65 protein-coding genes (1 of these 65 only partly in view) are annotated in these 85,349 nt (G+C 39.5%); 8 read left to right on the top strand and 57 right to left on the bottom strand.

Annotation, left to right across the window (positions count from 1 at the left end):
• Positions 1-792: 792 nt before the first annotated feature.
• Complete coding sequence (locus AACZ73_RS18415; protein WP_339880142.1) at positions 793-2,790, bottom strand: ATP-binding protein; 1,998 nt, start codon at positions 2,788-2,790, stop codon at positions 793-795.
• 1,131 nt (positions 2,791-3,921) lie between these two features.
• Positions 3,922-4,425 (bottom strand): CinA family protein, encoded by a 504-nt coding sequence (locus AACZ73_RS18410; RefSeq protein ID WP_339880140.1) that lies wholly within the window; start codon positions 4,423-4,425, stop codon positions 3,922-3,924.
• 1,425 nt (positions 4,426-5,850) lie between these two features.
• Here AACZ73_RS18410 and AACZ73_RS18405 point away from each other — a divergent pair.
• The gene (locus AACZ73_RS18405) at positions 5,851-6,174 is read left to right on the top strand and encodes a hypothetical protein (RefSeq protein WP_339880139.1); all 324 of its coding nucleotides are present in this window, start codon (positions 5,851-5,853) and stop codon (positions 6,172-6,174) included.
• A gap of 337 nt (positions 6,175-6,511) precedes the next feature.
• On the opposite strand, the gene AACZ73_RS18400 is transcribed toward AACZ73_RS18405, so the two are convergent.
• From AACZ73_RS18400 to AACZ73_RS18300, 21 genes are all read right to left on the bottom strand, one after another.
• Positions 6,512-7,495 carry a zincin-like metallopeptidase domain-containing protein gene (locus tag AACZ73_RS18400; protein ID WP_339880137.1) on the bottom strand — a complete coding sequence of 328 codons (984 nt, stop codon included), beginning with the start codon at positions 7,493-7,495 and terminating at the stop codon, positions 6,512-6,514.
• A gap of 634 nt (positions 7,496-8,129) precedes the next feature.
• On the bottom strand, positions 8,130-9,668 hold the full coding sequence (locus tag AACZ73_RS18395) for a RagB/SusD family nutrient uptake outer membrane protein (protein WP_339880136.1): 1,539 nt from the start codon (positions 9,666-9,668) through the stop codon (positions 8,130-8,132).
• Positions 9,669-9,691: 23 nt separating this feature from the next.
• The gene (locus AACZ73_RS18390) at positions 9,692-12,955 is read right to left on the bottom strand and encodes a TonB-dependent receptor (RefSeq protein WP_339880134.1); all 3,264 of its coding nucleotides are present in this window, start codon (positions 12,953-12,955) and stop codon (positions 9,692-9,694) included.
• A 4-nt stretch (positions 12,956-12,959) separates the two neighbouring features.
• Positions 12,960-13,832: a hypothetical protein gene (locus AACZ73_RS18385; RefSeq protein ID WP_339880133.1), complete on the bottom strand. Its 873-nt coding sequence runs from the start codon at positions 13,830-13,832 to the stop codon at positions 12,960-12,962.
• Position 13,833: 1 nt separating this feature from the next.
• On the bottom strand, positions 13,834-15,087 hold the full coding sequence (locus AACZ73_RS18380) for a YdcF family protein (RefSeq protein WP_339880132.1): 1,254 nt from the start codon (positions 15,085-15,087) through the stop codon (positions 13,834-13,836).
• Between the two features lie 590 nt (positions 15,088-15,677).
• Positions 15,678-15,890 carry a hypothetical protein gene (locus AACZ73_RS18375; protein ID WP_339880131.1) on the bottom strand — a complete coding sequence of 71 codons (213 nt, stop codon included), beginning with the start codon at positions 15,888-15,890 and terminating at the stop codon, positions 15,678-15,680.
• A gap of 346 nt (positions 15,891-16,236) precedes the next feature.
• On the bottom strand, positions 16,237-17,028 hold the full coding sequence (locus tag AACZ73_RS18370) for an SDR family oxidoreductase (RefSeq protein ID WP_339880130.1): 792 nt from the start codon (positions 17,026-17,028) through the stop codon (positions 16,237-16,239).
• A gap of 43 nt (positions 17,029-17,071) precedes the next feature.
• Complete coding sequence (locus AACZ73_RS18365; protein WP_339880128.1) at positions 17,072-17,653, bottom strand: TetR/AcrR family transcriptional regulator; 582 nt, start codon at positions 17,651-17,653, stop codon at positions 17,072-17,074.
• Positions 17,654-17,871: 218 nt separating this feature from the next.
• Positions 17,872-18,099, bottom strand: coding sequence for an ArdC family protein (locus AACZ73_RS18360; protein ID WP_339880126.1), 228 nt, complete (start codon positions 18,097-18,099; stop codon positions 17,872-17,874).
• 480 nt (positions 18,100-18,579) lie between these two features.
• A complete protein-coding gene (locus AACZ73_RS18355; protein WP_339880125.1) occupies positions 18,580-19,389 on the bottom strand; it encodes a DUF4886 domain-containing protein in 810 nt (269 codons plus the stop codon).
• A 57-nt stretch (positions 19,390-19,446) separates the two neighbouring features.
• Positions 19,447-20,919: an alpha/beta hydrolase fold domain-containing protein gene (locus AACZ73_RS18350; protein WP_339880123.1), complete on the bottom strand. Its 1,473-nt coding sequence runs from the start codon at positions 20,917-20,919 to the stop codon at positions 19,447-19,449.
• 40 nt (positions 20,920-20,959) lie between these two features.
• Positions 20,960-23,263 carry a discoidin domain-containing protein gene (locus AACZ73_RS18345; RefSeq protein WP_339880122.1) on the bottom strand — a complete coding sequence of 768 codons (2,304 nt, stop codon included), beginning with the start codon at positions 23,261-23,263 and terminating at the stop codon, positions 20,960-20,962.
• Positions 23,264-23,265: 2 nt separating this feature from the next.
• Positions 23,266-25,557: a hypothetical protein gene (locus AACZ73_RS18340; protein ID WP_339880121.1), complete on the bottom strand. Its 2,292-nt coding sequence runs from the start codon at positions 25,555-25,557 to the stop codon at positions 23,266-23,268.
• Complete coding sequence (locus tag AACZ73_RS18335; protein WP_339880120.1) at positions 25,554-28,142, bottom strand: glycerophosphoryl diester phosphodiesterase; 2,589 nt, start codon at positions 28,140-28,142, stop codon at positions 25,554-25,556. Before AACZ73_RS18335 ends, AACZ73_RS18340 begins: the two co-directional genes overlap by 4 nt.
• Before the next feature lie 25 nt (positions 28,143-28,167).
• The gene (locus AACZ73_RS18330; RefSeq protein ID WP_339880119.1) at positions 28,168-30,456 is read right to left on the bottom strand and encodes an FAD-dependent oxidoreductase; all 2,289 of its coding nucleotides are present in this window, start codon (positions 30,454-30,456) and stop codon (positions 28,168-28,170) included.
• A gap of 7 nt (positions 30,457-30,463) precedes the next feature.
• Positions 30,464-32,113, bottom strand: coding sequence for a sodium:solute symporter family protein (locus AACZ73_RS18325; RefSeq protein WP_339880117.1), 1,650 nt, complete (start codon positions 32,111-32,113; stop codon positions 30,464-30,466).
• 116 nt (positions 32,114-32,229) lie between these two features.
• Positions 32,230-33,714, bottom strand: a complete 1,485-nt coding sequence (locus AACZ73_RS18320; protein WP_339880115.1) for a RagB/SusD family nutrient uptake outer membrane protein — start codon at positions 33,712-33,714, stop codon at positions 32,230-32,232.
• 18 nt (positions 33,715-33,732) lie between these two features.
• Positions 33,733-36,747, bottom strand: a complete 3,015-nt coding sequence (locus tag AACZ73_RS18315; protein WP_339880113.1) for a TonB-dependent receptor — start codon at positions 36,745-36,747, stop codon at positions 33,733-33,735.
• Positions 36,748-37,102: 355 nt separating this feature from the next.
• Entirely contained in the window at positions 37,103-37,681 is a 579-nt protein-coding gene (locus tag AACZ73_RS18310) for a TlpA disulfide reductase family protein (protein ID WP_339880111.1), read from the bottom strand.
• A gap of 3 nt (positions 37,682-37,684) precedes the next feature.
• Positions 37,685-38,770 (bottom strand): hypothetical protein, encoded by a 1,086-nt coding sequence (locus AACZ73_RS18305; protein WP_339880110.1) that lies wholly within the window; start codon positions 38,768-38,770, stop codon positions 37,685-37,687.
• Positions 38,767-40,563, bottom strand: coding sequence for an FAD-dependent oxidoreductase (locus tag AACZ73_RS18300; protein ID WP_339880109.1), 1,797 nt, complete (start codon positions 40,561-40,563; stop codon positions 38,767-38,769). Before AACZ73_RS18300 ends, AACZ73_RS18305 begins: the two co-directional genes overlap by 4 nt.
• Positions 40,564-40,833: 270 nt before the next feature.
• Between AACZ73_RS18300 and AACZ73_RS18295 the strand changes: the two genes are divergently transcribed.
• Positions 40,834-41,853, top strand: coding sequence for a LacI family DNA-binding transcriptional regulator (locus AACZ73_RS18295; RefSeq protein ID WP_339880108.1), 1,020 nt, complete (start codon positions 40,834-40,836; stop codon positions 41,851-41,853).
• A 427-nt stretch (positions 41,854-42,280) separates the two neighbouring features.
• Here the strand turns inward: AACZ73_RS18295 and AACZ73_RS18290 are convergent, their stop codons facing one another.
• The 20 genes from AACZ73_RS18290 to AACZ73_RS18195 all read right to left on the bottom strand — a co-directional run bounded on the left by AACZ73_RS18290 (position 42,281) and on the right by AACZ73_RS18195 (position 67,166).
• A complete protein-coding gene (locus tag AACZ73_RS18290) occupies positions 42,281-43,921 on the bottom strand; it encodes an FAD-dependent oxidoreductase (protein WP_339880145.1) in 1,641 nt (546 codons plus the stop codon).
• Between the two features lie 94 nt (positions 43,922-44,015).
• Positions 44,016-45,677 (bottom strand): FAD-dependent oxidoreductase, encoded by a 1,662-nt coding sequence (locus AACZ73_RS18285; RefSeq protein WP_339880106.1) that lies wholly within the window; start codon positions 45,675-45,677, stop codon positions 44,016-44,018.
• Positions 45,678-45,806: 129 nt separating this feature from the next.
• Positions 45,807-47,486, bottom strand: coding sequence for a RagB/SusD family nutrient uptake outer membrane protein (locus AACZ73_RS18280; protein ID WP_339880105.1), 1,680 nt, complete (start codon positions 47,484-47,486; stop codon positions 45,807-45,809).
• Positions 47,487-47,498: 12 nt separating this feature from the next.
• Complete coding sequence (locus AACZ73_RS18275) at positions 47,499-50,822, bottom strand: TonB-dependent receptor (RefSeq protein WP_339880103.1); 3,324 nt, start codon at positions 50,820-50,822, stop codon at positions 47,499-47,501.
• A gap of 155 nt (positions 50,823-50,977) precedes the next feature.
• The gene (locus AACZ73_RS18270) at positions 50,978-52,021 is read right to left on the bottom strand and encodes a FecR domain-containing protein (protein ID WP_339880101.1); all 1,044 of its coding nucleotides are present in this window, start codon (positions 52,019-52,021) and stop codon (positions 50,978-50,980) included.
• A 136-nt stretch (positions 52,022-52,157) separates the two neighbouring features.
• The gene (locus AACZ73_RS18265; RefSeq protein WP_339880099.1) at positions 52,158-52,802 is read right to left on the bottom strand and encodes a sigma-70 family RNA polymerase sigma factor; all 645 of its coding nucleotides are present in this window, start codon (positions 52,800-52,802) and stop codon (positions 52,158-52,160) included.
• 382 nt (positions 52,803-53,184) lie between these two features.
• Positions 53,185-55,164 carry a conjugal transfer protein MobC gene (mobC, locus tag AACZ73_RS18260; RefSeq protein WP_339880098.1) on the bottom strand — a complete coding sequence of 660 codons (1,980 nt, stop codon included), beginning with the start codon at positions 55,162-55,164 and terminating at the stop codon, positions 53,185-53,187.
• Positions 55,165-55,173: 9 nt separating this feature from the next.
• Positions 55,174-56,391 carry a relaxase/mobilization nuclease domain-containing protein gene (locus AACZ73_RS18255; RefSeq protein WP_339880096.1) on the bottom strand — a complete coding sequence of 406 codons (1,218 nt, stop codon included), beginning with the start codon at positions 56,389-56,391 and terminating at the stop codon, positions 55,174-55,176.
• On the bottom strand, positions 56,392-56,778 hold the full coding sequence (locus AACZ73_RS18250) for a mobilization protein MobC (protein WP_339880094.1): 387 nt from the start codon (positions 56,776-56,778) through the stop codon (positions 56,392-56,394).
• A 188-nt stretch (positions 56,779-56,966) separates the two neighbouring features.
• Positions 56,967-57,182, bottom strand: a complete 216-nt coding sequence (locus AACZ73_RS18245; protein ID WP_339880092.1) for a hypothetical protein — start codon at positions 57,180-57,182, stop codon at positions 56,967-56,969.
• Positions 57,183-57,272: 90 nt separating this feature from the next.
• Positions 57,273-58,409, bottom strand: a complete 1,137-nt coding sequence (locus AACZ73_RS18240) for a BamA/TamA family outer membrane protein (protein WP_339880090.1) — start codon at positions 58,407-58,409, stop codon at positions 57,273-57,275.
• Between the two features lie 207 nt (positions 58,410-58,616).
• The gene (locus AACZ73_RS18235) at positions 58,617-58,850 is read right to left on the bottom strand and encodes an acyl carrier protein (RefSeq protein ID WP_339880089.1); all 234 of its coding nucleotides are present in this window, start codon (positions 58,848-58,850) and stop codon (positions 58,617-58,619) included.
• A gap of 52 nt (positions 58,851-58,902) precedes the next feature.
• Positions 58,903-59,763, bottom strand: a complete 861-nt coding sequence (locus AACZ73_RS18230; protein WP_339880087.1) for a DUF2306 domain-containing protein — start codon at positions 59,761-59,763, stop codon at positions 58,903-58,905.
• 241 nt (positions 59,764-60,004) lie between these two features.
• Complete coding sequence (locus AACZ73_RS18225) at positions 60,005-60,349, bottom strand: hypothetical protein (protein WP_339880086.1); 345 nt, start codon at positions 60,347-60,349, stop codon at positions 60,005-60,007.
• A gap of 109 nt (positions 60,350-60,458) precedes the next feature.
• Complete coding sequence (locus tag AACZ73_RS18220) at positions 60,459-60,908, bottom strand: DUF2147 domain-containing protein (protein ID WP_339880085.1); 450 nt, start codon at positions 60,906-60,908, stop codon at positions 60,459-60,461.
• A gap of 5 nt (positions 60,909-60,913) precedes the next feature.
• Positions 60,914-61,696, bottom strand: coding sequence for an SDR family NAD(P)-dependent oxidoreductase (locus AACZ73_RS18215; RefSeq protein WP_339880083.1), 783 nt, complete (start codon positions 61,694-61,696; stop codon positions 60,914-60,916).
• Positions 61,697-61,814: 118 nt separating this feature from the next.
• Positions 61,815-63,980, bottom strand: a complete 2,166-nt coding sequence (locus AACZ73_RS18210; protein WP_339880081.1) for a molybdopterin cofactor-binding domain-containing protein — start codon at positions 63,978-63,980, stop codon at positions 61,815-61,817.
• Entirely contained in the window at positions 63,973-64,440 is a 468-nt protein-coding gene (locus tag AACZ73_RS18205; RefSeq protein ID WP_339880079.1) for a (2Fe-2S)-binding protein, read from the bottom strand. The genes AACZ73_RS18210 and AACZ73_RS18205 overlap by 8 nt, the downstream gene beginning before the upstream one ends.
• 96 nt (positions 64,441-64,536) lie before the next feature.
• A complete protein-coding gene (locus AACZ73_RS18200) occupies positions 64,537-66,906 on the bottom strand; it encodes a TonB-dependent receptor (RefSeq protein WP_339880077.1) in 2,370 nt (789 codons plus the stop codon).
• Positions 66,907-66,908: 2 nt separating this feature from the next.
• Positions 66,909-67,166, bottom strand: a complete 258-nt coding sequence (locus tag AACZ73_RS18195) for a hypothetical protein (RefSeq protein WP_339880076.1) — start codon at positions 67,164-67,166, stop codon at positions 66,909-66,911.
• 475 nt (positions 67,167-67,641) lie between these two features.
• On the opposite strand from AACZ73_RS18195, the gene AACZ73_RS18190 reads away from it, so the two are divergent.
• Both AACZ73_RS18190 and AACZ73_RS18185 read left to right on the top strand, forming a co-directional pair.
• The gene (locus AACZ73_RS18190) at positions 67,642-68,694 is read left to right on the top strand and encodes a histidine kinase (protein WP_339880075.1); all 1,053 of its coding nucleotides are present in this window, start codon (positions 67,642-67,644) and stop codon (positions 68,692-68,694) included.
• Positions 68,691-69,416 (top strand): LytTR family DNA-binding domain-containing protein, encoded by a 726-nt coding sequence (locus AACZ73_RS18185; RefSeq protein WP_339880074.1) that lies wholly within the window; start codon positions 68,691-68,693, stop codon positions 69,414-69,416. Before AACZ73_RS18190 ends, AACZ73_RS18185 begins: the two co-directional genes overlap by 4 nt.
• Positions 69,417-69,649: 233 nt before the next feature.
• Here AACZ73_RS18185 and AACZ73_RS18180 read toward each other — a convergent pair whose 3' ends face one another.
• Positions 69,650-70,621 carry an aldo/keto reductase gene (locus AACZ73_RS18180; protein WP_339880072.1) on the bottom strand — a complete coding sequence of 324 codons (972 nt, stop codon included), beginning with the start codon at positions 70,619-70,621 and terminating at the stop codon, positions 69,650-69,652.
• Between the two features lie 79 nt (positions 70,622-70,700).
• Entirely contained in the window at positions 70,701-71,270 is a 570-nt protein-coding gene (locus AACZ73_RS18175) for a Crp/Fnr family transcriptional regulator (protein ID WP_339880071.1), read from the bottom strand.
• A gap of 312 nt (positions 71,271-71,582) precedes the next feature.
• Between AACZ73_RS18175 and AACZ73_RS18170 the strand changes: the two genes are divergently transcribed.
• From AACZ73_RS18170 to AACZ73_RS18160, 3 genes are all read left to right on the top strand, one after another.
• The gene (locus AACZ73_RS18170; protein WP_339880069.1) at positions 71,583-72,188 is read left to right on the top strand and encodes a hypothetical protein; all 606 of its coding nucleotides are present in this window, start codon (positions 71,583-71,585) and stop codon (positions 72,186-72,188) included.
• Entirely contained in the window at positions 72,188-72,466 is a 279-nt protein-coding gene (locus tag AACZ73_RS18165) for a helix-turn-helix transcriptional regulator (protein ID WP_339880067.1), read from the top strand. The genes AACZ73_RS18170 and AACZ73_RS18165 overlap by 1 nt, the downstream gene beginning before the upstream one ends.
• A gap of 80 nt (positions 72,467-72,546) precedes the next feature.
• Positions 72,547-73,344 carry an SDR family oxidoreductase gene (locus AACZ73_RS18160; protein ID WP_339880065.1) on the top strand — a complete coding sequence of 266 codons (798 nt, stop codon included), beginning with the start codon at positions 72,547-72,549 and terminating at the stop codon, positions 73,342-73,344.
• 792 nt (positions 73,345-74,136) lie between these two features.
• Here AACZ73_RS18160 and AACZ73_RS18155 read toward each other — a convergent pair.
• The 10 genes from AACZ73_RS18155 to AACZ73_RS18110 form a co-directional block, all read right to left on the bottom strand.
• The gene (locus tag AACZ73_RS18155; protein WP_339880064.1) at positions 74,137-75,060 is read right to left on the bottom strand and encodes a helix-turn-helix domain-containing protein; all 924 of its coding nucleotides are present in this window, start codon (positions 75,058-75,060) and stop codon (positions 74,137-74,139) included.
• 76 nt (positions 75,061-75,136) lie between these two features.
• The gene (locus AACZ73_RS18150) at positions 75,137-75,892 is read right to left on the bottom strand and encodes an SDR family oxidoreductase (protein ID WP_339880062.1); all 756 of its coding nucleotides are present in this window, start codon (positions 75,890-75,892) and stop codon (positions 75,137-75,139) included.
• 4 nt (positions 75,893-75,896) lie between these two features.
• The gene (locus tag AACZ73_RS18145) at positions 75,897-76,805 is read right to left on the bottom strand and encodes an NmrA family NAD(P)-binding protein (protein ID WP_339880060.1); all 909 of its coding nucleotides are present in this window, start codon (positions 76,803-76,805) and stop codon (positions 75,897-75,899) included.
• 188 nt (positions 76,806-76,993) lie between these two features.
• Positions 76,994-77,911, bottom strand: a complete 918-nt coding sequence (locus AACZ73_RS18140; RefSeq protein WP_339880058.1) for a helix-turn-helix transcriptional regulator — start codon at positions 77,909-77,911, stop codon at positions 76,994-76,996.
• A 219-nt stretch (positions 77,912-78,130) separates the two neighbouring features.
• Positions 78,131-78,922 carry an SDR family NAD(P)-dependent oxidoreductase gene (locus AACZ73_RS18135; protein ID WP_339880056.1) on the bottom strand — a complete coding sequence of 264 codons (792 nt, stop codon included), beginning with the start codon at positions 78,920-78,922 and terminating at the stop codon, positions 78,131-78,133.
• A gap of 134 nt (positions 78,923-79,056) precedes the next feature.
• Positions 79,057-79,962 carry a helix-turn-helix transcriptional regulator gene (locus AACZ73_RS18130; RefSeq protein ID WP_339880055.1) on the bottom strand — a complete coding sequence of 302 codons (906 nt, stop codon included), beginning with the start codon at positions 79,960-79,962 and terminating at the stop codon, positions 79,057-79,059.
• 20 nt (positions 79,963-79,982) lie between these two features.
• Complete coding sequence (locus tag AACZ73_RS18125) at positions 79,983-80,336, bottom strand: hypothetical protein (protein ID WP_339880053.1); 354 nt, start codon at positions 80,334-80,336, stop codon at positions 79,983-79,985.
• A 138-nt stretch (positions 80,337-80,474) separates the two neighbouring features.
• Positions 80,475-81,275, bottom strand: a complete 801-nt coding sequence (locus tag AACZ73_RS18120) for an SDR family oxidoreductase (protein WP_339880051.1) — start codon at positions 81,273-81,275, stop codon at positions 80,475-80,477.
• Positions 81,276-81,751: 476 nt separating this feature from the next.
• Positions 81,752-82,660 carry a helix-turn-helix transcriptional regulator gene (locus AACZ73_RS18115; protein WP_339880050.1) on the bottom strand — a complete coding sequence of 303 codons (909 nt, stop codon included), beginning with the start codon at positions 82,658-82,660 and terminating at the stop codon, positions 81,752-81,754.
• A 43-nt stretch (positions 82,661-82,703) separates the two neighbouring features.
• Positions 82,704-83,615: an MBL fold metallo-hydrolase gene (locus tag AACZ73_RS18110; RefSeq protein WP_339880048.1), complete on the bottom strand. Its 912-nt coding sequence runs from the start codon at positions 83,613-83,615 to the stop codon at positions 82,704-82,706.
• Here AACZ73_RS18110 and AACZ73_RS18105 point away from each other — a divergent pair.
• Entirely contained in the window at positions 83,614-83,817 is a 204-nt protein-coding gene (locus AACZ73_RS18105) for a hypothetical protein (protein ID WP_339880046.1), read from the top strand. The two genes, AACZ73_RS18110 and AACZ73_RS18105, sit on opposite strands and share 2 nt — an antisense overlap.
• Here the strand turns inward: AACZ73_RS18105 and AACZ73_RS18100 are convergent.
• Together AACZ73_RS18100 and AACZ73_RS18095 are read right to left on the bottom strand one after the other, a co-directional pair.
• A complete protein-coding gene (locus AACZ73_RS18100) occupies positions 83,807-84,160 on the bottom strand; it encodes a hypothetical protein (RefSeq protein ID WP_339880045.1) in 354 nt (117 codons plus the stop codon). The genes AACZ73_RS18105 and AACZ73_RS18100 overlap by 11 nt on opposite strands.
• 290 nt (positions 84,161-84,450) lie before the next feature.
• Positions 84,451-85,349, bottom strand: the 3' portion of a protein-coding gene (locus AACZ73_RS18095; protein WP_339880044.1) for an SDR family oxidoreductase. The gene runs 28 nt beyond the window's last position; 899 of the gene's 927 nt are visible here — the last part of the coding sequence; its start codon lies off the right edge, out of view — the gene reads right to left on this strand; it ends in the stop codon at positions 84,451-84,453.

Raw genomic sequence — 85,349 nt, 5'->3', positions numbered from 1 at the left:
GACAATGCCGTAGCTGAAAACTTCTTCAAAATCCTTAAATCAGAATTGATCTACCGGATCTACAAGCTTCAGTACGAACAGACTAGAATCAAAATCTTTGAATTCATTGAAATCCGGTACAACAAAAAGAGAAAACACTCCTATTTGAACTACCTCTCACCCGAATAATTCGAAAAATCATATCAATCAAAAACAGCTTAATCTATTGTCCAGTTTATTGTTGCAAATCCAGACCCTACCGCAATTTCAAAGGCACCCCCAGTGCAAGAACTTGCTGCTAAACTATTTGGGAACATAGTAAATGGTTTTTTGCTGTTACCCTAGCCAAAGGCGCTAACTTTTTTAAGACCAATGTGATACATCCGGTAACGTATAGCATCCAGCAATGATACTCAAGGGTGAATACCAATTGTAAATTCCTGATTATTAATTATATAAGAGATGTGTGCAATAAGGGGAGAAGTTATGTAAAGATGTAACACCTAAAAATTATGCCAGTGTATTTGCTGCTTTTTAGTGGGATGCAAAGTTATAAATTTGAAATGGACACCAGGATTTCTTAAAACAGGTTCAAAGCTATTCATCCCAATCTGTCTTTTAAGTCCTGGTACGCTTTAAACATACACCAGTATTTCCTTGCCACACCTTAATGAACTGTCTGAATGAATAGTATACGTATTATACTGAAAATTCTTAGGCCATACCCTCTTTGACTGAACCATCATTTCTTCAAATTATATCTCTTGCAAGATTGCGGATAATCACCCAAGAGGCTTAGATATCCTTCTAGTTTTATTCGTTACTCTTAACTGGAAAGTTAATCTTTATAGATGTGCCCACTCCTACTTTACTATTGACGGTTATCTTACCATGATTTAATTTTACAAATTCATAGACAAGGTTAAGGCCGATTCCTGTCCCAGACTCGTTTTGGGTGCCATAGCCAGAAATTTCTTTGCCATATACTACAAACAGTTTATCCAACTTTTCCTGCGTCATCCCCACGCCATTATCTTCAATAATAATTTCAACTTCATTTTCATATTTACCATAATAAATCCTTATACACCCTTTGGTATTAGTGAATTTAATGGAATTTCCAATCAGATTTCTAATGATAATACCTAGGTGAACCGGGTCAAGGTAAACTGTTATTTTCTCATTTTTCTCGTGCAAAATCTCAATATCCTTGGCTCTAGCTGTAGGAATCCACGGAATTATTTCCTTCTCAATAACTTGGGAAATTTGTATTTCAGATGCATCAGGAGTAACATCCTTTAAATTGTTTTGCGCCCAGTGCAATAGATTATTAAGCATTTCCTGAACTGCTCTTACGTTGCCTGAAAGTGATTTCATGAGCTCTTGCAACTCAGGTGCACTGAGATCTCCTAGAGCACCCAGCTCTAGGACGCTTTGTAACGAGGCTATGGGACTTTTCATGTCGTGGCTGATGATGGAGAAAATTTTATCCTTGGTTTTATGAAGAGATTGAAGCTGCTCATTTCTCTTACTGATCTCCTGCTTTTTTCTAAGTGTATCTTTATGACTTTCACTTAAGCTCTCAAAAAGGCGTTTGTTAAACTTTCTACTGATCAGACCGATAATCACTACTACCATAAATCCAACCATTACTATTCCCATTATGACGAGCTGTAGGGATTTTAGATCCAGTTGACTTTTGGCGTTTTCATTTTCCTTTATGAGTAAGGTGTTCTTTAGTTCCTGTTCCTTAAATAGTAGATATCTTATATCCTTGTCTTTTTCTCTATTAAAAAGACTATCCGAATAGACTTTAAAAAGCTTATTAAAAGCATTTGCCTCTTGGTAATTTCCTAACTTCTCCTGAGACTCAGCCATCACCTCATAAGCCCGCTGGATATCATAATACGAAGAAACCTCTAAACCGTACTTTAACCCATTCTCAGCAAACTCTAGGGCAGATTTATAGTCGCCCAGTTTTAATTTCACATTTGCCAGACCTGTTAAATTGAATCCTCTATCCCAGTTGGTAATGTTTTCATTTTCCAATCCAGCCTGAAATGCCTCACCTGCTTGGTTATATTTTTTTAGACCAAAAAGTATTTCGCCATATCTGCCATAGGTGATTGGAAGAAAATTACGGTTACCGATTGAATTGGTGTAGCTGAGTGTTTTTTTGATAAAGTATAAGGCTGAGTCTAGTTGCCCTGTGGATTGATATAAAATAGATAGATTCAGAAAATTATTGCAAAGCCCAGTGGTATCCTGTAGGGTCTCAAAAATTTTAATGGATGCCTTATGTTGGCTGATTGCTTTTTGCTTCTCATTAAGCATAAAGGTAATAGCTCCCAATGTATTGAGACTGTTAGCGATCCTCTGAGAATCCTGTAAGGCACCGGCCAATTCCAACGCCTTGTTAACATAGGTATATGCGGAAATGTAATCACCTTTTACATAATATGCCCTACCTATCAATCTGTTAATATCTGGAAAAAGTGAATCAAGGCCATTTCTATGGCTCAGATTTATTGCCTTTGTATAGTAGTAGATCGCCGAATCTGTATCTGAATACGTATAAGCACCTCCTAGCTCGGAATAATAGCTAATCCTGGATTCTAAAGTGAGATCCCGTTCTGCGATTTTCACCAAAAGAGAATCAATTCTATCTCCTTGTGCAAAAGCGGGAATATTGGATAGGAAAATTAATACTGACCAGACACTGTAAACAAAACTCTTGTTGAAAAATGTTCCTCCAATTCTTTTATCAAATTTTATATTAGTTAGCTTATGCGCTTCCGCTTCAATATACATGTCCAGCAATCAAGAATTAAATATATTTCCAGTAATAAAATCCTATGAACAATTTGAAATTAAAAATTGAAATCATCCAAACACTAATCTCATTATGCAATTCCTTGCTATAAAGAGAATAAAGTGCTCTTTAAGTTTATGAAATTGACCTTTCAATATTTTTAAAAATCAAAATTAAGCCTAGGTTTCTATTGATTAGTATTATTTTCTAATTGCTTTATTTAGTGACAAGAAACCTAAAATATTGTAAATGGGGAATCAATATACACGAATAAACCATCAAAAAACAACTTTTACTCTTCGTCGAACTGAATGTAGTCATTTCTTTATAATGTGTTGCATTTATTACACATTCACTAAATGAAATACAGCACAGTTTTCTGGATAATTTAATCAGGATGCATCTTAAATGTCGATACACAGTGATTATATGACTTTTTTGGTTTTCACTCAGCAACCCTTCATGATTGGCAATGAAGCGTAATGGATCTTGGTGTTCTCTCAAGGATTCCACTATTGGGCTGACCCGGGACAGATCCTTTACAGGAAATCAATATCGATTCCCATAGCCATGAAGTGGCAGTTTATAGTCAGGAAATAACAGGTTCCAAGAAAGCAGAAGCTTTATTTTATCTTCCCAAAAGTTCAACATCGAATTCATCCGGATTAGTTTACCTAAATTATGCAAGAGAGAAAAGGGTAAGGTAATTTGGAAAGATTAAACCTCAAAAATGGCAAATAAAAACTTGCCAGAACAGGAGGATAAACGCTAGAATGTAAGTTCCTGCAGATAATTAGCTAAAAGAAGTTGCCCGGCTAATCTATAGCCTTGAGTAAATAGGGATTTTTGAAAGCCATGGGCGTATTGTGTTCAAGAGAAGAAGTGCTCGAGCTAGCAGACATTCTGGGTGAACCATTCACAAAAGCCTTTCTTGGAAAATATGTGATTTTGGATGATTCTCCAATCAGTTAAGACGGATTAGATCATTTGGTACAATAACCTCTAAGCAATGGATAAGCTAGCAACCCTATTAATCCAAATTTAATAAACTGAAACTAATTTCTTATGTGTTTTAGTAGACGTTACTTTGGGATTTTGCATTATTAGCCCGTGGGTAGCCGCATTAAGAATTATAACTGAAGTATCGCATTAGCAGAAAGGCAAATTACACTTGAGGCATAATCCAGTTGGATATCCAACTGATTTTCGCCTTTCGGGATCAGACGTTCAGTAAATATTATTTTACCATTAAAACAAAAAGATGCAAAAGCGTAAAGCTCTTTAATACCTTTCTCCGGTATTGGCGAGGCAAAGCCTGTTATACTAAGTCCGGCATCACAACTAAATTTGTTACAGATTTGAATAGCCATATTTTCGGAAATTTTTTGAGATACACCGCAGGAGGCAGTGCACTTTTCGTAAGAAATTCCAAATTGTTTCAGTTTTTGCATACAAGAATAGGCCGTAATACCCCCCGAAAAGAAAAGTCCAGCGTTAGGACACGTGCTAAGCATCAGCTGGACTAGACCAGATGTTACACTTTCTGCAACAGCAATTTTATGATGATGCTCCAAGAAGTAGTCGCACAATTTCCCCAAAGAATTTTTGGTAGGTTCATCCTTAAAAATTTCCATAATTAAAAATTATTTTATTTCATATTTCCTCTAGCATTTGCTCTCAATTGAAGTACGGTCTTAAAGGCTCAGTTGGAAAAACTCTTATTAGGCTATAAGACTTTTTTTTGGCCAATGGAGTCTTTACTGTTTTCCATATAAATCAAATCGTTTCCTCTTTCCTTTCAAAATTTAAATCATTAACAAAAAAATTGCAATAGAAAATTTTATGGACAGACATTTTCCACCAGAACAGGAATAATAATAGTTATTAGCTCCTGTCGAGGCCCCCTATGATCTTCATTAATTTTTTTTTCAAATCGCCAGGCAGATTCCCTAACCCAGAATTGCCCCTTTCAACCTCCTGCCTTCCTGGTCTAAATTTTTAGGGTTATGAGTTTAATGTATCTTGATAAGCTACTTAAGGATGGTTAAAAATCGATTGAAGAAATTTTAGATATCATTCACATATGCAAGGTTTAATAGGATGATGTAATTCATAAAATTATTAGTAGAAAGGATTTCTTAAAAACATAAGACACAATAAAATATTACTCTTTGATAAGACTTAATAAAAAACTTTAACCATTTGAAAAGTATTCTGGAAGGATTTCCTGAGGAATCTCTTCTGATTATTGAAAATGGGTTGATAGCATTAGTCCATTTAAAAAATCATCCTTTGAATTATTTGATCTTTCTGGATTATAAAATATCAAATTTGACTGGGTAGAACATTATATATCACACTGGATAGGAGGCTAAAAAGTCCTTATTGAGTCATGTATCTACATTCGAATTAATCCTGGCTGTCATTTTACAATATTTAGGTGTGTTAAAAGACATCTATGAAAACAATCCAATCTTCGAACTGAGAGGGAAGATTTGCCCCATGGGATCTCGAAAATGATAAACTACCCAATGAGCCCAAGAATTCATCGTTAATTGAAGGCGGGCAAACGTGAATTAACTATTTCACCTATCTATTCGAAGGTTACTCAAAAGAGAATGAGTGATGGATGTATCAGATCGGACCAATCCTGCAGGTTAGCAGCACCTTGTAACCATCCAATAAAGCCAGGCAATTAATCCAAATGGCAGTATAAATCTAGAATCATTTATAAACTCAGAGGAGGAACCAACCGCTAATGATTCTTCTGCTCTCTTTGTACTATATCGCAACCATAGAAATACATGCAATGCGTTTCAGCATCTTATTAACTATTTAACAAAATGCGTGGTTCTTGGTAAACTGAGTGGTATGAAATTAAATAATAACCTCATAATTTTTTTTACTTCTGGAGTTTTTTTTATATTTTATAAGAGTCGGTTAACAGTAACTATTAAAAAAGACAAGTTTATGCAAACCTATCACAAATTACTAGATAGGATTATCGACATATATTGGCTACTTAAGAAATGGCGCAAATATAATTTAAACAAATTATCATGGAAACTCCCTCATCGAGGTATCTAAAGGAAATGGCAAAGGGAAACAGGAATTTCGAAATTAAAATTTTCAACCTCCTACTTAACGAGCTTCCGAAGGAATATAACTCCTACCAAAAAGCAATCATAACCAAAAATTTCTATTGGGCATTTGAAATTGTGCGCAAAATCAACCATAAAATTGTCCTCTTTGAAATGTGGGAGGCTCAATCTCTGCTAGAAAAACATGAGGAAGCCTTAATTACAGGTGAGCTAAAACACCACAAGGAATTTCAAAATATTATAAATAGGCTATTAAAATTTTCCCCTGAGCAGGCAAATTAAAAGGATTTAAATAAGAGTTGCCTGGATAATGTATATAAAGGCAATGCTTCGTTAACTCGGAGTTCTCTCATATTATAATATTCAACCATTTTCATTTTTCTATTTTAAACTTCCTTATTCCAGCTGAATGTTATTGGTCGATCAATGTTACAAGAAAGAATCGTTCTTTACTTGCGTCAAATTTTTAAAATAATTTTTTTATTCACTGCTAATTCAAACACTCTTTGGTGGGTAGGATTGAATCAATTTAAAGGGTATGGTAACATATTTAGGTAACCATAATTATCGAAAATAACTTTAATAAATGAACAAAAAAAGGGGATCTCTCCCCTTTCTCCTAAAACGGACTTTCATTTAGCATGTAATCCACCGCTTTCTGCGCCTTACTGGCAGCTTCAATCAGGAGATGCTTGTCATTTCGAAGCTCGTTTAACCAGTTTTGGATGTAGGCAGCAGAGTTTTCCAGCAGGTTTTGATCCAGTATCCCTGTATAGTTATTCAAATACCCTGCTCCCATTTCAGCGATCAGTTCCTCCTTGCTGTAGGCTTCGGATGCAAACCGTTGGGGGTTTGAAACACCTATCCTATCCAATCGGGAAGAATGCCCTGTACTATGGATGAGCTCATGGTAGAGTACCCCATAATATGCTTCGCTGCTTGGAAACAAGTTCCTCTCTGGCATGGTAACCTGATCAAGATCGGTTCTGTAGTATGCCGAAGATCCTTTGTAGATCAACTTAGGAGCCTGAAACATTTCCCCATAAATCTTCTCGCATTGTTCATTTATTGGAAGCTGTTCTTCGGTAAGCTTCACTGGTAGCTCCCAGTCTATTCCTTCAATCTGCTCTATGGGAAATACCTTAAACTCTTTGAGAAAGCCTGATCGACTCACCAGGTTCAGATCATATTCGGCAACCCGGTCCTGTGGAATCACCTTCCCGGTCTTCTTGTCCCGAAAGGCAAAATTCCAGTAGCACACCGGAAGTGCCTTTGCTCCTTTCATTATTTTCCCTCCCAGCGAATTGGCTTGCTTGAAAGTCAGGTAATACGGGTACTGATGGTTACAGGATAATAGCAGCCAGAGGTTGATCCCTTTGTAAGGTTTCTTAGTCAGGTAATTTGCTGGCAATCCCATCTCATGCCAAGGTTGCTTCCAGGGTATAACCCCTTCCTCCAGTTTCTCAATAATCAGATCGGTAAACTTCTGATAGATATCCGATGATCCAATTGCCTTTTGCAGGTTGTTGCACTTGCTTCCAACGGCATTTTGGCCGCGCCTTTTCCCGGAAGTCCTAGATGATGTTTTTGCTTGAGTCTTCATAGTCTTTTGTGTTTTGGTTTGACAAATACTTATGAAGCTGCACCGGCCTGAGAACGGCACTAAGTGCAGGAGGAAACGGAATAAACAAGAATGGGCATGGGCGCTGGCTTTATGCCGTAGTCTCTTGCATCGTGTGACGGAATCAGGCTAAATTGGCGGAAGAAGGAATAGAAAAAAAATTCCATTGAATGAATACTATACTCAGGATTTTTCGACACATCAAACTCAATAGATAGACCAATTTTCAGACCATATTCAAGGATTGAACCAGTCCGTTACTAAATTGATATTTAAACACGATAGTACTGCCTGGAAACTGCTCTGTGACTTTAGCTTGGAGCATTTGGTTGGTTGCCTAATTTTTCAGAGGGACCATGCTTATTTTATACTCCTTATTCACCTTCCCAATCCAATCCTTGATCTTCATTATTCCTGAATAATTTTTTCCCTTATCAAAAACAGTGACCGTTTCATTAAAACAGCTGGGATTAGCAAACAAAAAAGTGGTTGTCTCATAAGTCCATTCAAGAGCTTTAGATTTGGCTGTATGAAAATTGATTCAGGTATCTACCCGTACAAAATAGAGGCTGTCCCTACTTTCGAGACAGCCTTTTTTTCAGTATTGACTTAAAAGTCAATTATATCCGGGGTTCTGATACATACGCTCTGGGTCAAGCTGGTATTCATCAAAAGGAATGGGATAAAACCTATCCTTCTGAGAGAAATTCTGAAGATTGGCAACACCATATTCTGACTGGTCTTTACTTTTGAAAAACTGAACTAATTCCGAAATGGCAAAAGCTCTAAGGAGGTCATACCAACGTTTCTGTTCAAAAGCCAATTCCACTCTGCGTTCATGTAAAATCGCAAGTTTTAAAGTTGGATACAGAGCAGCATAATCAGGATTCTGCATAGCCTGTTCATAAAGAGGCAATCCTGCCCTATCCCTTACTTGGTTCAACATGGCAATGGCCTCTGCGGAATTACCTAATCGTTCATTTACCTCAGCCAGCAACAAGATTACATCTGCATAGCGCATCATGATGTGGTCATTACCCCCAAAACCATTCACTCCCGCCGCATCGCTTACGTCCCGGTATTTGGTAATAAAGAACTCCTGAACTCTGGAATCCTCCGCATAATTGACTGAGAACTCCTTACGTGGATCATTTTGCTCAAACTCATTCACCAAATCCAGGTTAACCCGGGTACCACTTCCTGTCGCAGGTCTTTGGGAATTAATGGTCTCCCCCAAAGCTTGGTTGTTTCTGGCCACAGCTGAACTCAGGTTCTGGTCTCCCTGACGGTAAACTATCTGGAAGATCAATTCAGGATTGGTGGATTTCTGATCCACATCGAACACGGATTCGTAAGGTATCTCTTTCAGGTCTCCAAAAGTTCTTTTACCATAAGCTTCTTCCAGATTTTGCTTGGCAAGTGTAAAGTATTCACTTGGGCTTTTTCCGGTAATCTCATTACTCCCCATCGTCAGATATACTTCTCCCAATAAAGCCAATGCTGCCACTTTTGACACTCTACCCTTTCCGGATATAGGCTGATGATCAGGTAAAGTACTTTCCTTAGCCAATTCTAAATCTGCAATAATCTGTGCATAGACATTGGCTTCCGTTTCCCGAAAAGTCACTTCTTCCAATTCATCTGGCGTCTTCACTTCTATGGTAACCAAAGGAACCGCTCCCCACTTTCTTACCAGATGGTAATAAGCCAAAGCGCGAAGGTAGGTAGCCTGAGCTAAATGAGAACTCCTTAGGTTTTCATCTGGATAACTTACAGTTTCAATATTGTTGATGACGTAATTAGCCCGGGACACGATGGTATACAAAGCTGACCAATGACTTTTAAGATAGGTATTACTTGGAATCAAGGAGAAATCATTAAACTGAAAGGGCTCCCCTGCATTGGACTGATTATCATTTCGTCCCATGTCGTCACTACGTTCGTCTACATACACACTGCTGCTTTCACCCAAAGCGCTGTTGCTTCGGATAGCTTCGTAAATTCCGTTGACAGCCGCTTCCACATCCGCAGGAGCTTTTAAGAATTCCCCGGAAGGCACGGCATTGGGATCGGAAAGATCCAGAAACTCTTCCCCACAGGAAAAAAGTGCCGCCGTGCTGAGGAATGTAAGGAATATGATGATGTATTTTTGCATGTCTTTGTAATTTTAAAATCAGATTAGAAAGTGACTTTTACACCGAGATTATAGGATCTCATCAGCGGATATTTACCATAATCCACCCCAGGCGTCAGATTTGCTCCATCGTTGTAATCCACTTCAGGATTGTAGCCCAGATATTTCGTGAAGGTGAAAGCATTGTCCACTCCCATGTAGATACGGAAAGCAGACAGTTTCATTCTCTGAAGGGCTTCAGGCTTCACATTGTACCCCACCGTGATGTTTGTGATGCGCAGGAAGGAACCATCCTGAATATAGAAAGTGGATAGTCGCGTACTGTTACTTTGGGTACCACCTCTTGAAGCTTTGTACACCCAACCGTTTCCTGGATCACTTTCGCTTCTGAATCTATCATCCACTACGGCGTACTGATTACCCGAAGCTTCCATATTGAATAAGTAGTAATCCTGACCATCCAACACTTCATTTCCCTGGGAGCCATTCATGGATACTGCGAAGTCAAAACTTCTGTAATTACCGCTCAAGGTAAGCCCGTAGGTAAAATCGGGATACGGAGTACCGATTACTGTTTTATCCTCGTCACTGACAATCCCATCTCCATTTACATCTTCAAAGTAGAGGTCGCCAGGACGTAGCGGGTTGCTGGAAGCCAAGGATCTTGGAGGACCTTTGATTTCATAGCCTTCTGGGAAGGACTGAGTGGAAGAATTGTAGGCAGCATCATCAGCAGCGATATTATCCATATCACTCTGTCTCACCATACCGGCTACTTTGAAGCCATAAAACATTCCGATAGGCTGTCCGGTGGTAGTGATATGTGTCAGATAGGAACGTTCCGCACCTCTGGAAAGAATGGTACTTGCATCCCCCAGATCCAAAACTTTGTTGCGGTTGAGGGAAATATTACCGCTTACGTTAAGGTTGAAGTTACTTTTGGAAACAACCGCCGCATCTATTTGAATGTCAAACCCTTTATTCTCCACTTTGGAGTCAGGCATATTGGTAAGAACAGAAGTAGCTCCAGAAATAGCAGAGATAGGTCTATTCAACAGCAAATCAAAGGATCGACTCAGATAGGCATTGGCAATAACGGATAGCCTGCCATCCAAAAACTCGGTATCCACCCCAACGTTGAACTGGCTGGTTGATTCCCAGCCTAGAGACTGATCTCTCATATTCAGTGGATAAACCCCTGATTCCACTGAGCCATTACCAAATACTACAGGTTGGGAAGTGGACATCACCTGTGCATAGTTGTAATCCCCGATGTTATTGTTGCCACTTAATCCCCAACTTGCACGGAGTTTAAGGGAAGAACCTTCTCCCAACCAGTCGTTGTAATAATCTTCGTTTGAAATATTCCAGGCAGCAGACACGGATGGGAAATTACCGTATCTGTTGAGTGGGCCGAATCTGGAAGATCCATCCCGTCTAAATGAAGCCGTCAGATAATACCTGCTGTCGTAGTTATACCCGACCCTGGCCAGATAAGAAAGTAAGCGGGTCTGGGTTTTCCCAGTGCCTCCGTTCATCTGAAAATTGGTAGGATCAGCTCCTTTTCCAGTGATTTCCGGAATATTATCATTCTCAAAACCATTGGAAGTCACACTGATCACATCTGTATACGTGTCCTGCACTGTGTATCCAACAAGTGCGTTGAGTGAGTGCTTGTCGAAATCCTTGAGGTATGCTAATGTAAATTCCCCCAGTTTATCCCTGCGATCATAAGTCTGCGCAGTAGCATAGGCAGCATTCTTTGCCTGATCCGAATAAGGAGGGTTTGCTCCGCTGCTTAGGCTTGTAGGCTTATAGAATTCATATTTTTCAAAGTAGGTCTGCATACCAAGATTCGCTTTGAAAGTCAACCCTTCTAGTATGTCATAGCTCGCATTGGCATTGTAAGTACCTCGCTGGCCACGGCGGCTGATGATGGTCTCACTGGCCAAGGCTAGAGGGTTTTCTATACTTTGAAATCCGTATGCTGATGAAAGGGAAGCTGCTTCATTTTTGGACAAGGTCCCGTCTTCATTATAGGCTTTGAAGATCGGCATATAAATCAATGCGCCAAGAATGGGGCCTTGGTTGAACCTTCCTTCCTGCACCTCCCGGTTGAGATTACTGGTAAAAGCAACATTCGCTCCCACTCTTAACCGCTCACTCACTTTGGATTCTACATTCAATCTTAGATTAAAGCGATCCTGATTCGTGGTCTCTATTATACCCGGCTGATGCTGGTATCCACCACTAAGGAAGTAGCGTGATTTTTCATTACCGCCGTTCACGGATAAGTTGTATCGCTGGGTATGTGCATTTCTATACAGCACATCCTGCCAGTCCGTATCATATTCAGGTGCAATTGCCTTCTGATTTGCAAAATCGTAGAATTCAGTTGGGATACTGACCCCGCCTGCATTTCCCACATTGGAAACCCTGGTCTGGTTGGAATCCGAATACATAGCGTCAGTCCATGCTCTCCCTGAATTCTCGATCAGGTTTCTATAATTGTTGTTTCGCGCATCAATCAAGAGATCCACAAATTCAGTTGAATTGAGTAAATCTACTTTCTTTGCAAGCTGTTGTAGGCCTGACTGATAGTCGAATTCTACTTGTGCCTTGCCTTCCTGTCCTCTTTTTGTAGTGATCAACACTACACCTCCAGAAGCTCTGGAGCCATAGATAGCAGCAGAAGCGGCATCTTTAAGAATATCAATAGATTCAATATCAATAGGGTTGATATAGACATCATTGGCAGCTGGATAGCCATCGATGACATAAAGAGGCGAAGAGCTTGCGTTTATGGAGCCAATCCCACGAACCCGGATTTTGGTCGTCTCGTAAGGAGCACCGGAAACTTGAGATACTTGTACACCTGCAATTTTTCCGGTTAGCGCCTGACCCAGTGTCGGAGTGGTCAAGTTCAGATCCTTTGCTTTGAGGTTGGACACGGCCCCTGTAAGATCAGATTTGCGGAGACTTTGGTAACCGATTACCACTACTTCGTCCAGATCAAGATCCTGGGATACCAGCTGAACATTGACCAAAGTCTGGCTTCCTACCGTTACTTCTTTGGGGCCATATCCCATTAGGGTAAAAACCAATACAGCACCTTCTTGGGTATCCAGCTGAAAGCTACCATCCGGATCAGTAATATCGTAATTACTGGTTCCTTTTTCCAGAATGGAAACACCATCCAGTGGTTTTCCATCCTGATCAGTTACCGTACCACTTACAGTTCCCTGGGCAAAAGCAAAGCCCATGGAAAGAAGTGACACCAAAATGACATTGAATAAATTTTGCATCATGTAGTTAAAATTTTAATAATTGGGGGATGTTGATCAACGCGGCATTTTGGGTTCTGGAAGAGGAAACTGCTAATCCCAGAGAAGTATTCAGCAGGCAAAATCCTTCCAATTCGTCTTTTCTATCCAAGTCAATCTGATTGAGCACCACTTCCTTTCCGGCCTTTATGGAAGCTTCAAAATCCAGAAAAGTCAAGCGCCATAATTTTCCTTCTATTTGGTTTTGTATCAAAATCAAGATACCCTCATCAGCTATCCAGTGTAAGTTTTGTACCCAGGGAGAGCAGGTGAATTTTCCCACCATAACACCCGGGTCCGAGGATTTCTGAGCGTGAATAAGTTTTTCGGGATCATATAGCCGCACTTCATTGAGGGATGGTCCATAATCCGAGGTAGCAACCAGCATTTTGCCTTTATAGCTTACATATTCCGGTCTGGTCCCCTGAATGCAGGCATCGTCCTCAATGGTGGCCAGAAGATTACCGTCCAGTGTTTTAGTTTTTAAAAATCCTTCCCAGTCTATAGCATAGATGACTGCCTTCCAAAGGGTGCCTTCAGTATTCAGCCGAATGGAGTTTCCGATGAAAGTCGGTGAACCCTCTGAGTAGGCAATACCTGTAGGATGATTAATTAAATCCTTTCCATCCACAGTAAATAGGAATTCTTGCCCAGTGTAAACCAGGCTATCATTTAGGGAGTAACTTTTCATCATGCCCACCTCCCTGTCGCCGTAGATATACACCTGATCAGCAATTTTTGTCACTCCCTGAGTTGCTCCCAGATCTGGAAGCGTTTGAAGTTTGGAAATGGACATCTCCTGTGCGCTCAACCTTACAGCGGAAATGAGCAGAAGGGAAATTAAAGAAATAAGCCTATTCATCTTAAGGGTCAAGTGGTTCATCGGTATCAATCTGAAGGGAGGAAATCAAAGGGAAAAATTCCGCGGTGGTAGCAGAAAGGCGTTTGCCATTGGTATAGGCGTGGTATCCGAGCTCCCTCATGCATCTATCATGCATCATATCAGAATAGATGTAGGCACTTTGGGATGGAGTGGTCACTGTAATCGAAGGTCGATCCGTTGGAAATCCATAGCGGAACATGATTCTGGCAGTATTTCGCATATTGGTGGTGGTATGCCTGGCATGTGGATCAATTAGGATCGCAGATTCGGGAACTCCCAACTTCAGTAAGTAGCGTTTCATTTCTATGGCTTCATTGTGCAGCACCTTGTAAGGATGGACATAGCCTCCTGAAACCAAGATGAAAGGGGCTTTCTTTTTCTTAAAAGCATTAAAAGCCAATTGGCATCTGAGTACGCCTCCAGAGCTGAGGCTGTCCAGGTAATTGTCTGTCCCTGCCCCAGGAATCAAGATCAAAGGATAGTCAAACTCTTCCCAATCTGTGGTTTGTGCAGCATCGAAGGCAGCCCTATTTTCATAGGACATCATGGGTTCAAAGTCCCCTGCCCGCTCAAATCTGGCCATTGCCAATGCGTCCATGGCATAACCAAGGGTCAATTGATAAAAGAGCTTTGAACCCTCATATTTTACCGAAGCCAGTTCACTTAAGGCCTGGATATTGGCCAGATAAGTGGATGAGTTGAGGTTCATTCCCAGTGAGTCTATCTTAGGATAGTTGGGTTTTTCTCCCCTTCCATAGATGGCGATGATATGGTTGAGCGTGGCAGCATCCTGCTTCCAGGCATTGGCTAAAAAAGGTGCAGGGTCATCAGCTGCATTCATCTGATACATTCCGGATGGCGCGATGTGGTCTAAGGTGATATCAGTTAACCTTTTGTCCTGCTTGGCCAGCTGTTCGATGCGCTGTGCTATACGTTCAATTTCATTGGCAGTGAATCCCAAAGCAGCCGGATAGCAGCCTGCATCCTTTCCACAATCCTGAAGTGATTGGGTCAAAAGTTCAAATTTAGCTGAGGCAATTTCCGCAAGTTCCCCGTCTTGTTCAAGAAGGGATTTCAGGTAAGGCATCTCCTCAAGCAGACTGAGGAAGTATACATTTTTAGCTTGTGTAGGATTTTCTCCCAAAACTGGCAAGTAGCTAGCTTGAGGCGTATTTTGTCCCCAGCAAAAACTTCCCAAAAGCAGCAGTAGAAGAAATAATGGCGGCTTTTTCATACCGCAAAGGACGAAAGCAACTGAGAGAATTTAAGTCCCTTTCCAGTTATCAAAAAGTGAAACAATTGTGAAGCGGGGCGGCTAAACCCAATTCTTTGTAAAAGTTGAATTTAGGAATATAAAGTTGTCAAAGCGTCTATCAATTTTGACTAAATCTTATTTCCTTACCAACAAAACCATATTGTAATTTAGATTTTAGGCAGTTTATGAGTCATAATTTCAGCAACTAACGCAAAAAACTTACTGTTTAAAAGTTGAGCAATTGTTAACACTGTGTGAATAAAAGCCCTGTACCGCATTTATCCTAAATTCATGTTATAAAATCAAAAATTGTGATGGATGGATATGACATTTTACTTGTAAAATTATTACAAGTATCCACTCCGTATCATATCTATCCTTTAAGCCAAATAATTTAGAAGTTCAATAAAAATACCCAAATATTTGAAGTCTTTGGATTTTTAATGATCAGACCTGTCCAGGTTCTGCGACCATATTACTCTCCCTTTTTAAAAATTAATAGCGACTGAGCTTTTCCTAATGAAGTGATATTAGGCAGCCGAGTCGCTACATTCTTCCTTATCAAAATTTTAATAGGTGGATATAAACTGTTTTATGTATTTTATTGCTTCCAAGGATTCTTTAGAATCAATATGGGAAAATAGCCAAACGTGTTTTTGCCCATCATTCTCCTTGATTTTGGATTCGTTTTGAATTGGATTGATGTACGAATAAAAATTCCTGGAATCGTCATTCAATACTTCATCCGTTCCAACCAACAAAAAGACAGGAGGGAATTTCACGAATTTCAGTTCGCTTGGATCTGCCTCTTTGATTGTATTTGAAGAATTTCGACAGAAAGATTGCGCGCTTTTAAAGCAAGGATAAAGGGAGATATTGAATTTTCAACCATTTCTATTTATCAAATTTGAATATAGGGTGCCTGTATTTCAGACTCTGACCAAACTAATCATGAAGCATTAACAACCCTTTGTTTTAATAAAGACCTTTTGGCAAGGCAGAAATTATTGAATTGCTGGCTTTTCCTTCCGGTTGGTCCAAATTTTAATTTTCTATAAAGAAAAAGGCAGCGCTTAAGGAATAGCATTCACTTCTTAATTCACTGCGAATTTTGTGCGCTATTTCGTTTCAAATCGTTTTGAGTACTCCTGAATCTGCTCTAAGGGAAGCACCGTTTGTGGCTATTGACAAAGGGCTTGATATATAGGTTACTAAATTTGCAATTTCAGCTGGATTAATAAATCGTTGCAATAAAATATGGGAATTAGATTGTTGAATAATAACGGATTTCATTTGTTCAACTTCAAGGTTTTGAGCTTTTGCAATGGTTTCCACTACCTCTGCGACCCCATCGGAATAACTTGGTCCCCCCACTATAGTATTCACCGTTATTTCTGTTCCTTTTGTCAGTTTAGACAGTCCGTTTGAAATTGCTGAAACAGCTGCTTTTGTCATTCCGTAATGAATCATGTTTTCAGGAACATTAACCCCCGATTCACTACTGATAAAAATAACTCTTCCCCAATTCTTATTTAGCATTTCAGGAAATAGCTTCCTAGACAAACGAACACCACTCATGACGTTAACCTCAAAATAGTTATACCAATCTTCATCGGCAATATTTTCAAATTCTTCAATTTCAAAAACCCCAACATTATTAACCAAAATATCTATATCGGATAAATCTTGAAGTAAGCTATCTACTTCCTCAAACTTTGAAAAATCCGCTGATTTGGCATCTATTATACTACTCGGAAATTGTTTTTGAAGTTTTTTCTTCGCTCGTTCAGTTTTTTCATGCTGCCTTCCATTAATTATTACAGAAGCACCTTCTTCTAATAATTTCTGGGCAATAGCAAACCCAATGCCTTGTGTTGACCCACTTATAAATGCCCTTTTTCCCTTTAATTGTAAATCCATTCAATTTTTGTAATGATTGTTAAAATAATGATCAAAAAAAATTTCAATCAAGTATTTGCAATTGCAATTCAATTTGCTGTTTCAGGATCTCTTTATCCGGATAAATTCTTCGTAAAGTGTTAATCCCACACCAGAGTGTTATTAAATACCTTGCTAAAACATGCGCAGGTATTTTTGATTTGATGTTTCCTTTAAGTTGTTCTGCAAGAATAGTCTTTGTGTAGAGTTTTTCTGAATCTTTTAAAATCTCTATTGCTTCACTTTCTAGTTCATCGTCTATAAAAGTCATTTCCACTATTGTATTTGCTACAATACACCCTTTCAAGTGAGATTTTGTTGATTCAGTTGCCACACCAATATAAAATGCTTTAATTAATTCGATGGGGTTATCACTGGCTTCTAGTTTAGCTTTAAAATCATTTAAATCCTCTTTCCGCTGCAATAAAGCTTTTTTGAAAAGTTCTCTTTTCCCACCTTTAAACGTGTTGTATAAACTACCAGCTCCAGCACCTGTTGCATAACTTAGTTCAGATAAGGACGTTGCACTGTACCCTTTTTTCCAAAACAGTTCCTGGGCTTTGAGTAATATTTCCTTTTCATTAAAAACTGCAGGTCTTCCCTTCATATATTATTGTAATGATTGATACAAAAATAGAATAAAAAATTGAACGGATCGATTTTTAAGCAAATACTTTGTGAAGTGTTCAACTTGCAATTTCCAAGTTTACAGAGTCTCACATTCTTAAAGTATCCAATAGAAAAACTCTTAAGGATTGAATCATCTCTACTAAATAGTTCTATGGATTTAGACAATAATTTATAGGATGGTTTTCTTATCATCCCTTAATAGGCTCTCCTAGTCTGGTAATTTGCTGGCAATGCCATCTCATGCCAAGGTTGCTTCCAGGGTATAACCCATTCCTCCAGTTTCTCAATAATCAGATCAGTAAACTTCTTATAGATATCCGATGATCCATTTGCCTTTTGCAGGTTGTTGTACTTGCTTCCAACGGCATTTTGGGCGCGTTTTTTTCCGTAAGTCCTAGATGATGTTTTTGTTGGAGTCTTCATAGTCTTTTGTGTTTTGGTTTGACAAATACTTATGAAGCTGATGCAGTCTAAGAACGGCACTAAGTGCAAGAGGAAACGGAATAAACAAGAATGGGCATGGGCGCTGGCTTTATGCCGTAGTCTCTTGCCTCGTGTGACGGAATCAGGCTAAATTGGCGGAATAAGGAATAGAAAAAATAAAATTGATTTACGGAATCCAACTTTAGGAAAATGTACTGCCGCCATTGCATTCTAAATCCCCTGTATTTCCTACTTCCCTCCTTTTAACTTATTTATGAAAACCTGCCCTATCAAACCAGCTAGATTTCCTAGATATGGGTAGAAACAGGAGAATGCCAACTTAGGGATAACCACATGTAAATTTATAGGAGCATGTAATTTTGCACCAAGCAGGTTTTAAAAAGATGAATAATTAGCAAGTGAAGCGGTTAAGTCGTTATTGCGCATGCTTAGTTTCCGAAGAGAATAATAGGCTTTTTTTTATCGAACATCTGCATGTCCTCTTAAAAAATTTGCGGTTAGCTCTGGCATCCCTGCAGGAACATACTTGATTTCCTTGGGGGAAACATCAAACAATTCCGAAAACCATACGCACCCTGCCAAATAACTCCCATTGACATTAGCATGAAAACGATCATCATCATTCCACAGATTAATCTGATTTGTTTTATATGCACGATGAAAAGCATCTCCAGAATTAAGGACCGGAAAATCGTAATGCTTTGACAATGCTTTATAATTTTTTTTCAAACCTTTGTACATCTGATCGGAGGTGATCCCAAATTCATCCAGTCTAATACAATCCGGAGCGTAAGCCCATGTTTGATGAATATAAATCTTAGCATTCGGCATGTATTTCTGAATGTAGGCGACAATTTCATCAGCATAGGGCTGATATGATTCTATCTTATAGCTCTTATGACTAACCTGCTGGATCGTAATTACATCCCACTGTTCCTCCAACAACCAATCTTTCAATGACTTCCCATTGTAAGGTTTAAAGGTTGGATCAACTTCACTCTTTTTAATAAAGTCTGCATGTTTATCCAGCGCTGCTCCCCCAATATTTGCATTACCTATGATAATTTGATATCCTTTAACAGATTCAGTTATTTCCTTAAGGTACTGACAGGCATTATCTGCAAAGCTGTTTCCAATGGTCAACATCCTGATTGTTTCAGGGCCGCGCTCAGATCTTAAGGTGCTGGCTAAAGACAACTTTATACCAATGCAGAAACACAGGATAAATAGGAAAAAAACTCCTGCTATAATTTTCTTTTTGCTGTTCATTGAACGTTGATTTTACATGTGACAAAAAGGAAAATGACTTTCCTCGTTATTCTTTTTTTACTGCAAATACCCATGCCTTCTGAGAAATCCCTCCGAGTCATGAAGCATCTTAAAATAATCGGAAGAAACCCCTTGACGATAATAAAAGATGGGATGTCCAGCACCTTGATAAAGCTTCACTTCACACGATATTCCTTTACCCTCCTGCAGGGACTTGTATTTCATCGCTTTTTGCACCGATAAAAAAGGATCTTCAGTACCCAGGAGTAACAATGTGGGGGGATTAGTAGCTCCCACATTATGAATGGGGGATACTTCTAAATACCTGGCTTTCATCTCGGTAGACCCATACCCATCAGGGCCATTATCCAGCACCGGATAATAAAGCAAATTCAGGTTTGGTTTGGAGCTGATGGAAAAATCCTCATCCGATTCATCCATACCAGAAACCGTTGCAGTTGCTGCTGCCAAATAGCCTCCAGCCGATGCTCCAGCTACGGCTATCCTATCTGGATCAACCCCCAATTTTGAAGCGTTTTTCCTGATCCATCTAATGGCAGATTTTGCATCCCTAATGGATTCAAATACAGTTGTACCATTCTCATATTCCGTTCGATAATCTGCCGCAATAGCAACCATTCCCTGAGACGAAAAAAAGGCTGCCTCCCTGTAAAACTGAAGCGGAGTCCCTACTTTCCATCCACCTCCAAAAAAGAAAACGATGCAAGGTCTTTTATCCGAGCCCAATCTTTCCCGAGGGTAAAACGTATGAAGTTTCAGCTCTTCATGAGTCGTTTTCTTATAGGGAATCAACTCAGGATTAAAAGATACTGAGGGCTTGGCCAGTACTTTTTGGAGTTTCTTATACCATACACCTGCCATTTTCCATGCACCACACTCATTGGGATGTACTTTGTCATCAATAGTATCAGTATACCAGTCAAACCTATTTGCTTGATCTACCAGATACAAACCATCGTAATCGTTTCGCAGCTTAGAAACAAGCTTTCCAATTTGTCTATTCAAATCAGGGATGTAAGAATACTTGGGGAGCTTTCCGCTTTCTACTACTTTAGCCACTAGAACAATTGCTTCCGGATTGATCTGTTTGATTCTCTCAATGATAGCTTTATGGGCAGCAATGATTCCATCAGTTGGCTTTTCCTCTATAAAATGATTGTGACCGGCATGAAGCAAAACGATATCGGCAGGATATTCGGAATAAATACTATCAATCCTGGCGGCCAGAAACTCTGCATTCATCCCACTATATCCTGCATGAGCTATTCCTCCTATCTTGGTGTTGGCAGCGTTTGGACCAATAAATTCAACTTGATATCCGGCAATAAATAGCATTTCCCAAAGAGAATAAAGATACGAATTGAAATTTACCCCTCCTTCAGTAATTGAATCTCCCAGTCCAAGTAGCGTATACTGCTTTTCCTTTATCTGCTGTGCCATGGAAAGTTGAGAAAATAAAGCCATCGTAATTAAAAGGACAACTATGAAAACACTTTTAAACCACTTCATAAGCTTAAATTAAACCCCGTACTTCTTCCTCAATCATGTCCTATCTGTTAATTTCCAATAAATCAACCTTTTTCATAAATCCATAGCCGTATTGAACACGAACCTCATCCTCCTTCTGAATAGTCAAAACTTTACCATTGGACTCCAAACTTCGATTATGGATTTTTACCCTGCCAATATATAATTCCGAATAAGGGGATTCCTCCTCCAATTTCACCCAGATTGATTGCCCCGCCTTATTGCTCAACAGAACCTGAACTGGTTCATTTTCGCCAGGATAAAAATTTAAGGGGGCATTCAATCTGATGATCAATTCCTCTTCACTTTTTTCCAGAGTAATCCAGCTGTAATAATTCGCCAGGTAAGCCATGCTTGAATTAAAAGCAGTATTGAACTGCACCCATCCCTCTGTCCACCCCAGATTACCTACTTCGGGGTGATTAGGATAATGAAATGATTTTGGAGAACCGTCAAACACAAACTTCACCTCATCCAGTAGTCCATATCCTCCTTTGTGGTAACTATACCAACCCAGCTCAACTCCCTCAATTTCTTTCGGTGCCCGGAAAGAAAAATGCCTTCCGGTAGGATTTCTTCCAAAGGAATTATCCAAATGGGACCATACCAAAATTTCCAATGAACGCTTTAGTTCTTCATCATCCAACACTAACATGGCTGCCAATGCAGCAGCGGGAAATCCCAGCACATTCCCGGTCTCATTCCAACTTGGAGGTGTCCATTCCTCTTCACTATATTTTCTAAAGTCCCAATAATTATCAGCTCTGGAAACAGCCACTTTGGCCCATTCCGCTACTTTATCCTGTATTCCTGAAGGTGCATGTTCCCGATATTGGGAATAAAAGAAAGCAAAGGCACGCATGGTAATATGTTCTGACATACGTTGCCCTTTGGTTGTCATAGGATCATTCCAATCCAGGTTTCTAATCATCCAGTCCAGCTGATTATAGGCTGCATCAAAGTATTTCTGTGCATCAGGATCATCCTGATTCTTGGCAACTTCATACATCATTAGATTAGGAATAATAGAATGACCTGGAGGAAGTTCTCCTTTGGTGGTTCCCAACTTCGTTTTCAGCATCAATAAATTGTGGCCTGGACTTATATCATATTGAGTAGTAGAGTATTCACCTACTGTTTCCTTCTCCCATATTACCTTCAAATAGGCATAAACTAAATCGAAATTCTGCTGAGGCAGCCACTGCTTCAAATAAGGCCAGGCATAAAGAAAATAAGCCAACTCTGCCTTTTGCATTTCATGTTCCAACCCCTGGGAAATTTTCACATCGGCATCCCAGTGTATAAGTTGTACAATGTCTGGTGTATTATCAGCATAAGGATCCAAAGCACCCCATTTTCCACGATACTCAGTGGGGAAAGACTCATTTGGAACATACCGAATGGTTTGTTCCATTCGAATAAATGCAGCCGGATTTGACAAATAGAGAGAAACCAAACTTTGCTCCGCCCAATTAAAAAAATCCCCATCCCTCCATTCCCAGGATAGTGGTCTGATCTCATCGGTAGTGCCAACATAATGTCTGGCACCAATCATGAAATCCACCATATTCCGGTAGGTCACCCGCTCCATCCAGTTTACCCCGATGCGAAAAGGAAAAGATTCTTCATTCCCGATTTTAACCAGAAATTCATTACCCGACTTAGGATTGAAATCCGTGAAATCCCCTACATGATCTATCATATTCCCTTTATAGACAATCTCACCGGTTGCTTGGTCAATGATCCAAAAAGTTGAAGTTGCTTGTAAACTAGGAGCAGAAAACCGTTTAGGACGATTTATGTTATACCCACTTTGGTTCACCAAAATCTTCTTTACATCCAGTGCTGTGCTGTCCACATACTCCTGGCCATAGATTGCTAGTTCGGAGATTCCTATTTCTTGGTCGCTCTGGGTTAACAATCTGATTCGGTCAGCTAGCACAGGCTTCTCCAACCCCAATGATATTTCAGTCTGGACATTACCTTTCACTTCTTGTACATTCCGCCAAGTTCCATTATGCATGATTTGAAGCATAAAAGCAGAGAGAACAGGGGTATTTTCAGCTAAATCCACATCAATTCTCAAAATCTCTGTAGCACCTGGCAGCCGGATCATCAGCCAACTGGATTCATCTCCAACTTTACTTTTCCAACTACTGGTAATATCCTTAATACCGTCAATTGCCTTTTCAGGATTGAATCCCTCTTGAAAAGAACTAGCACTTGCTGTTCCTGTTAAGGACAGGTTATTTTGCTGCGCATTTGCAACCGAAATTGATAATGCCAAAAAAGAGAAAAGGAAAGCAACGCTGTTAGAAAATTTCATCTTCATTTATCTTTTGCTTTTATCTCATAATTTTTCCCCTGCTCTATTTCAAAGAAGTAGCCTTTCCGTTCTTTATCCCATACTAATTCATTCTGTTTTGAACCATCTATTTCCAGACTGTAAGAATCCGCAGTTTGACTTGGAGTTTTCACTACCGATTTAGAATCTCCATCCGGAAAAGTGAATTCGTAATCTTGTCCTTTAAAATTCAGAGGAAAATAATATAAATAGAGCTTTCCGCCTTTACGAAGTACAATGCAATCATTCCCTCCGATAAAAAGCGGAAACTTCTCGTCAGGTAAACTATAAGCAGAATAAGTTTTATTACCCTCCAGCACCTTACCGGATTCCCAATCCATCCATTTACCCTCAGGCAAATAAATATTCCGAGTTTGGGCAGTGGCATAATCATTTCCGAAAACAGGGGTAGCCAAAAGAGATTCACCAATCATCCAGCTGTACTGGCGCCTGGTTGAGTCAGCCAAGTGATAGGTATCTTGATCCAAAGGAAAAGCCAGTGGCAACGGAATCATAGCATAAGGATATCCAGATTCATAGCCTCTAACTATTTCACTGTAAATGTAGGGAACCAGCTGGTGATGCATGCTTACCGATTTCTCCACTACCTTTTCGTATCCTTGATTTTCCATATGCCAGGGTCCATACCCCAAAGACATCACTGGCATGACAGCGGCCATCATGGCATTTCTGACGAAATAACGCTTTTGATCCTCCGATAGTGGATTGGATAAGTACTTTCCTGCAACGATATCAGGATACACATTTCCTGCACCGCTGTAGGCGTAGCCCAAAGCATTGATTGGTGTGCGATCCTGGTCAAATCCGTATTTAGTATCTTCCATTCTTAAAATATCCCCAGGTACTCCATAGGCAGAATTTCTAACCATTACCAATTTACCCTGATCCATAAATGCTTCATTCACTGTATTTTGTTTTGCATCATTATCAAGCAATACACCATCCTGAAGCATAAGATCTTCTTTGATTCCGTCCACATCCCATTTATCAAAGTTGGAAACAAACCATTCCACAGCCTGCGGCTTTCCAGTATTGAGTAGGTAAGTTTTGCCTGTAGGAAAATTCACATCAAAAACCTGATCTGATCCTGATTCATTTTTGACCAAATAGCCCTTTTCAATTGCTTCATTCACAAAATGGCCATCGTTTGCCGAATGATAATTCCCACCATCTTCCGGTAATGCTTTAAAATTGATCCTACTCCCCAAGAGTAAGCTGATGCCTCTTTCTTTAAAAAATGCCTTCATCCCATTCACTTCTGGATATCTGGGGTTGGGCAAACCGTCACTTCTTTCAGATTCTGGAATACTATCCCAGATTCCAAACGCAGTCGTTGTACCTTCAGAAGGTTTTCTACGTTCACCTTTCCAAAAACCGCTGCCAACCACAGCCCATTTTAATGGATAGCCCTTCTTTAGATAGGTATCAATATCTTCCTGAACTGAAGATTGATAGGTATTCCAGCCTAGTGAACCGAACGCTTCATAGCCAATCTCAAAAAATCCAAATTTTGGTTTCTTACTCGGGTAACCTTCTTTCTCCCGAACGACATTATAAGTTTGATAAACTTGCTTTGGTTCTCCGAAGAAATAGTAAGCATTTAACTTTTCCGCACGGGTAACCCCCATTTTGTTTTCCACTGAATCAATAGCTATTCTTTTCTCCCCCTTGTCAAAAACCACCTGTGCAACTTGTCTGGAAGGGAAAATAGCAAAAGTTGAAATAAAGCGGTAATGATTCCAGTTATGGGTTTTAGTCTTGTCATTTATTAAATGGTCATTCCTATAGCCAAACAGATCGGTTTTTCCCTCGTATCCCCCATGATCTCCCAAGCCATAAACAGGAGACATGCTTGCTGTCCGAATCTCCATGACCAATGCATCATTCTCACCTGACCAAACTTCTACATGCAACTGACTATCCTCCAGAACCATACGAAATTCAGCCAATTGTCCCAATTCATTGATTAGCGTTCCATGGACTTCATTATCATTTAGCTCAAAGCTTTCCACACGGGAAGATGTCGGTAGGCTATCAGCCACAGAAAATAGAATTCCGGAAACTGCATGTGCAGGAAGCAGTACATTCCCTTCCTTATCCAAAACTGTGTATGAAGAAGTTGCCTTAGCTATTTGGAGCGTAAGGGATTTTGCTTTGACTTGAATCAAATCTCCTTGATAAGTTCTGCACGCCACTACCGTAAGGAAGAGAAAAAGAGAAAAGTATGAAGTTATCCTTAAGATTATTTTAATCACAGTAATTCTATCTTTAATACTACCAACCCAAAACCAGCTATATCAACTGAATAATTTTCTGACGTGTCAATTTTTTTGGTCAATTTCCCATTTGAATCCAGGAGTTGAATGGATTTGATACTATCCGAAAATCCTGCTTGCTCCAAATCCAACTCCAACGTCCCATTCTGTTTTTGATAATGTTGATTCAACAGGATAATCTGTAATGTTTTTCCATCTATGGACTCGGCCACGATATGCTCTATCGATGGATTACTTACAGTCAGGCCTTTGGGTAGTATCCTTAGGTTGGAAGTCTTCCCGAATACTTTCCCTGGAGCAAATCCATAACTTTGGTGAGGTCCAACTTTTGGGGTTATAAATCCACGGGGAAATATAATATTCCGGTTTGATCTCAATTCAACTTCTGCCATCAAATAATCTGTAATCCAACCTATCTGCCACCATGCGTGATGTGGAAAAGGGCCTGACCCTGCATCCATAGCTCTCCAATAATAGGAAGCAACGCTGGTTTCCTTATTCACAAAAGCATCACGACCAATCGTGGCTGAGCGAGCCATGTCCGCGAAAATCCGCTCTCCGGTCATTTCATACATCCGGATAAACATTCCTGCATGGCTCGCCAACAGGATGGGGCCATTTCCATTGGCAGACCCCAAGGCCCCTCCATGTTCAAAACTTAATCCTGCCTGTGAAATCTCCCAATCCTGTACAACTTTCCCGTTCACTGTTTTCTCCACCTGGGAAGGGATCGGGTGGGTATAGATATGGGTGGTATAAATCTTGGCAGCTTGAATTGCTGCATCCAGGTAAGCGTCAACTTTGATTACTTCATACAGGTCCAAAAAAGCCTGTGCACTTTGTCCAGTAGCAAAATCAGGCACATATTTGGCATCCCCGCAGACGCCTAAAAAACTGCCGTTTTCTACTCCATTTGCTATAAACCAATCAGCCCCTTTCCTGGCTGCCTCTAAATATTTTTCATCTCCCAACAATTTGTAAGCAACCAGCAACCCATAAAAAGTAGGTCGGAAATCCTTTACTTCCTTGAATATCTCTGTCTCATCCCTGTCGTAGGCGACAGCCCAACTTCCATCACTTTTCTGCCAGTCCATCAGCAGCTCTGCCCCAAGTTTCAGGCGCTCTTTTAGCTCACCATTGTCGGGCTCAAACAGTAAAATATTTCCAATGTCAAGCATGATGTAATAAGTGAGCGCAATTGGCTCAACCATTTCGCCCCATTCCTCCACAAACTTTTTGGATTTGTAAAGGTAGTACTGGCCAATCGCCGCGCCTTTGAAAAAGCCATCCGTAGTCTGCTGCTGCTTCAACTTAAAGTTCAATGCATAGGGAAGAATCTGTTGCTGGATCTGCGGATTCCCTGTACTACGTCCCAGCATCCACATCGCACCATAGTCCGCATTTTTCATGGCATCCTTATCAGAGCCTACCACCCCACCAAGGTAGGATTGAGCTCCTATTTCCATTCCTTCAAACTCTTCAATGCGCCAAAGTGACGTCACTGGATCCATTAGATAATCGTGCATATTTTCCACCCTATTACTGAGTGACTGCGTATTTTTTCTGAGATTTACTCCTTCTTTAAACTTATAAATATCATATACAGCGTGGTTTAACATGGTAAACCAATCCATATCCTGTATGCTCACCCGAAATCCATAACTCATGCTTTCTCCGGATTTCATTTCGCTTTCCTGCTCTCCCAGCACAGGATAGTAAATCGAAGGTGACAACTGTGCACTTCTGTTCATGTGTGAAAGTCCCAGCTGCCAGTTAGCATGTGTATTTTCATCCTCAGCCCATGGATCTCTCCCCAATGAAGGGTCAGGAATAACCGCTATAGTGAACCCTTCAGTAGAAGTGATTATAGGACTTAATGTACTGGCGGTACTTTCACTGAAAATTATAGGCCTGGCAGGAATTCCATTCCCATACCCATAAGATAAGGGAAGAATATCCTCCAACTTATTCCCATGAAAATATCCTGGGACAGTCGCCCATTGAAGTTCACTCTCCGGTATGGTGACAAGGGTGGGACTGGCCAAAGAATAGTAACCGGCTTGGGTAGATTTCATCACTTGTTTAATAGTGATATCTGTAGCCTGTTGACTTTCCAATGTCCAGACGCTGCTTATTTCTCCCCAATCGGTAGACTTTGTAAACTTCACACTTAATTCCGTTAGCTTATCGGCTTTGTCAGGATAAAATTTCAGTTCCTTGCCAGCTGTATTTAAGTTCACCGGAGCAGTTCTTTTTGCCCATGTAGGAACGATATACTTATAGCTTTCTCCAGGGAAGGGATCTCCTGTATCAGTTAGAAGTTCTTCCTGAGGCTCTATCTCCGGTTTTTGATCGGTATAGAGAAGAACATACTCCCCTGAGGTATGTTCAATTTTTTTCCAGTTCTCTTCCGTGCGAATGGAAAGGTCAGAAATTATCCATCCCCCTGAAGATTGAGTCCATTTTATCTGAATTTGGTCATTGGATAACTCAATGGTTTGCTGGGCAAGGAGATTTCCGGAAACCAAGAATAAAAGGCTATAAATTAGAAATTTTGGGTTCATTGCTTTTTGTTTTAATTCAGGCATTTCACTTAATGATCAATCCAAACAATGCTGCAGGAACAGTATCACTTGGATGATCCAACTCAATAATCAATTCGTCCGTAATAACCTCTGCTTTAAAAGCCACCGTATTTATCGATTGGTGATTGGAACCTTGTTCATAAAGTAAATTTCCTAGGCTGTCCTTGATCCTATAGGACTTGACGCAGAAAGGAATTTCAGATTCCGGATGTCCCATCAGTGTTGATTCCATCGGATGGTCATAATCCGTATCAAAAAACAATTTGATTTCCTTTAATTGTCTGGGTGAATTCCATTTAAGTCTGATTTCGGGTTTTTTATCTTCCAGAGAAGCTACCCAAGCGTTTGGTTGAAGGGTTGGTCTGAAAATCCCATTAATTAGATTTTCCTTTCCAAAAACTTTCAGAGTTTCCCCCAGCTTAAATCCAAGATTTTGGCCGTTTGGTCTTCTTTCGGGAACCCAGAACTCAAATTCATCTATACCAATTCCTGCAGGTGGTGACTGGATGCTACTGGTCGCCACTGACTTGTTAAATTTATTGAAAACTGAAAGCAGTCCTGTCACTCGTGATGTGGAACATCTAACCTCCACATCCTCATTTTGCAAAATACAGAAGCAAAAATACTGGGGAGTATCGGGAGCATAATGAAAGTTTATAAGGTAACATCCCACACCCTCATGGACATTAATTTGCTGCTTTTCAACCAACCCATCCCATGTGAAATTCCCCAGCTTTTGGCTCTTTCTAAGCTCAAGATTCAACACAGAGTCATTTTTAGACTTCACCTCAATTTCTATTGAAATGCGTTGCGATTTTATTAAAGGAAGCAACTGACCCATTGAAAACTCAAGTGATTTCCATGGCCCGTCAAAAAGAGTTGAACTTAGTTCAAGTTCACTCGAAACCTGAATTGCAGCATCCTTTAAAAAACCATTTTCCAATTCCAATCTGGTTTTTGGAATATATTGTCCGGATTCAATTAATAGTGCCTGCAGTTCTTTAATATGAGTTACATCTGTTAAATCTGGAGGGAATAATCCTTTTTCTTTACATAGTTTCGCTGCCATTGCAATTGCCTGTCCATTATGGGCACAAGTAGCCATAACTCGAGTTGATCCGAAGGCAACATGGCTGGCACTCATCAGTCTCCCGCCCAAAAAAAGATTTTTAATGTTTCTACTGTACATGGAACGGTACGGAATCTGATATACACCCTTCGAATGCCATTGTGTACATCCGGGTTTATCACTGTAGACTCCGTCGGCGGGGTGGAGATCCAGCGCCCAACCGCCAAAGGAAACTGCATCGAAGTGCTCCCTCTGTTCGACAACATCTTTTTGGTGCATGATGTAATCGCCTTCAAATCTTCTACTCTCCCTTTTACCAGGAATGGTGCCTACCCATTCAAGAGTCAGGTTTTCAACAGCATCAAACTGTCCAGAATTTTTGACATGGTCCCAAATCCCATAAATAATTCTCCAGAGCTCCCATTTGATATTTTCACTGTTCAAAATGGTATCGGTACGTCCACCGTATTCCACCCACCAAAGTCTACACCCATCCTCGCGGAGGTTAAAGGTCTTGAATCTAGGTAATTTTGAAAGTTCATTATTTGCAAAAACGGGAGCCACAAACCTTACGGGCTTTCCTGTATCTTTACTATAGAAATAAAGTGAATGCCCCAATAACTCACCATATTTTTCATCAGGGGCAAACAATTCGTCAAATTCTTCCTTTGCTTCAGCTCCCATCCTAAAAGCAGCACCAGATAAAAAACCAACAATCCCATCACCGGAAGCATCCACAAACAAGGGGGCTGATAACACATACTCAGTAGAATTCTGACTACAAAAAGCTTTGATAAAATCAATTTGATCCTCTCCCTTTTTCTCAAGGTCGTATACACTGGTATTCAATAACAATGTGATATTTTCCTCCATACATATTTTCTCCATCAGGATTGTATCAAGAATGATAGGGTTTCCTTCCGGGTTTCTATACATGTTTTCTACCAACAATTCGTCGATTACCCCTCCTTCTCTTGCCCATCGGTTATTATTTCCCATGTGCGAAGTAGCTCCCAATACCCAAAGGCGGATTTCTGAGGACGCGTTCCCACCAAGCACAGGTCTGTCCTGTACCAGACAAACCTTTAGTCCCTCTCTAGCCGCGGTAATCGCAGCACATGTTCCCGACATGCCCCCTCCGGCAATCACCAAATCTGAATTCAGTTTTACCTGATGGGATTTTCTTTTTCCTTTGTTAATACCTTCTAGTATCATCGTATGCATAAATGAATTAATTGTCTTTTTTTAGTTTAAAGGCCCTATTAGTATAGCGATAAAGCCAACCTCCCAACATGGTAATCAATCCTCCTAAAATCACTAAGTAAATCGCAGCCTGGGAAGCCAAAATGGCCAATATGAGGAATAGCGATCCTATGCAAACCATTGCAATGGAAAGCACTTTTATCCCGAATAAATTTTGAATTTCACCAGTCTCCACATTCGAATTATCCGATACATATTCAAGCTTTGATTCACGTAAATCATCTCTTGCAAAAAGCTCATATACCAAAAGCAGCAAAAAAGGAAGTCCCACCCCAACAATCATTTCTTGACTCCTATCCAGAGAAAAATTTAAAAACGTAGGTGAAATAAATTTAAAAAACAGGTTAACAGTTAGACTGACAAGCGTCACACTAAGAATAGATCTACCTGTCTGCTTTTTAGAAAACAGAGCCCAGATCGCAGGCCCGTATAGTGCTCCTCCCGTAACCGCTCCAATGCTTAGCACCACTTCCACTATGCCACCCGCAAAAGGAACCAGAAAGGCCACTCCAATAGTCAATATTCCAAATACAAGTGTAGCCATCCGTGCAAAAGACATCAGGCTTTTATCTGAAGCATTTGGTTTAAGTGGTTTGTAAATATCATTGGTCAATACTGCAGCAGCGAGGTTCAGTGATGTGTTGACTGAACTGGCCGTAGCAAAAATCATCCCTCCTATCATCAGTCCCAACATCCCCACAGGCAATACTTCCTTACATATCATTAGGTAAGCTCCTTCAGCCTGCAATCCATCCAAAGCTGGGTTTATTACCTGGTAAATCATCGGAGGCAACATCCAAATTATAGGACTAATTAGATAAAGTGCTCCGAACAGGTAACCGACCTTGCTTGCTGATTTGGTGTTTTTAGTGCTGGTATAACGCTGAACATAAGCCCAGTTACCTCCAATGAAAACCAAATTATATGCACAAAAAGCTGCAATAAATAACGGGGAATATTCTCCGTTAAATGCCTTAAAAAATGTTTCAGGAGCGGATTCAATGAAATTTGCCAATCCCCCGACTTTCTCTATTGACAATGGCAAAACTATCAAGACTGCAGCAGTCAGAATCACAAACTGCAGCACGTCAGTGACAACCACTGCCCAAAGCCCTCCGACTGCAGTATAAACCATTATGATCCCTCCCAGCAACAGGATAGAATAATAGATATCAAACCCCGTGGATACATTTACAATTTTTGCCACCGGGTAAAGGAATGAGCCTGTATAACCCAATGACAAAAACAGAAAAATGTATGTGTAGTAACGTTGGATATGCTCTCCAAATCTTTTGGTTAGATATTCCGCCACTGTCAGTACATTAGTTGCCCGCCACTTTGGGGCAATAAAATATCCGATCAAAAACCCACTTAGACACATAGCCATCTGTATAGTGATGGCTACTAAACCATATTCATAAGCAATAGACCCCCAGACCACAAAAGTACCTGCTGAAAAAAAACTCATAAAAAGAGAAAGCCCGTTTATTCCCCACGGTACTGCGCCCCCAGCGGCAAAAAAAGATTTCATATCCCCTCCCTGGCGACCAAAGGATAGTCCAACGACCATAATGATAAGCGTGAATAGGATAATCGTAGTGTAATCAAGAAATTCCATGAAAGTTCAAACAGATATAGGTAGGCTGTGATAAGTAAGTTTGATGTCTATTTAAAATCAGGTAAAACAATATCCCACAGCTGACAACATGGTCCATGCTGTGGGACATCTGCCAGTTATTGCCAGTCCGGGTTTTGCTCCAACTGGGGATTGGCATTTACTTCATCCAGCGGAATCGGAAAATACCGGTTTTTAGGTTGGGGGTTTCGCACAGGATAAACCGAATTAACTGCCTGCGGAATTAATTCCAAAAATTTCCCTGTTCTCGCCAAATCATACCACCTGTCTGCTTCGCCAAAAAATTCCCACGATCTTTCCTGAATTACTGAATCGACAAATTCTTCCGCCCCCAATCCACCTATTAAATCCTCTAAACCTGCTCTGTTACGAACTGCATTAATATAACCGTATGCCTTACTGGAAGCACCATTTAGATAAGCTTCCGCCTCAGCAGCAATTAAATAAACATCAGCCATTCTTATAATGGGTAAATTAATTGCATAGCCATTGCCATTTGAATTGGGGTCTTTAAACTTTCCAACCAGTACTCCGTCCGTTGTAACAGGTGTTATCAATTCCTGCGGTACAACCTCTCCTTTTCTGTTGATAAATGAGGTAGCTAACAAATTTCTTCTTTTATCACTTGGATCGAAAGAGTCATAAAAGGACTGATAGGCAAAAGCGGAACCATAGGAGCTGTTTCCATATTCCATTCCAGCACTGCTTGCTGGTCCATACAAGGAAGGAACCTGAGTTCCCCTACCAGGAACTGTGGAGACACTTTCATATGCCCAGATATTTTCTGCACGCGCCTCAGTTTCTTTACTTACATCAAAAACATCTATTATGTCATCCAATAAGCGATAGTATCCTGAATTTATAACTCCCTCTGCCATATTTAAAGCTTGCTGGTAATTACCGCTATAAAGTGAAGCTTTAGCCGATAAAGCCATTGCCGCTTCCTTGGAAGGTCTACCGAATTCGGGAGATTGAGTTGAGTAAGCGGGAAGATTAGCTATAGCCATGTCTAAATCCTGAAAAATTTGCGCATACACTTCTTCTGTCGTGCTTTTAGGATTGTATGCATCACTTTCACTTTTACTCGGTGATGTCTTGATTACCACTTCACCAAAATTTTTTGTAAGCATCCACAGATAAAATCCCCTAAGAAAATATGCCTCTCCCAATATTGTAGCTTTGCGACCTTCATCCATGGCTATCCCGGGTACTTTTTCTAGAATCCAGTTGGCCCTTTCAATTCCCTCATAGCAAGAACTCCATGTTTGAAGAGGGGATTCAAATGTTCTTCCGAAGCTTTTTTGGGAAGAATAGTTTTGATCATACGTAAATAGCGTGTACGTATCTCTGGCTACTACAGGTCTCGGATATATTTGATCCGTGCCAAAATCGGTTGCGTGGACTGCGGCGTTGTATAACCCTGCCATTGGGTCATATGCGCCAATCAATGCTGTTTCAGCATCTCCCGCTGTCTGAAAGAAATTATCGGTTGTGATACTTGAATAAACGTCCTCCTGAAGCTCACAGGAAAAAAGTCCTAAGCAGAGCCCCATCATACCAAGTATAGTTTGTATGTTTTTCATATTAATTAGATTTAGCAATTAGAATGATACTTGAAGACCGACCAGATAGGAATTTGCGACTGGATATACCAGGTTGTCTATTCCAATCGCTGTATTGGAGCCTCCATATGAGTTTACTTCAGGGTCATATCCAGAGTAATCTGAAATCATCCATAGGTTATTGCTGCTTAGATAAACTCTGATTTTTTGAAATCCTTTCAAGTTGGAAAGGGTATATCCCAACGAGAGATTTTTTAATCTTATAAAAGTACCGTCCTCGACAAAGCGGTCAGAAATTGGTAACCTACCTCCTTGAAATCCGGATACATATTCCTGTGAAGGATTAGTTTCTGACCATCTGTTTTCTAATCCTGCAAGCACATTCCTGTTTCCTAACGGGTTTTCCAAGGTATACCTACTCACATTATAAATATCATTACCCACAGATCCGGACACAAAAAAATTAAAATCAAAGCCTTTATAGCTGAGGTTATTTGAAATTCCAAAAACAAAATCAGGATTGGGATTTCCCGTTATAACCTGATCATCGTTAGATATCATCCCATCATTATTGATATCCCTAACTTTTGTACCACCGATTCTACTTCCTGAGCCAGGTAATATCTCTTCACCAGTTTGATATATACCATCAAAAACAAAAGTTTTAAATACTCCCAATGGCTGCCCTACAGAAACAACGCTGTAAGAATTGACAAAAGCCTCGCCTACATCACCGTCTAGTCCTACAACCTTATTTCGATTGAAGGAAATATTTCCATTTACAGACCAACTTAGTGCATTATCAATAATTACAGCTGATAAAGCCATTTCGAGTCCCTTGTTTTGAAGCTCTGCGAAGTTTCCTACAATTGAACCATACCCTGAACTCTCAGGTAAAATCTTAGTATACAATAGATTTTCAGTGCGTTTTAGGTAGTAATCTGCTACAAAATTGAAACGATCATCTAAGAAACTGACATCAATTCCAAAGTTTGCCTGAAATGATCTCTCCCATTTCAGGTCAGGATTTGCAATGCCGGTGGGAGCTAACCCTGTCACATAATTGTTACCCAGGTTATAGGAAGAACCTGGACCTACCGTGGCCAAAGACTGGTAAGGAGAGATAGCACCAGCATTTCCTGTTAAACCATAAGATGCCCGGAGTTTAAAATCAGAGATATACGTAGCTTCTTTTAAAAATTGCTCTTCAGAAATTCTCCAGGCAGCTGATACCGCTGGAAAAAATCCATATTTACTGTTTTGTCCAAACTTGCTGGATCCATCGACACGGGCAGTTAAATCTACAAAAATTTTATCTTTAAACCCATAGTTAGCTCTACCCATGTACGAATCAAGTCTTTCACTTTGACGACTACTTGATGCAGTTATATTTTGGGCAACTTGTAAGGCTTCGTTTAGCGTAGCATCATTCGGAAAACCAGACGCATTAATTTGGTTTATTTTATACTGATCAGATTGTGTAGAAAAAACGCCTGTAAATTTCAGGGAATGCATCTCGGAAAAAGCTTTGCTATAAGTTAAAATGCTTTCATGGAGAAAGGTCTGCAGGTCTCTGTTTAATTTCCTCCCTGAACCCGAATTTGAATTCCTATCTCCCTGTCCAATTATATAGATAGGAGAATAATAGTCATTTAAATCATTTTGAAGAACAGCGTTGAAGGTAGCTCTATAGGTTAAGCCATCCATAATTTTAAATTCCCCATAGATATTAGACAAAATCCTTTGGCTAGCTGTCCGGTTTGTAATTGCGGCTAACCCCAATGGATTAACCACTTCCCTATATCCACCGTCAACTTGATCTGCAAATGGCCAAAACTCCCCGTTTTCGTTATAAGGTTTTAATGTTGGAGGCGCTCCAAGGGCAGCTCCAACCATACTAGTCGTTATTGCTCCTCCATCAAGACTTGTGGAGCCTGTTGGAATTGAATTGTTACTATTTTGACTCCCTAAAATACTTGTCCCGATCTTTACCCTATCATTAATTTGATGATCGAGATTCAAGCGTAAGGAATATCTTTTAAAATCAGAGCTGATCAAAATTCCATCCTGGTCAAAATAATTACCGGATATGGCAAACTGGGTTTTTTGACTACCACCCATAACAGAAAGTTGATGGCTCTGAATAGGTGCTGATCTAAAAATTAAATCCTGCCAATTCGTGCCTTCCCCTTCAGCTGATGGATTATCAAAAACCACCCTGTTGTATACTTCATTTTCCAATTCGGCAAATTGTGAAGCATTTAGCATTTCAATCTGCTTTGCAGGCTCCTGAACACCATAATAGCCATCATAAGTTACCACCGTTCTACCGGCACTCCCTCTTTTAGTTGTGACTATAACCACCCCGTTGGCACCTCTTGCACCATAAATAGCGGTTGAAGATGCATCCTTTAACACCTCCACTGATTCAATGTCGTTTGGATTAATGGTTGAAAGTGGGCTTAAATCATTCACTCCTCCCCCATTGGAAACCTGTACACCATCAATAATATAAAGTGGCTCAGAACTACCTCTAATTGAATTTGTTCCACGGACACGAACACTTACACTGCCACCTGGCGCTGAAGAATTCTGAACTACCTGAACACCGGAAACTCTTCCCTGCAGCCCCTGAGCAACATTGGCAACAGGAGTTTGTGTCAGTTCATCTGACTTAACCGAAGCAATCGCACCTGTAGTCTCTATTTTCCGCTGTGTTCCATACCCCACCACAACGACTTCATCCAGTTCACTTAAATCAGGCGATAGCCGTACTTCAAAAGAGTTCTGACTTCCAACCGGAAACTCCTGGGATATATATCCAAGGTAAGAAAAGACTAAAGTGGACTCTGAGCTTGGAGCTTCAATTGAAAAATTTCCATCCATGTCGGTAACAGTTCCGATGGTAGTTCCTTTGACGAGTACATTTGCACCAGGTAGTGGGAGATCAGATTCATCAAGCACTTTCCCTCGTACTGTAAGTTGTTGGGAAAAAGCTTTAGTAACCTGAAAACTCATTATGCTCAATATGAGCATCAGTAATTTTGTTTTCATAAAACTGATTATTTTGGTTTATTATAATTTTGGAGTTAATAAATTTGATATAGGAATTCAACACCAAATATTAATTCTAATATAGATATAGAATAACAATCAACCTTATGAACTTTAAACAAATATTATATTTTTATACCGTAAACGTTTCCGAAAAGGTTTACAATTGAAAAATATACAATTGCATGAAATATTTATTGAAGAAAATATAATTAAATTAAAATGGTAATTATGTTAATATTAAATAATTATTAACATAATTATACACCTATTTATATAGTTATCTATTAAGCAGCCAATCAAAATCAAGTTGTTTAAATGGAGAAAAATTATATCTAGATCTCAAATAGTGATTTTATAGTAAAGATTCAATTTTACTTTTTAGATTACTTTTAAACTTCTCAGTATCATCCAAAAAACCCGCCTCTGAAAAACGGATAATCCCTGACTTATCAATAATTATTTTAAAAGGGAGAGAACTAATTCCAAGCTTCTCACTGAATAGTTCATTGTTAGAAGCTAACCGATCTAAATATATTGTAATTTTAATCCCCTTTGTTTTTAAAAAATCATCTATAAATTTTTCATCTCTACCTTCAAATTCCAACGTATTCACGTATAGAAAAAAAACATCATCATTATCTTCAAAACTTTTTTGGACTTCAATCATAGAAGGGAACGATTTTATACATGGTGCACACCACGTTGCCCAAAAATCAATAACCACCACCTTGCCAACTAGGTCAGTATTTTCAATTATTTCCCCATTTAAACTTACCAGTTGAAAATCTGGAAGACCTTCTTTAGATAAATCATTTTGGGCAAATGCATCAATTAAAAAAGCTCTGTTAATTATAAAAAATAAAAGTAAAACAAATCGCAATTTAGTGTTTATCAAAAAGAAAATCAATGAATACTTTAAGTCTTTAACCATATATTAATCATCAAAATTATATTCATCAACAAGATATGAATATTTAAAATTTTTATCTTTAGAAGCACTATTTACATTACTCATAGTTTTTGAAGTAAGATTCCTCTTGCCACTCAATAAAGAAATAAATTGCTTTACCTGATTTCGATTCATATCCGTTAGACTGGTTGACACATATTCTATAGAGACATTGGATATTTCCACTGTTTTCTCAATTTTGTTTAACAAATAGGTCCTTGTATTTACATCATATAAATTAAACATAGCACACACTTCATCCTGCACATGATGATTTTCCCACTGCCCATCTGGAATATTCTTTAGAATATATTTTCTGGTAAGTGGCATATCTTCCTTTAATGAAGTCAGCCAATAATTCTTATAGGTGATGAAATCATTCTCTTCAAAATTGTGAAAAGCAAATAATTTATAACCTGATCTATCAGAATCCAGAAGGTGCTTAAATAACTGTTTATTAAGTCGTTTTTTGGTACTAGTAATGATCATGTTTTTTATTTGCCCATTATAGGCCAAATGCCATAAGGTATATGAAGAATATAATGCGCCTTCTACAACTTCTTCCTTTATTTCCAATGCAGTTGCACCGGTGGTACCATCCACTACATCTGAAGCCTTTACTTTTTCCTTGTCTATTAGATCACTTTTTTGTTTGAATTTCAGAATTGAACCTTCATTTTGTAGAAGTTCATGAAGTCGGGTATAGTCATTTTCTGTAAAAGGCTCATGATCAAATTTGGTCAAAGGATGTCTGCTAACAGTATCATATCCTACATATTCCCCTACAAGATCCCAGTAAAGTCTGATGTACATTATCTCACAAATCTCATCATCGCAAACCGTGGTTCTAATATTGGATTCATAGAATAATGGCCTGCCTGAATCGGTAGACAATTGTATGGAAATGGGAGCTATAAACCCTTCCTCCATCAGCTCTCCTATTTTGCTTCTTTCGAACGTTTCATTGATTTGAAATGGCAGTTCGAAATACAACGGATCTTCCCGCAATCCCTTAACAACTAACCCCAGACAAAAAACCGGTATCCAAAAGAAGAACTTGAATGTTTTCACTTTTTTTCAGGGATGGTACGATATGTTTTTTGAGCTTCTATCAACGCCATATATTCTTCAAGATGATCAGTGTATACCTCTCTGGGATCAATTCCATATTTTTCGCAGATAACAGCTGCAATTCCTACTGCCGCTCCCATCTGACCAGTGGTCCTCATTACCCTCGGTCCGCCCAAACCAATATGTGAGCAGCTAAAATTTCTACCTGCCATAAAGAGGTTTTCTATGTTTTTGGAATAGAGTGATCTATAAGGAATATAATATTGGGGTGTCTTAAAAAAGATTGCTTCAGAAAGAAAATCAGGTTTGTCTTCATCTGTTAAATTCTGCTGGAAATGAACATCCACTTCTCTGGTTTCCATCACCACTGAATCTGGAAATTTCCGCTGCTCCGTCACATCATTAAATGTAAAAATATAATCCCCTTCCAGCCTTCTGGATTCTCTCTTCCCTACTAAATATGAAATCCATTCGAACTTCAGATTTTCACCTCCTGGTTCATTTTTAGCATTTGCAAAAGAGCCATAAATTGCCTTCAGCATATGATCTCTTATTTCTTCGGCATCTTCTATTTGATGTAGATCCAATCTGGACAGCTCCCACTTCCAAGTACCCTCAGTAGCCTGATGAGATTGGGCAACCTCCTCAGCCCAAGGAACTTCTGGAAAACTAACTTCTTTTTCTGATTTTTGAGTTCTCCACAATACAGATGAGCCCATCACAAAATCATCTGATTCCTCTGGAGACCATAGTTCACCCCATTCCTCATAAGCTTCACCATAGGTGTCCACAGATTCCCTTCCATACATGAAATCAGCTCCAGCCCAATAACCTATCCAGCCATCTCCAGTAGAATCAACAAATCTAGGCGCAACAAAACGAATCCTTTTGCCTTCTGAGGTATGTCTTGCATCAACAGATGTAATTCGGTTCCCTTCTGTATTTGCATCGTAAGCCCGCCAGTTGGTAAACAAATGTATATTGTCATATTTCTCAACGTTCTGATGGCGTTTCACCTCATCCTTATAAGCTTCAGGAGAACCATTAGGATAGTGCTCGGTATCCAACATTTTTAGAATTCGTTCAAAGTGACCATAAATTCCCAGCGTATGCACTCTGATTTCACTGCTTGCATTTCCTCCTAAAACTGGTCGATCGTGAATAAGCGCTACTTTCAGTCCTTGCTCTGCAGCAGCTATCGCACTAGCGCAGCCTGCAATCCCACCGCCTACTACCACCAAATCAAATGATAAAGACTCCGCAGGCATTGATGCTTCATTTGATTTTTCCAACCTCCATTTTTCTAAGGCTAAAAGATCGCGCGGAGGAGATTCCTTATTAGTACTGAAAAAAATGGCATCGCACCTACCATTAAAGCCAGTAAGATCGATTAGGTCTATGACCGTCTGACCATTCTTAAGTTTCATTTTACCTGCATATTCCCAAGACCACCCTGGTGTAACCCCAAGTGTTTCAGGTAAAGTTTGACCATTTATTGCTAAACTGAATCTTCCCGGTGCTTCCCAGTCACCTGGGGCCCAGTTTTTAGAGCGAACCCAAATATGATACTCTCCTGACTCCTGTAGCTGAAATTTGGTATGGGCATCTTCTACGGGAGTCCCCATTCCATGTGCCATTAAATAAGGCGACCCCATCTGTTCCACAAACTGAGGGTCAATAACCCAACCCCCGGGATCATCGAAGCTTTCAGCCTCTATTAGGACTGATTGTGCAATTGACAACTGAAAGAAAATATTCGAGAGCAACAGAATGACAACTATCCTTGTGATCATGGGTGTATGTTAATTTTACCTCCAAATTATTCAATAAAAACCAAATAAAACATATTCATTTTATTAATACACAAAACTTTATACCGAAAACGTTATCGGTATCGTTATCAATTGATATCTTTTCAATTTCTAGCCTTCATTTTTATGGAATTGATAATTTTAAAAAGTTGATACAGATGATTATCTATACAATGAATCAACAGCAGGATTGATGAACTAGGTAGTTTACTTATATTGGAAATATTAATTAAATGCAGGCATATTGAATCAATGAGTAAAAAAGTAACGACAATTAAAGATATAGCTGAGAGGCTAAATATTTCAATAGCCACCGTATCAAGGGCACTGAGAGGTTCAACTGATATTAAGCGTGAAACAAAGCTTGCGGTGATGGAAATGGTCAAGGAGATGGATTATCACCCAAATCTCCTAGCCAGCAGCCTAAGTAGCAAAAAATCAAAAATTATAGGTGTCGTTGTCCCTACAATCAACAGACAATTCTGGTCCAATTCAATTTCCGGAATTGAAAATGTTGCCTACAATCATGGCTACAAGGTGATGATTTTTCAATCTGCTGAAAGTTTACAGAAGGAGGTTGAAATCGTTGAGACCCTGGCCAATAGTAGAGTGGATGGAATTCTTTTAGCATTATCAAAAGAATCGGACAACTATGATCATATTCAGGGTATTAAAAATCGTAATATTCCTATCCTACTTTTTGAAAGAGTATGTGATGATATTGATACCACAAAAGTTATTACTGATGATTTTAACGGATCCAAAACAATTGTTCAGCATTTGATTGATAGAGGAAAACGCAAGATTGCCTACTTAAGCGGTCCATTATCCCTGGGGGTTTGTCAAGAGAGGCTTTCCGGATTTGAAGAAGCACATCATGAAAATAACCTGAATATAGATCCAAGCTTAATTCTCGAAATTGAGGAGTTTTCTTATGAAGCTGCAGAAGAAGCCTTAATGACGTTGTGGAGTCTTGAGAACAGACCGGATGCTTTGTTTTGTTTCGCTGATATTCTTGCAATCGGAGCATTGCAAGGGTGCAAAAATCTTGGAATTAAAGTGCCTGAGGATTTAGCTATTGCAGGTTTTGGGAACGATGATATAGGAAGATTTGTAACTCCGGCCTTAACTACCATGTCTCAACCTTCCTTTACGATGGGGCAGATAGCTGCGGACCTAATATTAGAAGAAATCAATTCTGATGAAGAAACTGGTATACAGCCGCTCCTACGTAAAATTAAACCTGAATTAATCGTTCGAGAAAGTACTTGAAAAATCATTCTGTCCCAATCACCATTTCACCCAAATACTCCAGTGTAACACCCACTATTTCCTGCTGTCCCTCTTGAACAGACTTCATCAGTCCATGAAAAAAAAAGTTAAAGGAAAAGAGACATAATCACTGACTTATTGAAATATTCTTTCAACAATGACGATACAATACTGGATCAGTATTCTGATATGAAATTAAACTTGGTTCATTCAGAATAACAGCAACGCAAAACCGCAACATCAAATTTTACGGAAAAGGCCCCGACTATAGTTAGCCGTGGCCTTTTGTTAATCGTTGTATTGAAAATAATGAGGTTAATGACTTCTAACAGAACTTCAAGCTACTCAATTAAATTTTTGGAATTTGAGATGCCCGCTTGGCTGCATTTGATTGTTTTTTTACAAAGATCATTTAAACTATTTTTTACTATTTAATTTCATCTTCCAAGGATAAAACTTGCCCTTCTTTTTGTAAGGTGTTCTTCAGCTGTGCGTAAGGAACATCTTGTACAGCTATTTTTTGATCAATAGCCATTCCCGCAGCTGTGGCAGCAGATTGACCTAAAATCATAAAGACTGGCTCCATACGAATTGATCCAAAGGCAATGTGACTTGCCGATACTGCTACTGGTACAAGCAGATTGGTGATTTCATGCTTTTTGGGAACAATTGAACCATAGGCAATTTCATAGGGGCCAGGCAATCCTACCCCGATATCACCTTCGTTCTGAACGTGCCCATTCTCATCCACATAGCGTTGGATATTATGGGAATCAATTGTATAAGAACCCATACCTATTGACTCAGGCGTCGCCTTTTTACTCAATAATTCATTTTCAGTCATTACAAAAGCGCCAATCATCCTTCTTGCTTCCCGAACATAAATTTGGTGTGGCCAATTACCATTGTCCGTGAATTCATCTTTTGCAAGTCCCCAGTTTTGAAACTCTTCCTGAATCTGCTTAGGTACTCTTGGGTCATTTGCTACAAAGTATAGTAAACCCTTTTGATAATCTTCATGCTCTTGTATGATCTCCTTTCTTCGTGCATAGCTGGCCTCTGGGTAATCATAATTTTTACCTATGTTATCAGAACTGAAAGGTCCATGATTATTGGTGTCGGTCTTCCGGTTGGGAATCATGTCAAACTTTCCAAACCATTCTCTCCATCCTGCATCAAAAATCCTGACTAACAGCTCATATTGCGTAGAATCATAGCTAGCTGGTCTGGGAAAAGGCACCCTATTATCCGGGTGATTAGACATACAGGTTCTAAAACAATAGGCCTGAATTTTATCGTCCCCTTCCCCTTTCATCCCCGGATCTTCTTCGCTGATTTTTGGTAATAAACCGGAGGAAGGGTCACCTGGAGTTTTGTAGGGATCAATGGGATGATCCAAAACCTGAAAATGATGGCGATGGTGAAAAATTCCAGTTTGAATTCCATTCCATTCCTCATTGTATACACTGTTTGCTTCCCTCCCTACGTGATAGCTTACTCCAGCTGCTGCCATTAGATCACCTTCATAAGTAGCGTCAATAAAAACTTTTCCGTAAAATTCCTTTCCACTTAATGTTCTGATAGCTGCAATTTCCCCATCGACCACAGTCACTCCTGTGTCTCGATCAAGCCACTCATCCCGATATACCTCAATACCAGACTCTTTTACCCATTCATCAAAGACCTCTTCTGCAATGTGCGGTTCGAAAATCCACATTGTTCTAAATTCTCCGTCAATGGCTGGAGTTCCTTGACCTTTATTTCCAAAATCATCTTGTTTTTCCCACTTCCACGCTTCGTCTGACTGGTATTTGGCATATACCCTTTCGTAAAAATTTCTTGCCAAGCCTCCGATCACTTCTTTTTTACCAGTATCAGTCCAACCTAAACCGCCGGTAGTTAGGCCACCCAGGTGCTTATCCGGTGAAATTAACACAACTGTTTTACCCATTTTTTTGGCTTGGATAGCTGCCGTGACTGCCCCTGAGGTACCCCCATAGATGACGATATCTGTAACCTTTTCAGGTTCCTTTGCCTTGAATGAAGTCGAACTGATCAACCCTATCATTAGTAACAACGCTGTTACATAAATATTTATCAATTTCATAAATTATATTGTTAGTAGAAAAGTGAATTATTTCTGAATGGAATCCGGATATTTTTTAATCCAGTCGCTGCTTATTGTTGATTAACTCTTCTTTTAACTTTTCATAGGACAAATCCTGAACTGTACTGGAATTATCTATTGCCAGCGATGCTGCAATTGCTGCAGATTGTCCTAGGACCATAAATACAGGTTCCATTCGAATAGACCCAAATGCTATATGAGAGGCACTGAGACAGACCGGAACCAACAAGTTAGTAGCCTCTTCTTTTTTGGGAATAATGGCCTTATAGCTTATCGGATAAGGTCCTTCCACATGAGCTTCCACATTTCCCTCATTCTGGACAAACCCATTTGCATCCACATATCGTTGGATATTATGTGAATCCATCCCGTAAGCTGCTAACCCAACTGGATCTTGCACAATCTCTAGCCTTTCACAATGCCGCTGGGTCATCACAAAATCACTGACCATCCTCCTTGCTTCACGGATATACAATTGGTTTTGCCACCCATCCTCAGGGCCAAATTCATCCTTGCTAGTTCCCCATTGTGAATATACTTTTCTTACTTCAGCAGGTATTCTGGGATGATTTGCCAAGGTCCACATAAGACCTTGTTGATATGTCCTATGTGCTTCTACTATCTTCTCCCTTTGCTCATAGCTTGCTTCAGGATAATCATAATTTTGACCAATAAAGTCCGTGGAGAATCCAAGTCTATTGTTTGTATCAGTTTTGCGGTTCGGCATGGAGGAATTAATCCAAGGCAATTGCGTTTCTCCAGCTTCAAAATTTCTGAAAAGTAGTTCATAATTTATTTCATCGTAACCTGCTGGTTTCTGAAATGGAATTCTGTTGTCGGGATGATCTGTAAGGCACATTCTAAAACAATATGCCTGAACCTTACTGTCACCTGAACCGTCTACACCCGGCCCTCCTTCCACTATATTAGGAAGAAGCCCGCTCGCCGGATTTCCCTTCTCAATGTATGGGTCAACCCCTGGTACAAAATTGTGGTTTCTGGCATTTCTTGAAGGTTTTGTTTTTAAAGTAACTCCCCAATAATTAGCCTGAACTCCATTAAGGCTCTCCTTGTATTGTTCATTACTTTCTCTCCCCACAGTATAGGATACTCCTGCAACAGCCATCAAATCCCCTTCATAAGTGGCATCAATAAACATCTTTCCATCAACCTTTTTTCCACTTTCCATTACGATGCTCTTTATCACCCCAACCTGCTTTAAAACTCCATTCTCTGAGCGAAGTAATCGTTCATTATAAAGAACTTCTATGTTTTCCAAAGCGATCATTTGGAGATAGACGGACAATGCTGCGGAAGGCTCAAATGTCCACATTGCATCTTCCCCTTCCTTGGTGCGGGTTTGACCGCTGTCCATATAGTCAGACTTCTTTTGCCATTTCCAGTGATCTGGCTGATCATAATAGTTTTTAATTTGTTGGTAAAATTCTCTAGAAATTCCTCCTATAGCCTGCTTATTACCTATATCCGTTTGACCCAACCCACCTGTAGTTAGGCCACCAAGCCGGTTAGAAGGTTCAATCAGTATTACTGATTTCTTCATCCTTGAGGCTTGAATTGCTGCTGAGATACCGGCAGAGGTACCTCCATAAACAACTAGGTCATAGGTTTGCGCTTTTCCAGCCCCCCAAAAAAATAGGGAAGATAATATCGTAAGTGTTATGATTATTTTTTTCATGTTTGGTTGTTTTGAGAAACTAGATCAGAAACAATTTTAGGTTTGCCTCATTTCATTCAGTTTAAGATCCTCAGCAGGAGGAAATTTGTATCCCGCCCGCTGAAGAATATGAGTTTAAAAAAACTTAAGCTAGTAACCTGGATTTTGAATCAAGCTGGTGTTGGTTTCCAACTCAATCCTAGGAATTGGCCATAGGTAATCCCTTGAAGGATTAAATGCTCTGGTTTCGATCACTACCATTTCATCAGCATTGCTCACATTATCATAATTTGGAGTACCTATCGCATCAATCTGAGGAGGTTCGCTCAACCAGCCACCTGCACCGTAGCGATTAACTCTTCCTCTGACCGGTCCAGGGATAACTTCTTCTGCAATTTTCCACCGTCTAATATCAAAATATCGAAACCCTTCGATTCCCAACTCACTTCTCCTTTCCCTTCTTACTAGATTTCTCATCTCCTCCTGCGTTTTGCCCTCACTTATTGGCGGCATTTTTACCGATTCGCGAGCCCGAATTGAGTTGATCGCCTCATATACCGAAGCGTCCAGCTGATTAAGTTCCACTTTGGCTTCAGCATAATTAAGCAATACTTCTCCCAGTCTGAAAATTGTTAGGCTTTGTTCAGATGCACCCACATTCGTGGGGTAATCAGTTACATCCACATGTTTTCTAAACAAATATCCAGTAAAGGAAGCATATGCATGTTGTGCTTCAATATTTGGGACACGTATTTTATCCCCCCCGCGAAATTCCCAGGTTTGCGTACTATCCCTGTGCGTTTCAAAAATCCAATTAACTAATCTGGAGCCTGGTACAACCAAAGTATAATTCATTCTAGGATCCCTATTTTCAAAAGGATGCTGAGGATCATACAAAGGAGACTCATCAATGGAAAGTCCATCAATACAGGCAAACGTATCCACGAAATCCTGAGGTGGCTTTTTGTTGGAGTGACCCAGTGCCATTCTCGAAAGGAAATCCCGTGGTGTATTATGGGTAGTCACGCCTCTGAGGTATTGAATTCTCATAATAACTTCCGGAGAGTGGTCTCCAGAAAAAGTAAACATTCCCGAATAGTCGGGGTCAATGGAATATTCCCCGGAATCAATTAATTCTTTGGCAGCGGAAGCAGCATCTTCCCATCTTTCATTCCACAGGGCAACTCTTGAAATTAATGCCAATACAGTCCCTTGGGTTACCTTACCCTTTTCGGATGCACTCAAAGGCAGGTACTCCTTGATTTCGTTCAGCTCACTCAACACAAAATCAATTACTTCGCTTTTAGGATTTCTTGGGGTCTGGGACTCTTCGATTGTCAGCGTTGTTGTTATTAAGGGGATATCGCCATACAATTCAGCCAAGTAAGAATAGAAATACGCCCTTAAAAATCTTGCCTCACCTACCAACCTGTCATATTTTGCAGGATCCATTTCAGATCTGAGCCCTTCGGCTCCTGATGTGATATAATTAACTCTGTTGATGGCCCGGTAAAAAGCAGACCAGAAACCATTGGTATAACCGTTATCTGCATTTTGCTCACCCCTTCCCAGTGCTTGTAACGCACTTCCGTTTCTATCCCATCCATCATCGGAAGCAAAATCAAATGAAAGAAACCATACAGCTCCCTGAGTTGAGTACCATAGCCGGTTATAGACACCGGTTACAGCCATTTCAAGTTCGGTTTCATTGGCAAAATAGGTTTCACTTGATGGTGAATCCAGTGGCAATCTATCCAGGTATTGATCATCACAGGATTGGATAACAAGTAAAATAATTAGGATCGATATATATTTAATAGACTTTATCATGATTGTTGGTGTTTAAAAGTTTAGGTTAAGCCCCATCGTATAAGTGGTCATCTGAGGATACCAGCCGCCATCACTTACTGGTGCCTCGGGATCATACCCTTCATAAAAATCAGTCACCGTGAAAAGGTTTCTACCACTTAGGTATATCCTTAAATTCTGAACCTTTAACCTTTCAAGAAGTCCCTTTGGTAAAACGTAGCCTAACTGCACACTTTGTAACCTGAGGTAAGCTGCATTACTCATCCAGAAACTTGAATTCTGTTGGTTATTGGTCTGATTCCAAGCCAACCTAGGATACCTGGCATTGGGATTCTCTGGTGTCCATCGATCTTTATGTTGCTCCTGTACTGTTCCGCCAAGGTAAAACGGCATGATTCCCTGCCCGAATAGGTATCCATCGGCTTGACCTACTCCTTGAAAGAATACAGAGATATCAAATCCTTTATAACCTCCATTTAATTTTAGTCCATAGGTATATCTGGGGATACTACTGCCAATCACCGCTAGATCGCGGTCATTGATCATACCATCACCATCCAAATCCTTATACTTGATATCCCCAGGTCCTACATTTCCAAACTGGGTGGCATGATTGTCCACCTCTTCCTGAGTTTGAAAAAAACCATCTGCAACGTAGCCAAAGAATGAACCAATAGGATGACCTTCCCTATTCACAGTTAGACCAGTATTTTCGATCCCTCTCAAATTAATTATTTCATTTTTTACATCAGAAAAATTCACCTCAACTCCATAATCAAAATCACCTATCCGGTTCCTATAATTTAACATGAGCTCGTAGCCTGTATTATGAACCACCCCAGCATTTTGATAAGGAGCACTTAAACCAAGTGTTAAAGGAATGTTGAGAGCCAGAAGAATGTCTTTAGTTTTTCTTTGATAATAATCAAATGTCACATCCAGCTTCCCCCAAAGATTGAACTCCAATCCGATATCGGTAGTTTCTGTGGTCTCCCACTTTATATCCTTATTCGCCATGTTATTTAATGCGGCACCCGGAGAAATCACTCCGTCAAAGGCATAATCCTGAGCACTTCCCCCAAGAGAAATAAATGCGGCATATGGATAAAGTCCAATATTCTGGTTTCCCAATCTTCCCCAAGAAACCCGTAACTTTAAATGATCAATCACATCACTTGATCCTTCCATAAAGGACTCTTCAGAAATCCTCCATCCAGCAGAAAAGGAAGGAAAAACACCTACCCGGTTACCTTCAGCAAAGCGGGAAGATGCATCCCTTCTAATATTTGCCTCCAGCAAATAGCGCTCATCGAAATTGTAAGTTGCTCTGGCAAAGAGTGATCGAAGTGCCCAATGTTCCGCAGATCCACCAGTCTGTTCATTCAATCTGTTTCCGGCATCGATCTGTTGGTAATCAGGAAGGGGAAAGACCTGCCGGTAAGCAGAAATCCATTGGTTTGTCTGATCTTCCTGTTGAAAACCACCTGTAAATCCAAGGGTATGAACCTCATTAAATGTTTTGTCCATATTAACCATGGCTCGAAAATTATTGTACCATTCTCGGGTATAACTTTCAGTCAGAGAATTCCTTTGAGGAACAAAAAAGGTTGGCGTTTCCCCATCCCTGGCATATGTCTGTGTAATATTCGAAAAGCTTTTAACATGTGGGTTCCATAGTTTTGGTGCATACATCACATTTGCAGACAACCATTCAGTAAATTGGTAATTCAATTTAAAGTTTAGAATAGCGTCCAAGCTTTCAGTGCTTCGAACTCCACCGTCTTTGGCCCGAGCCAAAGGATGATCCCCATTCCATCCTTCTCCGTATCTACCATTGGAGAGTACACCTACTTCATTGGCTGGTATTCTTCTCATCCAATGAAAAACATAACCGGTTCCATTCGAAGGTTCTATCTGATCTGCACGTCTTAAAAATATATCCGTCGAAAGGGTCAACTTATTTGTGACATTTATATCTGAATTGAATCTAAGATTGTATCGTTTAAACCCGGTATTAGGAATTATTCCATCCTGATCCAAGTAACTAAAGGAGGCTAATACCTTTGCCTTTTCGTTTCCAGCGTTTACACTGACATTATGGCTCTGCATAAAAGCAGAATTACTCATGGTCAAATCCTGCCAGTCTGTATCGGGATATTGATCAGATGGCATTCCTGCCATATAATCCTGAATAAATTGCTCCGAGTACTGTGGATCGTTTCCAATATTGGTAAAGGCTTCATTTGCCAAAAGCATGTGATCAAGCGCTCCTACTATTTCAGGCATTCGGGTGGGAACTTGCAAACCTACGTACATATTATAATTTACATGAACGCCTTCTTTGCCCCTTTTGGTAGTAATTAATACTACTCCATTAGCAGCTCTGGATCCATAAATTGCAGCTGAAGCTGCATCTTTAAGTACAGATATACTTTCTATTTCATTCGGATCGACGTTGTTCATATTGGTTTCTACACCGTCCACCATGATCAGAGGATTTGAATCCCCTAAAGTCCCGATTCCTCTTATCCTGATATTTCCACCATCACTCCCGGGCTGACCGCTTCGTTGTGTAACTGTTACACCAGGGGCCACCCCTTGTAGAACCATTGAAGATTGACCAACGGGTTGATTTACTATTTCGTCCGAAGAGATTGCACTAACCGCACCGGTTAAATTAACTTTCTTTTGGGAACCATACCCTACTACAACCACCTCATCCAAGGCTGAAAGATTTTCCAACATTGTTACCTTGAGTGTAGTCTGATTTCCTATTGATAGGACCTGTTCTTCAAAGCCTATAAAGGAGAATATTAAAACTCCTCCTTCCGGTACATCAATCGAGAAATTCCCATCTACGTCAGAAACTGTTCCCATTGTGCTGCCTTGTAACATTATAGTCACACCTGGCAGAGGTGTTCCAGACTCATCAAAGACAGTTCCTTTTATTTCTGCTCCTTTTAATCGTTCTGCTATGGTAACATAAGGGAGCCTGGGGTCTTCCTTCACATCAATACCATTGTTTACCTGACGAAACCGTAAATTGGATTGATAGGAAATTTGCTTAAGGAAGGTTTCTACCGATCCACTGCGATCCTTAATTTGAAATACAATGTCTGGATTGATCTGTTTATCGTCATATAAAAAATTAAATGGTGTTTGTTTTTCAATGGATTTAAAAAACTGGGCAAGTGTCATGGACTCGGTATCGAATCTTACATGCACTTTATCTATCGATTTATATTGCCCATTAACTGTTGTAGCAAGTACAAAGTTAAAAAGCAACGTTTGAACTATAAAGCCATACAAGAAGTACTTGGACAACATATAGATTGTCTTTTGTAAGTTTAATTCCATAATTTTGTTTGGTTTATTGATAATATCATTAGACTGGGTTCCGCGGGATTCCCTATTCCCCAATAGTTAAATCTCCCGCGGACCGACAATTTGAGCCAACTGATCTGATCAGTTGGCTTATTTCATGAGTCATTTATAAAATCTGCTTTCATAGGTTAAGGATTAAAAATGATAGTTACTTTTTTGTCATTTATTGTATAAGTAAAGCTTTCAATGTTGGACATACTTTTCAGTATATTTTCAAGGGTCTGATTCTCAAACTTTCCGGTAAACCGCCAGTCGCTACGTGCAGAACCTTCAATTAAAAAATCAACTCCATACCAATCTTCTAAAGAACGTATTACATGATCCAGGGAGGCTTTTTTAAAATTAAGTTTTCCAAATCTCCAGCCGGTTACAACTTCCTCATTGAAAGTCCCCAATTTTGCGTTACCGGTATGTGTATTGTAATTGAGTTCTTTCCCGGGTGATAAAAAGTAGTTTGACGTATCGGATTGATATTTTATCATCACTTTCCCAGTCACAAGTGATACTTTTACTTCCTTATCTGAACTAGACGTTACATTAAATGAAGTACCTAAGGCCGTTGTAATTAGGCTATCAGACAGCACCTGAAAAGGTTGGTGAGGATTTTCAGAAACTTCAAAAAAACCTTCACCTTTAAGAATAACCAAGCGGACAGTGGAATCAAAAGATTCAGGAAAACTAAGACTGCTCTTAGAGTTTAGCCATACCATGGTCTGGTCTGGTAATCTGAAGGTTAGTTTTTCTCCCGCATTAGTTGATTTGGTAACCCAGCTTATCTCAATATCAGCTTCTGGCGCAGAATTATTTTCCCGCCAATTAAAAAGTGTGAATGTTAATAAAATCACTCCGGAAATCACCGCAGCGATTCGCAGCAATTGCCAGTTTAGCTTACTTCCCCCCCTGAATTCAGATTGGTCCCCTCTCGCCTTAGTTGAAGAAGAAAGGTTAGTTTCTTTCAAAATGGTGGTCAATACATCCGCTTTAATTTGATCAGAAGGAGAAATGGAAGGAAACTCCAAACCGAAGATAATTTCACGGGCAAGTTTGACATCATCCACCCGCTGAGGATTTGCCTGCATCCAGTTTGTCCAAAAAACATTTAACTCCTCATCAGGGTATTTTACCCATCTGATGAATTCGAGATCTTCCAAAAGGTCATTTATCTGACTCATGTACGCTAGTGTTAAAAAGCATTTACACTAGATAAAGGAGAGAGCAATCAAAACAACGTCTAAAAAAAGTTATTTTTTTTTAACAAACACAAATTTTCTTTTGAATAAGAAGTAAATACCCAATTAAATCACCACACTACGGTAGTAAAGCAGTAAAAAACAAAGGAAGAAATCCTAGCGAATCCCGTAAACTTTTCAATGCTTTGTATACCAGATCTCTGGCGGATTTGGAATCAGACAGTCCCATCAGTTCGGATACCTGCAGATAGGTTAAACCTTCAAAATAGATATAATAAATTGCCTCTCTTTTTCTTGGGGAAAGTCTTTTCAGTGCTGCATTAACTAGTTGAGTCTTTTCTAGATCAATTTGCTTATCGATCAAGGTTTGTTCATGTGAAAAGGTAATTTCAAAACTTTCATTTGGAATCAAATCTTCTTTTAGGTTTGTCCAGGTTTTCAATTCCTTATAAATCCTTCTTTTCAGGCATTTGAATAGGTAAAATTTAATGGAGGAAGTTTCTCCCAAGGATTTGTAGTTCTTTTTTAAGTCCAGAAAAACATCCTGTATGGCATCCTTTACCAGGTCTTCAGAATTATTGATTCTATATCCATAGCTATACAACACATCAAAATATCGTTTATAAATTGTAATAAAGGCAGAATTGCTGCCTGATCTAAATAAATCCCAGAGCTCTTTCTCAGCTGCGGGGGAAAGTTTTTGAGAAGGGGTGCACACCTTCCTTTCCACTTCCTTGAAGGAAGAAAGTAACTGGTTATCCATGTACATAGGGGGTTTATTATCAATTCAATTAAGCCAATATTTATTGAAATAAAAATTTGGCAAGTGGAGATTACTTTGTATATAAAGCCTTTAGAAGCATCTCTCTTGTATTTAAGAAGAGTGAAAAATAGCTGCTAAAAAAAAGATAAATGATACTGATGCGATATACCATTCCACTTTATAAAAAGTTTAAAAGATGTCCATCTATGCCTTTCAAGAATTTTACATGATAATGAGAAGATCAAAATTGACTTGGAAGTCCTGTTTTAACGGGTGTCCAAATCAAGTCCTGATAAGGTATTACAAGCCTTATTCAGTGTAAGAACGGATGACTGAAAGCTCGATATTATCTATTATTTCCTATTGTAACCAAATGAATATCCTATCCCCTAATAATCAAATGCCCTAACTCTGGCGTGTCAAACACCCGTTCCATTTCCATTCTAATAATCTCTTCAACATCCCTTTTAATGCCCCTGTAGTTCTCCTCCACCTCCTCCTGTGCAATGTCCCGAACTAGAGGTATTTGCTGGTAACTCTCTTCCTCTAATTTCAGCGCTTTATGATCATTAACGATCTCTGCATGAAAAGCTTTCAAAGTTATCTTCTGGTCTGGGGTATCGGCTACCATCCCCACAAACTCCCCTGAAGAAAGTGAAGCGATTGTAGAAGAAGGAACAGCCTGATCCAGTTGGGTAGACTTACTTAAAGACGTTTCTGAACTGTTGATCGAGATACTCTCGCGGTTTTGAATGATCCTACCAAACCGTTCTGAAAGCTGCTTGGCCGTATCCCCTAAAACCTGTCCGCTGATGAAATTCCCTACCGTATTCATAATTACATCTGCTTGTTCCCTCCCATAATCCTTCCGAAGCTGGCTGTAATCCTGTACCCCCAAGCAGGTAGCTACCTTATTGGATCTGGCCGTGGCGATCAGGTTATCGATTCCATTGAAATAAATCGTAGGAAATTCATCAAACACCAAACTGGATTTCAGTTTACCCTTTTGGTTGACCAGTTTGACTACCCTGGAAATATAGAGCGATAAGACAGCTCCATAAACCTGCTGTTTTTGTGGATTATTCCCCATGCATATTATTTTCGGTTTTTCTGGATTGTTCAGATCAAGCGTGAATTCACTCTCTGAAAGCACATAATACAATTGGGGGGAAGAAAGCCGTGCCATAGTAATCTTGGCACTGGCAACCTGTCCCTCAAGTTGGTCAAAAGCCTTTTTAACCAAAGCGGAAACAAATGGATTGACAAGAACCTCAATTTCCGGCTCTGTTCTTAACACGGTAAACAGCTTCTCATAATCTACCTGCATTAATTCAATAACATGGGGTAGCGTACAGAATTTTCCATGCCTGTGTTTTTTGAGAAACCAGATAATTGCTGTAAGAAAATTGATCGGACTTTCCACAAAGAAATCTCCCTGCTTTTTGATCCACTCCCTATTCAGCCCAAGCATAATAGTACGGGCAGCTTCAGAAGCATCAGTTATATCCAACATTGTATCCGGCTCTAATGGATTGCAGCGATGGGTATGGGAAAGTCTGTCAAAATTGATGGTATAGAACTCGGGCTTTATCCGATACCCTGCAAAGTTATTTTGTAACGTATTATACGCAATGCGTGAGAGGTCATCATACTTGAAGTCATAGACAAACATGGAAAAGCCTTTTTTAATGTGCTGGGTAATCACATGACGGATCACAAAGTAACTTTTCCCTGAACCAGGTGTACCAGCCACCAATAAAGCACGGAATGGATTGATGATGTTGATCCATGATTTTCTGACCTTATCCTTAAGCCGGTAAAGTGCAGGAAGGTTAACCGAGTATTCATTTTCCAAATGGCGCTCCTCCTGAGGAAAAGTCTCGTTCAAATGATTAAATACCCCCTGATCAAAACGGTTCTTCAATAATCGACTTAGAAGAGCCCCTCCCCTCAGAATAAGAATGAACCCTAGACTGGTAACAGTTATGTAAATAATACTTACCGTATTCTCAATAAATGAAAGATATAAAACAAAAAAACTGCCCGCATAGCTTACCAATCCACAGATCAGCGGCCAGAGTATCTGAGCAACTCTGAGTTTATCATCCTTCTTGCCTTTCGCTCCAATCAATGAAATAAGCAAAAGCACCAATGCAAATACTTTGGAAATATACAATTCATTAAACAGGCCTGTATCCTGAATATTGACCAGAAGCCTTTCTAAAATAGGATGCGTAAGTCCCCATTGATCGAACGTATGATAACAGTAGTAATAGCAATGCAGACCAAGCATTCCGATACTTGCCTTTCTGGTTAGGTCGATAATCTTTCTTAACCCCTCGGTGTTTTCTCCAGTTTGCATAGCCAACGTTTATTGAATTCGCTTCTTTCGCCGTTTCTTTTTCTTCTGCCTCAACTCATAAGGGGTTGGATCTTCGGGTTGATAAGAATTTAACGAAATATCCAGGCCGGGAATTCTAGTTTCCCGCTCATTTTCCTGCCCATTTATTTTAACCTCCCTCTCTGTTTCCGATGAATCAGGAAGCACATGATCCTTCGAAAATCTAACTGATAGCGCATTAGCGGATAATTCCTTGCACAAGGCCGAACCATTGAATACGCATCGGTTTACGTTATCTATATAGGTCACCCCGTATAGCCTTCCCTCATCATTAATTCTTACCATCGGTTTGATTCCTTTAGTCCTTAGTCCGGAAGAAAATTCTTCCAAGGAATTGCAGCTTTTCAACACATCTTGAATTAAACCCCGAAGCGTTTCCCTATACTGCACCCTAGCTTCTTTGTTCCGAAGAAAAAGCCTTTCCAGCCTAACCAAAGTGGGCTTGCAATAAATTGAACTGGCTTTCACTGGAACTCCTACCCGGTTCCCTGCTGAATCCAAAACGGTGTATACCAGACCTTTATTTTTAAACATTTCACTATCCTTTTCACCCCGGTATGCACACACATTGAATTGTCCCAAGACTGCATTCAGCTCAGGCAGCGAAGTAAATTGATACGAGCGTATTACCTCCTGAACGATATTGGAAATGGAAGCTTTGGTTTCCCGTTCGCCATATACAGCTTTCTCCAATGGCTGTAGCAAATTGACTTTTTGCTTGCGCTGCTCTTCTGCCTTTACAAGTTGGTATCGATCCTCAATTTCCTTTCGGGTCTGTTCTGAAAGAATTCTGCCTAGGTTATGCGTTTCTATGCGCTTTCCCTTAGTAGAAATATTGGTAGTCACTATATGCACATGGGGATGCGCTGCATCAAAGTGCTGATAAAGCAAATAAGGCTGTTCCCCAAATCCAATCCCGACAAGGTAATCAGTAACAATCTTTTGGAGTACAAACTCATCCACCTTATCCTTTGGAGAGAAATTAAGTGAAATATGGACGGCGTTTGTTCTCGTCCGCTGATTTAACCTCTGTACCTTTTCAAAGGCCTGTATTTTTGATGCAACTGTAATATTTTTACCCGCAACCCCTCCCATTAGAATCAGTTTTGCCTGTCCGTTATTAACCTTCTGTTCATTGTATCGAATCACCCCTCCGATAGTCTTCCCGGTACTGATTTTCGCAACCAACTAGCTGAGCATTTTCAGCCCTTCAATCAAGCTGTGTAGCGCGTCAATTTTTGCCTTTGTTCGCTCAAAATGAGGTAGCAATTCCTTTATAAAAAAAACACGTTCTTTTGGATCAGCCTGCATATGAAAATAGTGTGTAACCTGGTTGATATTCACTCCTATTTTATTCAGTTCATTTCTCAATAATCCAAGTTCAACGAGGACTTTTTCCAATGACTCATTTCGCGTGTTAATGGTGAGCTTTCTTTTGAAAAGCACCTCCCTTACCAGCTCACTTACCGTCTGACAATAGACATTCCTTTTCAGCAGAATTTCCAATTTCTTTACCTCAGTTGGAGTGAATCGGATCGTCTTTCGTATTGGGTAGTTTAACGTTCTCTTTTTCATATTCCGAGGATTATAAATTTCGACTTCGGAGAAATTTTATCCCTTCCGCAACTCCGGCAGCGAAGGGCAAGAGCGGATTGGCGTCAGACAATCCTACATCTTGCTCATTGCCAACACGCAATGCCAAGCTTATCCTCAGCAGAAGATCGAGTTGTTCAATCAGTAAGCTATTAACCTTGGCAAAAGCCTCAGTTTTCAAGGTTCCAAACCCATTCGTCTGCAGCCATCACCCAGTCACGGATAGCGGTACCTGATTCATTACACCAGTCCATTCCGTGGTAATAGAAATAGAATACTTCCCCTTCGGAAGCCGGGACTTGAAGGGAGTTAAAGTAGGCCTGTACCTGTTCCAGTGTAGGCGGAACATTTCTGGAAAAGTTGAGATTCTGAGCTTCGAGATTCATAACGAGTATTGTTTTTGATGAAGCTCAAAAGTGTGTCAGTGTATGTTGGAAAGATCACACTGAGATCAGAAGGAGGCAAATACTTTCAACTTAAAAAGCCTCTCCTATATATAGGTAAAATCCTCCTCCTTCTCGGGTAAAAGCATAATCTGCTCTTATGAAAATATCCTTTTTAGGAAAAAGCAAAAAGCGCAATCCGGCTCCTGCACTGCCTGTAAAATTCCTCAATTGTAGACTTTCATGAGACGAAAATACAGTTCCGGTCGAAGCAAAAACAGCAGCTCCTATCCTCTTGCTAAACCCCAATGGTAGTGGCAAAAAGCGATATTCAATCTGTGTTGCCACGTAATTATTATCTCTGAATCTTCCTTGGTAATACCCTCGCATCAGGTAAGGTCCTCCCAGCTGAGGCAACTGATTGAAGGGCACACTCCCGGTGGTAAATTGTCCCAAAAGCTGCATGGCCAATACCTGGTTCTTTCGAACAGTTTTGAAATAGCGGGAATCAGAAGTGACAGAGGTGAAATTATACTCACTTCCAAGTGATTGAGAATAATTGAGAATTGCCAGTTCAGAAAAATAACCTTCCCTGACATTGAGTACATTGTGTCTGTTATCTATTAGGAGTCCAAATCCCAAACCAAGGTTACTGGATCCCTCACTCCCAATTAGCTGATCACCGGAACTTATCGGCTCAGGATTTGAAAAAGAAACATCGGAATACCGATTCAGCTCAAATTCCAAACCTGCATAAAAATTTCTTGTAACTTTTCTCAGCACCCGCTCTTTCACCAGAAATTGAAGTGCATCAACCTTTTGTTCATTTGCAAGTTGGGAGTCAATACCAATACCATAAAAAGACATAGGAAAGCTTTGAAACTTAATATTGCCAAGAAAAAACCATTTATTCTTATTTGAATAAAGTGCATGTTCCACAAATCCACCGTATTGATTTTCAATGGTATAAAACCCTTGGGCTACTATTTCACTCAGCCGATTTAAGGTGTCACGGTTAGAATAAAAAAGGTATAAACCACTTGCTCCAAATTCCCAATTTGTTTCAGGAGCATAGGCAATTAAAGGATAAGCGATAAATTGAGGTCTGGAAATGTCAGCAGTATCGGTGATAAAGCCTTGTACGTAACGCCTTATAAATGAAGTACTTTGAGAAAAAACATCACTGACAGAAGTACACAATAATAGCACAACAAAAAGGCTATACTTCATAAATCAGAGCGGTAAGAATATAAGTATTAAACATTTTTTAAAATAATTGTGGAAATAAACTAAAGCGTGCCCGTCGTTTATTTAAGTAAACTTCAACATGTAGCCTATTGTATTGATTATAGGCTTTCAAATGAAAAAGAGACACAATAGAAAGCTTCAAGGTTAGAACAATCATACCTGAAAGTTCAAATCGGTTACTATGCCGGATTATGCCTGCATGAGGGATTGAATAAGATGAATTGGGTGAGTCATATTATAATCTATTTCCTTCTTAAGATCTACCTGAAGGGTAAACTCCAGTTCAAACACCAGTCCATTGATAAATACATGATCCATATTCAAATCCTTGTACAGATTAACTCTTTTGCTTTCACCAAATAAACTGATTCCATACAGGTGAAATACAGTTACTAATTTTCTGAGTTTTGTGAATTGCTTCATATTACAATGTATTTCGATTATACTTTTCAAATAAACAGAGCACCTATCTATTTTACTTCAAGGAAAACCAATCAATAATTATTGGACCCCATGAACGTAGGGTAATATGGAAGGTACCAAGTAGTATTATACCGATTGCAAGGATCAATAGTAAGGAGGCGATCCAACGTAAAAAGACATTAGAATTAAACCGGTTAGCTCTAATGAATAATTCAGCGACTAGCAAGTTGGGCACATAGAAGAAGAAGTTCATGATCTGATCAAAAGGTCCGGTAAAATCTGCCCCACGCCCAAATCCACCTGTAAGTATGGTCCAGAATCCGTAGTCCATCCTATAAATCCATGAGCCAATAGCCAAGGCATACAATCGCAATGCCCATGCTCTATGATTGACAAAACGGCCTTTCCTTGCGAATCGGTAAGTCTGGATGGCAGCTACCCCCATCAATAATCCATAAAGTGCGAAACCTATATCCATCATCAACCCTCCTACCGTTCCTCGCATTAGAATAAAAATCAATCCCCCTGTGGCCGCGAGAAGGCTCGAAAGAAGGTAAACTATTCCTATCCATCGATGTAGGTATGGGAACTTTACACGTACCTTATCAATAAGCTGGATACTACCCAAAAGCAATATGATTCCACCTGCCGCAAAATGAAACCCTATTCCGGTGTTTGCTGCTACAGAATTTTCCTGATACAAATTTGGAAGGATATGATTCCACCTGGTCATATCTCCCTGGTAATATGCCGATGCATAAAAAGCTAAGATATACATCCCAAATAAGGCTGCACTGAGCCATACTACTGCTGCCAAAGTAATACCTGACCATTGAAGTACAACTGAACTAACTTGTGATTTCTTCGATTCAGGAAGTAAATCATGGGTGGAATCATGGAATGCTCTGGACATAATAATATTATAAATCGGTAAATTATTCAATAGGCATTTTTCCCCTCAGCTCAGATGTATTATTAGGCTTCCTTACTTCCAAGAAGAAAAACTGATTAAACTATTAATGAGGGTTAGATGAAGTTGAAAACATAAACTTAGCTTTCAGTTTTTAGTTGATCCCCTGTTACCAAAAAGCAGGTAACGATTTCAACAATCTAATTTTTAACTAGTTGAGTAAATCATTCTTTCCAAAATTGAGTTAAAACTTAAATGGGTACTTCAAATAAATCATGAACAAAGGCATTGCTAGAAACGGGATTTCCAACAAAGCCATTTTATAGTTTCCTCCATTAAGGGAAAGAGCCATAATCAATAGTATGACCATGGCGTGAAGAATGTTGCTTAAAAGAAAGGTCTGTGGAATAAGAAGCATCAATCCAAGAAGAATGGAAAAAACTCCGAAATAAGGCATCAACTCTTTGGAAATACCAAGGTCTGCCATCATCTGTGTCTGCTGGGCGTTCGCAGGTTGAAAGGCATCCCACCCGTGTTTGAAACTAAGGAATGCGGAAATCAAGATAAGCACTGTACTAACGATTTTCATAGAATTCAATTAATTGATTAATGGTGGTTATCAACCCCTTCCCGATAGAAAACAGTCCCAGGAAATGGTTGAGTTAACATAAAACTGTCCTATTTCATCTAAGTAGAGATTAGGGATCAACTTTTCTAAACTTCATTGTTTTACCTAGTATTGAAAACCCTACATATCCCCTAAGATCCATTTCCATGGCATTATTCAATTTGGCTGTTACACTATAGGTTCGACCTTCTTCTGGATTATATAGTTTACCACCAGAATACTCTCCATCTGAATAGGTGAGATCAGTAATATTGGTAATCCCGAGTCTTGATCTATCCCGAAGCAATTCATCGGGATTTTTGAAGTCTTTTTTAGGGGTTATACCGTCCTCCTCGTACATATTAGAAGCATAAAGAAGCTTACCAAAGTACCTTTCCCCTGATTTGTAAAATTCAAATTTCAGTTTTGGATCCGAATCATCACTTTCCCAAACACCCAATATGGCATTTGCGGGCAAACTTTGAGCAAACGACAGCACGGTTATAATTAACATGGCGGCCGTGGTAATAATTTTCTTCATAGTAGTTAGTTTATCTTATGTAGAGCCTGGAATTTTTCAAACTCCCTGTGGCCAAATTTTAATAGAAAATTGGGGGCTATTCGGCTGGCTAATTTTATTACTCCAGATAAGCCCGGTCTGATTTCAAGTTTTCCCTTGTTCAATCCTATTAGTACCTCACTTACCATTTTATCCACATCCATCATTTGGCTTTGGTCAGGCTGGATCAGCCAGTTATTTTGAAGGTTTGTGTTTACACCAGGGGGGACTACTTCAAATACTTTTACAGAAGAATTTTCAAGCTGTAAACGAAGGGCTTGAGTATAGGCATGAACACCTGCCTTGGATGCACTGTAAACCGGAGCTAAGGAATAAGGAATGTAGGATATAGCAGAAGAGACGTTGACAATTGCGGAAGATTCTTTTGACAATAAATGAGACAGAAATTTATGGACCATGTGAATAGTCCCTTTGAGATTTGAATCAATCTCTTTGGTAATATCTTCCATTCGCAGCCAATAATCCTGAACATCCAGCAACCGCATTACTCCCGCATTATTAATAATCATATTCAATGATGGAAACTGCTTGGTCACTTTGAAGAACAGTTCCTCAATGTCCTCGGTCTTACTAACATCACTTTGAAAAGTATATACTTCGGAAAACATCTTTTTGACTTGCCTTAGACCATCTTCTTTTCTGCCTGTGACGATGAGTTTGGCACCTTGCAGTTGCAATTGTCTGACTAGTTCCAAGCCAATTCCACTGGTTCCACCGATAATTAGGATTGTACATTTTTTTAGGTCCATTTCCTAGTTTGTTAGTGCGTAGATAGTTAAAGGTATTTGAGGAGGTCGTTTTAGGGAAAACCATTTTAGTTGTATTACCAACTTTTATAAATCAGTATTTAAAAGTGATTCTACCCCTTCATTTGGATGTAGTATCAAATTCGCCTTGGAGTGGCAATATCCGAAGTCGTAATCCAGTCAAATTATAAATTGCATTTGCGATAGCAGGTGCAATTGGTGATATAGGCGGTTCTCCAACACCTGAAGGCTTATCAGATCCTTCATGCATGATCACTTCTATTTCAGGAGTATGCATTAGGGTTGCGACTTTATAATTATGAAAATTGGTTTCCACAAATTGGCCATTCTCAATTGTACCCTCTTCATATAGACTGGCACTGATTGCCATCATAGTCGCACCTTCTACTTGCTGTCTTATGCCTTCAGGATTTATGATTTTCCCAGGGTCAATTGCCTGGTAAACCTTAGTGATAATAATTTTTCCACTCTCAATTTTCAACTCCACCACTGCCGCAGCAATTGTTTTATGATCATCACAAACAGCTAATCCTCGTCCCAGATTTTCTGGTTTGGCTTCGTACCAAGAAGACTTTTCTGCCAGAACTTCCAACAGCTTTCTTCTTCTAGTTAATTGCACTGAATCTCCACAGTAATCAAGTCTGAATTGGAGTGGGTTTACCCCAGCATTATGCGCCAATTCATCCATAAAGCTTTCAATGGCAAACGTATTTGCGAACATGCCTACTCCCCGCCACATGCAAGTTTCGAATGGTAGCATACTTTGCCACATAGTTGTCTTAATACTATCAATTGAATAGGATATTCTGGCTCCGTGACCTGCCACTATAAAATCAGCACCGAGAATTGGAGGTACAAATTCAGGTACAGCCATAAAACCCATAGGGCCAGTGGCAAGCTTATGTTCAAGTGACAGGATTTGGCCATTTTTATCCAACTTACCCTGAAGGATATGATGGGTATTGGGTCTTACAAATCCATTTTGAAATTCCTGCTGTCGCGTAAAAAGAAGATGTACTGGTTTGCCTACCGTCTTGGAAAGGATAGCTGCTTCCACTGCATTATGTTTAAATGTCTTCCTTCCAAACCCACCTCCCAAAAATGCAGGAATCATCGCAATATTTTCACTTCTGAATCCCAAGGCATCTGATAAGGATTGCTGCATGAAAGGGAGATGCTGATGTGAGGTTATAACGGTAAGCTTTTCACCCTCTACATTCGCCACAACAATACTCGGCTCCATACAGGCATGAAATCCAATAGGTGTTCTAAACTCGCTTTTTAATTGTTGGTGATAATCAACTCCAGCTATTCCTTCCTTTTGGATCGTTACTTCAGTTCCAATTCCCACTGTAACTGCTTCTATTGTATTTTTGGTAGAGTAGTCTGGATCATAATCCCAAGAAACCTTTATCCTTGAAAGTGCATTTTCTGCCTCAAATCTAGAATTGGCCACTACTCCTACCCACTCTTTCTCTTGGATGACTTTTAAGACACCCACCAAATTCTGGGCTCCTTTTAAATCAACACTTTTTAATTTTCCACCTATATAAGGACAGTACATAACAGCACCGAAAACCATACCGGGCAGGGTGGTATCAATCCCATAGATTGGTTTCCCCAGCACTTTGTCCTTTACATCAATTCGCTGCTGCTCTTTGCCCACATACCTGAAAGAGCTTTCCGGACGAAGAACAGGAGTTTGTGCGGTTTCCCATACGGTAATTTGTCCTGCAAGCTCAGCATAGGTCATTTCTTTACCGGTTGAAGAAAGTACTCCATCTTTACTTGTGATTGATTCCAACGGAAGCCCCCATACTTTCGACGCCTGAAGTTTTAATGTTTCCCGCAAAGTGGCCGCAACTTCACGAATACTGACATACAAAGAAGATGTACTGTTACTCACACCTGTATTTCCGATAATGCCATTTAAAGTGGAAGCATGAACCACGTTAATTTTATGCAGTGCAATATCCAATTCTTCGGCAGCCAACATCGCAAAGCCAGTGAAAATCCCCTGTCCCATTTCTACTTTAGGGGATTTCAAGGTCACTGTATTATCTGAATTAATTTCAAACCATAATTGATGGTCAAAGTCAGAAATTCCAGAAGGCATTTCCATTTCCGCAATAAAGTCACTCAATTCACGGCGGATAATGGATCTACCAAAGTAAAGTAAGGCTATCGTCCCCCCCATTCCCGTGCTGGCCCTGATCAAGAATTTCCTCCTGGATATCCCTTTTTGATTATTAGTTGGTTTAGCCATTGTGCTTTAGTTTGGATGCATAAATAATTGCTCTGATAATTCGGGGATGTGTACCGCAGCGACAGATATTGGATATATTATTCTTTATATCATCGATTGTGGGAGTTGGGTATACCTCCAAAAGCTTGGCTGCAGCCATCATAAAACCCGGCTGACAGTAGCCGCATTGCGGCACCTGTATTTCCATCCAAGCCTGCTGTATAGGATGCAGTCGGGCTTCATCTTCGGAGAGCCCTTCTATGGTGGTTACTTCTTTACCCTCAGCCATTTTTAAAGGATAAGAACAAGAGCGCACCAAATCTCCATCTACAAAAAGGGAACATGCACCACACAATCCCTTCCCACACCCAAACTTTGTCCCTTTTAGATTTGCAAGGTCTCTAATTGCCCATAACAAGGGCATTTCAGGATCTGCGTCCATAATGAAAGGTTCTTTATTGATGATTACATTTACCTTCATGAGGATTAAAATTTAATTGAGTGATTTATTTCACCAGATTTCATTTGGCGCTCTTATAAAAAGACTTTCAGCTTTTCTATTCTTGGTTTATTTTACTTAGAGCTCGATTTTCAGCCCAAACGTTGGGAACATGCCTAGCCCTGAGCGTGAAACCTGTCCAGTAAGTGGGATAAACTGTTCAAAATTCACATTGAACGTATTTTGGATATCTGTTATGTCCAGGAATAATGTCAGGGCGCTTCGCTTCATCTGAATATTGTAGTCAGCCCGGATATCAAAGCTTACAAAATCATTCAGCAACCTTCCGTTTCTGGATGTTAATTCCTGGGAATATCGCAGCAATGTCAGGTCGTTAAAAACATTGTCATGGACGATAAAATCATCAATCGGACGTCCTGTTGAGTATCTGAATTTGGCAGATAAAACCCATTTATCATTTGGCTTATAACTTGCCAGGGCACTGAATACATGGGGTATGTTAAATGTATAGTCGTATTCTCCCAAGCCATCATTATCATCACGTACACTTTGCATGTAGGAATAACTTACTTGGCCATAGTATTTCTTTGACAGCCTTTTGATTAAGCTGAAATCAGCTCCATAAGCATATCCTGTCCCATCATTATTCAGTGTGCTCTCAACTCTGTTCGGCTGAACAACCAAATCATCAAAGCGCTTATGCCAAGCCTCAGCCACAAACTTTAAGTCACCTGAAAATTGCATTTTGTAACCAAGAATGTTTTGAATAGTCCGTTCATTCTTAATGACGTCTCCAAAACTTTGAGCAGCTACATTAGAATAACTCACGTCCTGGTAATAAACACCTGTGGCAAAATTTATACTCTGTCTATCTCCCAACAGCAGACTACCACTTAATCTCGGTGAAATTGTGTGCTGTTCAGCGAACCCTGTGTAATCGTATCGTAATCCAGGATTAAGCGTCAATCGATTTGAAACATTCCAAGAAAGACTAACATAGGCTGACCCATTGAAGGCCATATCGTCAAAGCTGGCATTGTAAAGTGCGGGATCTAAAATCTGGTAATACTGGGATGGATCAGGGCGAAAATCAGTAGATCTAAATGTATAAAGTGTATCAGGGCGTGCGAGATTTCTCTCATAATCCAGATTAACTGCTATCGCATCAAACCCGGCACTCAGGGTTAACTTATCATAATTCTTGGTGAAAATTGATCGATATCCGAACTCCTGTTGGTTATTTTTTATAGTCCTTAATGCATCTTCATTATGCCCAAATTCCGGATCTATTATTTCACCGTCATCAGTTAAAAAAGGTGTAAAGTACCCAAAGGTATTATCCACGGTGGAAGCCCGGAAATAAAGTACATTCTTCCAATAACTGGATGAACTCGTAAGCGTACGAAGATTTAACCCAACCAGTGTATTTCCTCCTCTATGATCCCATAGTGTTAACCCAGCGCTGTTATCGTCATTAATATTTGTACCCGGATCAATATCATCTATGCTTCTGCTAGGACTTTCTGGATTGTGCATGGCGATGAATGATAGTTTATTTTTGGGATTGATTTCAGTGGTGGTTTTAACCAGAAAATCACTGAGGGTTATTGTCCCCATGTTTGAAATACCTGTCAGATTGGCGACTCCGGCAAAATTCTGATAGCGTGCAGAAGTAAAAAGGCTCGTCTTTTTTGTAAGTGGACCATCGTAAATCAATGTTACGCCCAATAGCTCCGCCTGCGCACTGAATGAACTGCTTTCCCTGTTTCCTTCTTTAATTCCAAGTCCGAGGTAGGAAGAGGACTTACGCCCAAAGGTGGCATCAAACCCACCGTTCTGAAACTGTACATTATCCACAACTCGGGGAGCGAAAATGCTAAACCTTCCACCATTGGGATCATTAAATCCCGAAGAAATCCCTTCGGCTTCCAAGTGTGATAGATTGAACATAGGTATGTCATCAACCATATATACATTATCCTGCGTGCCCTGTCCCCTGGCCGCTATGGCAGAAAATTGAGCTCCTGCACTGACCACACCTGGCAGAACGGCTAATGCCCGCATGATATCCCCCTGAGAACCCGCATTTCGGAATATTTCCTCTCTGGAATAGGAAAATGCAGACACAGGTGTTATTGGATTATTTTCGCCTTTAAAGGCCACAACAGTCACCTCGCTGAGGTCACCTATCTCATCTAGTAGTTCAAATTCAGCATAGTATGTTTTGCTGGCTGTAATAATTACATCAGTCACTTTTTTGGTCTGAAACCCTATAAATGTAAGTGTGAGTGAATAAGAGCCTGTCGGCACGTTTTCAATGGAGAAGTTTCCATCGATATCTGTTATCGCTCCCAATTGGGTATTGTCCACCTTAACTGTCACGCCAACCATAGGCTGTTTGGTAGCCTGCTCAATTACTTTCCCCTTAAGCCCACCTGTGGTTTGAGCTACTGAAAGGACACTCATCATACTTAATACCAATGTCATTATCAGTATTTTGAAGATTTAAACAGATTCTTTTCCTCTGGTTTGTATTGGGGTATTTGCTGCATATTAGTTTTGTTGAATCCCTGAACATTATAAAGCAAATTTGCCTCGTCTAAGTGAACTGGGTTTAGCCAAAACAGCTTTTGTTGTAGCCAATTCAGAATTGGCAACGGCTTTTCTTTTGAAGACGCCCCATTTTCAAAGCCTATTCGTGTATTGCTACTTAGGTTTTTAAAGAGCATAGATTTGTAATTTCTCATAGCAGTGGATTATTACTTGTGGAGTTATATTTCCGAGAGTGCTAAAGTAGAGTGGTTTACAAAGCGGTTTTTTGGAATTATACCAAATGGGTTAGCTTTTATAGCAACTGGTGATTTGACCTAAAAAAGACAAGGCATGCCCGTCCCAAGTTCTGAAATGGGAGTCTCATTGTATTAGTGATAGCGTGTCTAGCTTCTGAGAAAAAGGGTGAGTTTACTAGCCTCAATAGAAGCAATTCAAAAAAAATTGAAGAGTCTTACCCGTGAGCTAATAAATCCTCCTCACTACTAAATACGCAAGTTGAATAGTCAAAAAACAGGTCATGAACTGTTCCTTATGAAGTATTTGACGTTAGCAATACTAGAATTACCTGGAGCATACCCAATTTCATCTAAAAGCCAATGGCTTTTGTATAAAATACAGTTATCGAAGTGTAATCTGTTTTACTTTTGTCTGCTTTAGGGCCTAAATGATATGATTAATTCAGAAAAAAAATCAGTGATAGAAAAAGATTGGGTATTCAAAATTTTTGTCTCTCCAAATTACCGAATAGCGCGTCACAGCTCGCTTATTGTTTTTATCACTTTGGTATTATTCAATAGCCAGCCACAGTTTATTGAACCTGTACAATCCCTTATTAATGTGGGACTGGTTTTTGTTTTTGTGTCATTGTTCTACATGAACATGTATTGGTTTGTCCCTAGGTTTTTTTTTAAAAATCACTATTTCGCCTACGCATTATCAGTGACATTTACCATAGCTATTATTTCTTCTATTTACTTTTTCAGTTGGGATATTTTAGCTTCCTATAGAAGATCTGATGCATACCGGGAAGCTGCAGGTTTTCTATCGGTGTCTTTTGTAGTGCTTGTGCTGACAATGGCTTCTACTGCCATTAAATTATTTCAACGATCAGTTCTGGATAGCTTACGAATAAATGAGCTGGAAAAAACAACGCTCAGAACTGAAATGGAACAGCTTAAAAATCAGATCAATCCACACTTTTTATTCAACATGCTTAATAATGCCAATGTACTTACCCAAAAAGATCCTCAAAAAGCCTCACAAGTTTTGATGAAACTTAGTGACCTTCTCCGGTACCAATTATATGATAGTGCCCGAGCAAATGTACTTCTTACTTCTGAGATTCATTTTTTGGAAAACTTATTAAATCTGGAACAAATCAGAAGGGATAATTTCGAATTCATTGTTTCCAAATACGGGGAAATAAGCAGGGTTCAGATTGCCCCTTTGCTATTGATCACATTTGTGGAAAATGCCATCAAACACAATGTTGACTTTACAAAAAAGTCCTATGTGAATCTGTATTTTGACGTTAGTCATAATGAATTTCTATTTAGATGCATAAACTCAAAACCAAGCGTGAATTCCAAGAACCCGGAAATTGGGGGATTGGGACTGGCTAATGTAAAAAGGAGGCTACAACTGATTTATCCAGAAAATCATATTTTGCAGATTGATGATACAACTGAAACTTATACCGTAACATTAACAATCAGTCTATGACCTGCATCATTGTAGATGACGAACCCCTAGCCAGAGAAGCGATCCAGTTATTGGTGAGTAAAATGAAAGATCTCCAGCTCCTGGGGAGCTTTGCCAGTGCCAATGCAGCTTCAGTATTTTTGACTGAAAACGCAGTGGATCTTCTTTTCTTAGATATTCAAATGCCCGGGACTAACGGGATTGATTTTGCCAAAACCATTCCTCAAACCACACTGGTTATCTTTACTACAGCCTTTAGTGAATTCGCTCTTGACAGTTATGAGGTAGATGCACTTGATTATTTGATCAAGCCAGTTCGCTTTGACAGGTTCCAAAAAGCAGTCGAAAAGGCAAGCTCTTATATTAAATTAATTTCCGCAGACCAGTTCGGTAATAATATTGAACGTATAGCAGATGATTATTTTTTTGTGAGGGCAGATCGAAAAACTTTTAAAATCTATTTTAAGGATATTTTCTTCATACAAGGACTTAAAGATTATGTGGTTCTCCACACTGAAGAAAGAAAGGTGATTACTGCAATGAACATAAAAACCATCCATGAACAACTCCCCTCTAAACTGTTTGTCAGAACAAGCAAATCTTATATAATCAATGTACAGCATATAGACTCCTTTGATAACAATACAGTATTCATCCGGGAAAATGAAATCCCAATCGGCGAAGTCTATCGCAACTATTTTTTTGAAGAATTTGTGGTAAAGAAAATGATTGGTAGAGGGTAAATTTACTACAGGCAGATCAAATCGAATACCTAAACTAAAACAAGATAAACAATACAGAGAAATAAAATTTACCAATCAATATACTGATTATCTGCTAGTTAATAACTAAACCAAACCCTTAACTTATAGTAGTTTTTTACAGTTGAAGAGATATTTAATACAAACAGTTTAAGTCTTCACTCAAACCGTTTGTATTTGACAATCATTACTAATGGAATAGCTTCATCAATAAGCTATTTCCCAATTTTGTTTTGAATCGATTTTGGGTATCGCTCTCCCACGATTTTAATTTTATCCAATGCCATATTTACCACGTTGAGTTCATCAGCAGATAAAGAAATTTTTGAACCAGCAATATTCTCTTGTAATCGATGTACTTTGGAAGTTCCTGGAATAGGGACAATAAATGGTTTTTGAGCTAATAGCCAGGCTAAGGCAATTTGAGCCGGAGTAACATTTTTTTCTCTGGCAACTGACACAACCAGGTCAACTAAAGCCTGATTTTCCTGTCTGTTTTCCTTATCAAACCTAGGAGACATATTTCTGGGATCTTTTTCATCGAATTTAGTTTCTGCAGTTATTGAACCTGTTAAAAAACCTTTACCCAATGGACTAAAAGTCACAAAGCCAATACTCAACTCTTCCAATAACCCAATGATGTCATGTTCAGGTGCTCTGTAAAACATGGAATATTCTGACTGTACAGCTGTGATAGGTAATACTGCATGTGCTTTGCGAATAGATGCCGGATCTGGTTCTGAAAGACCAAAATATTTCACCTTCCCTTCTTGAATAAGCTCCTTTACAGTCCCTGCCACGTCCTCCATAGGCACATTAGGATCCATTCTATGTTGATAAAACAAATCAATACAATCTGTTTTCAATCGTTTTAAAGAAGCTTCTGCACTTGCCCTTATATTTTTTGGACTGCTATCAATTTTGAAATCCATAGCACCTCCTATGAACCCAAACTTGGTAGCAAGTTTCACTTTACCACCAAATGGTTCAAGTGCCTCTCCAACTAACAGCTCATTGTCTCCGTATCTTTGTGCGGTGTCGAAAAAAGTAATGCCATTTTCAAAGGCTGCTCGAATCACCTTTATGGACTCCCTTTTTTCAGGTGCTCCGGGAAAACTTAATCCCATACAACCAAAACCTATTGAGGAAACCTCTAATCCTCTTGTTCCTAATTTTCTTGTTTCCATTTCAAATATTTAAATGATGAATAAAACAAAGGTTAATCATCAAAAAATGGAATCATTTGCCATATGGCAAAAAACAAATTTACGGGATGTTTTTTCTTATTCGACTCAGGGAAGATTGTGTAATCCCCAAATAGGAGGCGATGTAGGACAAGGGAATCCGATTGCTTAAGTCGGGGAATTTTTCAATAAACTCAAGATAACGTGTGGTAGCATCCTGAGAAACCAATTCGCTTCTTCTTTCAATTTTTTCGCTGTGATGTTTTGCGATTATCTGTTGAATTATTTTATCCCACCCTATAATAGTGTCGGAGATATCTTTCCAGTCCCGTCTGGAAAAAACAACCAGTTTACAGCCTGTAATGGCTGCAAGATATTCGGAGGGAGTATAGACTTCATCAATGGTATTTCCGTATAAAATTAAGTGGTTTTCGTCAATAAAGTAGCGGGTAATTTCTTCGCCCTTATTGTTGTAATAATAAACGCGAATCACACCATCTATGAGAAACCCAACTTGTTTTACTGTTTTGCCTGCTTCCCAATAATATTCATCTTTGCTAAGATCCAAAACGCTAGCTTTGCCTGTTATCAGGTCAATTTGTTGTTGGTTTAAGTTACCAAACTTTAAAACGTAAGCTATAAATTCTTCCATTCGGCAAAACTAATGATCACCTCCCTTTTATTTTTTGCCATTTGACAAAAAGTGCCGAGTTGTGTGGGTTTGATGCAATTGGTAGACCCCTATTTTTCTTCTAAATAGGTATATCCGCATGAACGAAAGTACTGGATTCATGTCTGGTTCTAGCCTTCCCCCTTCCTCTTTTAAAAAAGGGGGAATTGCTAAATTTAAACCTCTAACATTAATTCAAAGCACATACATAAAGTTAAGAGGATACCCATTAATCAAGAAAATAGGTGACTACAAGAACTATTCAATATGTTAATTATTTTATAATTTCAGGCAATGCAGATCATAAGTATAAATGACTTTTTAGATAAATCGGAAATTAGAAGCAAATCTCGTCTAGGCAACTTTACTATTGTACGGATTACAGAAAAAGATCCCTGTGCCCTACAACCTATACCTTACAATCGAAGGTCGTTTTATAAGATCAATTTACTAAAGGGCTCTTATAACATTCATTTTGCTGAAGAAACCTATAACGTCAGGAAAAATGCTATTTTTTTTGCTAATCCTTTGAGCCCGTATAACTGGATACCAAATGATGGGGAACACAGCGGCGTTTACTGTATTTTTGACACTAACTTCTTCCATAATTTTGGCTCATTGGACGCATACCCAGTTTTCCAACTAGATGGATTAAAGGTGTTTGAATTGGAAGAAGAACAGTTTCTTCGTTTAGATCGCATTTTTAATGAGATGGAGGAAACGCATGATTCCGATAATGAGTACAAATATGATTTAATAAGGAGTAAAATATATGAGCTTCTTATTTTACTTCGAAGCTGTCTTCCCAAAAATCAAATGTTGACAGGCATGATAAAACTTCGACACGTATTATCAAAGCGTTTCTGGATTTACTTGAACAGCAATTTAATACGGCAATAATGCCACGTCGTCGCATTTTAAATAGAGCTTCTGATTTTGCGGAAGCATTATCTATACATCCGAACTATCTTAACCGTATTCTGAAGGGGAACATGGGAAGCTCAACAAAGCAGCTTATCCAAGAGCGATTTTTACAGGAGGCGAGGCTGCTCTTAAAGCATACCGATCTTGATATTTCGGAAATTTCCCATCTTTTAGGTTTTCGCGAGCTCACCCACTTTTCCGGCTTTTTCAAAAAGCACGAAGGTATGTCTCCATCCTTGTATAGAAAAGTTTGATTTTTATAACCATTGTTTTTCATTTCGTTAACTACCTAAAGACCATTAGTTCGAAATTTGCCCTATAAACACAATCTACTATGAATAAAAAATGGTTTATCACGGGAGCATCAAGCGGTATCGGGCGTAGTTTAACAGAGCAACTTCTTAAGGCAGGACATACAGTTTTTGCCACACTTAGAAAACCGGAACTGTTAAATGAATTAGCTGCAAATTACCCCGGAAGGCTTTATGTGGGTTATTTGGAATTAACGGATCAGACTAGTATCGAAAAAGCAGTCGCTGATGCTAATGAAAAATTAGGACAAATTGATATTGCAGTAAGCAATGCAGGTATCGGCGTTTTTGGTGCAGTAGAGGAATTGGACAGTTCGGTTATCAGAAAACAGCTAGAGGTAAATTTATTGGGTTCCATTATGCTGATAAAAACTTTAATCCCCTTTTTAAGAAAACAACCTGACGGTGGACATATTATTCAGGTATCTTCTGAAGGTGGACAGATTACCTATCCGGGATTCAGCCTTTACCATGCATCCAAGTGGGGAATCGAAGGTTTTGTGGAAGCTACCGCTCAAGATGTAGCAGCATTCAATATCAGGTGTACCATTGCAGAACCCGGCCCTACCAATACTCATTTTGGAAACAGCCTGAGTATTGCTGAACCTATGGAAGCTTATCAAAAAACCTCTGTTAATGAAATTCGAAGATTTATAGACGCTGGATTTGGTGAGCTAGATGATGTGGCTGATGTTGCAAAGGCTGTTATTGAATGTAGTACATTAAAAAATCCTCCCTTACGTTTGCCCATTGGAGCTGTAGCTACAAAAAATCTGATTGCAGGTTTGCAAAAAAGACTCGATGGCATTACGAAGATATAATTTACATTACCTTCACGATTCACTACACTTTAAAAAGTAACAATACGAGCGTCAGGTGATTTTCACAATAACGGAAGTAGTCGGGCTGTCAATGCAAAGTGACCAATATGGCTTGAAAATGAAATCTGTTAAATTCTTCGGGCATGTGTGGTCTTTGCTCTAATTCTTCCTATGTGGTTAATTTATTTCTGCAAGGCTTACTGCCATTTCTTCCGGGACATAGCAGGTAAACGGATGGCTTATAAAGCTCTCAATATCAATCCGAAAGTGCTCAAAAAAATCAAAAAGCAATTCGTTTACCTATACTCATTCATAGTATTTGTTCCAAAGAAACTACGAGATGTTCTCTTAAAATTTGATCTGGATAGAAGATGAGTTTTTCACTCAGATTATTATAATATTAAACCCTTTATAATATTAAACCCTCAAAATTCCTTTTATCGTAAATCAGCCATAATTAATCTTTTTGCCCACCTCCCAGAAGTAATCATCTTTTTGTAGTTGCACGACTTGACCTTTCTTTAAAATCAATCCTATCTGCTGTTGATTTAGGTCACCAAACTGTAATATGTGCTCAATAAATTCTACCATTAGGCAAATTAAGTGCTCATGCTTACATCAACATTTGTCATTTGGTAAAATTTAACATTATGGAATTTAAAACATAGCTTGAAAGGTGAAATAGTTAAAGTAGCATATGAGGGGTATTTTTTCTTTTCCTAGACGAAAAGATTTGAGAAAAACTTTATAGAAGATATTCTTTTAAACTGATTTTTCAGCCAATAACTTCTTTCAATTAAACGACTGTCTAAACTCCAATGGCGAAAAGTCGGTTTTTTGTTTAAATAACTTACTGAACGATTGAGGGTATTCAAAACCCAGGTCATAGGCAATTTCGCTTACCGACAATCCAGTTGTTGTCAATTTCTCCTTGGCTTTTTCAATGATCTTGTCATGAATATGCTGCTGTGTGCTTTTACCTGTATGGGTTTTCAATAAGCCACTCAAATAGTTGGGTGATACATTTAATCTGCCTGCAATGTAGCTCACAGTTGGCACCCCCTTAGACATTAACGCTTTATCGTTAAAAAAATTTACAAGTACCTCTTCCAAGGACTCAAGAATCTGATGATTGGATATTTTCCTTGTAATAAACTGTCGTTGATAAAATCGCTCTGCATAAGTAAGCAGCGTATCCAGATAGGAAATTATTATCCGTTGGGAAAAGGCATCAATATTCTGGTGATATTCCTGCTCAATGTTACGTAGTATTTCGACAATAATTTTCTCCTCCTTCTCAGATAAAAACAAGGATTCATTGACATTATACCCAAAAAACTCAAAGCATTTTATGGTTTTGGCAAGAGGAGAATTCCATAAAAAATCTGGATGTATAAACAATAACCAACCCGTAGGCGATGGTGCATTCTTATAATCAAAGACTTCTACACCAAACACCTGATTAGGTGCGATAAAAGACATTAGTCCCTCATCGAAGTCATATTGCTTTTGTCCGTACCTAAACTTACCCTGAACATCCCTTTTCAAGCCAATGGTGTAAAACTCCTGAATCCAATTTAAATCATTTGTGTCGCTGGTATGCTGAATCAGACTATAGTCCACCAGGCTAATGAGCGGATGCAAGGGTTTAGGCAGGTTGCGGAACTTGTGATATTCACTAATCGTTTTTATCCGCTGGATTTTTTTATTCGCCATTTCTTAGAACTGCTGATTTTTAAAAGTTAATAAACAAATCTATTTGGAGGAAACAAGCATATTAACACTCAATTCATTATAAAGCCTGACCTCCGGAAACCTCCAACCGTTGCCCATTGATCCAATAGGCTTCATCGGTGCAGAGGAACGCGACTACACTACCAATGTCATCAGGCAAACCTACACGTCCCAGTGCCGTCACGTTTGAAATCTGCTTGTTGATTTCTAAAGTATCCCTTACGCGACCGCCTCCAAAATCAGTTTCAACTGCACCAGGGGCTACTACATTTACTCGGATTTTTCTTTCCGACAACTCCTTAGCCAGGTACCGTGTGTAGGTTTCTACACCAGCCTTCAATGAAGCATAAACAGAAGATCCGGGCATGGTGATTCTTGTCAAACCCGATGAAATATTAATAATACCTCCTCCTTGTTTTATGCAAGGCAAGAATTTTTGAGTTAAAAAGAAAACGCCTTTGTAATGGATTTGATAGATTTCATCCATTTGTTCTTCTGAAACTTCAGTAAATAAAGCATACAATGCAGTACCCGCATTGTTAATCAGAAAATCAAAGTTCCTGTTTCCATTTTCCTTGAGTAAATATTCCGTGATTTTTATTTTAAAGTCTTCAAAGGATTTTACATTCCTAGTATCTAATTCCAAGGCAATAGACTTTTGGCCTAGCTCAATAATTTCTGAAACGACTTTGCATGCTTCTTCTTTATTTGAATGATACGTGAGTATTACATCCATACCTTTTTTGGCGAGCTCAATAGCCATATTTTTTCCTAAGCCCCTACTTCCACCGGTTACTAATGCTATTTTCTTCATAAGGCTACTTTTGAGCATAAACTTTAGCAAATTCTTTCGCAAAATCCATCAACTTGACTTTCCCCAATTCCGGTTTATTCCTGAAATAATCTTCATACAATAATCCATTCACCCGGCTAACATTCATTTCAGTTAACCCTTTTGCAATCTGAGGATTAATACCAACATCTATTAAACCTTTCAAAAACTGTTCATCGGAAATTGAAACCCAGCTCAATTCAGGTTCCCCAATGGATTCGCCTAAAACTTTAGCAATTTGATTTGGGGAAACTTCATCACTTGCAACATATCGAATGGTAGTTCCGTCAAAGGGTTTATCCATTTCCTCTGCTATTGCTTCAGCGATATCAAGAGGCGATACCCAAGGTTCTTTTTCATTGCCTCCATAGTTTTGAAAAATAGCGCCTGAAGATTTAATCGTAGGAATAAATGCTAACATATTGTAATAAAACCCAACAGGTCTTATAAACTTAATGTGGACATTCGAAGACAGTTGACTCAAGATATTTTCTACATCGGAATGAGGATTTAACAAACCTACTCCCGTCCCCCTATGTGCGCCGATCGTACTGAGGTGAATTACTTTGTTGACTCCTGATTCTTGGATGGCGAATGCATAGTTAGTAGCAATTTCCAGATGTTTGGCATCGACATCCAGCGATTGGTCTGAATAAGCTCCCGTATAGGCATTCACTGCCATCATTGTGTATACCACATCTGCCCCTTTGAATGCCTGGATTAAAAACTCCTTATCCTCCATTTTACCTATTAGCGACTTAGCCCCCAAAGCTTCAATCTCTTCTCTTCTTGAGGAGGTGCTGCTTATTACTAATACCATATGCCCTTTTCCCACTAGCATTTTTGCAAGGGGTTTTCCTATGTGCCCCAGTGAACCTGTTAATACGATTTTCATATATCTAACCTTGTTTTTAATGATGATCTTTTTGATTTGGTGATCATACAAAAGTGTATAGATTAGAAAAGTCAGAAGTAACCAAATCTATTTTTTATGTAGCCAAAAATGAGTTATTATGTCTTCGCCCATTATATAGCTTGCCAACCTATTTTAAAAAAGTAATGCGTCCACTACTAAAGAGGAAATCAGCCAAATGATTTTCTAAATTCCAAAGGAGAGATCTTGGTCTTCGCTTTAAAAAGTTTACTGAAGGATTGCGGGTGTTCAAAGCCTAGCTCATAGGCGATTTCGCTAACGGTGAAACTGGTGGTAGAAAGTCGCTCTTTGGCTTTTTCTATCAGTTTGAAATGAATGAACTGCTGGGCATTTTTCCCAATCAGCGAACGTAACATATCGCTTAGGTAATCTGCTGAAATATTTAACTGTTCAGAAAGATAATGCACAGTAGGAATCCCCTGATGTAAGGATTGTTGGTTATTGAAATAATCTTCTATAATGGATTCAGTTTTTTGGAGCAAATCATTATTTACGCCTTTTCGGGTAAGAAATTGGCGCTTATAAAAACGGTTGGCATAACTCAGCAGCAGCTCAAGCTGGGCAACTACTACATCCTGACTCAACTCATCAATACGGCTGTTCAGTTCATCCTCAATAATTCGGAATACAGCAAGAATGGTTTCTTTTTCCTTTTCAGATAAATGCAAAGCCTCATTTACCGAATAAGAAAAAAAACCGTATTGCTTTATTTTTTTTGCCACCGGGTAACCAAGAAAAAAGTCCGGATGGATCAGTAATATATACGAATAGGTTTCAACATGGTATTCGGCAGTCCCCACCAATTGATTGGGAGCCAAAAACATCATGCTGCCCTCTGCAAAATCATAATAACTTCTTCCATACCTGAGTCTTCCTCCCTGCTGCTCTATAAAAGCTATTTTGTAGAAATCCAGCACATCATACAGAACTACTTTGTCCGGATTAAAAGGATTATTTTGATCAAAATGAGTCAGACTCACCAGTGGATGCAGTGGTTTTGGTAAGCCAAATGCCAAATGCATTTCGGAGATAGATCTAAACTTAAAAACAGTATTTTCCTTCTTCATCTGTTTATTATTTGATTTTTTATGGTCAGACACCCTGTCCCTAACCTGGCTGTCAACTGGCAGGGTTGATTCGGGAGAATCTTGCCTCACCGATAATCATGCCTCTCCTAAAGCAAGTTCGGGACAAGTTGTGTGACTTTTAAATCATGCTGGATTTCATGACATGAACATTGAATAAACCAATAAAGTCGCTGAGCCCTTCTTGGTTTGCTCTTCCTATTACCATGGAATAATGACTCCTCCTGGACCGGTGAATATCCCCGAAGGACCATCCTCTTCAAGTACAACACGTACAGGTTCACGTGAACCTTCTTCAACGCTTTCTGTTCCCTCGAAATTGTTAAGTGCTGTAGATGCGAAGCCTGGACTGACAGCATTTACTTTGATCCCCAAACTCTCTAGTTCGATAGCAAGCGAAACTGTCAATCCATTGAGTGCAGTTTTAGATGCCCCATAAACCACATCAAACATCTGTCGATGAGGATTTGAGGTATCCATATTCAGCGTGAGCGAGCCCAATGCGCTCGATACATTTACAATACGGGCTGAGACAGAACATTTCAGAAGAGGAAGAAAAGCTTGAGAAACTGCAAGTACTCCAAATACATTCGTTTCCCAAACAGCCCGAACTTCCTCAAGCGATGCTACACTTGCCCGTTGATCTGCAAGAGCTTCAAGAAGGTTTCTATCTCGGAGTCCTGTGTTGGATATTGCTGCGTTATTTACCAAAAGATCAAGTCTGCCAAAGTCACTCTGGATTTTCGACACAGCTTGAGTTAGGGTACATTTATCAGTTACATCGAGCTGTATAGCTTGAGCTTTAGCCCCTATTTCTGTTGCTGCTTCCAGTCCATTTTGCAGGTTACGCGAACCTACATATACGATATATCCCTTTTCAGCAAGTGCTTTAGCGATCTGAAATCCTATCCCTTTGTTAGCTCCGGTAACCAGGGCTACTAGATTTCTCCCAGGAGATGATGAATCATTGGTTTCTCTTTCTTGTGATTGCATAATTTATATGGTTTAAATGATGCATCAAAGTTCAGCCTATCCTGTTCTGCATTTGTAACCAAATCCAGAGCATTTGTAGCCAAATCAGGAAAAGAACCCGCTCAGAAAGCAAGTGTCAAAAAAAAATTCAGAGCTTAATCGAAAGACTTTCTATACTCCAGTGGGGTTGAATCCGTTTTGGCTTTGAATAGTTTATTAAATGATTGCGGATGTTCAAAACCCAATTGATAGGCAATTTCAGCCACGGATAAACCAGTTGTCGCTAGGTATTCCTTCGCTTTTCCAATCAGTTTTTCATGGATATGCTGCTGGGCACTCTGCCCGGTGAGTGACCGAAGCATATCGCTTAAGTAATGAGGAGACAGGTTCAATGTATTTGCCAAATACTCGACGGTCGGCAGTCCGGTTTGTAAGCTTTCCTTGTTTTCAAAGTATCTCACTAACTGTTCCTCCATTTTCATCAGCAAATCATCATTGACGGCTTTCCGGGTGATAAATTGCCTCCCATAGAAGCGATTGCAATAATTGAGCAATAGGTCTATTTGCGCAAGTATAATGTTCTGGGTATGCTGGTCTATTCTTTGGGATTCCAGCTCTATTTTTTTGAAAATATCGATAATATCTTCCTCCTCCTTTCCTGATAAGTGCAAGGCCTCATTAATACCGTAGGAAAAGAACCCGTACTTTTTTATAGTCGAAACAATTGGGTGAGTACCTAGAAAATCCTGGTGAATTAACAAGGCATACCCTTTACCGAAAACCTGCTCTTTGAAAGGAGTACCGATCACTTCTAGTGACTGCATCTGTTTTGGAGCAGTAAAACTCATAACTCCCCTGTCAAAGTCATAGTACTGCTGGCCGTATTTCACCTTCACTTTCACATCCCTTTTCACCGAAACCGTGTAAAAATCCACAAAAAACTGCTTCCAGACAGGAGCGTCTGTGAACTGAACCTTGTCAAGATGAACAACGCTCAACAACGGATGCACCGGATCCGGTAGCGATAATAATTGATGAAACTGCGATATGGAGTTGATCATTTGCATACCCTATGATTTTTCTAGGTTTTCAGTTTCCCATACAAAAAACCGAAGATAAGTAAAGCCCCTAATTCAATGGCTAACCACAATAGCTGCTTTACATAGAATCCATCCCAGAGCATTCCAAGTAATCTGGCTATGATAATGCCGGTGGTCAAAGCGATCAGCAGAGCAGATACTGTCAAACCCCAGGGAGTCCAGCTGTGATGGAATAGTAATAACAGACCCAATCCAATCACAAATCCCCATCTGACCCTCTTTTCTATCACCTGATAAGGATCTGTTGGTATGGGATGAGGGCTTACCAACCCAGGGCGGTGTACCAGGATTAAGCCCACGATAAGCAAAATAACACCTGATATTTTGAATAGCATATGCATCATAAAGTAAATTACCTGTTATGGGCAGTCAATTTCATTTTTGATTTGAAATAATTTTAGTGCATTCAGTTGAAAAATTTGTGGATCAAAGGTTTTCGTCAAAGAACCACAGCAGTCATAATCTACTATTTATTAAATAAACTGATCTCTAATTTCTTTTCTAAAAGCTTCTGACCCTATTTCCAGGCGTCTTTTGTATATGGCTTCTGCGTCTGGGCCTGCCAAATACCTTACCTGATCCTTTCCATCGGTAACAGCTTCATAAACCAATGCTGCTATTTGTTCAGCGCTAGTAGCCTGAGCCATCATAGCCTCCACATTGGAAAATAGCTTATCTTCCAGCGATTGGTATTCAGCGTGGGTCGCTTTGGCCAGCGATCTTCCGGTAAAATCCGTAGCGATGGCTCCGGGCGCAATGGTTTTTATTCTGATGTTATGCAGCCCTAATTCAAAAGACATACTTTCCGACCAGCCTTCTATAGCAAATTTGGCAGCATGATATATTGAATGCAGTGGAAATGCGAGCAATCCACCCATTGAAGTAGTACTGATAAACAAACCTCCTTGCTTTTCTCTGAAATAGGGAATAAAGGCTTTGGTCACCCAAAGGACACCCATCAAGTTGGTGTTGATCTGCCGTTCAATCTGTTCTTCGGTTAAGGCTTCCATCGCTCCCATCAACCCATAGCCAGCATTATTGAATACTACATCTATTTGATGTAATGCAATAGCTTGGGCAACCGTACTATTGATCTGTTCCATGTTGGTTACATCCAAGGGCAAAAAGGTGATGTTTTGCAATTGAGCTAGTTCTTGTTCCTGTGCAGGATTCCGCATCGTAGCGATCACATGCCAGCCTTTGGATTGAAATAGGTGTGCTGTTGCTTTACCCAAACCGGAAGAAGCTCCCGTAATAAAAATTGTATTTGCCATTGTTCTATACTTTAAGTGTGACAAAACAAAGGTCTGCAGGATTTAGGCACTCCCTGTAGCCAAAATACTGTAAGATGTATCCAAATTGGGTGATTAGGATGGTATACGGATACCGGTTAATTATTTGGGTTAAAAATTCTAGATCCTGGCAGTATAAGATACGGTTGGTAAATCAATGAACATCAAATCTTCAAAGGGATCCAATACCAAAACCGCATTTAAAAAACTACCCTAAAAAATCCTCAGACGTTACTTTAAATCCAGCCCTTCAATACTTTACCAAGGGAAGTCAGGATAAGGCATAGGGTTTGAATAAGCAGTTTTTAACATAATTCAACCATACAGGCCTTACACTGTGCTTATTCATAAGGGCAGCAATTCCGGCAGGCTTATTATATGTTCATAATTCGCTCATACTGGGTCTTGCTAACCTATGTGATAATTAGTTTTTATGCACTGGCTTTCCCCTATTTTGTTCAGTTAAATGATTGTCTAAACTCCAACGGAGAAACGTTGGTCTTGGTCTTGAAAAGCTTACTAAACGACTGCGGATGCTCAAACCCCAATCCGTATGCAATTTCACTGACTGTCATATCTGTTGTAGAGAGCTTTTCTTTGGCTTTTTCTATTAACTTCTCGTGTATGTGTTGTTGGGTATTTTGTCCTGTCAATGTCTTGAGCAAACTGCGTAAATAGGTTTGAGAAACGTTCAATTGATCTGAAATATATTGAACTGTCGGCAACCCTTTGGTGATCAGATCCTCATCGTTAAAATAATCGTTGAGTACTTTTTCCAATCTTCCAAGAATCTGGTGGTTGGTTATTTTTCGGGTAATGAACTGACGTTGGTAAAAACGTTCCGCATAGTTTAGTAATGCTTCCAAATGCGAAATGATGATGTCTTGACTGAATTTATCAATGTTTGCATGGTATTCATCTTGAATATTATTCACGATACCATTGATAATGACTTCTTCTTTGTCAGATAGAAACAATGCTTCATTGGTTGAATAACCAAAGTATTCATATTGTTTGATCTTTTTGGCAAGCGGTGTATTCCACAAGAAATCCGGGTGTATAAATAACATCCAGCCTTCCATTTTTACTGGCACACCGCTTTCTTCACCACGCAATATTTGTCCGGGGGCCATAAACGCCATCAAGCCTTCATCAAAGTCATATTTTTGTTGCCCATAGTAAAGTTTGTCACAACCCCGCTTCAATGATATTACATAAAAATCAAAGATTACAGAAGTGATGTCTGTATTGTTAGCAAGTCCCTCAAGGTTTATAATACTAATAAGTGGATGTTGCGGCTTGGCATAGCCCGCTACACGGTGTAGTTCCGTGATGGACTTTAATCTGTACGGTTTTGAATTCCCCATTTCCTAATGTTATTTTTTAAATATTTTTCTTTGGAGTCAATAGCTATTTATTTAAAATAACAGCTTCTCCAATCCTTACTATTTTTAATTGGTTTTTTACTTTATTTCCCTCAACCAATTTACTTAAAAGAGTCTCTGGTTCTGATAAGGGTTCGTCTGCCATATCAAACGTACCGTAATGAAAAGGTATCATCATTTTTGCTTCAGTATCTTTAAATGCCTGAACAGCCTGTTGGGGATCCTGATGATTGGGCGACATAAACCAACGAGGCGAATATGCTCCAACTCCAATCAAAGCTACATCCATACTGGGAAACAGTTTGGCTACTTCTTTGTAGTGACTTCCAAATCCGGAATCACCTCCGTAATAGATCGTTTTATCCTTGCTTTGAATAACAAAAGCACCCCATAAGCGTTTGTTAACATCGTTGACGGAGCGCCTTGAACTGTGTCTGGCGGGCAAAAAATAAATCTCTAAATCATCACTGAGTTTATATTGCTGATACCATCCAGCCTCCTGTACTTCATTGTTTCCCACCCATTTACTTAGTAAGTCTTTCATTTTTAATCCTGCAAGAAATATTGCATCAGGATTTTGACTTTGAATCATCTTCAAACTCGCCTTGTCGCAATGGTCGTAATGCGAATGCGAAATCAATACATAATCTATATCTTTCAATTTGGTTAATTCGATTGGAAAATCTGTATAGCGGTTATGCATCGGGAGTCCTTTAAAAATAGGATCGATTAATAGTTGCTTACCATTTAATCGAATAAAAAATGTGGAATGCCCAAGTAATACAACCACATCCTCTTTTGTGTATATGAAGTTGTCATCTTTAACCACCTGCATACGCCAGGTGTCATTTTTCTTAATTTGCTTTTGTGGATTTTTTTCAAACGTCCATTTTAAAGCATCACCAAAACTTTGGGTGCCCGGAAATTCGTGATTCATGAAACGTTCGTTTTTATCTACAGGAGTACCTTGCCAGGATGGTACTATAGTTTTCAAAGTGGGATTGCTCATTCTGGATGCCACAAACGGCAATTCCGAAGAAGACATTCCGAATACCTTAAAGAATATCATAACTGTGGGCACTACAGCGGCGATTAGTAAAACCTTTCTCCTATTCATCGAATATCTCCTTAATTTCTAAATGGATATTTAAGCCAGATTAATAGCAGCGGAATTAATAAAAAAGGGATCTCTATCAACGCTATTCTAATATTTCCGGCACGTAAAGCCATCGACATAATGAACACAACTGATAAGGCATTGAGCAGATTGCCAAAGAAAAATGTTTTGGGTATCAGCAATAAGACACCTACCAACATAGCTGTAACACCAAACATAGGCATGGTCCATTCTGCTAAACCCAGCTCGGTCATCATTTTAAATGATTCAGGGTTCTTCTTGTAATTAAAGGAACCCCAACCGTGACTGAAACTCAAGCCTACAGAAACTAGCAGTAACACCAAAGAAATAATGTTCTTAATCATATCAATTGAAAATGTAGGTTTGTAATAAATAACCGCCTATCAATCCTATAGGTATCCCTAATATGGCGTTGATCAACGCTGTCCTAGATTTCTTGGGAAACCTACCTCTATACCTATAGCTCAGGTAAAATCCAATTGGTGGCAAAGCGTTTGATAACATCATCAAACCCATTGGTAGTTTGTCGTTTATACTTATTTGTTTGTTCATTTTGTTCTCCCTATGGCAGCTCAAAAAAGTGCCGGTTTTATTAGTTCTTATTTAAATTGATGCAGGGTTGATTCAGTAATTGCTAAAATTCAACTTTCGCTAACTTTTGTGATGTCTCCCATAATTTTAAAGAGACATTTAAGTCTACCGCTTGTGCAGGTATTTTTGCGATAGATGGAAATCCCCGGGTTTCGCTCATTTTGTTGGGTCCATAATACAATCCTCCTTTAGCCTCTGGAGAAGTGGCTGCATATAATGTGGGTAATGCTCCCTGGGAAGATGGTTGAAACAAAAATGGAAAAAACGTTCTCATTATTCCGGGCCCACTCCAACGGCCAGCACCGGTAATAAGTAAATTTGTTCGGGAAACTCCGGGGTGGGAAGCCATACTCTTTATACCCCAACCATGCTTGTCACTTTGCCGCTGAAGTTCTAATGCGAACATCAGGTTTGCAAGTTTTGCCTGGCCATAAGCTTTCATAGGGACATAGGAATCCACCGACTGCAGGTCATCAAAATTAATTTGACCTGCTCGATTTGCAACGCTAGAAACTGTCACAACACGGGCATCAGTTGCTTGTTGCAATAATGGCAGTAGATGGGCTGTCAACGCGAAGTGACCGAGATGATTAGTACCAAATTGTAACTCAAAACCATCCACAGTTTCGACGCGTTTTGGAGGGGTCATCACTCCTGCGTTATTGATGAGAAGATTAATCGCCTGTCCTTTCTTTTTCATTCTCAAAGTAAAGGCTTTGACTGAAGAAAGATCTGCAAGGTCGATCTGCTCAAATTTAATTTTTGCCTTCGGGTTAATTTGTTGGATCTTAGCAATAGAGTCAGCTCCTTTTTCGAAGTTTCGCCCCATCATTATTACACTCCATCCGGCAGATGATAATGCCATAGCATCCTCAAAACCAACACCCTCTGTACTACCTGTGATTACAGCTAAACCATCGTTTCTTAAGGGGATGTTATTTG

Origin of the sequence: uncultured Algoriphagus sp., from assembly GCF_963974835.1 — a bacterium.
Classification (GTDB): Bacteria; Bacteroidota; Bacteroidia; order Cytophagales; family Cyclobacteriaceae; genus Algoriphagus.
Note: the sequence above shows the minus strand (reverse complement) of the source record. Positions and strands in the feature narration are given on the sequence as shown.

Coding starts and splice junctions, on each gene's coding strand:
- AACZ73_RS18170 (WP_339880069.1), top strand. CDS start 71,583: ATGCAGATCATAAGTATAAATGACTTTTTAGATAAATCGGAAATTAGA.
- AACZ73_RS18180 (WP_339880072.1), bottom strand. CDS start 70,621: ATGGAAACAAGAAAATTAGGAACAAGAGGATTAGAGGTTTCCTCAATA.
- AACZ73_RS18165 (WP_339880067.1), top strand. CDS start 72,188: ATGCCACGTCGTCGCATTTTAAATAGAGCTTCTGATTTTGCGGAAGCA.
- AACZ73_RS18225 (WP_339880086.1), bottom strand. CDS start 60,349: ATGAAAATCGTTAGTACAGTGCTTATCTTGATTTCCGCATTCCTTAGT.
- AACZ73_RS18145 (WP_339880060.1), bottom strand. CDS start 76,805: ATGAAAATCGTATTAACAGGTTCACTGGGGCACATAGGAAAACCCCTT.
- AACZ73_RS18415 (WP_339880142.1), bottom strand. CDS start 2,790: ATGTATATTGAAGCGGAAGCGCATAAGCTAACTAATATAAAATTTGAT.
- AACZ73_RS18300 (WP_339880109.1), bottom strand. CDS start 40,563: ATGATCACAAGGATAGTTGTCATTCTGTTGCTCTCGAATATTTTCTTT.
- AACZ73_RS18370 (WP_339880130.1), bottom strand. CDS start 17,028: ATGGATTTACAATTAAAGGGAAAAAGGGCATTTATAAGTGGGTCAACA.
- AACZ73_RS18315 (WP_339880113.1), bottom strand. CDS start 36,747: ATGAAAACAAAATTACTGATGCTCATATTGAGCATAATGAGTTTTCAG.
- AACZ73_RS18285 (WP_339880106.1), bottom strand. CDS start 45,677: ATGAAAAAAATAATCATAACACTTACGATATTATCTTCCCTATTTTTT.
- AACZ73_RS18155 (WP_339880064.1), bottom strand. CDS start 75,060: ATGGCGAATAAAAAAATCCAGCGGATAAAAACGATTAGTGAATATCAC.
- AACZ73_RS18185 (WP_339880074.1), top strand. CDS start 68,691: ATGACCTGCATCATTGTAGATGACGAACCCCTAGCCAGAGAAGCGATC.
- AACZ73_RS18320 (WP_339880115.1), bottom strand. CDS start 33,714: ATGAAAAACATACAAACTATACTTGGTATGATGGGGCTCTGCTTAGGA.
- AACZ73_RS18290 (WP_339880145.1), bottom strand. CDS start 43,921: ATGATAGGGTTGATCAGTTCGACTTCATTCAAGGCAAAGGAACCTGAA.
- AACZ73_RS18385 (WP_339880133.1), bottom strand. CDS start 13,832: ATGAATAGGCTTATTTCTTTAATTTCCCTTCTGCTCATTTCCGCTGTA.
- AACZ73_RS18380 (WP_339880132.1), bottom strand. CDS start 15,087: ATGAAAAAGCCGCCATTATTTCTTCTACTGCTGCTTTTGGGAAGTTTT.
- AACZ73_RS18335 (WP_339880120.1), bottom strand. CDS start 28,142: ATGAACCCAAAATTTCTAATTTATAGCCTTTTATTCTTGGTTTCCGGA.
- AACZ73_RS18355 (WP_339880125.1), bottom strand. CDS start 19,389: ATGAACAGCAAAAAGAAAATTATAGCAGGAGTTTTTTTCCTATTTATC.
- AACZ73_RS18245 (WP_339880092.1), bottom strand. CDS start 57,182: ATGAATCTCGAAGCTCAGAATCTCAACTTTTCCAGAAATGTTCCGCCT.
- AACZ73_RS18395 (WP_339880136.1), bottom strand. CDS start 9,668: ATGCAAAAATACATCATCATATTCCTTACATTCCTCAGCACGGCGGCA.
- AACZ73_RS18140 (WP_339880058.1), bottom strand. CDS start 77,911: ATGAAGAAGGAAAATACTGTTTTTAAGTTTAGATCTATCTCCGAAATG.
- AACZ73_RS18235 (WP_339880089.1), bottom strand. CDS start 58,850: ATGAAGCAATTCACAAAACTCAGAAAATTAGTAACTGTATTTCACCTG.
- AACZ73_RS18105 (WP_339880046.1), top strand. CDS start 83,614: ATGAAACGTTCGTTTTTATCTACAGGAGTACCTTGCCAGGATGGTACT.
- AACZ73_RS18350 (WP_339880123.1), bottom strand. CDS start 20,919: ATGAAGTGGTTTAAAAGTGTTTTCATAGTTGTCCTTTTAATTACGATG.
- AACZ73_RS18365 (WP_339880128.1), bottom strand. CDS start 17,653: ATGAAGGGAAGACCTGCAGTTTTTAATGAAAAGGAAATATTACTCAAA.
- AACZ73_RS18120 (WP_339880051.1), bottom strand. CDS start 81,275: ATGGCAAATACAATTTTTATTACGGGAGCTTCTTCCGGTTTGGGTAAA.
- AACZ73_RS18240 (WP_339880090.1), bottom strand. CDS start 58,409: ATGAAGTATAGCCTTTTTGTTGTGCTATTATTGTGTACTTCTGTCAGT.
- AACZ73_RS18295 (WP_339880108.1), top strand. CDS start 40,834: ATGAGTAAAAAAGTAACGACAATTAAAGATATAGCTGAGAGGCTAAAT.
- AACZ73_RS18210 (WP_339880081.1), bottom strand. CDS start 63,980: ATGGCTAAACCAACTAATAATCAAAAAGGGATATCCAGGAGGAAATTC.
- AACZ73_RS18275 (WP_339880103.1), bottom strand. CDS start 50,822: ATGGAATTAAACTTACAAAAGACAATCTATATGTTGTCCAAGTACTTC.
- AACZ73_RS18265 (WP_339880099.1), bottom strand. CDS start 52,802: ATGGATAACCAGTTACTTTCTTCCTTCAAGGAAGTGGAAAGGAAGGTG.
- AACZ73_RS18135 (WP_339880056.1), bottom strand. CDS start 78,922: ATGCAATCACAAGAAAGAGAAACCAATGATTCATCATCTCCTGGGAGA.
- AACZ73_RS18190 (WP_339880075.1), top strand. CDS start 67,642: ATGATTAATTCAGAAAAAAAATCAGTGATAGAAAAAGATTGGGTATTC.
- AACZ73_RS18195 (WP_339880076.1), bottom strand. CDS start 67,166: ATGAGAAATTACAAATCTATGCTCTTTAAAAACCTAAGTAGCAATACA.
- AACZ73_RS18215 (WP_339880083.1), bottom strand. CDS start 61,696: ATGGACCTAAAAAAATGTACAATCCTAATTATCGGTGGAACCAGTGGA.
- AACZ73_RS18400 (WP_339880137.1), bottom strand. CDS start 7,495: ATGAAGACTCAAGCAAAAACATCATCTAGGACTTCCGGGAAAAGGCGC.
- AACZ73_RS18325 (WP_339880117.1), bottom strand. CDS start 32,113: ATGGAATTTCTTGATTACACTACGATTATCCTATTCACGCTTATCATT.
- AACZ73_RS18345 (WP_339880122.1), bottom strand. CDS start 23,263: ATGAAATTTTCTAACAGCGTTGCTTTCCTTTTCTCTTTTTTGGCATTA.
- mobC (WP_339880098.1), bottom strand. CDS start 55,164: ATGCAAACTGGAGAAAACACCGAGGGGTTAAGAAAGATTATCGACCTA.
- AACZ73_RS18150 (WP_339880062.1), bottom strand. CDS start 75,892: ATGAAGAAAATAGCATTAGTAACCGGTGGAAGTAGGGGCTTAGGAAAA.
- AACZ73_RS18330 (WP_339880119.1), bottom strand. CDS start 30,456: ATGCATACGATGATACTAGAAGGTATTAACAAAGGAAAAAGAAAATCC.
- AACZ73_RS18200 (WP_339880077.1), bottom strand. CDS start 66,906: ATGACATTGGTATTAAGTATGATGAGTGTCCTTTCAGTAGCTCAAACC.
- AACZ73_RS18130 (WP_339880055.1), bottom strand. CDS start 79,962: ATGATCAACTCCATATCGCAGTTTCATCAATTATTATCGCTACCGGAT.
- AACZ73_RS18115 (WP_339880050.1), bottom strand. CDS start 82,660: ATGGGGAATTCAAAACCGTACAGATTAAAGTCCATCACGGAACTACAC.
- AACZ73_RS18310 (WP_339880111.1), bottom strand. CDS start 37,681: ATGGTTAAAGACTTAAAGTATTCATTGATTTTCTTTTTGATAAACACT.
- AACZ73_RS18205 (WP_339880079.1), bottom strand. CDS start 64,440: ATGAAGGTAAATGTAATCATCAATAAAGAACCTTTCATTATGGACGCA.
- AACZ73_RS18110 (WP_339880048.1), bottom strand. CDS start 83,615: ATGAATCACGAATTTCCGGGCACCCAAAGTTTTGGTGATGCTTTAAAA.
- AACZ73_RS18405 (WP_339880139.1), top strand. CDS start 5,851: ATGGAAACTCCCTCATCGAGGTATCTAAAGGAAATGGCAAAGGGAAAC.
- AACZ73_RS18175 (WP_339880071.1), bottom strand. CDS start 71,270: ATGGAAGAATTTATAGCTTACGTTTTAAAGTTTGGTAACTTAAACCAA.
- AACZ73_RS18360 (WP_339880126.1), bottom strand. CDS start 18,099: ATGAAGACTCCAACAAAAACATCATCTAGGACTTACGGAAAAAAACGC.
- AACZ73_RS18230 (WP_339880087.1), bottom strand. CDS start 59,763: ATGTCCAGAGCATTCCATGATTCCACCCATGATTTACTTCCTGAATCG.
- AACZ73_RS18250 (WP_339880094.1), bottom strand. CDS start 56,778: ATGAAAAAGAGAACGTTAAACTACCCAATACGAAAGACGATCCGATTC.
- AACZ73_RS18270 (WP_339880101.1), bottom strand. CDS start 52,021: ATGAGTCAGATAAATGACCTTTTGGAAGATCTCGAATTCATCAGATGG.
- AACZ73_RS18280 (WP_339880105.1), bottom strand. CDS start 47,486: ATGATAAAGTCTATTAAATATATATCGATCCTAATTATTTTACTTGTT.
- AACZ73_RS18390 (WP_339880134.1), bottom strand. CDS start 12,955: ATGATGCAAAATTTATTCAATGTCATTTTGGTGTCACTTCTTTCCATG.
- AACZ73_RS18160 (WP_339880065.1), top strand. CDS start 72,547: ATGAATAAAAAATGGTTTATCACGGGAGCATCAAGCGGTATCGGGCGT.
- AACZ73_RS18100 (WP_339880045.1), bottom strand. CDS start 84,160: ATGATTAAGAACATTATTTCTTTGGTGTTACTGCTAGTTTCTGTAGGC.
- AACZ73_RS18410 (WP_339880140.1), bottom strand. CDS start 4,425: ATGGAAATTTTTAAGGATGAACCTACCAAAAATTCTTTGGGGAAATTG.
- AACZ73_RS18220 (WP_339880085.1), bottom strand. CDS start 60,908: ATGAAGAAAATTATTACCACGGCCGCCATGTTAATTATAACCGTGCTG.
- AACZ73_RS18125 (WP_339880053.1), bottom strand. CDS start 80,336: ATGCTATTCAAAATATCAGGTGTTATTTTGCTTATCGTGGGCTTAATC.